The organism is Candidatus Amarolinea dominans (assembly GCA_016719785.1).
Lineage (GTDB): Bacteria > Chloroflexota > Anaerolineae > SSC4 > Amarolineaceae > Amarolinea > Amarolinea dominans.
Window position 1 is genome coordinate 115,344 of record JADJYJ010000015.1, and the last position, 115,343, is coordinate 230,686.

At 63.7% G+C, this 115,343-nt stretch carries 75 protein-coding genes and 7 pseudogenes (1 of these 82 only partly in view); 38 read left to right on the forward strand and 44 right to left on the reverse strand.

What is annotated here, in order from left to right:
* Positions 1–175 precede the first annotated feature (175 nt).
* The 12 genes from IPM84_16330 (at position 176) to tal (ending at position 16,971) form a co-directional block, all read left to right on the forward strand.
* The gene (locus IPM84_16330; GenBank protein ID MBK9094304.1) at positions 176–2,920 is read left to right on the forward strand and encodes a PAS domain S-box protein; all 2,745 of its coding nucleotides are present in this window, start codon (positions 176–178) and stop codon (positions 2,918–2,920) included.
* Positions 2,917–3,561 (forward strand): response regulator transcription factor, encoded by a 645-nt coding sequence (locus IPM84_16335; protein ID MBK9094305.1) that lies wholly within the window; start codon positions 2,917–2,919, stop codon positions 3,559–3,561. The genes IPM84_16330 and IPM84_16335 overlap by 4 nt, the downstream gene beginning before the upstream one ends.
* A 186-nt stretch (positions 3,562–3,747) precedes the next feature.
* Positions 3,748–4,167, forward strand: coding sequence for a response regulator (locus tag IPM84_16340; protein ID MBK9094306.1), 420 nt, complete (start codon positions 3,748–3,750; stop codon positions 4,165–4,167).
* Between the two features lie 3 nt (positions 4,168–4,170).
* Positions 4,171–5,163 carry an ABC transporter substrate-binding protein gene (locus tag IPM84_16345; protein MBK9094307.1) on the forward strand — a complete coding sequence of 331 codons (993 nt, stop codon included), beginning with the start codon at positions 4,171–4,173 and terminating at the stop codon, positions 5,161–5,163.
* On the forward strand, positions 5,160–6,143 hold the full coding sequence (locus IPM84_16350; protein MBK9094308.1) for an ABC transporter substrate-binding protein: 984 nt from the start codon (positions 5,160–5,162) through the stop codon (positions 6,141–6,143). Before IPM84_16345 ends, IPM84_16350 begins: the two co-directional genes overlap by 4 nt.
* Positions 6,140–7,843, forward strand: coding sequence for a HAMP domain-containing protein (locus IPM84_16355; GenBank protein MBK9094309.1), 1,704 nt, complete (start codon positions 6,140–6,142; stop codon positions 7,841–7,843). The genes IPM84_16350 and IPM84_16355 overlap by 4 nt, the downstream gene beginning before the upstream one ends.
* Before the next feature lie 144 nt (positions 7,844–7,987).
* Entirely contained in the window at positions 7,988–10,006 is a 2,019-nt protein-coding gene (locus IPM84_16360) for an ABC transporter substrate-binding protein (GenBank protein ID MBK9094310.1), read from the forward strand.
* Positions 10,007–10,129: 123 nt separating this feature from the next.
* Entirely contained in the window at positions 10,130–12,172 is a 2,043-nt protein-coding gene (locus IPM84_16365) for a HAMP domain-containing protein (GenBank protein MBK9094311.1), read from the forward strand.
* 45 nt (positions 12,173–12,217) lie between these two features.
* A complete protein-coding gene (locus IPM84_16370) occupies positions 12,218–12,658 on the forward strand; it encodes a response regulator (GenBank protein MBK9094312.1) in 441 nt (146 codons plus the stop codon).
* Between the two features lie 63 nt (positions 12,659–12,721).
* Positions 12,722–13,213, forward strand: coding sequence for a response regulator (locus tag IPM84_16375; GenBank protein ID MBK9094313.1), 492 nt, complete (start codon positions 12,722–12,724; stop codon positions 13,211–13,213).
* A 36-nt stretch (positions 13,214–13,249) separates the two neighbouring features.
* Entirely contained in the window at positions 13,250–15,784 is a 2,535-nt protein-coding gene (locus IPM84_16380) for a PAS domain S-box protein (GenBank protein ID MBK9094314.1), read from the forward strand.
* Positions 15,785–15,879: 95 nt separating this feature from the next.
* Positions 15,880–16,971 (forward strand): transaldolase, encoded by a 1,092-nt coding sequence (tal, locus tag IPM84_16385; protein MBK9094315.1) that lies wholly within the window; start codon positions 15,880–15,882, stop codon positions 16,969–16,971.
* A gap of 177 nt (positions 16,972–17,148) precedes the next feature.
* On the opposite strand, the gene IPM84_16390 is transcribed toward tal, so the two are convergent.
* The 18 genes and pseudogenes from IPM84_16390 to IPM84_16475 form a co-directional block, all read right to left on the reverse strand.
* Positions 17,149–18,090, reverse strand: a complete 942-nt coding sequence (locus IPM84_16390) for a hypothetical protein (GenBank protein MBK9094316.1) — start codon at positions 18,088–18,090, stop codon at positions 17,149–17,151.
* Positions 18,087–18,695: a nucleotidyltransferase gene (locus IPM84_16395; GenBank protein ID MBK9094317.1), complete on the reverse strand. Its 609-nt coding sequence runs from the start codon at positions 18,693–18,695 to the stop codon at positions 18,087–18,089. Before IPM84_16395 ends, IPM84_16390 begins: the two co-directional genes overlap by 4 nt.
* Complete coding sequence (locus tag IPM84_16400) at positions 18,692–18,964, reverse strand: hypothetical protein (GenBank protein MBK9094318.1); 273 nt, start codon at positions 18,962–18,964, stop codon at positions 18,692–18,694. The genes IPM84_16395 and IPM84_16400 overlap by 4 nt, the downstream gene beginning before the upstream one ends.
* A gap of 49 nt (positions 18,965–19,013) precedes the next feature.
* A complete protein-coding gene (locus tag IPM84_16405) occupies positions 19,014–22,601 on the reverse strand; it encodes a tetratricopeptide repeat protein (GenBank protein MBK9094319.1) in 3,588 nt (1,195 codons plus the stop codon).
* Positions 22,602–24,344: 1,743 nt separating this feature from the next.
* Positions 24,345–25,430, reverse strand: a complete 1,086-nt coding sequence (locus IPM84_16410; GenBank protein ID MBK9094320.1) for a [LysW]-lysine hydrolase — start codon at positions 25,428–25,430, stop codon at positions 24,345–24,347.
* 377 nt (positions 25,431–25,807) lie between these two features.
* The gene (locus tag IPM84_16415; GenBank protein MBK9094321.1) at positions 25,808–26,971 is read right to left on the reverse strand and encodes an aspartate aminotransferase family protein; all 1,164 of its coding nucleotides are present in this window, start codon (positions 26,969–26,971) and stop codon (positions 25,808–25,810) included.
* Between the two features lie 121 nt (positions 26,972–27,092).
* A complete protein-coding gene (locus IPM84_16420; protein ID MBK9094322.1) occupies positions 27,093–27,899 on the reverse strand; it encodes a [LysW]-aminoadipate kinase in 807 nt (268 codons plus the stop codon).
* Positions 27,900–27,993: 94 nt separating this feature from the next.
* Entirely contained in the window at positions 27,994–29,052 is a 1,059-nt protein-coding gene (locus IPM84_16425) for an N-acetyl-gamma-glutamyl-phosphate reductase (GenBank protein MBK9094323.1), read from the reverse strand.
* Complete coding sequence (lysX, locus tag IPM84_16430; protein ID MBK9094324.1) at positions 29,049–29,942, reverse strand: lysine biosynthesis protein LysX; 894 nt, start codon at positions 29,940–29,942, stop codon at positions 29,049–29,051. The genes IPM84_16425 and lysX overlap by 4 nt, the downstream gene beginning before the upstream one ends.
* Positions 29,943–29,945: 3 nt before the next feature.
* Positions 29,946–30,116 carry a lysine biosynthesis protein LysW gene (lysW, locus tag IPM84_16435; GenBank protein MBK9094325.1) on the reverse strand — a complete coding sequence of 57 codons (171 nt, stop codon included), beginning with the start codon at positions 30,114–30,116 and terminating at the stop codon, positions 29,946–29,948.
* Positions 30,117–30,427: 311 nt separating this feature from the next.
* Positions 30,428–31,480 carry an isocitrate/isopropylmalate dehydrogenase family protein gene (locus IPM84_16440; protein ID MBK9094326.1) on the reverse strand — a complete coding sequence of 351 codons (1,053 nt, stop codon included), beginning with the start codon at positions 31,478–31,480 and terminating at the stop codon, positions 30,428–30,430.
* Positions 31,477–32,097: a 3-isopropylmalate dehydratase small subunit gene (locus IPM84_16445; GenBank protein ID MBK9094327.1), complete on the reverse strand. Its 621-nt coding sequence runs from the start codon at positions 32,095–32,097 to the stop codon at positions 31,477–31,479. Before IPM84_16445 ends, IPM84_16440 begins: the two co-directional genes overlap by 4 nt.
* Before the next feature lie 777 nt (positions 32,098–32,874).
* Positions 32,875–33,582: pseudogene (locus tag IPM84_16450) on the reverse strand (3-isopropylmalate dehydratase large subunit).
* 5 nt (positions 33,583–33,587) lie between these two features.
* Positions 33,588–34,169 (reverse strand): NUDIX hydrolase, encoded by a 582-nt coding sequence (locus IPM84_16455; GenBank protein MBK9094328.1) that lies wholly within the window; start codon positions 34,167–34,169, stop codon positions 33,588–33,590.
* Positions 34,166–35,356: a homocitrate synthase gene (gene lysS, locus IPM84_16460; GenBank protein ID MBK9094329.1), complete on the reverse strand. Its 1,191-nt coding sequence runs from the start codon at positions 35,354–35,356 to the stop codon at positions 34,166–34,168. Before lysS ends, IPM84_16455 begins: the two co-directional genes overlap by 4 nt.
* Before the next feature lie 234 nt (positions 35,357–35,590).
* On the reverse strand, positions 35,591–36,451 hold the full coding sequence (locus tag IPM84_16465) for a YitT family protein (GenBank protein MBK9094330.1): 861 nt from the start codon (positions 36,449–36,451) through the stop codon (positions 35,591–35,593).
* A gap of 14 nt (positions 36,452–36,465) precedes the next feature.
* Positions 36,466–37,413, reverse strand: a complete 948-nt coding sequence (locus tag IPM84_16470; GenBank protein ID MBK9094331.1) for an Rpn family recombination-promoting nuclease/putative transposase — start codon at positions 37,411–37,413, stop codon at positions 36,466–36,468.
* Positions 37,414–37,681: 268 nt separating this feature from the next.
* Positions 37,682–40,732, reverse strand: coding sequence for a choice-of-anchor J domain-containing protein (locus tag IPM84_16475; protein MBK9094332.1), 3,051 nt, complete (start codon positions 40,730–40,732; stop codon positions 37,682–37,684).
* 606 nt (positions 40,733–41,338) lie between these two features.
* Between IPM84_16475 and ilvB the strand changes: the two genes are divergently transcribed.
* The 10 genes and pseudogenes from ilvB to IPM84_16525 all read left to right on the forward strand — a co-directional run bounded on the left by ilvB (position 41,339) and on the right by IPM84_16525 (position 57,503).
* Entirely contained in the window at positions 41,339–43,054 is a 1,716-nt protein-coding gene (ilvB, locus tag IPM84_16480) for a biosynthetic-type acetolactate synthase large subunit (GenBank protein ID MBK9094333.1), read from the forward strand.
* A 34-nt stretch (positions 43,055–43,088) separates the two neighbouring features.
* Entirely contained in the window at positions 43,089–43,631 is a 543-nt protein-coding gene (ilvN, locus tag IPM84_16485) for an acetolactate synthase small subunit (GenBank protein ID MBK9094334.1), read from the forward strand.
* Between the two features lie 35 nt (positions 43,632–43,666).
* Positions 43,667–44,689, forward strand: coding sequence for a ketol-acid reductoisomerase (gene ilvC, locus IPM84_16490; protein ID MBK9094335.1), 1,023 nt, complete (start codon positions 43,667–43,669; stop codon positions 44,687–44,689).
* Positions 44,690–44,823: 134 nt separating this feature from the next.
* The gene (locus IPM84_16495) at positions 44,824–46,476 is read left to right on the forward strand and encodes a 2-isopropylmalate synthase (GenBank protein ID MBK9094336.1); all 1,653 of its coding nucleotides are present in this window, start codon (positions 44,824–44,826) and stop codon (positions 46,474–46,476) included.
* A gap of 102 nt (positions 46,477–46,578) precedes the next feature.
* Positions 46,579–51,342, forward strand: coding sequence for a glutamate synthase subunit alpha (locus IPM84_16500; GenBank protein ID MBK9094337.1), 4,764 nt, complete (start codon positions 46,579–46,581; stop codon positions 51,340–51,342).
* A gap of 5 nt (positions 51,343–51,347) precedes the next feature.
* Positions 51,348–52,755 (forward strand): annotated as a pseudogene (gene leuC, locus IPM84_16505) (3-isopropylmalate dehydratase large subunit).
* Positions 52,756–52,767: 12 nt separating this feature from the next.
* Positions 52,768–53,346 carry a 3-isopropylmalate dehydratase small subunit gene (leuD, locus tag IPM84_16510; GenBank protein ID MBK9094338.1) on the forward strand — a complete coding sequence of 193 codons (579 nt, stop codon included), beginning with the start codon at positions 52,768–52,770 and terminating at the stop codon, positions 53,344–53,346.
* A gap of 436 nt (positions 53,347–53,782) precedes the next feature.
* Complete coding sequence (gene leuB / locus IPM84_16515) at positions 53,783–54,901, forward strand: 3-isopropylmalate dehydrogenase (protein ID MBK9094339.1); 1,119 nt, start codon at positions 53,783–53,785, stop codon at positions 54,899–54,901.
* Complete coding sequence (locus tag IPM84_16520; GenBank protein ID MBK9094340.1) at positions 54,898–55,671, forward strand: TIGR01458 family HAD-type hydrolase; 774 nt, start codon at positions 54,898–54,900, stop codon at positions 55,669–55,671. The genes leuB and IPM84_16520 overlap by 4 nt, the downstream gene beginning before the upstream one ends.
* A gap of 35 nt (positions 55,672–55,706) precedes the next feature.
* Positions 55,707–57,503, forward strand: a complete 1,797-nt coding sequence (locus IPM84_16525) for a citramalate synthase (GenBank protein ID MBK9094341.1) — start codon at positions 55,707–55,709, stop codon at positions 57,501–57,503.
* A gap of 178 nt (positions 57,504–57,681) precedes the next feature.
* Here IPM84_16525 and IPM84_16530 read toward each other — a convergent pair whose 3' ends face one another.
* Positions 57,682–57,873, reverse strand: a complete 192-nt coding sequence (locus IPM84_16530; protein MBK9094342.1) for a hypothetical protein — start codon at positions 57,871–57,873, stop codon at positions 57,682–57,684.
* A gap of 122 nt (positions 57,874–57,995) precedes the next feature.
* Between IPM84_16530 and ilvD the strand changes: the two genes are divergently transcribed.
* The 4 genes from ilvD (at position 57,996) to IPM84_16550 (ending at position 62,582) form a co-directional block, all read left to right on the forward strand.
* Positions 57,996–59,735 (forward strand): dihydroxy-acid dehydratase, encoded by a 1,740-nt coding sequence (gene ilvD, locus IPM84_16535; protein MBK9094343.1) that lies wholly within the window; start codon positions 57,996–57,998, stop codon positions 59,733–59,735.
* 60 nt (positions 59,736–59,795) lie between these two features.
* Positions 59,796–61,280, forward strand: coding sequence for a M1 family metallopeptidase (locus tag IPM84_16540; GenBank protein MBK9094344.1), 1,485 nt, complete (start codon positions 59,796–59,798; stop codon positions 61,278–61,280).
* Between the two features lie 40 nt (positions 61,281–61,320).
* The gene (locus IPM84_16545; GenBank protein MBK9094345.1) at positions 61,321–61,470 is read left to right on the forward strand and encodes a hypothetical protein; all 150 of its coding nucleotides are present in this window, start codon (positions 61,321–61,323) and stop codon (positions 61,468–61,470) included.
* Positions 61,471–61,553: 83 nt separating this feature from the next.
* Positions 61,554–62,582 carry a DUF4351 domain-containing protein gene (locus IPM84_16550; protein MBK9094346.1) on the forward strand — a complete coding sequence of 343 codons (1,029 nt, stop codon included), beginning with the start codon at positions 61,554–61,556 and terminating at the stop codon, positions 62,580–62,582.
* 10 nt (positions 62,583–62,592) lie between these two features.
* Here IPM84_16550 and IPM84_16555 read toward each other — a convergent pair whose 3' ends face one another.
* Complete coding sequence (locus IPM84_16555; GenBank protein ID MBK9094347.1) at positions 62,593–62,847, reverse strand: hypothetical protein; 255 nt, start codon at positions 62,845–62,847, stop codon at positions 62,593–62,595.
* A 74-nt stretch (positions 62,848–62,921) separates the two neighbouring features.
* Here IPM84_16555 and IPM84_16560 point away from each other — a divergent pair, with 74 nt between their 5' ends.
* Genes IPM84_16560 through IPM84_16570 form a run of 3 tightly spaced genes read left to right on the forward strand, consistent with a single transcriptional unit; the run spans position 62,922 to position 66,920 of the window.
* On the forward strand, positions 62,922–63,821 hold the full coding sequence (locus IPM84_16560) for an MBL fold metallo-hydrolase (protein ID MBK9094348.1): 900 nt from the start codon (positions 62,922–62,924) through the stop codon (positions 63,819–63,821).
* The gene (locus tag IPM84_16565) at positions 63,818–64,597 is read left to right on the forward strand and encodes a glycosyltransferase family 2 protein (protein ID MBK9094349.1); all 780 of its coding nucleotides are present in this window, start codon (positions 63,818–63,820) and stop codon (positions 64,595–64,597) included. Before IPM84_16560 ends, IPM84_16565 begins: the two co-directional genes overlap by 4 nt.
* A gap of 4 nt (positions 64,598–64,601) precedes the next feature.
* Complete coding sequence (locus tag IPM84_16570; GenBank protein MBK9094350.1) at positions 64,602–66,920, forward strand: glycosyltransferase family 39 protein; 2,319 nt, start codon at positions 64,602–64,604, stop codon at positions 66,918–66,920.
* On the opposite strand, the gene IPM84_16575 is transcribed toward IPM84_16570, so the two are convergent.
* The 6 genes from IPM84_16575 to IPM84_16600 form a co-directional block, all read right to left on the reverse strand.
* Complete coding sequence (locus tag IPM84_16575; GenBank protein ID MBK9094351.1) at positions 66,917–69,631, reverse strand: PAS domain S-box protein; 2,715 nt, start codon at positions 69,629–69,631, stop codon at positions 66,917–66,919. The two genes, IPM84_16570 and IPM84_16575, sit on opposite strands and share 4 nt — an antisense overlap.
* A gap of 205 nt (positions 69,632–69,836) precedes the next feature.
* The gene (locus IPM84_16580) at positions 69,837–70,571 is read right to left on the reverse strand and encodes a hypothetical protein (GenBank protein MBK9094352.1); all 735 of its coding nucleotides are present in this window, start codon (positions 70,569–70,571) and stop codon (positions 69,837–69,839) included.
* A 159-nt stretch (positions 70,572–70,730) separates the two neighbouring features.
* Positions 70,731–73,262: a carboxypeptidase regulatory-like domain-containing protein gene (locus tag IPM84_16585; protein ID MBK9094353.1), complete on the reverse strand. Its 2,532-nt coding sequence runs from the start codon at positions 73,260–73,262 to the stop codon at positions 70,731–70,733.
* Positions 73,216–74,778, reverse strand: a complete 1,563-nt coding sequence (locus IPM84_16590; protein MBK9094354.1) for a carboxypeptidase regulatory-like domain-containing protein — start codon at positions 74,776–74,778, stop codon at positions 73,216–73,218. The genes IPM84_16585 and IPM84_16590 overlap by 47 nt, the downstream gene beginning before the upstream one ends.
* Entirely contained in the window at positions 74,666–77,590 is a 2,925-nt protein-coding gene (locus tag IPM84_16595; protein ID MBK9094355.1) for a hypothetical protein, read from the reverse strand. Before IPM84_16595 ends, IPM84_16590 begins: the two co-directional genes overlap by 113 nt.
* Positions 77,591–78,423: 833 nt before the next feature.
* Positions 78,424–82,842, reverse strand: coding sequence for a DUF11 domain-containing protein (locus IPM84_16600; protein MBK9094356.1), 4,419 nt, complete (start codon positions 82,840–82,842; stop codon positions 78,424–78,426).
* Between the two features lie 536 nt (positions 82,843–83,378).
* Between IPM84_16600 and IPM84_16605 the strand changes: the two genes are divergently transcribed.
* A complete protein-coding gene (locus tag IPM84_16605) occupies positions 83,379–83,870 on the forward strand; it encodes a (2Fe-2S) ferredoxin domain-containing protein (GenBank protein ID MBK9094357.1) in 492 nt (163 codons plus the stop codon).
* Positions 83,857–84,330: a hypothetical protein gene (locus IPM84_16610; protein MBK9094358.1), complete on the forward strand. Its 474-nt coding sequence runs from the start codon at positions 83,857–83,859 to the stop codon at positions 84,328–84,330. Before IPM84_16605 ends, IPM84_16610 begins: the two co-directional genes overlap by 14 nt.
* Before the next feature lie 90 nt (positions 84,331–84,420).
* Here the strand turns inward: IPM84_16610 and IPM84_16615 are convergent, their stop codons facing one another.
* Genes IPM84_16615 through IPM84_16625 form a run of 3 tightly spaced genes read right to left on the reverse strand, consistent with a single transcriptional unit; the run spans position 84,421 to position 86,483 of the window.
* Complete coding sequence (locus IPM84_16615; GenBank protein MBK9094359.1) at positions 84,421–85,239, reverse strand: HAD-IIA family hydrolase; 819 nt, start codon at positions 85,237–85,239, stop codon at positions 84,421–84,423.
* Positions 85,223–85,459: a hypothetical protein gene (locus IPM84_16620; protein ID MBK9094360.1), complete on the reverse strand. Its 237-nt coding sequence runs from the start codon at positions 85,457–85,459 to the stop codon at positions 85,223–85,225. Before IPM84_16620 ends, IPM84_16615 begins: the two co-directional genes overlap by 17 nt.
* A 25-nt stretch (positions 85,460–85,484) precedes the next feature.
* The gene (locus IPM84_16625) at positions 85,485–86,483 is read right to left on the reverse strand and encodes a MoxR family ATPase (GenBank protein ID MBK9094361.1); all 999 of its coding nucleotides are present in this window, start codon (positions 86,481–86,483) and stop codon (positions 85,485–85,487) included.
* Between the two features lie 245 nt (positions 86,484–86,728).
* Between IPM84_16625 and IPM84_16630 the strand changes: the two genes are divergently transcribed.
* Entirely contained in the window at positions 86,729–87,700 is a 972-nt protein-coding gene (locus tag IPM84_16630) for a carbohydrate kinase family protein (protein ID MBK9094362.1), read from the forward strand.
* A gap of 7 nt (positions 87,701–87,707) precedes the next feature.
* Here IPM84_16630 and IPM84_16635 read toward each other — a convergent pair whose 3' ends face one another.
* Complete coding sequence (locus tag IPM84_16635; GenBank protein ID MBK9094363.1) at positions 87,708–89,315, reverse strand: AAA-like domain-containing protein; 1,608 nt, start codon at positions 89,313–89,315, stop codon at positions 87,708–87,710.
* A 106-nt stretch (positions 89,316–89,421) separates the two neighbouring features.
* On the opposite strand from IPM84_16635, the gene IPM84_16640 reads away from it, so the two are divergent.
* Together IPM84_16640 and IPM84_16645 are read left to right on the forward strand one after the other, a co-directional pair.
* Positions 89,422–90,723 (forward strand): DUF58 domain-containing protein, encoded by a 1,302-nt coding sequence (locus IPM84_16640; GenBank protein ID MBK9094364.1) that lies wholly within the window; start codon positions 89,422–89,424, stop codon positions 90,721–90,723.
* A gap of 2 nt (positions 90,724–90,725) precedes the next feature.
* Positions 90,726–92,999: a transglutaminase domain-containing protein gene (locus tag IPM84_16645; protein ID MBK9094365.1), complete on the forward strand. Its 2,274-nt coding sequence runs from the start codon at positions 90,726–90,728 to the stop codon at positions 92,997–92,999.
* A gap of 20 nt (positions 93,000–93,019) precedes the next feature.
* On the opposite strand, the gene arfB is transcribed toward IPM84_16645, so the two are convergent.
* Together arfB and IPM84_16655 are read right to left on the reverse strand one after the other, a co-directional pair.
* A complete protein-coding gene (gene arfB, locus IPM84_16650; GenBank protein ID MBK9094366.1) occupies positions 93,020–93,484 on the reverse strand; it encodes an aminoacyl-tRNA hydrolase in 465 nt (154 codons plus the stop codon).
* The gene (locus IPM84_16655; GenBank protein ID MBK9094367.1) at positions 93,468–94,283 is read right to left on the reverse strand and encodes an alpha/beta hydrolase; all 816 of its coding nucleotides are present in this window, start codon (positions 94,281–94,283) and stop codon (positions 93,468–93,470) included. The genes arfB and IPM84_16655 overlap by 17 nt, the downstream gene beginning before the upstream one ends.
* 152 nt (positions 94,284–94,435) lie before the next feature.
* Here IPM84_16655 and IPM84_16660 point away from each other — a divergent pair, with 152 nt between their 5' ends.
* A complete protein-coding gene (locus tag IPM84_16660; protein MBK9094368.1) occupies positions 94,436–95,590 on the forward strand; it encodes a hypothetical protein in 1,155 nt (384 codons plus the stop codon).
* 832 nt (positions 95,591–96,422) lie between these two features.
* Here the strand turns inward: IPM84_16660 and IPM84_16665 are convergent.
* From IPM84_16665 to IPM84_16720, 12 genes and pseudogenes are all read right to left on the reverse strand, one after another.
* Positions 96,423–96,956 (reverse strand): hypothetical protein, encoded by a 534-nt coding sequence (locus tag IPM84_16665; protein ID MBK9094369.1) that lies wholly within the window; start codon positions 96,954–96,956, stop codon positions 96,423–96,425.
* 245 nt (positions 96,957–97,201) lie between these two features.
* Positions 97,202–98,368 carry an MATE family efflux transporter gene (locus IPM84_16670; GenBank protein ID MBK9094370.1) on the reverse strand — a complete coding sequence of 389 codons (1,167 nt, stop codon included), beginning with the start codon at positions 98,366–98,368 and terminating at the stop codon, positions 97,202–97,204.
* Positions 98,304–98,567 (reverse strand): annotated as a pseudogene (locus IPM84_16675) (hypothetical protein). Before IPM84_16675 ends, IPM84_16670 begins: the two are co-directional and overlap by 65 nt.
* Positions 98,568–98,574: 7 nt before the next feature.
* Positions 98,575–99,639, reverse strand: a complete 1,065-nt coding sequence (locus IPM84_16680) for a PAS domain-containing sensor histidine kinase (protein MBK9094371.1) — start codon at positions 99,637–99,639, stop codon at positions 98,575–98,577.
* A 4-nt stretch (positions 99,640–99,643) separates the two neighbouring features.
* A complete protein-coding gene (locus tag IPM84_16685) occupies positions 99,644–101,188 on the reverse strand; it encodes a PAS domain S-box protein (GenBank protein ID MBK9094372.1) in 1,545 nt (514 codons plus the stop codon).
* Between the two features lie 26 nt (positions 101,189–101,214).
* Positions 101,215–102,798, reverse strand: coding sequence for a response regulator (locus tag IPM84_16690; protein MBK9094373.1), 1,584 nt, complete (start codon positions 102,796–102,798; stop codon positions 101,215–101,217).
* 415 nt (positions 102,799–103,213) lie between these two features.
* A pseudogene (locus tag IPM84_16695) lies at positions 103,214–103,684 on the reverse strand (PAS domain-containing protein).
* Positions 103,685–104,065: 381 nt separating this feature from the next.
* Positions 104,066–104,455 (reverse strand): annotated as a pseudogene (locus tag IPM84_16700) (PAS domain S-box protein).
* A pseudogene (locus IPM84_16705) lies at positions 104,456–104,947 on the reverse strand (PAS domain S-box protein).
* 292 nt (positions 104,948–105,239) lie between these two features.
* Positions 105,240–107,273 carry a response regulator gene (locus IPM84_16710; protein MBK9094374.1) on the reverse strand — a complete coding sequence of 678 codons (2,034 nt, stop codon included), beginning with the start codon at positions 107,271–107,273 and terminating at the stop codon, positions 105,240–105,242.
* Entirely contained in the window at positions 107,237–108,925 is a 1,689-nt protein-coding gene (locus IPM84_16715; GenBank protein MBK9094375.1) for a PAS domain S-box protein, read from the reverse strand. The genes IPM84_16710 and IPM84_16715 overlap by 37 nt, the downstream gene beginning before the upstream one ends.
* Positions 108,926–109,235: 310 nt before the next feature.
* Positions 109,236–110,513 (reverse strand): hypothetical protein, encoded by a 1,278-nt coding sequence (locus IPM84_16720; protein ID MBK9094376.1) that lies wholly within the window; start codon positions 110,511–110,513, stop codon positions 109,236–109,238.
* Positions 110,514–110,848: 335 nt separating this feature from the next.
* Between IPM84_16720 and IPM84_16725 the strand changes: the two genes are divergently transcribed.
* The 3 genes and pseudogenes from IPM84_16725 to IPM84_16735 all read left to right on the forward strand — a co-directional run.
* Positions 110,849–112,426: an ASCH domain-containing protein gene (locus IPM84_16725; GenBank protein MBK9094377.1), complete on the forward strand. Its 1,578-nt coding sequence runs from the start codon at positions 110,849–110,851 to the stop codon at positions 112,424–112,426.
* A 47-nt stretch (positions 112,427–112,473) separates the two neighbouring features.
* Positions 112,474–114,301 (forward strand): annotated as a pseudogene (locus IPM84_16730) (AAA family ATPase).
* Positions 114,302–114,316: 15 nt separating this feature from the next.
* A protein-coding gene (locus tag IPM84_16735) for an AAA family ATPase (GenBank protein MBK9094378.1) crosses the window boundary here: on the forward strand, positions 114,317–115,343 show its 5' portion. The gene runs 779 nt beyond the window's last position; only the first 1,027 of its 1,806 coding nucleotides appear in the window; it begins with the start codon at positions 114,317–114,319; its stop codon lies off the right edge, out of view.

Genomic DNA, 115,343 nt, shown 5'->3' on the forward strand with positions numbered 1-115,343 from the left:
CTTTTAGTAACTGCTCACCCTGCAGGCCGATTTGGACAGGATGAACAGGATGTACAGGATTCTTGCTCTGCGGTGTGCAAAACTACCGCCACGAGAGTTCGAATATCCTGTCAATCCTGTGAATCCTGTCTGAATTCCAGGCAGACCCAGCAGTTACCACTTTTAGGAGGTTGCCATGGACGCCACCCATCTGCGGATCATCATCGGAGACGACGAGCCGGCGGCCGCCGAGGCCATCCGTCGCGCCTTCGAGGCTGCCGACATCGCGGTCGGGATCGAGACCGATACACAGGGCGCCATCGGTTTGCTGCGCGACATCGACGCGCGTAAACAGACGGAAGATGCGCTGCGCGGCCGGGTCGAAGAGCTCGCAGCGCTGCAGGCAACGGTGCTCGATATCGCCGCTCAGCACGATTTACCTACCCTGCTCCATACGATCGTCGAGCGGGCGGCGCAGTTGCTGGGCGCGCGCAGTGGTGGGATGTACCTCTGCGACCCGGCCCGCGGAGAGGTCCGCTGCGTGGTGAGCTACAACACCCCACACGATTACACCGGCACGATCCTTGCCTATGGTGAGGGTGCGGCCAGCCATGCAGCCATTGCTGTGGAGAATACCCGTTTGTATGAGGAAGCGCAGACCGAGATCGCCGAGCGCAAGCGCGCGGAGGAGGCGTTGCGCGAATCCGAGACGCGTTTTCGCCTGTTGACCGAACTTATCTCGGATTACGCGTACGAGCTCCGCATCCGGCCGGACGGAACCCCGCGGGGCGAATGGCTGACCGAATCATTCACCTCCATGTTTGGTTACTCGTTAGAGGAAAATCAAGCGCGCGGCGGACTTTTCAGCATCGTCCTGCCGGAAGATTTGCCAATTGCGACTGAGCATTTCCAGCGCGTGGCGGCAGGAAAGGCGGACGTGACGGAAATGCGTTTCGTGACGCGCGGCGGCGAGACGCGCTGGTTGCGCGATTATGCGCGCCCGGTGTGGGACGACGCGCGGCAAAAGGTAACCCGCATTTTTGGCGCGGCGCAGGACATCACCGAACGCAAGCGGGTGGAGGAAGCGATGACTACCGAGCGGTCGCTGCTGCGCACCCTGGTGGACAACCTGCCCGACTCGGTTTACGTGAAGGACCTCGCCGGCCGTAAGACCCTGGCCAATCCGGCTGACATCCGCAAAATGGGCGTCGCCTCGGCGGCGGAGGCGCTGGGCAAGACCGACTTCGAGGTCTTTCCTCCTGACCTGGCCGCAATCTTCGACGCCGATGACCAGCATGTCATCCAGACGGGCCAGCCCGTGCTCAATCGCGAAGAGCGCTTCATCCTGCCGGATGGCAGCCAGGGCTGGCAATTGACTTCCAAGGTGCCGCTGCGCGACCGCGCCGGCCAGGTGATCGGCCTGATCGGCATCGGCCACGACATCACCGAACGCAAGCGGGCGGAGGAGGCGCTGCGTGAGAGCGAGGCGCGCTTCCGCGTCATCTTCGAGCGCGCCAATGACGCCATCCACGTGGATAACGCCGATGACCAAATCCTCCAGGTCAATCCGCGCATGGGCGAGCTGACGGGCTACAGCCGCGAGGAACTGCTCACGATGCGCGTTTCGGACCTGCAAGCGCCGGAAGTGCGCGGACAATCCGGCAACGTCGTCAGAAACGAACTGGCGCGTCACGGGCATGTCGCGTTCGAAAGCCTGAATCTCCATCGCAGTGGGCGGCGCATCCCCATCGAAGTCAGCGTCGCGTGCATCGAAAGCGCCCAAGGCGACTTGTATGTGTCCATCGTGCGCGACATCACTGAGCGCAAGCAGGCGGAGGAGGAACAGCGGAAGAGCGCGGAGGAACTGCAGTGGCTCTTCAAGAGCATGATCAACGCGTTCGTCATCTTCGAGTCTGTCTTCGATGATGGCGGCAATTTCATCAGCTATCGGTTTGTCTACATCAACGACGCTTATGAGCGTATCACCGGGGTTAAGAACGAGGAGGTAAAGAGCAAGACAGTCCATGAGGTATGGCCCGAGACCGAACCGGAATGGGTCAAGAGGTACGGCGAGGTCGCTGTCACAGGTATTTCCCAGACGTTCGACCTGTATCACGATCCGACGAGGAAGCTATATCACTGCATTGTCTATCGTCCCTGGAATAGGAAGGATCGCTTCTGCGTGATCTTTGAAGACATCACCGAGCGCAAGCGCGCGGAAGAAGAACGGGAAAGATTGTTCCAAGAGGTGCAGCGCGCGCGCGATCAACTGCAAGCCCTTTCCCGCCGCCTGGTCGAGGTTCAAGAAACCGAACGCCGCCACATCGCGCGTGAACTCCACGATGAAGTCGGTCAGCTTCTCACCGGGTTAAAAATGTTGTTGGAAACCAATAGTCACTTGCCGGCAGATACCCTGCGCTCTCGTTTGAGCAATGCGCAATCGCTCGTGGAGCAACTGCTGGAGCAGGTGCAAGGCATGTCGCTCGATCTACGCCCGACGATGCTGGATGATCTGGGCTTGTTGCCCGCGCTCCTCTGGTTTGCGAAACGCTTTGCCGACCAAACCGGCGTCCGCGTTCACCTTGAACATGCGGGGCTGGACCGACGCTTTGCGTCTGAAATCGAGACGGCGGTGTACCGCATCGTGCAGGAGGCGCTGACGAATGTTGCCCGTCACGCCGACGTGAAAGAAGCAATCGCGCGTCTCTGGGCGACTCAGGATACGCTCCATGTCCAGGTCGAAGATCGTGGCAAGGGGTTTCACGTACAAGCCGCACTGGTTGCACCCATCTCTAGCGGTCTCTCTGGAATGCGTGAGCGCGCCGTTGCGCTCGGCGGCAATTTGATGATAGAATCAACCCCAGGCGTTGGCACGCACGTTGTTCTGGAAGTGCCTTTGAGCGGATCGCTTGAACGGAAAACGAAGGAGGGGCGAGAGTGAGAATTGTGTTAGCCGACGATCACCCCATCGTCCGACAGGGCTTGCGCGCTCTGCTGGAAGCCGAGACCGATTTCCAACTTGTCGGCGAAGCCGGAGATGGACTCGAAGCGGTTGGGCTGGTCGAGCGCGTCAAGCCGGACGTGTTAGTGCTCGACCTGATGATGCCGGGGCTTGCCGGTTTTGAAGTCGCGCGGCAAGCCAGGCAGCGCTCGCCGCAGACGCGCATCGTGATCCTCTCGATGCACGCCGACGAGGGCTACGTCCTCGAAGCATTGACCGCCGGCGCGAGCGCGTACGTTCTCAAAAAGTCCACCACCGCCGATCTGGTGAAGGCGATTCGGGATGCCATCGCCGGTCGGCGGTTTCTCAGCCCGCCGCTTTCTGAGCATCTGATTGACGCCTACGTCGAAAAGACGAAGAGCGCGCCGCTTGATTCGTACAACACGCTCACTCCGCGCGAGCGCGAGGTCTTGCAACTCGCCGCCGAAGGTCACACGAACGCTAAAATAGCCACGCGTCTGTCCATCAGCCCCCGCACGGTGGAAATGCACCGCGCCAGTGTCATGCGCAAACTCGGTCTCCAAAATCAAGTCGAACTGGTTCGTTACGCTTTGCAGCGAGGAATCCTGGCGAAAGAATAATTCCCACAGACTTCCGAAGTCTCCGAGACTTCGGAAGTCTGTCGCACCCCCCCCCTGCGCCGCCCCGTATTTTGGATACGGGGTTTTCTGTTGCCCAAATACCGTAGAGATACGTATAGCCCATCTCACACAAAGGCGATAAACTACGGATGCGGCTTGCCATGCCGAAAGAATGAGATTACGGAGATGATTATGCCTGCACACCCGTTGCGCGTCCTGTTGGTGGACGACAACGAAACTTTTCTGAAAATTCTTACGCGCTTTCTGCAAGAGAACCACGGCGGAGAATTTGTTGTTGTCGGGACAGCCACGGGAAGCTCGGAGGCATTGGCTCAAGCCAACGCTTTGCACCAGCAGGTCATTCTCCTCGATTTTGACCTGCACGAGGGACAACGCCCCGCGCTCATTCGCGACTTGCGGAGTGCGCTACCGCAGGTCGGCATCATTGCGATGACATTGCAGGACCCTGGCGTCTATGATTACTGTCGGCAGGTGGCGCTAGCCGACGGAGCAGATGATCTCATTCTCAAGAATGTTCTCACTACAGAACTACTGCCATGTATTCGGCGAGTAGTGCATGCGAGGCAAACACCAGTCGGAGGTTGAAAAATGAACATGTCCAATCGCAATTTCCTGATGGTACTCTTCCTGCTCGTCGGCGCACTCCTTGGCGTCTCCGCTTGCGCGTCAGCGACGCCAACGCGGGCGTTGACGCCGATCACCATGCAACTCAAATATCTGCACCAGGCGCAGTTTGCGGGTTTTTATGCCGCCGACCAAAATGGCTATTATGCCGCCGAGGGGTTAAAAGTCAACTTTATCGAAGGCGGGCCAACAGTGGATCTGAAGAAAGCGGTACTGGATGGCACAGCCCAATTCGGGCTCACCGCTCCGGAAGTAATGATCGCCGCGCGAGCGCAGGGGGAATCGCTGCGTGCTATCGCCGTCATTTTCCGGCGCAACCCCGCGGTGTTCATGACCCTAGCCAATTCGGGTATCACCCGCCCGCAGGATTTCGTTGGAAAGACAATCCAATATAACGCGACGATGGGTTTGATCCTGAATGCGATGCTGGCTAGGGCAGGTATTTCATCCAGTGTTTATACCGAAGTTAATGTGGGTTCCGATCTAGGACCGTTTTATTCCGGTCAGGTTCAAGTCTGGAACGCTTTTTTAACGAACGAAGTTCTCATCGCGCAGTCGGCTGGCTATAAAGTCAATATTATTTATCCGGATGACTACGGCATTCACTTTTACTCCGATACGCTTTATGCCAAAGACGATTACATTGCCGCAAACCCCGACCTGGTGCTACGTTTCTTGCGTGCCACACTCAAGGGTTGGACGTACGCCGTCGAGAATCCGGTTCAGATCGCGCCAATGGTTGCCAAATACAATCCAAATGCAAACCTCGCGCACGAGACCGCTCAAATGACTGCGGGGTTGCCGCTCATCAACACCGGCGAAGATCACATCGGGTGGATGAAACCAGAGATTTGGTCAGGGATGGAGAAAACATTGCGTGAGCAAAAGGTATTGACCAAGCCGGTGGACGTGACGCAGGTGTATACGTTGCAGTTCTTGCAGGAGATATACAAATGAAAGCGCCAAGATTGATTGCTTTGTTTTTCATCTTCAGTTTGATCGTCAGCATCCCAGCGTGTGCGGCAACGCCAACGCGCGCGCCGACGCCGGTCACGGTGCAACTGTCATTCCTGCATCAAGCCGAATTCGCCGGACTGTATGCGGCAGAACAGCAGGGCTATTTCGCGGCAGAAGGGCTTCAAGTCTCATTTGTTGAAGGTGGACCGCAAGTGGATTTCATCGCGCCCGTAGCGAACGGCACGGCGCAGTTTGGCATCGCGCAGCCGGCGGATCTGATTCTCTCGCGCGCGGACGGTAAGCCGGTGCGCAGTATTGCCACCATCTATCGCCGCAGTCCAGTTGTTTTTTTCGCGCTTGCCGATTCCGGCATCAAACGTCCGCAAGATTTTGTCGGCAAAAAGATTCGGAGCATTACGACGACAGAGCAGACTTTGCTCGCGATGATGGCACGCATCGGCGTCAAGCCGGATCAATACCAACTTGTGAATTTGCCATCCGATGTTACGCTGTTTGCTACCGGCGAGGTGCCGGTCTGGAGCGCGTTCGTCACCGGTCTGGTCGTGGAGGCGCAACGCGCCGGCTACAAATTAAATATCATCTATCCCGACGACTATGGCATTCATTTCTATGCGGACGTGATCGTGACGACGGATGACTTGATCGCCAAGAATCCGGTTTTGGTCACGCGCTTTCTGCGTGCCACGCTCAAGGGCTGGACCTACGCGGTCGAAAATCCGACGCTGATTGGAGCGACGGTCTTGAAGTACAAATCCAACCTCGACCCGGCTTTGGAAACGACCAAGATGATCGCGAGCATCCCGCTCGTCAACACCGGCGAAGACACCATCGGCTGGATGAAGCCGGAGATGTGGGCGGGAATGGAGAAAACACTGCGCGCGCAAGGTGTCCTGACTCAAACCGTAGATGTGACGCAAGTCTACACCTTGCAATTCATCAAGGAAATTTATGCCAAATGAAAATCCGATCCAGTATCACCCGAAAACTCACCTTGGTGTTTGGGTTGTTCGCGTTGCTATTGCTCGTGAGCATCAGCGCATTGTTCTATATCTACGGACGCGCGGCGTTAGAAGCCGCGACCATTTCCGAATTGCGCGCCACCGCAATTGAGAAAGAAGCCGCGCTCGACGCCTGGATCACCGAACGCAAATCGGACGCCGTCGCGCTCGCGCAATCGCCCGGCTTGCGCGAGGATTTGCAAATGCTGTTGACCGCGCCTACCGGTTCACCGGCGCACGCGCTCGCGGAGGACAAGATCCGGCAAGAACTACAGATGCGCATTGGTCCCGATCAGGCATTTACCGAAGTGTTCATCCTGGAACCGGCGCACGCCCAGATCCTCCTCTCCACCAATCGCACGGAAGAGGGAAAATTCCGCGAAGACTTGCCGTACTTTATCGAAGGTCGGCGCGCGCCGTATATTCAAAACATCTACTATTCGTTTACGTTGCAAGGTGCGGCGATGACCGCGTCCGCGCCGGTGCGCGCGGCGAACGGCGAATTGCTGGGTGTGCTGGCGGCGCGCTTGAATTTGGGAGAGATGAACGCGGTCATCAATCGTCGCACCGGTTTGCGCGCGACCGATGATTTTTATCTCGTGACGTCCGCGAATCTGTTTGCAACTCAACCGCGTTTTATCAGCGATCCGGCGGTGCTTCAACGCGGCGTGTATACCGAACCGGTGAAACGTTGTTTGACCCGCACGAACGGAACCCTTGCGGCGGATAATTATCGCGGCGAGCCAGTCCTCTCTGTTTATCGCTGGCTCGATGGCGCGCAGTTGTGCCTCATCACCGAACTGGATCAAGCCGAAGCGTTCGCGCCGGTGCGCGATCTCACCGTGATGTTGCTCGGCGTGGCGCTCGCGATGATTGGCGCGGCGTCCGTGATTTCCCTTTTGGTCGCGCGTACGATCACACGGCCGGTGGAGCAATTAGTGAATGCCGCTCACGAAATTGGCGCTGGCAAACTGGATACCCACATCGAAGTAAAAAGCGGGGACGAGATCGGGCAATTAGCTGAGACGTTTGTCCAAATGGCAGAGAACCTCCAAAAGATTCTGGTCTCCCGCGATGATCTGCTTAGAGAAGTCGCTGAACGCCAGCGCGCAGAGGGGACGTTGCGCGCCCTCTCCTCACGCCAGGAAGCCATTCTCGCCGCCATTCCAGACATCATCATGGAGGTAGACAACAACAAAGTGTACGCCTGGGCGAATGAACCGGGCATTGAGTTCTTTGGCGCAGATGTGATTGGCAGAGAAGCCGCTTTGTACTTTGAAGGTGAACAAGATACTTATGGTGCAGAAAAACCACTCTTCACCGGCAGTGAAAACACGATCTACGTAGAGAGTTGGCAGAGGCGCAAGGATGGACAAAAGCGATTACTCGCCTGGTGGCGCCGGGTGCTCAAGGATGAAAGTGGAAACGTCACCGGCGCACTGTCATCGGCGCGCGACATCACTGAGCGCAGACTGGCAGAGGTGCAACTCAACGCACAACTGGACGAACTACGCCGTTGGCATCAAGCCACCCTGGGACGCGAGATCCGCATCCTCGACCTCAAGCGCGAGGTGAACGAATTGCTGGCGCACACCGACAATCCGCCGCGCTATCTCAGCGCAGAAATTGCAGAGCATCCCAGCGGGATGGAAAATCAATAGCGCGAATTAAAGTGGCGGGTTTATTTCAGCAAAGGTCTTGCATATGAATTGCGCGCGCTGGATGAGCAAGCAAAAGGAGCACTGACAATGAAAAGATTGCGCTTGAATTTTGTCCTGGTGGGCTTGGTTCTATGCGTCGGCATAATGGGTTGCGTGCCAGTTGCACCCACCACGCCAGCGCCTGCTAGTTCAACCCCGATTGGCGCAACGTCTCAGCCGCGCCGCGGCGGCACGCTCGTCATTTTGAGTGGCGTGGGGTCGCCCCGACATTTCAACCCCGCGTTAATCTCTGGCTCGGCTACGGCGTTTCCCGCCGCACAGATTTTTGCCAGCCCGCTGAGGTACGATGAGAATTGGAATCCGCAGCCGTACCTGGCGAAGAGTTGGGAAGTCTCAAAGGATGGTTTGGCGGTTACGCTACATTTGGTGCAAGGGGCAACCTTTCACGATGGACATCCCATCACCTCGGAAGACGTGGCTTTTTCCGTGATGACGGTCAAGACATATCATCCATTCAAGACGATGTTTGCGCCGGTGGATAAAGTGGACACGCCCGATCCACTCACAGCAGTGATTCGCCTATCGCGCCCCCACCCGGCAATTCTGCTGGCAATGTCGCCCGCGTTGTTGCCGATTCTGCCCAAGCACATCTACGGCGATGGGCGGGACATTCTAACCCATCCCGCCAACCTGGCACCGGTGGGTTCGGGTCCCTTCAAACTGGTGAAATATGTCCCTGGCGAATCTATCGTGTTGGAACGCTACGAAGGATTCTTTATTCCAAGCCGTCCTTATCTGGATGGAATTGTGATTCGGCTTGAGGATGATCCGAACGCGCAAGTGATTGCGATGGAGCGACAGGAGGCGCACCTGCTGCCCCTGTTCGCCGATTTTGCGGGACTGGACCGGTTGAGTAGCAAGCCATACCTGGCGGTCACCCCGCGCGGGGCTGAAGGGTTAGGTCCACTGGTCTGGCTTGCCTTTAATCTGCAACACAAACCGCTAGACGACAAACGCGTGCGGCAAGCCATCGCCTACGCCGTTGACCCCAATTTCATCACCCAATATCTGCACCAGGGAAAAACACAGCGCGCCATCAGCCCCATCGCGCCGTCTAGTCCATTCTTCGCCGCCGGCGTTCACAAGTATGATCTTGACCTGGACAAGGCAACCAAACTGCTGGACGCGGCGGGGTATCCGCTGAAACCGGACGGCACGCGCTTTGGCTTGACCTTGGATTACATTCCAGTAATACCCACCCAACAACGGGACATCGCGCTCTATCTCGAACGGCAACTTGCCAAGATCGGCATCCGGGTGCAGGTTCGCAAATCGGCGACCTTTCCCGATTGGGCGGCGCGCATTGGCGCCTGGGATTTTGATATGACGATGGATTCGGTCTATAACTGGGGCGACCCGGTCATCGGCGTCCACCGGACGTATCTGTCCGATAACATTCGCAAAGGCGTGGTCTGGTCCAATACGCAAAACTATCGCAATCCCAGAGTGGATGAACTCCTTGCCCAAGCCGAACGGGAAATGGATGCCAACCAGCGCAAGCAATTGTACGCCGAGTTTCAACAGATCGTGACCGAGGATGTGCCTATCGTCTATATCAACGTGTTGCCGATCTACACGGTGTACAACACGGCGCTGGGCAATCCGCCGCTTTCCATTTGGGGAGTGCATTCGCCTTTGGACGAGGTCTATTGGAAAACGCCGCTCGTCAAAGCGTATGCGCCGATCCCCACGGTGGCAAGTGCCAGTCCGCCTCTCATGGTCGTTGGCGTCCAGGCAATGACGCTCATTCAGGAGCGCGGCTCGTACGACACACTGGCTTTGTTGCGTGATCCACAGCAAGGATTTTTGGACCTCCAAGGATCGGGGTTGCACATCCTGGGTTTTACCCGGCAAGGCACCGTGTTTCTGGACAACTCGGGACAAACCAAACCCGGCATGGAACTCGGCGGTATTCTGGATCTGCAAGGGCAAAACGTGATCCAGCGTTTAGTGAACGCCGCCCAGGGCAAGGATGGGGGGCTAGTCCATTTGACCGGCGTGTGGCCCCATCCGGTGACCCAGCAAGCCGATCCCATGTCGGCATGGTGTGGCATGTTGTCCGACCAAGATATTCTCTGCGCTCTGCAGTGGGATTCACGGTAAGGACTTTGGCTTGTCATTTCGAACGCAGTGACGCGAAGCGTCCCGGTTTTCGCTGGAGACGCTTCGCGTCGCAAGAACGGCTCGAAATGACAACCGAGCAAGTCCTGACGATCAGGAGACGCGATGCAATTTTTGCAGGATCTATCCATTCGCATCAAGGTTTTGATTCCGCCCGCGATTTTCATCGGGGAATTAGCGATTGTCGCGTGGCTGGGAATCTATGGCATGACTCAACAACACGCGACACTGGGGGCTGTCAATGAAATCGCGCTGACCAAGATCAGGGCGGTGGATGATTTTATCATCTTGAGCGAGCAAGTGCAGTCGGATGTATTTCAAATCTATGTCCTGCACTCGATGAAACTGCCCCAGTCAGAAGTCCAGCCGATCAACATGCGGCTCCAGCAAGGTCTCAGCGATCTCAATATCGCTCACGGCGAGATGCTGACCCACTGGCAACCGGACTCGGCGGAACGCGCCATTTTGGAGCGGATGAAACCACCCATGGATGCGTTTCGGTTGCAAGCGCAACAAGCGGCGGTCACCGTTGCCGACAATCCATCGTTTGGCGTCCTCCTGGTTCGTTCATCGGGGGTGAGCTTCGCCGAATTTCGCAAGACGTTGGTGGAATTGCAGGATTACCAAAAGGCGAAGGTTGTTCGCCTCGCCGGCGAGATGGAGCAATCCACACGGACACTTGCCAGCGTAATCATCGTTTTTGCCTTCTTGATTACCTTGGGCGCGCTGGTCGTCACCACGCAGATGAGCACTCGGTTGATTTCTCAGCCCATTCGCTCCATCACCCAGGTCATGCGCCAATTGGCGTCGGGCGATCTGTCGGTCAAGGTAGGGGATTTGAATCGCCGAGACGAAATCGGGGCGATGGCAAAAGCGGTGGAGGTGTTTCGGAACAATGCGCTTGAAAAAGTACGCTTGGACAAAGAATTACACGCCAGCGAAGACCGCTTTCGCTTGCTGTTCACGCAGATGCTGGAGGGCTTTGCGTTGCACGAGATCATCTGCGATGACAAGGGCAACCCGGTTGACTATCGTTTTATCGAAGCGAATCAAGCGTTCGAAAAACTGACCGGCTTGCCCGCGCGTGAGATTATTGGCAAGACAATTCGTCAGGTCTTGCCTGACACAGAACAAGATTCGATTGACAAGTATGGTCAGGTCGCCTTGACCGGACAGTCCATCGTTTTTGAACGCTATGCGCGCGAATTAGATCGGCACTATACTATGCACGCGTATTGCCCCCAAAGGGGACAATTCGCGGTGATCTCTGAAGACATCACCGAGCGCAAACGACAAGAGACGCAAATCCTTGCCGCGCGCGCTGCACTGCAACGCTTGCTCGCCGAAGCGGATCAGTCGCGCCGTGCCTTGCTCAGCGTGGTGGAAGACCAGAAAATAGCCGAAGAACAAATCAACAAACTCAACGCCGAACTGGAACAGCGCATCATCGAGCGCACCGCCCAACTGCAAGCCGCGAACAAAGAACTGGAAGCGTTCGCCTACTCCGTCTCGCACGATCTGCGCTCGCCGCTGCGCGCGGTGGACGGCTTTTCGCGGATTCTCCTGGAGGAATACGAAGACAAACTGGACGCCGAAGGCAAGCGGTTGCTGAACGTCGTTCGCACTAACACACAGAGAATGGACCAACTCATCACCGATCTGCTCACTCTCTCGCGGATCACCCGGGGCGAGATGCAGTTCTCCCGCATTGATATGACTGCGCTCGTTCACACCGTTTATCACGAGATCGCTTCGCCGGAGACGCAAGGGGCAATTTCGTTTTCCGTCGCGCACTTGCCGGATGCGTTTGGCGATCCGACTCTGCTCCGGCAAGCGTGGAGTAATTTGCTTTCCAATGCCACCAAATATACAATGCCCAAAACCGAGCGGCGTATTGAAATTGGTTCTTATGCGGAAGATGGAATGAATGTTTACTTCGTGAAAGACAATGGCGTCGGTTTTGATCCCGCCTATACCCACAAACTCTTCGGCGTCTTTCAACGTTTGCACACAACCGCCGAGTTCGAAGGCAATGGTGTGGGGCTGGCGATCGTTCAGCGCATCATTCACCGCCACGGCGGGCGCGTGTGGGCGGAAGGACAAGTCAATCAAGGCGCGACATTCTATTTTGCGTTACCCCAAAAGTAGGGGCGACCCTCGTGGTTGCCCATACAATCCATAAGGAGGTCCATCATGAACGGACAAGTTGAAATTCTGTTGGTCGAGGACAATCCCAACGATGCGGAGTTGGCGTTGCGGGCATTGAAGAAGAACAACCTTGCCAACAATGTCGCCGTCGTTACGGATGGCGAAGAGGCATTGGATTTCGTTTTTGCGCGCGGCGCGTACAGCCACCGCAAGATCGAAAATGGTCCGAAGGTGATCCTGCTCGATTTGAAACTCCCCAAAGTGGATGGACTAGAAGTCTTGCGGGCGATCAAAAGTGATCCGGTCACCAGAATCATTCCGGTCGTCGTGCTGACGTCGTCAAAAGAAGAAAGAGATATTGTTGAGAGTTACAAGCTGGGCGCGAACAGTTACATCGTCAAGCCGGTCGAGTTCGATAAGTTCGTTGCTGCCGTCAAAGACCTGGGGCTGTACTGGCTGCTGCTCAATCAGCCGCCGACGCGATAACCCACTGTTGGGGACGCTCGCCGCAGCGTCCCGTTCGTCGTCGTTCCCTCCAGGAGTAACCCAATGGAAACGAATCAACCGATACGCATCTTATTCGTCGAAGATGTTCCCGCCGATGTCGAATTGGCAGTGCGCGTGCTCCGCCAAGAAGAGCTTGCCTTTACTTTCACGCGCGTGGAAACTAAAGCGGCGTTCCTAAAGGCATTAGAGGAATTCCAGCCCGATCTGATCATATCGGATTACGCGATGCCGGCATTCGACGGCATGCAGGCGTTGAAACTTTTATTAGAACGCGACCTCACGCTACCGTTTATCTTGCTGACCGGTTCATTAAATGAGGAAATTGCTGTCGCGTGTATGAAAGCCGGCGCAAGCGATTATGTCCTCAAAGACCGGCTCAAACAATTGCCCTTTGCGGTACGCGAGGCGCTGGAACAAAAAAAGACGCGATTAGCCAAAGCAGAAACCGAACGCGCGTTGGGCGAAAGCGAACAACGTTTCCGGTCACTCATCGAAAACGCATCTGACCTGATTGTGATCCTGAACCCGGATTAGCGCATCGATTATGTCAGCCCATCCGTTGAGAGAATCATGGGTTATACCGTCGCGGCAGTCAGCGGAGCGAAGATCACGGATTTCATCGACCCGCCAGACCTCCCGAATTTCATCGCCGCCACTGAACATCGCGCCCGTACGCCGGGTCCCTCCGCGTTCTCGATGCTGATGCGCGTCCGCCATGCCGATAGTTCTTGGCGGATCTTGGAGGGCATGGGCAGTAATCTGCTGGACCACGGGGTGAGCGGACTGGTCATCAATGCCCGCGACATCACCGAGCGCAAGCGCGCGGAGGAGGCGTTGCGCGAAAGCGAAGAACGCTATCTCTTGCTATTCGAACATTCACCGATTGGTGTCCTTCTGATGGACCTGGCAACGGGAAAAATTATCGAGGCGAATGAAACGGCAAGCCGGCAATTGGGCTATACGCGCGAAGAATTTGCTGCTCTAAGAATCTCCGACTGGGAAGTGTTAGAGAAGCCTGAGGAAACAGCAGAGCGGACCCAGAAAATAATTCGCGAAGGCAGTGACGAATTTGAAACGCTCCACCGCACCAAAAGCGGTGAGCTCAGAAATGTCCGCGTATGGGTCAAGACACTTGAGGTGAATGGTCGCGCTGTTTTTTACGCTATTTTCCGGGACATCACCGAGCGCAAGCGCGCGGAGAATGCGCTGGCGCAAGAGCGCAACCTGTTGCGCACGCTGATTGATAATCTGCCCGATGACGTTTACATCAAAGACGCCGAAAGTCGGTACGTCATCAACAACCCGGCTCACCTGCGCTCACTGGGGGCAACACGACAAGAAGATGTGCTCGGCAAGACCGCCTTTGACTTTTACCCGCAACCTAGCGCCGCGCAATACTACGCCGAAGAACAGGAGATCATTCGGTCAGGTCAACCGATGCTTGATCAAGAGGACCTTTCGGCGGATTTGGTGACCGGTCAGCAGGTATGGCTTCTGGCGAAAAAGGTGCCTATCCGGGATAGCCAAGGCAAGGTGGTTGGGATAGTGGGCGTAAGCCGCGACATCACCGAACGCAAGCAGGCGGAGGCCGAGCGGGAACGGCTGCTGGCGCAGGTGCAGGCCCAGGCCGAACAGATCGCCCAGATCATGGACACCGTGCCCGAAGGCGTGCTGCTGCTGGACGCCGACGGCCAGGTGCTGCTGGCGAACCCGGCGGGTGTGCGCGATCTGGTGACGCTGGCCGGCGCGGCCGTCGGCGAGCGGCTCACCCACCTGGGCGACCTGCCCCTGGCCGAGCTGTTCGCTGCCGCGGAGCGCGGCGGGCCGTGGCACGAAGTCCGGGTGGGCCGGCACATCTTCGAGGCCATCGCCCGATCGGTCAGCGCGAACAGCCCTGCGGCGGGACATTGGGTACTGGTCATCAACGATGTAACGCAGGCGCGCGACCTTCGCGATCAGCTCCAACAGCAGGAACGGCTGGCCGCCGTCGGCCAATTGGCGGCCGGCATCGCCCACGACTTCAACAACATCCTGGCGATCATCGCGCTGCAGGCGCCGCTGATCGCCCGTGCCCCTGGCCTGGCCGAGCGCGAGCGTGAGCGCCTGGCTATCATCAGCGAGCAGACCAGCCACGCTACACGGCTGATCCAGCAGCTCCTCGATTTCAGCCGCCGCGCGGTGCTGGAACGGCGGCCGCTCGACCTGGGGCCGTTGCTGAAGGAGCAGGTCAAGCTGTTGGCCCGCACTCTGCCTGAGTCAATCGAAGTGACCCTGGTGTGCGAGCCGGGCGAGTACGTGGTGCTGGCCGATCCTACGCGGCTGCAACAGATGCTGATGAACCTGGCGGTCAACGCGCGCGATGCCATGCCCGCGGGCGGCACGCTGCGCCTGGCGTTGGCGCAGCAGGAGACGGCCCCGCGGCCCGATCTGCCGGCCGGCCCCTGGGTGCGGCTGGCGGTGACGGACAGCGGCACGGGGATCGCGCCCGAGGCGCAGGCGCACCTCTTCGAGCCGTTCTTCACCACCAAGCCGCGCGGCCAGGGCACCGGCCTGGGGTTGGCGCAGGTGCATGGCATCGTCAAACAGCACGAGGGCGAGATCACGGTGGACTCAGCCGTGGGCCAGGGGACCACCTTCACCATCTACCTGCCAGCCGTGGCAGAGGCCGCGTCCGCGCAAAACCCCGCGCCAGCTCCCGCCGCGGCGGCCGGCGGCGACGCGCAGTTGATCCTGATCGTGGAAGATAACGATGTGCTGCTGGACGCCATGTCCGACATTCTGGAGATGATGGGCTATCGCGTGACCAGCGCGGGCAACGGCGTAGAGGCGCTGGCCGTGCTGGCGATGCGTGGTGACACGATTGCGCTGGTGCTCAGCGACCTGATGATGCCAGTCATGGGCGGTGAGGCGCTCTTGCGGGCCATGCGGGCGCGCGAGCTGACCACGCCGGTTGTGATTCTGAGCGGGTATCCGCTGGAGGGCGAGCTGGTGGGGTTGAAGACGCAGGGCTTGGCCGGCTGGCTTCTCAAACCGCCGGATCTGGATGACCTGGCGCGGCTGTTGACGCAGGCGTTGGAGAGCACAGCTCCACAGATGGCTGAGTAGTTACGAAATCCGGCAGATTCTGCGCGGCGGCCGGCGCCACTGAATGATAAGACCGCCATTCCCCCATCCCCCCATCCCCCTATCAGGAGAAGAACATGAACGCATCGCAAGCACTCCATGCCGCGGGCCAGTCGGTATGGTACGACAACATCCAGCGCGGCTTGCTGGACAACGGCGAGCTGGCCGGCATGATCGGCCGCGAGGAGATTCGTGGCGTGACCTCCAACCCGACGATCTTCATGAACGCGATCACCAAATCGCACGACTATGACGCCGCGCTGCGGCCGCTGGCAAAGGCCGGCCGCAGCGCGGAGGAAATCTTCTGGCAGCTTGCGATCGCGGACATCCAGACCGCGGCGGATCTGTTCCGCCCGCTTTACCACCAGAGCGGCAAGGGCGATGGCTTTGTCAGCCTGGAAGTCAGCCCGTATCTGGCGCATGAGACGGACGCCACGCTGGCGGAGGCCAGGCAGCTTTGGCAGCGCGTGGACCGCCCCAACTTGATGGTGAAAATCCCCGCCACGAAGGCCGGCCTGCCCGCAATCAGCGCCGCGATTGCCGCGGGCATCAACGTCAACGTCACCCTGATCTTCTCCCGCAGCCGCTATGCCGAGGTGATGGACGCCTACTTGCAGGGCCTGGAGCAGCGCGCGGCCGCGGGGCTGCCGCTCGACTCGATCAGCTCGGTGGCGTCGTTCTTCGTCTCACGCGTGGACAGCAAGATAGATGCCCGCCTGAGCGACCAGGACGCTCACCTGCGTGGAAAGGCCGCGATTGCCAATGCCCGCCTGGCCTATGCCGACTTCAAGGAGGTCTTCGCCACCGAGCGCTTCCAGGCCCTCGCGGCCCAGGGCGGCCGTGTGCAGCGCCCGCTGTGGGCATCCACCGGAGCCAAGAACCCGGCCTACAGCGATGTGCTTTACGTCGTGGAACTGGTCGGCCTGCAGACGGTCAACACCATGCCGCCGCAGACCCTGGTCGCGCTGCTGGATCACGGGCAGGTGCGGCCCGCCAGCCTGGAAGAGGACCTGGACGCCGCCCGCCAGACCCTGGCCGAACTGCAGGCGCTGGGGATCGTGATGGACGCAGTGACGGACGAGCTTGAGGACGAGGGCGTCAAGTCCTTCGCGGACGCGTTCACCGCCCTGCTGGCCGCGGTGGAAACGAGCCGCCAGGCTGCTCGTTGAAAATGCCTTCACGGGGCAACTGCTGGGTCTGCCTGGAATTCAGACAGGATGTACAGGATTGACAGGATAGGTGGCTCTGCGCGCCGCTTGTTCTCCCCACCACCAAACGAACATCCTGTTCATCCTGTACATCCTGTTCATCCTGTCCAGGTCGGTCTTATTATCTGGCGGTGCAGTTCAGCGCCGCGTCACGAGACGCTTGAGGGCTTGCCAGGCGCTTTCCAGGTTCATTTTCGTGTTGAACTCGAATTCGCCTTCGTAGTCGAGCAGCAGGGGGATGATGGGGATGGTGAGCTTGAGCTTGTGTTTGACATCGAGGCCCGGCGCCTCGATCAGGTCAGCGGTCTGACGCACGCTCGCCAGCAGCGGTTGATCCTGGATGTGGACAGCCTCTTGCTTGAACTCCAGCAGGGCCGCGCTGACCGGAGCCAGCCAATAAGCCAACTCATCATGCGTCAACGTCGCGGCGTCGAGCAGATCGAGCAGCGCGGCGACCTCGGCGGCGTGCTGCTCGTCGAGGCGCGCCAGGATCGGGCCGATGATGCGCTGTTCGCTCAGGTCGAAGCGCATCAGCACGGCGCCGAAGCCCTGGCGCAACGTGGCGTCCACCTGCTGCACCTGCGCCTGCACCTGGGCCAACAAACCGCGCAGTTCCGCGGCGCTCATCGGCGCACCGGGCTGCTGTGCTGCGCGCAGCGCGGTCACCAGGTGCGCGGTTTCCACGGCTGACCCGCCCGCGCCAAAGACATTGACCATCATGCCGTTGTCGCCGATGATGGTGTTGGTCGCCTGGCCGATGTGGATTCGATACTTGGACCCGGCTGCCGGCGCGTGCAGCCACTCGATGATGCGCGCCAGGTCAGCGGGCGCGGGGAAGTCGGCCGGCGCCGGTGCGGCCAGGGGAAGAAGGACCGGCTGGCCCGCGCCGCGTGGTCCTCCCAGGTGGCGCAGCACCCGCGCATCGCGCAGCGCGGCCGGCGTCAGCAGCGCGATCACCGGCGCGGACGCGGCGTCAGGGCCGGGTTCAACCACGGCGACGCCCAGGGTGGTCAGCAGGGCCGCCAGACGCGCCGCGGCGTCCTGACCATCAACGGATGCAAATGCCAGCACTACGTTCATACGCGTTTCCTGCGCGAGCGCGGCGCGGGCTTGGATTCCAGCCAGCCGGCGATGTCGGTCCACAGTTCGGGCGCCTCCAGGACCTCGGCAAATTGCTGCACCCACAGTCGAATCCGCTGGCGGTCCAAATTGGGATGACGTTCGATCACCGCCTGGATATCTTCCATGTCTTGGCGGCGGTGCGCCACGGCTTTCATGATGATCAAGTCTTCGGGCGTGACCAGTCGCAGCGCAAGACCGCTGACCTGCACCACCGTGGCGCGCGCAACCGCCTGCTCCTCGAAAGGCAGGGCGCCCAGCGAAATATCCACATCTACGCCGCTCTCGGCATGGCGCAGCAGGAGGACCCGATGACGCCGTGCAAACGCCTCCGCATCGGGGACGCGTGGCATCAAGCCGGCGCGCCGCGTCACCGCGGCAAACTCTGACAGCGCTTGTGTGGAGACCAAAACGACCGCGTCCACATCAGCCGTATAGCGCGGTCGTCCCAAGAGGCTGGCCGCCACACCACCGATGATCACGCCTTGCTGCGACCACGCATCCAGGACCAGTTGCACTGCAGCCAGGGCGTTCAGCAAGGGTCGCATCGCAACGGATGGACTCATGGCAGACTCTCCTTTAGTTTGGTCCAGCGGGCGCGCACGCGGCCGAGCTCGGCCTGCGTGTCAGCCCCACGGACCAGCCAGCCCATCAGCGATGCAAAATCCCAGATCGCTTCAGTCTGCTGCCAAAGCAGATCGAGCGGCGCCGCGCGGCGTTCCTGGGCTTCGAACTCCGCCACCGCTTGCCAGCGATCGCGGAAGAGAAGGGCCTCGGCGCGCGTCAGACGCGGCGTCGGTTGGTCCGCGGTGGCGAGGGTTTGGGCTGTGGACATCGCTTCCTCCTCTGGGTATGCAAGCTGCGAATGTACAGACTGCGGAAGTTTAGCCTTGCGCGGCGGCCAGATCGCGGCGCAGAGCGGCCAGGCGCGGCGCGTCCGGCTCCAGCGCGGCCGCGGCTTCGATATCAGCCTGCGCGGCGGCGAACTGGCCCTGCTCGATCTGCACGCCGGCGCGGTTGCGCAGCAGCATGGCGTTGATTGGATCAAAGGCGAGGCCGCGGCTGTAGGCGGCGATGGCGGCGGTGGCATCCTTGTCCACATCGGCGCTGTAATTGCCCAGGGTGTTGCAGGCCCAGCCGGCCTGCCGGCGCAGCGCGGTCGCCAGGCCAGCGTCGAGCTGGTCGGCCAGGGGAATGACCTGTTCGCACAGGTCAATGACCGCGGCGTGAGATCGGACGTCAAGCTGCTCACTGTGGGCTTGATTGTAGCTCCCCAGTAGCACGACCAGCAAAATCGCCAGCCGGGTCACGGTCTCACGCTCTTGATCGGCCAGGGCCTGGCTGATCTGGCCGGCCAGGGCAAACAGCGCCTGCGCCTCGTGCAGGACGGGGTGGTCGGCCAGGGCCTGGGCCAGCGCCTGGTCGGAGTCAACCTCCCGCAGGGCGGAGAGGGCCAGTGCCAGCGGATCATCGGCGGCTGCCGCTTCGGTAGAAGCGGCGCGGAGCGTCGCATATTCGCGGCGCAGATCCTGAACGATTGGATGATTCGCGTATCCCGTCTGGTCAGCCACGCGAAACGCCTGCTCGTACAGAGGTCGGGCCAGGTCGAGGTTGCCAGTGCCTGCTTCGAGCCTGGCCTGACTCACCAGGGTGTTGATGATGCCTCCAGGCTCCTGTTCCAAGCGATACAAATCCAAGGCGGCGTCGAAGTGGCGGCGGGCGGCGTCGAGGTTGCCCAGCCGACTTTCCAAATCGCCCAAACTCTGCAGCGTGTTGGCTTTGCCCAGGCGGTCTTGCTCGGCTTCGTACAGCGGCAAGGCGGCGTCGAAGTGGCGGCGGGCGGCGTCGAGGTTGCCCAGCCGCCTTTCCAAATCGCCCAAACTCTTCAGCGTGTTGGCTTTGCCCAGGCGGGCTTGCTCGGCTTCGTACAGCGGCAAGGCGGCGTCGAAGTGGCGGCGGGCGGCGTCGAGGTTGCCCAGCCGACTTTCCAAATCGCCCAAACTCTGCAGCGTGTTGGCTTTGCCCAGGCGGGCTTGCTCGGCTTCGTACAGCGGCAAGGCGGCGTCGAAGTGGCGGCGGGCGGCGTCGAGGTTGCCCAGCCGCCTTTCCAAATCGCCCAAACTCTTCAGCGTGTTGGCTTTGCCCAGGCGGTCTTGCTCGGCTTCGTACAGCGGCAAGGCGGCGTCGAAGTGGCGGCGGGCGGCGTCGAGGTTGCCCAGCCGACTTTCCAACTCGCCCAAACTCTGCAGCGTGTTGGCTTTGCCCAGGCGGTCTTGCTCGGCTTCGTACAGCGGCAAGGCGGCGTCGAAGTGGCGGCGGGCGGCGTCGAGGTTGCCCAGCCGACTTTCCAAATCGCCCAAACTCTTCAGCGTGTTGGCTTTGCCCAGGCGGGCTTGCTCGGCTTCGTACAGCGGCAAGGCGGCGTCGAAGTGGCGGCGGGCGGCGTCGAGGTTGCCCAGCCGACTTTCCAAATCGCCCAAACTCTTCAGCGTGTTGGCTTTGCCCAGGCGGGCTTGCTCGGCTTCGTACAGCGGCAAGGCGGCGTCGAAGTGGCGGCGGGCGGCGTCGAGGTTGCCCAGCCGCCTTTCCAAATCGCCCAAACTCTGCAGCGTGTTGGCTTTGCCCAGGCGGTCTTGCTCGGCTTCGTACAGCGGCAAGGCGGCGTCGAAGTGGCGGCGGGCGGCGTCGAGGTTGCCCAGCCGACTTTCCAAATCGCCCAAACTCTTCAGCGTGTTGGCTTTGCCCAGGCGGGCTTGCTCGGCTTCGTACAGCGGCAAGGCGGCGTCGAAGTGGCGGCGGGCGGCGTCGAGGTTGCCCAGCCGACTTTCCAAATCGCCCAAACTCTTCAGCGTGTTGGCTTTGCCCAGGCGGGCTTGCTCGGCTTCGTACAGCGGCAAGGCGGCGTCGAAGTGGCGGCGGGCGGCGTCGAGGTTGCCCAGCCGACTTTCCAAATCGCCCAAACTCTGCAGCGTGTTGGCTTTGCCCAGGCGGGCTTGCTCGGCTTCGTACAGCGGCAAGGCGGCGTCGAAGTGGCGGCGGGCGGCGTCGAGGTTGCCCAGCCGCCTTTCCAAATCGCCCAAACTCTTCAGCGTGTTGGCTTTGCCCAGGCGGTCTTGCTCGGCTTCGTACAGCGGCAAGGCGGCGTCGAAGTGGCGGCGGGCGGCGTCGAGGTTGCCCAGCCGACTTTCCAAATCGCCCAAACTCTGCAGCGTGTTGGCTTTGCCCAGGCGGGCTTGCTCGGCTTCGTACAGCGGCAAGGCGGCGTCGAAGTGGCGGCGGGCGGCGTCGAGGTTGCCCAGCCGCCTTTCCAAATCGCCCAAACTCTGCAGCGTGTTGGCTTTGCCCGATCTGTCGCCGGTTTGGTCGGCCGCAGCGATGCTGACACGCAGCCATTCGCCCGCTTGCGCCGCGCGCCCGCGGATGAACATGACCTGACTGGTGATGTTGGCCAGCCGGGTCGCGCGGCCGGGGCTGTGCTGTTGACACCAGGCAAACGCGTGCTCGATCTGTTTGAATTCTTGTTCGACGCGCTCGGTGGCGCTGGGAATGGAGGCTTGCGCCAGCTCCATAAAATAATCGGCATGGCGCTGCGGCAAGACCAGCCGCTCCTGCTCATCCTGCAGGCTGAGTGCGTAGGCGCGCAGGATGGCGTGCTGCTGCCAGCGGCCGCCAGATGAATGATCGGCCTCGCGCGTCGCCTGGATCAACGCGAGACCATCCAGCAGCAGAAGCGCCTCTCGCGCCGCGTCAACATTGAGCGCCCACACCGACGCGGCCGCGGCGGTGTCAAAATCTGCCTCTTGGGCAAAGACGCCCAACGCGCGCAACCAGGCCTGGCGGTTGGCGCCGTCGGTGCTTTCCCCCAGATAGTCGTAGCTGTACTTCAGCGCGACTTCTACCTTGTTCAAACGCTCAGCCTTATCCAGCCGCGGCAGGTCACCAAAGCCGCGCCCAACCGCCACCCGCTGCAAAATCTCCTCGACGGTGTTCGTGTAGGGCTGCACCTTGCGTCGGGCAAGCAGCGACCCGGCGGCCAGTGTCAGCGCCTGGGCATGATGTCCCAAGCCAGTAGCCAGGCGGTCGGCCAGGTTAGCCTCAAGCCCATCCACCTTGCTTTGTAGGAGGACGCGGGCATCTTGTTTGCTCAACACATCAAGCTGCTGAATCGCCTCTGCGCGATCTTCCAGGCTGAAGGCTACATCGTAATCACGCGTGGTGATCAGCAGCGAGCACTCGTCGGGCAGCGCGGCCTTGAGCGCAGCCAGCGCCTCTTCGCTCCAAACGTCATCCGCCACGACCAGCAGCGGACCGTGGCCTGCCAGCAGGCGGGCCACAACTTCGGGCGCCAGTTCGCAGTTCTCCAACAGTTTTGTTGCCTGCAAGGCATCTTCGTAGGCCCATACGGCCAGCCGCTGCAAATGCGGCAGCATATGGGAGGCGTGGCGCGGCTGGCCCAATGTCCAGCCAGACAATACCGCCCTCGTACAGCGCGCCGTAGCGTTCGACATACAGGTCAGCCAACACGCTTTTGCCAATGCCAGGCTGGCCGCGCAGCGCGGCAGAGGTGCCCTTGCTGACGAGCGCAACGCTGCCGCCATGGGTCAGTCGTTGGTGCAGGTCGGCCAGTTCCATTTCACGTCCCACTGCGCCGCGCACACGCTGTTTCCAGCGTTCGTTAGGGCGTTGCCAGCGCAGACGTAGTTCGCCTACGTTGTAGATGTTGAACATGGTGTTGTTGTTGCCGATCTGGCAGTTGTTGGCGGTGACGATGTGGTATTTGGCGCCGCTCTCGGCGCTGTCTGGCTGGCGCTGCTGATCTTGCGTGTGTGTGCTGCGGGCTTCGGGCTGGCGTTCTTCCGCGGCGTGGCGCAGCGGACCGCCCACGCGCGTGCTCCACGCCTGCTGCCACTGCGCCAGCCGCGCGGCGACGCGCGCCGCGGCCTGCGCGTCGCCCGCCTGCTGCGCCATGTCCAGCAGCAGTTGCAAGGCGTCGCGTGCGTCGGTCGTGATGAGCAGGTTCTGGCTTTGCAACAGCGCCGCAGCCTCATCGTCCTCCGCCTCCACGAACTCGCTCACCGCCTGGCCGAGCGGGCTGTGCTGCAGCCGTTCCAGCGCCTGCTCCTGCGCCCGCTGCCGGCCAAATTCCTCGTACGCCGCCTCGATGCCCAGGCGCCGGCAGGCCGCCAGTAGGCCGATGTGCTGCTCGATGTCGCGGTTGTCGGGGTTATTCATGCGCAGCAGGGCCAGCACGGCCGCGCCCTGCTCGCCCACCAGTTCGCCCGCGTGGTCGGTGAGGAAGGCTTGCGACGCCGGCCAGTCGGGCGTCTGGATCCAGGCGATCAGGCGGGCGACCAGCGCTCGTCCGCCCTCGTCGCCCAACGGGGCCAGTGTGCGACGGGCCGCCTGTGCGGCCGCGCGCCAGGCGCGCAAGGCATACAACCGGCGGCCCAAATCCGCGGCCTCCTCGCCGCTGACGGCCGCGATCCTGGCCTCGGCCGCCGCCTCCAAGCGGTCGAGATCCTCATCGGCCGTGCCCGCCACCAGCCCCATCAGGCCGGCGGACTCACTAGCCGTCTCGAAAATCAGCAGCAGCCGCTCGTCCGCGCTCATCGCGTTCATGGCGGCGGCCACGACGCGGGCGGCCGGCAGATCCTCAATGCGGATACGGCGCAGCCCATCCAGGCGTTGACGGATGGCCGTCGCTTCATCCCCCTCGGTCGCAGCCAGGTGCGCGGCGGCCGTGCGTTCCAGGTCGTCCAGGCCGGCCTCATCCTCCCCGACCGCGAAGCTGAGCATGGCCGCCAGATCTGGCACGTGCATGAAGGCTTGAAAACGTTCCTGCGCCGCCGCGATCTCCGCTTGCCCCGGTGCGGCCATTGCGGCGGTATTCGTAGGCGATGATGGCTGCATGAATGCTCCTTGCCGTCCAGCGGCGGTGATGGCGGAACGGGGGGATGGAGATATTATAACACAGGGGTTGGTGTAGGTAGAGATCAGAGATCAGAGATCAGAGATCAGAGATCAGAGATCAGAGATCAGAGATCAGAGATCAGAGATCAGAGATCAGAGATCAGAGATCAGAGATCAGAGATCAGAGATCAGAGATCAGAGATCAGAGATCAGAGATCAGAGATCAGGTTTCGTGGAAGAAGGGAGTTGGCTGGTCTCCGGTCTCCAATCTCCAATCTCCAATCCCCGGTCTCAAATCTCCGGTCTCAAATCTCCGCCAACACCCTCTCCAGCACCCGGATCGCACGCAAGTATTCCTCGATGACGATGTGCTCCTCCGGCGTGTGATCGAGGCTGGCATCGCCGGGGCCGTAGGCCGCGATGGGGCAGTTCCAGGCCGGGGCGACCACGTTCATGTCACTGGTGCCGGTCTTGAGCAGGTAACCAGGCCGGCCGCCCTCCCGACGAATGCCGGCCACCAGGCTGCGCGTCAGCGGGCTGTTCTTGTCGGCCACCCAGGCGCGCTCCTGGCCGGAGAAGCCCAGGCTGCACGCGGCCGGCTCCGCGCTGACCCCCTGCGCCAGGTCGGTCAGGTCGCGCTCCAGGCCGGGGATGTCGGTCTCCAGCGGCAGGCGCAAACCCACGCGCAGGTCAGCCCACTCGCTCAGGCCGTCGGAACCGCTCGCCATGCTGCGCAGGCTGGGCAGCAGTTGGCGAAACGGGCCTTCGCGCTCCTGGTTGTAGTTTTTCGTGTAGCCAATGACACCCTGCCACCAGTGTACGGCCTGTTCGTTGACCCCCAGGCGGTTGCCTGCGCTGTGACCGCAAGGCCCCTGCACGTGCAGATCGGCCAGCAGGCGTCCTTTGTAGCCCAACGTCACCCGCTCCCAGCCGCTCGGCTCACCGATCAGGCACGCGCCGGGGATGCCCTCCGCCAGGAAGCGGTCGCGGATGTGCCGCGCCCCTTTGCTGCTGGCCGCCTCTTCCTCGGTCGCGCCGATCACCACGAAGCGCACGCCAGCGCGGGGGCCGATCCGCGCCACGGCCGCGGTGAACGCCGCGAGCGGGCCTTTGGCATCCACCGCGCCGCGGCCAAACAGCCGGCCGTCCTCCATGCGCACGGCAATGCGCCCGGGCACCGTGTCCTGATGGCCCAGCAGCACGATCGTGACCGCCGCCGCGGGATCGCCCATCTCGCCCACCGCGTTGCCGGCCTCGTCCACGCAAGCCTTCGTGTAGCCAAAGGCTATCATCTGGCGGGTCAGGAAATCGGCATGAAGCCCTTCAGCGCCCGACAGGCTCTCGATGCCGAGCATGTCGCGCAGGAGTTGGACAGCCTGTGTATCGTTCATAGTGCAAGTTCCCCATTTTGAGTTCAGATGCGGACTCCGTCTCCCCTTGCGAAGGCTGGCTGCTCCCCACATCGTCGGGCAAGCCGTAACCGATCTCGATCACAAAGGCCTCTTACCCGGCGGGCCTTCGCAAGGTTGGAGCATGTCTGCCAGCGTCGTCCGGCCAGGAGACCGAACGACAGCCTTCCTCTTCCCCCCTTCCTCTTCCCCCCTTCCTCTTCCCCCCTTCCTCTTCCCCCCTTCCACTTCCCCCTTCCTCTTCCCCCCTTCCTCTTCCCCCCTTCTCCTCTCCGCCGCGCGGAGAGGAGAAGGGGCCGGGGGTTGAGGTGAGGCCGCCGCGCGGAGAGGAGAAGGGGCCGGGGGTTGAGGTGAGGCCGCTAATCTCCCCCGAGCGCCGCCGCGACGGCATCCACGGCCTGATCCAGTTCCGCTGGCGTCATGACCAGGGGCGGCAGCAGCCGCAGGACCGTCGGCCCGGCCGGCAGGGCCAGCACGCCCAGGGCTTGCAGGCTTTGCAGGGTGGGCGTGACCCGTGTGCGCAGCTCGATGCCGATCAGCAGGCCGTGTCCGCGCACCTGGCGCACCACCGGCAATGGCGCGACGCGGTCCCGCAATTGTTCCAGGAGATACGCGCCCTGCACCGCCGCCTGGCCAGGCAGATCGCCCTGTTCCAACACATCCAGCGTCGCTAGGGCCGCTGCGCAGGCCAGGGGGTTGCCGCCGAAGGTGGAGCCGTGACTGCCCGCGGGCAATGGGCCAAAGCGTTCGTGCAGCAGCGTCGCGCCCATCGGCACGCCGCCCGCAATCCCCTTGCCCAGCGCCATCAGATCGGGCGTCACCCCATCGTGCTGGCAGCCAAACCAGCGGCCGGTGCGCCCAAAGCCGGTCTGCACCTCGTCCACGATTAGCAGCGCGCCGACATGTTGACATAACGTCTGCACACTCGCCAGGTAACCGGGGCTTGGCGGCCGCGCGCCCCCTTCGCCCTGCACCGGTTCCACGATGACGGCCGCGGTCTGATCATCCAGGCTGGCGGCCAGCGCATCCAGGTTGTCGTAAGGCACGTGCTTGAAGCCCGGCAGCAGCGGCTCGAACGGCTCGCGGTACTTCGGCTCCCAGGTCGCGCTCAGGCTGCCAAACGTGCGCCCATGAAAGCCTCGCTGCATGGCGATGATGCCCGGCCGGCCGGTCAGCAGACGGGCGAACTTGAGCGCCGCCTCCACCGCTTCCGTGCCGGAGTTACACAGGAAGGCGCGCGTCAGACCCGCCGGCGCCAGCCCCGTCAACCGCGCCAGCAGCGCCGCCCGCCGGTCGTTATAGAAAATCTCCGGGCAGGTGATGAGCGTCGCGGCCTGCTGCGCCACCGCCGCCGCCACGGCCGGATGGGCATGACCGATCAGCGCCACCCCCTGGCCGCTCGTGCAGTCCAGGTAGCGCCGCCCCGCGTCATCCCACACCCACACCCCTTCCCCACGCACCAGCGTCAACGGCCGCTTCGGATAGCAGCCGCTCGTGTGCCGGTTTTCTATTTCGCTCCACATTCCCTCACCCATGCCCCATTACCCCCTCAATCCCGGAGATCGGAGATTTGAGACCGGAGACCGGAGACCACTCGCCTTCCACGTACCCGATCTCCGATCTCTGATCTCCAATCTTCCTCCTTCATCCTTCAATTTTCGTTCCTTCTCCGGCCAGCGCGGCGCGCAGAGGCTCCGGCCGACGACCATCGCCAATGACGACCTGGGAAACTCCGCCCTGCAGCGCCTCTTGCGCGGCCAGCACCTTGCGCTTCATCTTGCCTTTCGCATAGTCCTGTGCGTTTCCCAGGTCAGCCAGGCTGAGGTTGGTGAGCAGGCTCGATTCGTCCGGGAAGCGGGCGAGCAGGCCGGGCGCGCTGGTCAGTAGAATCAGGGTATCTGCGTGCAGCGCGGCGGCCACCGCGGCCGCGGCGCGGTCGCCGTCCACGTTGATCGCCTCATGATTGAAACTGAGCGCGGGCGGGGTCAGCACCGGGAAGTAGCCGTTGTCCAGCAGCAGGGTCAGCAGCCCGCGGTTGACCTGCTCCACCTTGCCGGTGAAGTCGTCGCGCAGCACCTTCTGACGGCCGTTCTCTACGATGCGCAGGACATCCTTGCGCGTCCCGCGCAGCAGCCCGCCGTCCAGCCCGCTCAAGCCCACCGCGTTGACCCCCAGCCCTTGCAGGCGTTCGACCAGCCCCTTGTTGATTTGCCCACAGTAGGCCATCTCGAAAATTTCCAGCGTGCGCCGATCCGTGCGCCGGCTGACATGGCCCGAAGTCGAAGTGACATATTGCGTCGGATGCCCCAGCGCCGCGGCCAGCTCGTCGGTCGTCTCCGCGCCGCCATGCACCAGCACCAACCGCTGTCCGGCTCGCAGCAGCGCCGCCACATCCTCGCACAGCCCTGCCAGATTCAACCCCTTGCCGCCGCCAATTTTCACGACAATCATGTTCACATCCTCAACGAAGACCGGAGACCGGAGACCGGAAAAACTCCCTTCTTCCACGAAACCCGATCTCTGATCTCCAATCTCTGATCTCCAATTACACCGGGTGCAGCCCCGCAAATCCCAACCCCGCGGTCTCGTCCCAGCCGGCCATCAGGTTGAGGCACTGCACGGCGCTGCCGGCCGCGCCCTTCACCAGGTTGTCGAGGGCAGCCAGGACCACCACCCGGCCGCTGACCGGGTCCAGCTCGAAGCCCACATCCACGTAATTGCTGCCGGCCAGGATCTTCGGCTCCGGGTAGCGGTACAGCCCCTGGCGCTCCTTGACGATGCGCACGAACGGCTCTTTGCCGTACGCGGCCCGGTACGCGGCCCATAACTCCTTGTCGCCGAGACTGCGCTCCCTGAGAAAAACGTGCCCGGTCGCCAGCACCCCGCGCACCATCTCCACCGCGGTGACCGATAGGTGAATGGGCGGCGCGGCGCCGGTCAGACTGAGCGCCTGGCGCACCTCGGCCGTGTGACGATGACCGGTCGGCGCAAAGCTGCGCACCACACCCGCGCGCTCCGGGTGATGGCTCGCGAGGCCCGGCTCTGCGCCGCCTTCACTGGAACCGACCTTCACCTCCACCACCACATCACGGGTCGGGTCGGCCAGCCCGGCCTTGAACAGCGGCCACAGGGCCAGGGTGGCTGCGGTGGCGTTGCAGCCGACGCCGCTGACGTACCGGGCCTGGCGCAGCGCGTCCCGCTGCAGCTCCGGCAGGCCGTAGACAAAACGATCCAGCCAGGCCGGCGCGGCGTGTTCATGGCCGTACCAGGTGACATAATCCGCCGGGCTGCGCAGGCGGAAGTCCGCGCTGAGGTCAATGATCCGGGGCGCCAGCGCGGCCAGTTGTTCGATGCGCTGCTGCGCGGCGCCGTGCGGCAGGCAGGCGAAGAGCACATCCACCGGCTGCAGTTCGCTGGCCGTGGTGAACTTCAGGCGCGTGCGGCCGCGCAGGTTGGGGTGCATGAAATGCACGAAGCGGCCGGCTTGGCGTTCCGAGGTGATCTGCGTCACCTCGACGTGCGGGTGATCGAGCAGCAGGCGCAGCAGTTCGCCGCCGGTGTAGCCCGAGCCGCCCAGGATCGCGACCGTCAGGCGGCCGTTCACAGGGCCGCCGCGGGCGCGGCGCTGCGCCAGCCGTTGGCCGCGGCCCAGCTGTCACGCGCCACAGCCAGGGCAAAGTCTACGATGCGGCCCGGAATATCCACGCCCGTCGGCTCGATCGAGTTGCGGAACTCCATCGTGTAGTTCACCTCATTGATGAGCAGACCGCGGTCGGGGTCCTCGAAGACATCAATCGCCACCACGCCGCCGCCCACGGCCGTGGCCGCACGCACGCACAGGTCGTTCAGCTCTGGCGTCACCGGGCAGACGCTGGCCTGGCCCCCGCGCGCGGTGTTGGTGATCCAGTGCGGCGAGTGGCGATAGATCGCGCAGATCGTCTCGTTGCCCACGACGAAGGCCCGAATGTCGCGCCCCGGCTTGCGCACGTACTCCTGGATGTAAAAGATCGAATGGTGATAGGTGCCGAGGGTCTCCTTGTGTTCCAGGATCGCCTCGGCCGCCTCGCGATCGTTGATCTTGCTCAGCAGACGGCCCCAGGAGCCGACCGCCGGCTTCAGCACCACCGGGTAGCCCAGGCTTTCGATAGCCTGCAAGGCCGATTCGGGCGTGAAGGCCACCAGCGTGCGCGGGGAAGGCACGCCGCAGCGAAAGAGCGCGCTGGTGGTCAACAGCTTGTTACCGCAGGTATCGGCCACCTCGAAGGTGTTGACCGTCGGCACCCCCGCATCGTTCAAGATGCGCAGCGCGTAGAGCGCGCGGCTGTGATTGATGCAGCGCTCGATCACCACATCGTAATCAAAGCCGTTGCGCCCCAGCTCGAAGATCACCTCGCGGTCGTCAATCGTCGCATAGCCGATGCCTCGTTTCTCCAGGGCGCTGATAATCAGCTTTTCCTCCACGCGCACGCGTGACAGCAGCACACCGATGCGCATGGCCTACTCCCCCCAATCCTCTTCGACTTCCGGCGCCAGGTCAACCGTCAACGGGCTGACGCTCAGCACTTCCAGCTCCACCCCGCACTCCGGGCACTGCACGATCTCCCCGGCCAGCACATCGCCGCCGATCTCGATCTCCGCAGCGCACTCAGGACACATCACGTTACTCATCTTGGAATCCTCCTCATTGTTTGCTCTTTAGATCAGAGATCAGGGATCAGAGATCGGGTTTCGTGGAAGAAGGGAGTTTTTTCGGTCTCCGGTCTCCAATCTCCTCCCTCACGCCTCACTTCCAACCGCAAATCAACCGCCTTCCACACAGGTCTCCGGTCTCCGCTCTCCGGTCTCCGCTCTCCGGTCTCCGCTCTCCGGTCTCCGGTCTCCGGTCTCCGCTCTCCGGTCTCCGCTCTCCGCTCTCCGCTCTCCGCTCTCCGGTCTCCGCTCTCCGCTCTCCGCTCTCACGCCTCACTTCCAACCGCAAATCAACCGCCTTCCACACAGATCTCCGGTCTCCGGTCTCCGATCTCCAACCTCCTGACTACCGCCTGCGTCACCTCTGCAGTCGTGGCATTTCCGCCCAGGTCGGGGGTCAGCGGGCCGGACGCCAGCACCTGGTTGACGGCGTGTTCGATGCGGGCGGCCGCGTCCGCCTGGCCCAGGCTGCGCAGGAGCAGGGCGCCGGCGCGGATGGCCGCCAGGGGATTGGCGATGCCCTGCCCGGCGATGTCCGGCGCGGAGCCATGCACCGGTTCGGCCACGACAAAGCGCTCGCCCTGGTTGGCCGACGCGGCCAGGCCTAATCCGCCGGTCAGGCCGGCCGCCAGATCGCTCAGAATGTCGCCGAACAGGTTGGTGGTGACGATGACATCGAAGTGCTGCGGCTGGCGCACCAGCCGATAGGCCACGCTGTCCACCAGCCCCTCCTCCACCTGCACATCGGGGAAATCGGGCGCCACGCTCAGGCTGGCCTCGCGAAAGAGGCCATCGGTCACGCGCAGCACGTTGGCCTTATGCACCAGCGTCACCAACCCGCGGCGCCGGCGAGCCTGCTCCAGAGCCACCCGCATGATGCGTTCGCTGGCGCGGCGGGTAATCACCCGTTCCGCAATCGCGGTGTCGCCCTCCAACCGTTCACGGCCCGCGTACATCCCCTCCGTGTTCTCGCGCACGATCAGCAGATCAACACCCGGCCAGCTGCCAGGCGTCGGTGTGCTGACCAGCGGCCGCAGGTTGGCGAACAGATCGAACTGTTGGCGCAGCTGCACGATGGGACTGCGGTAGCCATGCGCTGCGTGCGCTGGACTGCTCACCGCGCCAAAGAGCGCGCCGTCCACCGTTGCCAGGGCCTGCACGGTGACTGCGGGCAGCGCCGAGCCGGAGCGCACGAACGTTTGCCAACCGGCCTCCAGCTCCACGAACTCCACGGCAACCCCGCTGGCCTGCATCGCCGCGGCCGCGGCCGGCGTCACCTCCTGGCCGATGCCATCCCCGGGGATCAGCGCAATGCGCAGTGGCAAAGCGTGTGCCCGGTTCATGCCGCGCCGCCATCGGTGGCCAGGTGCGCCTTGAGGTACGGAATCAGGCCGCCGGCCGCGACAATGCCATGCACCGAGGGCGACAGCGGCGGGAACTCGAAATCGCCGGCCGCGCTGTGGATGACGTGGGCATCGAGATCAATCGCGATCTCGTCGCCGTGCTGCAGCGCATCCACGGCCGCGGCGCAGGTCAGCGCGGGCAAGCCGTTGTTCAGCGCGTTGCGGTAGAAGATGCGCGCAAAGCTGCGTGCGATCACCGCGCCCACGCCGGCATATTTCAGGCAGGTCGCGCCCTGCTCGCGGCTGCTACCACAGCCCCAATTACGGCCGCCGATCACCACATCACCGGGCCGCACGTTCTGCGCAAACGCCGGGTCCAGATCCTCCAGCGCATGGCGGGCAATCTCCGCCGGCTCGGTCAGGGTGTACGTGTACTTGCCCGGAAAAATCACATCAGTATTCACATCATCGCCGTATTTCCAGACACGGCCGCGTATTAACGTCACTGTTCGTTCCCTCTGTCTGGATCGGGGGCGGCGCACAATCCGCCCCGCCACCGCGCTGGCCGCGACGACGGCCGGGCTGGCCAGGTAGATTTCGCTGTCAGCCGTGCCCATGCGTCCCTTGAAGTTGCGGTTGGCGCTGCTGATGCACACCTCGCCCGGCGCCAGGATGCCCAGGTGATTGCCCATGCAGGGGCCGCAGCCCGGCGGACCGATGACCGCGCCGGCCTCGATGAAGGTCTCGATGTAGCCGGCGCGCAGCGCGTCGAGATAAATCTCGCTGGAGGCCGGGATTATCAGCAGCCGCGTTCCCGCGGCCACGCGCCGGCCGGTCAGGACGGCCGCGGCCTGCGCCAGGTCCTCCAGCCTGCCGTTGGTGCAGGTGCCCAGAAACGCCTGCTGCACGGCCGTACCCGCCAGCGCCGACACCGGCGCCACGTTGTCCACCGTATGCGGACAGGCTACGCTCGGCTCAACCGCGCTGGCATCGAATACATGCCGGCCGGCATACACCGCGTCCGGATCAGGGTAGAGCGCCGCCGCTGAGATTTGAGATTTGAGATTTGAGATTTGAGACCGGAGATTGGAGACCGGGTTGGCTTGTTGACGGTGTTTTCGGTCGTTGGAGACTGGAGACGGGACACTCCCGCCCACACGCCCTTCGTCCTCCACGTACCCGGTCTCTGGTCTCTGATCTCTGTTCTCTGTTCTCTGACTGCCGACCGGAGACCGCTCGCCCTCCACGTACCTGATCTCTGATCTCTGATCTCTGATCTCTGACTGCCGACCGGCGACCTGAAACTCCAAATCACTCAACTCCCTTCCTCCACACACCTGATCTCTGATCTCTGGTCTCTGATCTCTGACCTCTGATCTCACCCTCCTCGCCGCCAGCCAGGCAAAAACCGCTTCATCCGGGGCCAGGTACGCGTTCTTGACGCCGAACTCGGCCATCATGTTGGGCAAGACCATGCGGCTTTCCAGGGACAGGGCCTCGATTGCTGGGCCGCTGATCTCCACCGAGGCGTAGAGTCCACCGTCCGGGCCCAGGCGACCGATGATGGTCAGGGCCAGGTCTTTGGCCGTGGCCCAGGCCGTTAGGCGTCCGTTGACCACGATCTGGATGCTCTCCGGCACGCGCAGCCACAGTTCGCCGGTGGCCCAGATCGCGGCCATCTCGCTGCGACCCACGCCCGCGCCGAACGCGCCCAGCCAGCCAAAATGCGGAGTGTGCGAATCCGCGCCGAGCACCGTTTGTCCGGGCAGGACAAGGGCCTCTTCGCTCAACACCTGGTGGCAGATGCCGCGGCCGACATCGAAGAAATGGCGGATGCCCTGCTCGGCCACAAAGCGACGCACCTCCGCATGGTTCTGCGCATGCTGCGTCGTGGGCGCGGGCGCGGCGTGATCGAGCGTGATCGCCAGGCGCTCCGGGAAACGCACGCGGCTGACGCCGAGCTGGCGGAAGATGCGCAGGATGGCCGCGCTGTTGTCATGGCTCAGGGCCATGTCGGGCCGGGCATCCACCACCTGACCTGGCGTCACCGCCGCCAGCCCGGCCGCACGCGCCAGCGCTTTCTCTGCAAATGTTTTTCCCATCGGGGTTAGCCCACCAGCCCGCGCAGCCACAAATGAGCCAGGCCGCAGATCACCACACGATCCTTGATGATGCCGCTGCTGACCGCCTGCTTGAGCCATGCCACCGTGACCCAATGATTGACAACGATCTCGGCATCGTCCGGGTGTGAATGGCCCGTTGGCCGCAGGTTACGGCCGAGCGCCAAGTGACTGATGGCGTTGCCCAGGCCGGGGTTGTCCCAGCACGCGCCCAGGTATTCCAGCGATTCGGCCTCATAACCGCTCTCCTCGCGCAACTCACGCGCGGCGCAGGCCAGCAGGTCCTCGCCCACATTGGCCAGCCCGCCCGGCGCCTGCCAAACCACCTGGCCGACCGGGTGACGATACTCTTGCTGGAGCAGGATTTCTCCGGCCGCGTTCAAGCCGATGATGCCCACGCCGGCCACCTCTCGATGCACATTGGTGTACTCATAGGTGCGGCCATCCGGCAGGCGCACCGTGTCGAGGGTCACGTGCAGCCAGCGGTTCTGAAACGCGTCGCGCGAATCAACCAGTTGCCAGGAGGCGATCGGCGCCGGCGTGAGCGATGTGGCGTTGGCTGGGGTCATGCGGTCACCCTGTTGGGATTTCCGATTTCCGAGTTGGGGTTTGGGATTCGAACTATGGGGATTTTCTGATGCCAGGCGCGCAGCACGGCGTCCACATCCTCCAGCGCCATCGGTTTTACGTCGGCCAGAGCCTTGATGTGCGCGGTGGCCTCTTTGAGATCGTCGTCGGTCAACGCCAGTCCCAACTGCTCGGCCCGGCTCTTGACCGCGTTCCAGCCGGTGAGGCGGTGGGCGATATGCACGTAGCGGGTCAGACCAAAATCAGCCGGATCGAGGATTTCGTAGGTGGAGGGGTTGTTGAGAATGGCTTTGGCGTGAATGCCGGCCTTGTGCGTGAACGCGGTGAAGCCGGTGATGTAGTTATTGAACGGCACATCAATCCCGACGATACCCGCGACCAGGTTTTCAACCTCGCGCAGCATAGGCAGATTGTATTTGGTGACCAGGTTGCGGTCGGTGGCGTAGAGGCGGGCAATCATGCCGCCGAGAGGGGTGATGCCGTTGCGCTCGCCGATGCCGAGCACGGTGGTGTCCACATGCGTCACGCCGGCCTCCAGCGCGCAGAAAGCGTTGGCGATGGCGCAGCCGCTGTCGTTGTGCCCGTGGAACTCGATGTCGCAGCTAACCAGTTTGCGCAGCGTGCTGACCAGGTCGTACACCTGGCGGGGATTGGCGACGCCCACGGTGTCCGCGATGCCCACGCGGTTGACGCCGATCTGATCCACGGCCCGGTAGATAGTCAGCAGGTCAACCAGGTCAGAGCGGAACGAATCCTCCGTACTGAAGCGGACCTGCACGCCCTGGCTCTTGATGAACTCGACCACGCTGATTGCCTGCTCGATGATGTAGGGGATGTCCTTGCCGTGGCTGAACTGACGCAGGTAGGACGAGGTGCCGATCACCACGTCAATGCCGTCCACGCCGGTGTCAACGGCCACGCGTGCGTCGTCCATGTGGCAGCGGGTGTGGGTCAGGATGCGGGTGCGCCGCGGCAGGGCGGCGATTGTGCGGCAGTCCTCCAGGCTCTGCGGCGAGGCCAGGGGCGAGGTCAGTTCCAGGAACTCGACGCCGAACGCGTCCAGGGCCTGGGCAATTTCCACCTTCTGCGCGGTGGTGAAGAAGGCGTTGGCAAACTGCTCCCCCTCGCGCAGGGTGGACTCGATAATGGCAAAATTCGTGAGCGGCATGAGATTTTCTCCTCCGGTTTTGGGGCAATAAAAAAGCCGGCCCCAGGTTATCCTGGCAGCCGGCTTTGCTGTCCTGATTGACGAGCAAGCACCATCTACCAGACGTGGTCGTCCGGCTTCTTGGCCTTGCTCTGCTTGCAAACAAACTGAATCGTCATGGTCTTCATCCTATCTTGCGAACGGGCGGGAGTTTAGCATAGGGGAGGTGAGGTGTCAAATCAGGAAATTGGCCGCTCAGCCGCGACGCAGGCGTGTCAACGGTTTGAAGCCTTCGCCCAGGACCTCAGTGCTGGGGGTGATGACCATGAAGGCGTCAGGGTCGGCCGCGCTGACGATGCTGCGCAGGGCGCCGACTTCGCGGCGATGCACGACGGTGAAGAGCATGATGCGCTGATTACCAGTGAAGCCGCCCTGGCCGGTCAGAATGGTCACGCCACGGCCCAGGCGCTGCAGGATGGCCGTGCGCACGTCGTCCGGCGCCTGGGTGACGATGAAGGCCGTATGGCTGGCGTTGAAGCCCACGTCAACGACATCAATCACACGGGCCATAACCCACGCGGTGATCAGGGCGTAGAGCGCGGGGCCGAGGCCAAAGAAGATGGCGGCCATGCCCAGGATGAGCGCGTCCATGGCCAGCAGGGAGCTTGACATGCGGATGCCGTAGAAGTGCTCCAGCAACTTGGCAGGAAGTTCGGTGCCGCCGGAGGTCGCGCCGGCGCGAAAAACCAGCGCCTGACCGGCGCCGAAGAGCAGTCCACCGTAGGCCACGTAGAGCAGCGGTTCGCCCTGCACCGTCGGCAGGTAGGGGCGCAGGCCGTCAATCGCCAGGGAAACCAGCACGGCCGCCGCAAAAGTCTTGGGGCCAAGCTCAGCGCCGAGCAGCCAGACTCCCAGCGCGAAGAAGGGGACATTCAGGGTCAGCAGGGTCAAGCCGGTGGGCCAGCCGCGCAGGCGGTTCGCAAAGATGGCGATGGCCGTGAAGCCGCCGGGCACCACGTCATTCGGGTCGAGGAACACGTCCACGGCCAACGCCATCAAGAAACAGCCGAGCACGATGAGAATGGCATCGCGCAACAAGCGGTAATGAGGTTTCAAAGCGAGGCTGGCTCTCAGTGTTTACCGTTACTCGGCAAGGCCGGCACGTGCAGCATGAATTCGTCCAGAGATTCAGCCGCCAGCGCCAAGTCTACCATCTGCTCGAGCTGATCAAGATTCAACTGTTGCAACCTGATCTGGATGCTTGGCGGTGCAATCTGAAAACGTGCGCGCACCAGGCGCAAAAGCTGACGCAATGCGCCTTGCTGCATACCTTGCTGCATACCTTGCTGCATACCTTGCTGCATACCTTGCTGCATACCTTGCAGTATGCCTTGTTGCATGCCTTCGGCTAAACCCTGCTCCAGAATTTCCTGGTACCACGGCGATTCACGCAGGACGTTCATATCCCACCTCATGATTTGCTGTACAACCGGGATGTCGAATACGAAGCTGGCGAAAAAAGCCAGGAGCGGCTCTAAATCGCTCAGCTTTTCATCATGACGTAACATGTCCAATGCCCGGGCGACAATCTGCTGTTTGGCGCCTCCCTTGAGCACTGGCGTGAACGGAAGCAGCGCAGGTAACGGACGCTGCAAGACGATGTTGGCATCAACGGTCCACAGATTGATGACTCGGTAATCCTGTCGTGCGTGCAATCCCATGAATTCGGATTCGTAACGCTCGACTATCTTGTCGCTGTGACCTGGTGGTGGCAGGATGTTGATCAACACCGGAAACACCGGCAGCCCGAACGTTTCTTCCGCCAGGGCTGCGTAGGCCCGCATGCGCCGTGGCAGACTCGGCTTGTAGCGAATCTGCAGTTCTGTGAGCTGTAGAAACTCGCCATGCTCCGGGCTAAAGCAGCGTATCAGCACATCACTGGCTCGACTAATCCATTGGAACTCACTGGAGACAATCTCGCGTGCCGTGACATCACTGCGCTGCGTGACCCATTGCGCCCAGGCGTCTGGAGCCAGGCTGATCAGGCGTTTGCCACCAATGTCCGCTGTTTTGGGCATGATCCCCCTCGTGTAGTCGGCGCATGCTTCACGTTGACAAGAGAAGTATAAGGCGCTGGCAGCGATTCGTCAATCCTGCCGGGGCAGGTTTGCAGGAGCCGCTCGCTGAGCTTGCCGAAGCGACGCGGTGGGCGCCTCTTCGACAAGCTCAGACGGTATCCTCTTTTGGCACAAGACGGGGGGTGGCGGACCGCATGTGAGCGGAAAGTTAGTGAGATTGAGTCGCAGACCGCCTATGAGCCTGCTTACGCCGCTCAGGGCGTCTGCCTTACTCCGGGCACGCGGTGCCCCACATGGAGGCGACGGCCTGCACGTCGCGAATGTCGTTGACTTGATCGCAGCCGCCGCTGGCGCGACAGTCCACATCGGCCGCACGCGTGTAGGCGCCGGTGGTCTGATACAGGTTCCAGGCGTTGGCTGTAAAGGCGATGTCCACCACATCAATGCCGGTGGCGCCGCCCTCCTGGCATGAACAGTCGGGATCGGCCCAGTAGCAGGCGGTTTCGACCTGGCACGACCTGACCACGACATCGTCCAGGTTCCAGCCGTCCGGGCGACCGACGCTGGTGTCAGAGCCGAGACGGAAGCGGAACTTGACGGTTTGCCCGGCGTAGGGATTGAGGTCTACGATCGAATTGAGCCAGTCCTGCGGATCGCCGCACCAGGCGTTGACTGTGCCCAGGGGATTGCCGCTGCCGATCGGGCCGTTGTAGGGATCTGTCAACAGGCCGCTGGTGATCTGCGTCCAGGTGCTGCCGGCGTTGGTGGAGATTTCCAGGATGCCGCCGTCGTAGCAGCCGCCGGAGCGCGGTTCGAACGACTGGTAGTTCCAGAATTGGAGGCTCAGCGGATTTTGTCCACTGGGCAGGGCGATGGACGGCGAAACCAGGCGCTGGTCGCTGCTGGTAGCCGGATCGGTGGCATGGAAGGCTTGCAGGCCGCTATGCACGCGCGTGCCCCACAGTGCCCAGGTGTTGCCGCTGCCGCCGGAACCGAGCGTCCAACCGTTGGGGCCGGTCTCGAAATCTTCACTGAGGAGCGTGCTGGGTACAAGGCCAGGGCCGCAGTCGCCGGGCGCGGCCACGGTGGTGAAAGTGAAGATGGTCGAGTAGGCGCTGACTCCGCAGGCGTTGTCAGCCCAAACGCGCCAGTAATAGCGTGTACTGGTGAACAGTGTGACCGATGGGGTGTAGCTGACGCCGGTCAGGCCGGTGGCTGAGGCGACGATGTTCGTGAAACCGGCGTCTTGTGCTACCTGGATGCTGTAGGTTGCAGCCTGCGACGCTGCATTCCAGGTGAAGGTTGGCTGGCTCGCCACGTTGGTGGCGTTGTTCGCAGGACTGACCAGGATGGGCGCGGGAGGCGCGGCATTCGCCACGTTGAGCAGCACGTTGCTGGTTTGCGAGCCGCCGTTATACAAGCCGGTAACGCCAATGGTGTAATTGCCCGTCGCAGCGCTGCCGGTGTTGCCAATGGTCAAGGTGGTGCTGCCCGGTCCGGCCACGGGGTTGGGGGCGAAGGTGGCCGTGGCGCCGAGCGGGTGGCCGAGGGCGCTGAAGGTCACGGCGCCGGCATAGCCGACGTTGATGGTGTAGTCCGCATTGGCCGGCGTGCAGATGGCCTGCGAGACGGGCGTGGCGCTGAACACCGAGAGCGTAAGGAAGACAGCGCTTACCGCGCCCCAGTTGTTGGCGGCGTCCTTGCCGCGCACGAAGATGGTGTGGCGACCGCTGTTGAGGCCGCTGGTGTTGATCGTGGCTACGGCGTTTTCAATCGTGCTGTTGAACGTGCCATCGGCGGGCGACATGGGATAGGCTACTGCGCCCGCCTGCCAGGGCGGTGTGTCAATGTAGTACTCGGCCGCGGCAACGGCCTGTGTCGGTTCGCTGCCGTTGCTGTTGTTGAAGCGGGTATCGTTGAGGGTCGCGGACAGGTTGACCGGGTCGCCGGTGGTGACGGTGACAGGGGCAGCCGCCACACCGAGGGCATCAGGTCCGGCGGCCGTCATGTACGGAGTGCGCGAGGCCTTGGCCGCGTAGATCAGCGCCGGCATGTTGGTGGGCAGGATCGTGTTTTCGAAGGTGGAGCAGTCCTGGAAGAAAGAGGTTCCCAACTCGAAGGTGTACGATGCGATGCCCAGGTCGCCGTAGCTAAAATCGTCGGTGGTGCCATCGGTGGCATAGAGACCGATGGCCTGCTCAGGCAAATAGCTGTTGAAGTAGGCGAACTTGCGGCCCAGGGTTTGCAGGGCCGGGCCATTGGGCGCGACGGTGCTGGTGAAGCCCCACGGCCACAGGACCAGTTGGCTGTAACTGTGAATGTCCACGTAGACGCCGGTGGCGTCCGGCGGCGCCGGATCGGTGAGGAGGGGGCCGCGTTGATCGGGGAAGATGGCGCGCATGTAGGCTTGCGCGGCTTGAGTTTCAGGTTCCGAGGCTGCGCTGGGGCCGCGGTAGGTCTCGCTGCACTGGCTGCTGCTGGAGCCGCCGCAGCATCCCCATTGAAAGTTGAAATTGCGGTTGAGATCGGCGCCGCGACTCGTGCTGGTGGCGCCGCAATAGTTCTGATTGGTGTTCTTGCGCCACGAGAGGCCCGTCTCCGCCTGCTTGCGGCCATCGGGGTTGGTGTGCAGCATCAGATGCACTTCGTGGTAGTCCAGGATCCAGGTGACATCGGGATCTACGTTGTAGTTGGTCACCAGGTACTCGGCGAAACGTGTTGCCAGTTCGGCCGTGGTGTACTCGCGCGCATGAATGGCTGAGGTGATGAAGAGCTTGGGCTTGGGGCCAGGCACAGCCGAGTTGGTTAGAACCAGGACGTTCATGTCGTAACCGCCCAGGCCGGCGCTCTTTTGCCATGAGTTGCCGGCATCAACGAACGAAGCCAACTGCGGATAGTTCGTCACGATGCTCTGCGCGGTGGCGAAGGTCTCTTCGACAGTGCGGTAGCAGGGGTAGCCCGGAATGCCGTTGACTTGGTCGGGCGAAATTTCAGGCTTACGGTTGAAGTTGGCGGTTTCCAGCTCGTCAACCTGCAGGCGAAAGCCCAGGCGTTCGATCGCCGCGTATTCGTCCTGATCCACCGCGACCAGGACATATTTCTCTGTCGTGTTGTTGTATTCGAAGAGATCGAAATCGGCCAGTTGTTTGATCTGGGCCGCATCGTCATAATAGACGCGGGCGACAATGGGATTGGTGAATCCATCGCTGTGGGGAGGGACGACCGGGGCCGCGTGGGCAACCGGTAAGAGCAGGGAACAAAGGACGAGCGCGAGCAGAAGACGAAAGCCAGGTGAGCGTGCCATGCAAAAACTCCTCATCGAGACGTCAGATTCGTGATTGCTGCGGGAATGTCCTCAGTGAAGACAGCGGAGGTGCTGCCGTAGCCTGCCCATTATAGCACGCGGCGCACGCTGCGACCAAACCCTGGCGGACATTCTGTGAGCCAAGCAGCCCATTTGACAAGACGCGTCATTGCGTTTATACTCCCGCCCAGCGTAAAGAGTAAGTAGCCTGTCTTGAAGTGAGGTAGCCGTGTCGGTTAGAACCTTGTCCCTTACGACGATCGTCATTAGCACGCTCCTTGTCGGTGTAATTAGCCGGCCGGAGCGAATGGCGGTTGGGGGACAGACACGGTAGCAACGTACCTACCTTTGCAGTGTTGCAGAAGCCTTCCCACCGCCGGGAAGGTTTTTTGTTTCTCTTTGTTTTTTGATCCCAGCGCATCACGATCGAAGCCGTTCGTGTGCGCTTGACAGGCCAGGTCTCGCCCCCATGTGTGCCTTCTGAGTTTTTAGCGGCGATGATGCCCAACGGGTTGCAATGGCGCCCCTGACTACGGTGAGTCTCCTTATAGGGGGGCACGGTGGTCAGGGTTTTTTATTTGTGGCAGGTGCGGTGTACGCAGAAACTATGAGGAGATGATGATGAAACTGAGCGGTGCCCAGATGGTGTGGGAAATCATGATGCGCGAGGGGGTGGATGTTGTCTTTGGTTATCCAGGCGGCGCCAATCTGCCCATTTACGATGCCATGGTGCAGTACCCTGTGCGGCATGTCCTCGTGCGCCACGAACAGTGTGCAGCGCACATGGCCGATGGTTACGCGCGCGCCACGGGCAAGGTAGGCGTCTGCATGGCCACCTCCGGCCCCGCGGCTACCAACCTCGTGACAGGGCTTGCCACCGCGCTGCTCGATTCGATCCCGCTTGTGGCGGTGACCGGTCAGGTGCCGACCACCCTGCTCGGCGGCGATGCCTTTCAGGAGACCGATGTGACCGGCGTCACCCAGCCTGTCACCAAGCACAACTACCTGGTGACCGACGTGCGCGAACTGCCGCGTGTGATGCGCGAGGCGTTTTACATCGCGCGGGAGGGACGACCCGGCCCGGTGCTGGTGGACATCTGCAAAGATGTGCAGAATGCTAAGCATGAGTTCGAATACCCGGAGAAGATTTTCCTGCCGAGTATGACCCGCACACGCCGACCCGCGCCGCAGGCGATCGGCCAGGCGGCTGAAATCATCAATCGCGCCAGGCGCCCGCTGATCCTGGCCGGCCACGGCGTGCAAATCGGCGGCGCGGAGGCGCAGTTGATGGAACTGATCGAGAAGGCTGAAATCCCCGTGGTCACCACCCTCTTGGGCATCGGCAGCATCAAGGAGACGAACCCGCTGGCCCTGGGCATGGGCGGAATGCATGGCGAGGCGGCCACCAACCTGGCGGTGCAGCAGTGCGATGTGCTGATTGCCATCGGCATGCGCTTCGATGACCGCGTCACCGGCCGCCTGGACAAATTTGCCCGCCAGGCCAAGATCATTCACTTCGAGCTGGACCCGGCCGAGGTCGGCAAGAACGTCAAGCCGGACGTGACCGTGCTGGGCGATTGCAAGGAGACGCTGACCGAGCTGCTGCCGCACATCGAGCCGGCGCGTCACCCGGACTGGCTGCAGACGATCAAACACTGGCAGGATGAAACCCATCAGCGCGACATCGTGCAGGCCGAGGTGGATGAATTGATCCCACCCTATGTCATGCGCGCACTGTGGCACGCCACCAAGGGCAATACCTTCGTGGTTTCTGATGTCGGCCAGCATCAGATGTGGGAGGCGCAGTATTTCGTGCATGAGCGCCCGCGCCAGCTCATCACCTCCGGCGGCCTGGGCACCATGGGCTTCTCACTGCCCGCGGCCATGGGCGCCAAGGTTGCCTTTCCTGAGCAGTTGGTGTGGGCCGTGGTCGGCGATGGCGGTTTCCAGATGACGATGCAGGAACTGGGCACTATCGTCCAGGAAAACATCCCGATCAAGATCGCCATCATCAACAACGGCTTTCTGGGCATGGTGCGCCAATGGCAGCAGTTCTTCTACGAGAAGCGCTACTCCGCCACGCCGATCTTCAGCCCGGACTACGTTCAACTGGCCGCGGCCTACGGCATCCCCGCCCGCATGGTGGATCGCAAGGAAGATGTGGCCGCGGCCTTTGCCGAAGCCAATGCGCATGACGGCCCCTTCCTGATCGAATTCCGTGTCAAAGAAGAGGTCAATGTCTATCCCATGGTCGCGCCAGGCTCAGCCGTGGACGAGATGATCCGGCGCCCGATGGCGATTGTGCAGGAGTACAGCGGGGTGCAGCCGAGCTGGTGAGCGGAGATTAGAGACTGGAGATCGGAGAAGCAAGATGAAACACACATTGGTTGCGTGGATGGAAGATACGCCGGGCGTGCTCAACAGGGTCACCGGCATGTTTCGCCGGCGTAATTTCAACATCGAGAGCCTGGCGGTGGGCCACAGCGAGACGCAGGGCATCTCGCGCATGACTTTCGTGGTAGACGGCGATGAGCGCATGGTGGATCAGGCGGTCAAGCAGCTCGAGAAGGTCATCAACATCTACCGGGTGGAGAATATCAGCCAGGCGCCGGCCGTCATTCGTGAACTGGTGCTGGTGCGCGTGCGCGCCGAGGGCGCGACGCGTTCCGAGATCGTGCAGTTGACCGATATCTTCCGCGCCCACATCGTGGACGTGGCCCTCGATTCGATCGTGGTGGAGATGACCGGCCCCGAAAGCCGCATCAACAGCTTTTTGGACTTGATGCGCAATTTTGGCATCCAGGAGATGGTGCGCACCGGTCGTGTGGCGATGTCCCGCGGCCTCAACAGCGTCACGCGCGAAACGGAAGTCACACCGGGCTGGCGCCACACCAACGGCCACGCGCCGCAGTAGCGGATTGATTGTACGATTTTTTCTGAGGAGGAATGATGGCGAAGATTTTCTACGATGCCGATGCCGACCTGGGCCGGCTGGCGGGCCGCAAAATTGCGGTGATCGGTTATGGCAGCCAGGGCCATGCCCATGCGCTGAATCTGCGGGATAGCGGCTGTGATGTGCGGGTGGGGCTGTACGCCGGCAGCAAGAGCTGGGCGCAGGCCGAGGCCCATGGCCTGACCGTGCGCACCGTGGGCGATGCCTGCGCCGAGGCAGACATGATCATGATCCTGCTGCCCGACACGACGCAGGCCCGTGTTTATCGGGAGAGTATCGAGCAGGCTCTGGCGCCTGGCAAGACACTGATGTTCGCGCATGGTTTCAACATTCGCTTCAGTCAGATTCAGCCGCCCGATTTTGTAGATGTCAGCATGGTGGCGCCCAAAGCGCCTGGCCATCGCGTGCGCGAGGTCTTCGAAGAGGGCGGCGGCACCCCGTGTTTGGTGGCCGTGCAGCAAGATGCCAGCGGACATGCCCTGGCCGACGCCCTCGCCTACGCCAAGGCCATCGGCGGCACGCGCGCCGGCGTGATCCTGACCACCTTTGCCGAGGAGACGGAAACCGACCTGTTCGGCGAACAAGCCGTGCTCTGCGGCGGGGTCAGCGCGCTCGTCAAGGCCGGCTTTGACACCCTGGTTGGCGCCGGTTATCAGCCAGAAGTGGCCTATTTCGAGTGCCTGCACGAGCTGAAACTGATCGTGGACCTCTTCTATCGCGGCGGCCTGAGCTTCATGCGCTACTCGGTCTCTGATACGGCCGAACACGGCGATTACAGCGCCGGGCCGAAGATCATCACGGACCAAACCCGCGCCGCCATGCAGCAGATCCTGGCCGACATCCAGTCCGGCGCTTACGCCGAAGAGTGGATCGAAGAGAATGCGATGGGCCGTCCCTGGTTCAACGCCGTGCGCGCACGCGAGCGCGACAGCCAGTTGGAACAGGTGGGCCGCGATCTGCGCCGCATGATGCCGTGGATCAACCCACGCGAGGTCGTGCCCGGCCAGGGCGGGGCGTGATGGGGGCGGAGATCGGAGATTGGAGATCGGAGATTGGAGACGGCAGAACTGCCGCCTTCCACACACCCGGTCTCCGGTCTCTGATCCCTGATCTCTCTTTGGAGACTGGAGACTGGAGATTGGAGAGCACAGAGATGAAACCTGCTGTAGGAAACGATCAAATCGAACGGGATGTCATTCTGTTCTTCGATACGACGCTGCGCGATGGCGAGCAGTCGCCGGGCGCGACGCTCAATACGCAGGAGAAGCTGGAGATTGCACGCCAGCTCGCCCGTCTCGGTGTGGATATCATCGAGGCGGGATTTCCGGCGGCCTCGCCAGGCGACCTGGACGCGGTGCGTCAGGTTGCGCAGACCGTGGGCGTCGAAGCACGGCTGGACAAGTTCGGCCAGATGGCGCCGCCGCCGATCATCGCCGGGCTGGCGCGCGCCAGCCAGCACGACATCAACGCAGCCTGGGAAGCCGTGCGCCATGCCCAGCGGCCCCGCATCCACACTTTCCTGGCTACCTCACCCATCCACATGGAGTTCAAGCTCAAACTGACGCCTGAGGAGGTGATGGCAAAGGTGCATGAGATGGTTTCCTATGCCTGCAGCCTCTGCCCGGATGTTGAATTCAGCCCGGAAGACGCCGGCCGCTCCGACCCCCACTTCTTGTACAAGGTGCTTACCGTCGCCATCGCCGCCGGCGCATCCACCATCAACATCCCGGACACCGTGGGCTACACAACGCCGGCCGAGTATGGTCAACTGATTCGTGACATTCGTGCGCACACGCCAGGCGCCCGCCAGGTGGTCGTCTCCTGCCACTGCCACAATGACCTGGGCCTTGCCACCGCCAACACCCTCGCCGGCATCGAAAACGGCGCGCGCCAGGTCGAAGTGACGGTCAATGGCATTGGCGAGCGCGCCGGCAACACCTCGCTGGAAGAAATCGCCATGGCGCTCTACACCCGGCGCCAGGTCTTCGAAGTGGACACGAACATCGTCACCCAGGAAATCCACCGCTCTTCCGACATGGTCAGTCGTTACACGGGCATGGTCGTGCAGCCCAACAAAGCCATCGTCGGCGCCAATGCCTTCGCCCATGAGGCCGGCATTCACCAGGACGGCATGCTCAAGCACAAGCGCACCTACGAAATCATGGACGCCGACATGATTGGCCTCAGCCGCAGCCGCCTCGTCCTGGGCAAACACTCCGGCCGCCACGCCTTTCGCCTCAAACTCGAAGAAATGGGCTATCATCTCAGCGACGAGGACTTGGGCGAGGTCTTCTTCCGCTTCAAGGACCTGGCCGACAAGAAGAAGACCGTGACCGACAATGACATTCAGGCGCTTGTGGCCGACGAGCTCTACCAGCCGCCGGAGACCTGGGTCATCGAGAACGTCCAGGTCCAGTGTGGAACCGGCCTGATTCCCACAGCCGTCGTGCGTCTGCGCAACGCCCAGGGCGGCTTCGTGCGCACCGAGGCCGGCTTCGGCACCGGCCCGGTGGACGCCATCTACCAGAGTATCAACCATATCGTGGATGTGCCCAACAAACTGGTCGAGTTCAGTATTCAGGCTATTGATGAAGGTCTGGATGCCGTCGCTGACGTCACCCTGCGCATCGAGGCGCCGGAGCCGGTAGGCGCTGGCGAGTCCGCGCAGGGAGGGGCAGGGCGCCGTATCTTCAGCGGCCGCGGGGTGGACACCGATATCGTCGTCGCCAGTGCGCGGGCCTACATTCAGTCGCTGAACAAGCTGCTGGCCGCGCGCGAAGAACGTGCGTCGGACGTGGCGGTCTAGCGGAAGAGTGAGCAAAACATGAGCAAGCAGGAGTTGGACATGCAGACCGGGGAGTTGAGACCGGAGATCGGAGGGTGGAGACCAGAGACCGGCGATCATCCCATGCCAAAAACATCTGGCTCGCTTTACGATGCGCGTTTCGAGCATGATGCCTGCGGCATTGGCTTTGTGGCGCAGAAATCGGGCGCGGCCAGCCATCACGTACTTGAGCTTGCGCTGACCGCGCTCTGCAATCATGCCCATCGCGGCGCAGTTGCGGCCGATGGCAAGAGCGGCGACGGCGCCGGTGTCCTGACACAACTGCCCTACGATCTGCTGGCGCGCGAGGTGCTCAAGCAGGGTCTGCAGCCGCCGGCCCGCGGCGACCTGGCCGTTGGCATGGTTTTCTTGCCCCGCTACAACCTCGCACACCGCGCGCGCGCGCGCACTCTCCTGGAAGAGACGATCGCGGAGTATGGCCTGCTCAAGCTGCTCTGGCGTGATGTGCCGGTCAACGGCGACGCCCTGGGACCCTGGGCGCAAAACCTGCGCCCCTACATCGAGCAGGTCCTTGTCGCCCGACCCGCGCAGGTCGGCACGCATGAGTTCGAGCGCCGTCTCTACCTCGTGCGCAAGCGAGCCACGCAGCGCGCCTGGGCCGAGAGCATCAGCAATTTCTACATCCCATCCTTTTCATCCCTGACGGTGGTCTACAAGGGCCTCTTCGTCGCGCCGCAGTTGCCCAATTTCTACAGCGACCTGCACGACCCCGACTTCAAGACCGCCATTGCCGTTTTTCATCAGCGCTACAGCACCAACACCTTCCCCACCTGGGAGCGCGCCCAGCCCTTCCGCCTGGTTTGCCACAACGGCGAGATCAACACCCTGCAGGGCAACACCTCCTGGATGACGGCACGCGAGGCCGATCTTGGCCGCTCCGACGTCTGGGGCCGTGATGCTAAAGTGCTGGCGCCGGTCATTTCCCCGCACGGCAGCGATTCGGCCATGCTCGACAACGCCCTGGATCTGCTCGTGCAATCCGGCCGCGACATTCGCCATGCCCTCATGATGCTGGCGCCCAAGGCCTGGGAAGGGACCGCCGATGTCACCCCGCAGCAGCGCGCCTTCTATCATTACCATGCCTGTCTGCAGGAGCCGTGGGACGGCCCGGCCGCGCTCAGCTTCACCGATGGCCGCATCGTGGGCAGCGCGCTCGATCGCAACGGCCTGCGCCCCGCGCGCTTTGTGATCATGGACGACGGCCTTGTCATCATGTCCTCGGAAGTGGGCGCGGTGCCGGTTGACGAAGCCCGCGTGGTGCAGAAGGGCCGCCTGCGCCCCGGCGAGATGCTGGCTGTGGACACCGCCAATGGCCTCATCGAAAACGACGCGACCATTGTCGCGCGCTTCGTCGAGCGCCAGCCCTACGGCCAATGGCTCGATCAGCACCTGGTCACCCTGGATCAGGTGTTAGCCCACGCGCCCCCCCTCCCCCCGTCGCCCCCCCTCCCCCCAAACTTGGGGGCCAGGGGGCCGGCAGACGCGGTCGGCGACGACGGCGACGAAGAGAGGACGACCGCCGCCGCGCCAGATTCTACCCTGCCCCTGGCTGCTTTCGGCTACACGCGCGAAGAGCTCCTGGTCGTCTTGCGCCCCATGTGGAAGGACGGCCGCGAGGCGGTTGGCTCCATGGGCGATGACACGCCGGCCGCGGCCATGTCTGACGTCGCGCGCCCGCTGTTCCACTATTTCAAGCAGCGCTTCGCGCAAGTGACCAATCCACCCATTGATTCGCTGCGCGAAGAGATGGTCATGTCGCTCAGCCAACGCTTGGGGCGCCGGGCCGACCTGTTGAGTGAGACTCCGGCTGCGGCCAAATTGCTGGAGATCCCCGGCCCCATCCTGACCAGCAGCCAACTGGCTGCCCTCAAGCGCCTCGAGATGCGCGACCTGCGCCCCCCGACCTGGCATCACCTCAAACCCGCCACCCTGGACATGACCTGGGATGTGGCGGAAGGGCATCAGGAACTGCGGCCGGCCGTCGAACGCCTCTGCAACCAGGCCGCCGCCGCGGTCATCGCTGGCTGCACCCTGCTCATTCTCAGCGACCGCGCCGTCGAAGCCCAGCGCGCGCCAATCCCCTCCCTGCTCGCGGTCAGCGCCGTGCATCACCACCTGATCAAGCTGGGAGAGCGCATGCACTGCAGCCTCATCATCGAGAGCGGCGAACCGCGTGAGGTTCATCATTTCGCTGTCCTGTTGAGCTACGGCGCCAACGCCATTGTCCCCTGGCTGGCCTACGGCGCCATCGCCGAGGGCTTGCAGGCGGGGGGCCGCCATGCCACCGGGCTGAGCCAGGCAGCAGCCGAGCATAACTTCATCCAGGCCGTGGAGAAGGGCATCCTCAAGGTGATGTCCAAAATGGGCATCTCCACGCTCGATTCCTACTGCGGCGCGCAGATTTTCGAGGCCATCGGTCTGAGCGATGATCTGATCGCCAGCGCCTTCGAGGGCACACCCAATTTCCGCATCAGCGGCGTTGGTTACACCGACCTGGCCGAGGATGTCCTGACCTGGCACCGCAGCGCCTTTGCGACCCAGGCTGTGGAATTGGGCCAGGCGCCGCGTTCTGCGCACAATGGGCCTGGCAACGGCAATCTGGCGGCAGCCACGGCCACGGCTGAGGTCAAGCTCGAAAGCTACGGCTTCTACAAGGCCCGGCGGGGCGGCGAATATCACGCCTTCAACCCGGAAGTTGTGCGCGCCCTGCACGAGGTGGTCGGGCTGACCAAGAGCCGCGATCAGAAAGTCGGGCCGCGAGATGTGACATCACAGGTCTACCGCCGCTTCGCTGACCTGGTCGAGCGCCGGCCACCCACCGAGCCGCGCGACCTCCTGCGCATCGTCACCCGCGGCCGTCAGCCCATCGCGTTGACGGAGGTGGAGCCGGTCGCGGCCATCGTGCGCCGCTTTTCCACCGCGGCCATGTCCTACGGCGCCTTGAGCGCCGAGGCGCACGAGGCCCTGACCATCGCCATGAACCGCCTGGGGGGCGCCAGCAACAGCGGCGAGGGCGGCGAGGGCGAAGACCGCTACGGCACCCCCGCAGCCACCAAGATCAAGCAGGTCGCCTCCGGTCGTTTTGGGGTCACACCCGCGTACCTCATGGCCGCCGAGGAGCTGCAGATCAAGATGGCCCAAGGCTCGAAGCCGGGCGAGGGCGGGCAGTTGCCGGGCCACAAAGTCAGCGCCGACATTGCGCGCGTGCGCCACACCACCCCAGGGGTCGCGCTCATTTCACCGCCGCCGCATCATGACATCTACAGCATCGAAGACCTGGCGCAGTTGATCTACGATCTCAAGCAGATCAACCCGGCCGCCGCGGTCTCGGTCAAACTGGTGGCCGAGGCCGGTGTGGGCACCATTGCGGCCGGCGTGGTCAAGGGACATGCCGACATCGTGCATATCAGCGGCCACAATGGCGGCACCGGCGCCTCACCGCTGACTTCGATCAAGAACGCTGGTGCATCCTGGGAATTGGGCCTGGCGGAGGCGCAGCAGACTTTGCTCATCAACGGCTTGCGCAGTCGGGTCAGGCTGCGCGTGGATGGCGGCTTCAAGACCGGCCTGGATGTCGTGCTGGCCGCTTTGCTCGGCGCCGACGAGTTCAGTTTCGGCACCGCCGCCCTGGTGGCCGTGGGCTGCAAGATGGCGCGCGCCTGCCATCTCAACACCTGCCCGGTCGGCATCACCACTCAGCGGCCGGACCTGCGCGCCAGGTTCCCCGGCACGCCCGACATGGTGGTGGATTACATGACCCAAGTGGCCCAGGAGGTACGCGAGATCCTGTCCAGCCTCGGCGCAACCAGCCTGGATGAGATCATCGGCCATTCGGAGCTGTTGGAACAGGGGGTGACAGGGGCAGCCGCGCATCATCTCAATCTGCTGCCGCTGCTCTGGGTGCCTGACACCGGCTACGCCCGCCGCTTTGCGCCCAACGCTGAAGGTCATCCCGCCAGCCCGCCCGACGCCACGTTGGGGGATCGCCTGGCCGCGGATGCCCTGGCCGCGTGGGCTGAACGGGAAAATGGCGAACTGGATGCTGTGGCAGAAAACCGTCCCTGTTATGAGATTCGCAATACCGATCGGACGGTGGGAGCGCGCCTGTCGGGCGCGTTGGCGCAGCGTTACGGCAACCAGGGTTTGCCCGCCGGCGCCATCGTCATCACCCTGACCGGTACGGCCGGACAGAGCTTCGGCGCCTTTGGCATCCACGGGCTGAGCCTGCGCCTGACCGGCCAAGCCAACGACTATGTGGGCAAAGGTCTGGGCGGCGCGGAGATTGTGATTCGCCCGCCGGCCGCGGCCACCTATGTCTGGCATCACAATGTGATTTTGGGTAACACCGCGCTGTACGGCGCGACGGCCGGCGAGCTGTATGCGGCCGGCCGCGCCGGCGAGCGCTTTGGGGTACGCAATTCGGGCGCCCGCGCCGTGGTGGAGGGCGTGGGCGATCACGGCTGCGAGTATATGACGGGCGGCGTGGTGGTGGTGCTGGGCAAGACCGGTCGCAACTTCGGCGCAGGTATGACCGGCGGCGCGGCGTACGTGTACGATCGCGACGACCGGCTGCCAGAACGTGCCAACACCCAGTTGGTCGCCTTGCGCCGCGTGGAGCGCGCCGAGCATGAGGCCGAGCTGCGTGATCTGCTGGAACGACACCTTGAACGCACCGATAGTCCACGCGCCACCGCCATTCTGACCGACTGGGAGAATCAACTGCCGCTCTTCTGGCGTGTGGCGCCACAAGAACAGGTGGCCGCGATCGAGGCCGCGAACGAAGGCGTCGTGGAAGAGGCAGAGACGGAACAGGGAATGGGGAACTAAGTTACATGGGACAAACATTGTTCGAGAAGGTTTGGAATCGCCATGTGGTGGTGCAGGATCCAGGAGCGCCGGCCGTGCTGTATGTGGATGCGCACCTGGTGCATGAGGTGACCTCGCCGCAGGCTTTTGCCATGCTGCGCCAGCGGGGCTTGCGGGTGCGCCGGCCAGAGCGGACCTTTGCCACGATGGATCATGCGATCCCCACACGGCCGATGAGAATGATGGACATAGCCCTGTGGCCGGCCGACGCCGCGCACCAGGTGCGCACGCTGCGCGAGAACTGCGCGGAGTTCGGCGTGACCTTGTTCGATATCGAGAGTGAAACGCAGGGCATCGTGCATGTCATCGGCCCGGAGCTAGGCATCACACAGCCGGGGATGACGATTGTGTGCGGTGACAGTCACACCTCCACGCATGGCGCGTTTGGCGCGCTGGCCTTTGGCATCGGCACCAGCGAGGTCGGCTACGTTTTGGCGACCCAGTGCCTGTTGCAGTCCAAACCAAAAACCTTCGCCATCAATGTGGAGGGCACGCTGGCGCCTGGCGTCACGGCCAAAGACATCATCCTCGCGATCATCCGTCAGGTCGGCGTGGGCGGCGGCACGGGACACGTTTTCGAGTACCGCGGCGCACTCATCCGCAGCCTTTCGATGGAACAGCGCATGACGATCTGCAACATGAGCATCGAAGGCGGGGCGCGGGCCGGCATGATCGCGCCGGATGAGACGACGTTTGCCTACCTGGCCGGCCGCCCGCTTGCGCCGCAGGGCGCCGATTTCGAGCGGGCCGTGGCACGCTGGCAGGACCTGGTCAGCGACGCCGATGCTGTGTTCGATCGGGAGGTGACGCTGCACGGTTCGCAGTTGGAGCCGATGGTGACGTATGGCACCAATCCGGGCATGGTTTTGGGCATCAGCGAACGCATTCCTGATCCCGCTGAGCTGGAGAGCGCAGAGGATCGTGCAAATTTGACCAAAGCCCTGGCTTACATGGGACTGAAACCGCGGCAGTCGCTGGCCGGTCAGCCGGTGGACTATGTCTTTATCGGCAGTTGCACCAATTCACGCCTGGAAGATTTGCAGGCGGCCGCGGCGGTCGTCAAAGGGCGCCGCGTGGCGGATGGCGTGGTCGCGCTGGTGGTGCCCGGCTCCAAGTGGATCAAGCAGGCGGCCGAGGCGCAGGGGCTGGATCGCATCTTCAGCGAGGCCGGCTTCGAGTGGCGCGGCGCGGGCTGCAGTATGTGCCTGGCGATGAATGAGGACAAGGTGCCGGCCGGCAAGTACTGCGCCAGCACCAGCAATCGTAACTTCGAGGGGCGCCAGGGCAAGGGCGCGCACGCTCCTGATGAGCCCCATCATGGCGGCGGCTGCAGCCCTGCATGGCTGCGTGGGCGATGTGCGCGATATTCTGTGAAAGCGGGGACCCATGAATAAGTTCAGTTCAGTCACGGCCACGGCCTGCCCGCTGCGTGCCGAAAACGTGGATACGGATCAGATCATCCCGGCGCGCTACCTGACCACCGTGACGCGCACCGGCTTGGGCAAGGGCTTGTTTGCCGATTGGCGCCTCGACGCCGATGGGCAGCCGCGGCCCGATTTTCCGCTCAACCAGCCGCAGCACGCGGACGCGACGCTGTTGTTGGCCGGACGCAATTTTGGCTGCGGCAGTTCACGCGAGCACGCGCCGTGGGCCATCATGGACGCCGGTTTCGTGGCCGTGATTTCGTCGTATTTTGCCGATATCTTCTATAATAACAGCCTGAAGAATGGCCTGCTGCCTGTGCTCCTGCAGCCGGCCGACCTGAGCGAACTGTTCGATCGCGTGGAGGAAGTGCCATCCACCCTGATCCGGGTGGATTTGCCGAGCCAAACCGTCACCATGGACGACCAGGTCTACAGCTTCACCATTGATCCGTACCGGAAAGTGTGCCTGCTGGAGGGGCTGGACGATCTGAGCTACCTCCTGCGGCAGGAAGGTCACATTGCGGCGTATGAGGAACGCTGAGTAGTGCAAAGTGCAAAGTGCAAAGTGCAGAGCGGAGAGCAGAGAGCAGAGGGCAGAGAGGGCAAAGTGCAAAGTGCAAAGTGCAAAGTGCAGAGAGGGCAAAGTGCAAAGTGCAAAGTGCAAAGTGCAGAGAGGGCAAAGTGCAAAGTGCAAAGTGCAAAGTGCAGAGAGGGCAAAGTGCAAAGTGCAAAGTGCAGAGCGGAGTTCAGAGAGATCGGCAATCGGCAATCGGCAATCGGCAATCGGCAATCGGCAATCGGCAATCGGCAATCGGCAATGGGCAATCGGCAATCGGCAATCGGCAATCGGCAATCGGCAATGGGCAATCGGCAATCGGCAATCGGCAATCGGCAATGGGCAATCGGCAATGGGCAATCGGCAATGGGCAATCGGCAATGGGCAATCGGCAATCGGCAATCACAAGGGAGGGAACACATTGCACGCTAAAATTACGGTCCTGGGTGGTGACGGGATTGGGCCGGAGGTGACGGGGCAGGCTGTTCGGGTTTTGCGCACGGTGGGAGAACGGTACGGACAGTCGTTCGAGTTCGAGCCGGCGCTGTTGGGCGGCTGTGCCATCGACGCGACGGGGAGCGCCCTGCCGGAAGCGACTCTGCGCCTGGCCGCGGCGGCTGATGCGGTGCTGCTGGGCGCGGTGGGCGGCCCACGCTGGGATAATCCGCAGGCGGCGGTGCGACCGGAGCAGGGGCTGCTGGGGTTGCGTAAGGCGTTGGGGCTGTTTGCCAACCTGAGACCGGTTGCGGTGGCGCCGGCATTGATCGGCGCCAGCACTCTCAAGCCGGAAACCCTGGCAGGCGTGGATCTGCTGGTGGTGCGCGAACTGACCGGCGGCGCCTATTTTGGCCCGCGGCAGGAGGCGCAGCTCGACGCCGCCGGGGTGGAAACCGCCTTCGACACCATGATCTATACGCGACCAGAGATCGAGCGCGTGGTGCGCGTGGCAGCCCGCGCGGCGCAGAGCCGGCGGGGTAAGCTCACGTCGGTGGACAAGGCCAATGTGCTGGCCAGTTCGCGCCTGTGGCGGCGCGTGGCGACCGAGGTGGTGGCGCGTGAGTTCCCGGGCTTGATCTTCGATCATCTGCTGGTGGACGCGGCCGCGATGCACTTGATCCGGCGGCCGGCCACCTTCGATGTGATCGTTACCGAAAACCTGTTCGGCGACATCCTGACCGACGAGGCCTCCATGCTTTCTGGCTCCATGGGCATGCTGCCGTCGGCGTCCGTAGGCGCTGATCTCAACCCGTTCGGCTTGCCGCGGGGACTCTACGAGCCGATTCATGGCTCGGCGCCCGACATTGCCGGCCAGGGCGTTGCCAACCCCCTCGGCGCCATTTTGAGCGCGGCGATGCTTGTGCGCCACTCCCTGGGCCTGGAAGATGCCGCGCTGGCGATCGAACAGGCCGTGGCTGCGGTGTTGACGGCCGGTTATCGTACCGGTGATATTGCCGGAGCGGCCAAACCAGATTTTTGCCTGGGCACTGAAGCGATGGGAAACCAGGTGATGGACGCGCTGCGGCGCAAGGACAACGTATGACGGCCAGTATTCTGAAGCATGTGGACGCCCTGCTCATTGACCTGGACGGGACAGTTTATCAGTATGACCAACTGCTCCCCGGCGCCGGCGAGACCCTCGTCTGGCTGCGGGCGCGCGGCGTGCCCCTGCGTTTTGTCACCAACAGCACCATGCGCAGCCGCGCCAGCCTGGCCGCGCGTTTGCGCAGCTTTGGCGTGCAGGCTGAGGAGGGCGACATCCTCAACCCGGTCTCGGTCGCGGCGCATTACTTGCGCACGCGCGGCGCCAGCGCCCATCTACTGGTGCTGGACGACGCCCTGTCCGAATTCGAGGGCATTCACCAGGATGCTGATAACCCCGCCTTCGTTGTGGTTGGCGACCTGGGGGATGCCTGGTCGTTCCCGAAGCTCAATCACGCCTTTCGTCTGTTGCTGGAGAAAAATGTGGGCTTCATCGCGCTCGGCAAGAGCCGCTACTGGCGAGCAGCCGATGGCCTGCGCCTCGATTCCGGCCCGTTCGTGACGGCTCTGGAATTTGCCACCGGACGCTACGCACTGGTGATGGGCAAACCCGAACGGGCATTTTTCGAGCAGGCCATCGGCATGCTCGGCCTGGCGCCGGAGCGGATTGCCATGATCGGTGATGACATTGATGTGGATGTAGCCGGCGCCCGCAATGCAGGCATGCTCGGCGCGCTGGTCAAAACCGGCAAGTTCCGCCCTGAAGACCTGGCCAAAGGAATCTGGCCGGACTATGTTTTCAATTCACTGGCCGACGTACGCGATCTCTGATCGCCCACCATTCCCCCCACCTTCGAGGAACGCTCATGGCTAACCAAGTTCTCGTTTATGACACCACGCTGCGTGATGGGACGCAGGGGGAAGCGGTCAATTTTACATCGAATGACAAGTTGCGCGTGGCGCGCAAGTTGGACGAATTCGGCGTGCATTATATCGAAGGCGGGTGGCCCGGCTCGAACCCTAAGGATATTGAGTTTTTTCAGCACGCACGTCAGGACCTGCACCTGACCCACGCCCGCCTGGCGGCTTTTGGCAGCACCTGCAAGGCAGACACGGCCGCGGCCGACGATAGCCAGATTCAGTTGCTGCTTGAGGCGAACACGCCGGTGGTGACGATCTTTGGCAAGACCTGGGACCTGCACGTACTCGAGGTGCTGCGCACGACACTGCCCGAGAACCTGCGCATGATTGCGGATAGCGTTTGCCATTTGCACGGCCAAGCGCGTGAGGTCGTGTATGACGCAGAGCATTTCTTCGATGGTCTGGTTGCCAATCGTGAATATGCCCTGGCGACGCTGCAGGCCGCGCTGGATGCGGGCGCAGCCGCGCTGGTCCTGTGCGACACCAACGGCGGCCGCCTGCCCTGGGAAATTGAGGAGGCGGTGAAACTGGTGCAGGCCCGTTTCCCGCAAGTGGGCGCCGGGGTGGTGCTCGGAATTCATGCGCACAACGATGGCGGCGTGGGGGTGGCGAACTCGTTGGCGGCCATTCGCGCCGGCTGCACGCACGTCCAGGGCACCATCAACGGCTACGGCGAACGCTGTGGCAACGCCAATCTGATCAGCATCCTGGCTGATCTCGAATTGAAGATGGGATATGCCTGTCTGCCGCCCGGTCACCTGATGAAGTTGACAGAAGTAAGTAATTTTGTCTCTGAGTTGGCAAACCTGGTGCCCAATCATCGCCAGCCCTATGTGGGCATGAGCGCCTTTGCGCACAAGGGTGGAACGCATGTCAACGCGGTCGTCAAGGTGGAGCGCAGCTATCAGCACATTGACCCGACCGTGGTGGGCAATCAGAAGCGCATCCTGGTCAGCGAGCTGAGCGGCAAGGACAACATCGCGGTCAAACGCGTGGAGTTCGGCCTGGACAGCCTGAACCGTGAGCAGGAGCGCCAGGTATTGGCTCGCATCAAGGAGTTGGAGAACCAGGGCTACAGCTTCGAGGGCGCTGAAGGGTCGGTGGATTTGATGCTGCGCCGCATTCAACCAGACTATCGGCCCCCGTTTGTGCTGGAACGCTACAAGGTGGTGGTCGAGCATCGGCGTGCGCCCGCCAGTGCCGACGCCACAGCACTTGCAGAGCAAACGCCGTGGGCGTTGGAACGCTCCGCGGCCGGCATAGTGGAGTCGGGACAGCACGCCAACGGGGGCAGCCATGACCCCCGGTATGTGGCTGACCTGGTGGCGGAGGCCACCCTGAAGGTGCGCGTGGGGCGCGAGGTGTTCCATACGGCGGCCGAGGGCAATGGCCCGGTCAACGCGCTGGACAAGGCGCTGCGCAAGGCGCTGCTACCGATCTACCCGCAGTTGGTGGACGTTCATCTGCGTGATTACAAGGTGCGCATTCTGGACAGCCAGTCGGCCACGGCCGCGCAGGTGCGTGTGCAGATTGATTCAGCCTTCCGGCCGCAGGATGCTCAAGGTGATGGGTCCCCTGAGGTCAATCAGGCCGGACAACATCGCCCCGACCTGCATACCTGGAGCACGGTGGGCGCCAGTTCGAATATCATCGAGGCGAGCTGGCAGGCGCTGGCTGATTCCGTGGAGTACGTTTTGCTGGCGGGCTATGGGTCTCAATTTGTAGGGGCGCACCCCGGGTGATCGGGAAGATACGGACGGCCCCCTGGCCCCCAAGTATGGGGGAACGGGGCAAGAAACATGGGTTTTAACGCGAGGACGCAAGGACGTAGAGACGCAAAGGCTTTGTTGATCTTGCTTTGCGCCCTTCGCGTCCTTGCGACTTTGCGTTGAATGTGGCGGTCACGACGACGGTGGCGGGTCAGGCCAGGGCAAGCTGGGGGTCGTCAACCAACTCAATTTCACTGATGAGCAGCGGGGTCTGGTGCCCATTGGATAGTAGAACCCACACATGGGTCGGCTTGACACGGACGACTGTCCCGAACAGGCCCGCCAAGGGGTGGCCTGCACGCACACGCACGGTCATCCCTGGCATCAGGTCTCGCAAATCCATAGTCACCTCCTTGATCTTATGACGCATTGCGTCATGTCGTATTATCGTCAAAAAGTCGAATTTGTCAAGCAGACCCTGAGTCCCTTAACCCCTCATTATTCTCGAGAACAGGATATTTCCTCATGACACCAAATGGACGCCAAGATTCCACGCCCGCCGACCCCGCCGGTGGGCCAACCAGTCAGCGTCGCCCGCGGCGCTCTGACATGATCAAGGTAGGGTTCGAGCGGGCGCCGCACCGTGCGTTGCTCAAGGCCACTGGGGTCACCGACGCGGATATGGGCAAGCCGTTCATCGCCATTGCCAACTCGTATGTAGATATCGTGCCGGGGCATGTACACTTGCAGGCCTTTGGCGAGGTGGTGCGCCGCGCCATTCGTGAGGCGGGGGGCGTGCCTTTCATGTTCAACACCATCGGCGTGGATGATGGCATCGCCATGGGGCACGCCGGCATGAAGTACAGCCTGCCCAGCCGTGAGATCATCGCGGACAGCGTGGAAACGATGGTGGCCGCGCACTGGTTCGATGGCCTGATCTGCATCCCGAACTGTGACAAGATCACGCCCGGCATGTTAATGGCCGCGATGCGCGTGAACGTGCCGACGATCTTCATCAGCGGCGGCCCGATGAAGGCCGGCGTCACCAGCACTGGCAAAGTGGTTGACCTGATCAGCGTGTTCGAGGGGGTCGGTGCGTTCAAGGCGGGCGTCATCAACGAGGCCGAACTGAAGGAGCTGGAGGATTTCGGCTGCCCCACCTGCGGCTCTTGCTCCGGCATGTTCACCGCCAACTCGATGAACTGCCTGTGCGAGGCGTTGGGCATGGCACTGCCGGGCAATGGCACCATCCTGGCTGTTGACCCGCGGCGCGAGGAATTGGCGCGCCAGGCGGCCCGTCAGTTGCTGACCTTGATTGACCTCGATCTCAAGCCGCGCGACATCGTGACCGCCGACGCGATTGACAACGCGATGGCCCTCGATGTGGCCATGGGCGGCTCCACCAACACGGTGCTGCACGTCCTGGCCCTGGCCCATGAGGCTGGCGTGGATTACCCCATCGCGCGTTTCAACGAGGTTTCGGCGCGGGTACCCACCCTGTGCAAGGTCAGCCCCAGCAGCGCCTATCATATGGAGGACGTGGATCGGGCCGGCGGCGTCAGCGCCATCATGTACGAGTTGAGCCGCAAGCCGGGCGCGCTGCACCTGGACGCCAGGACTGTCACCGGGCGGTCGTTGGGCGAAAATATCGCTGATCAGGCCAGTCAGGATCGCGACTGCATCCGCACCCTGGAGAACCCCTACAGTGAGACCGGCGGCCTGGCTATTCTCTTCGGCAACCTGGCGCCCGAAGGCTCGGTCATCAAGACGGCCGGCGTTGTGCCGGAGCAGATGCGGCATCGCGGCCCCGCGCTCTGCTTCGACTCGCAGGAAGAGGCGGTCAGCGGTATCCTGGGGGGCAAGGTCAAGCCCGGGCACGTGGTGGTCATCCGCTACGAAGGGCCGAAGGGCGGGCCGGGTATGCAGGAGATGCTGGCGCCCACCAGCCAGATTGCCGGCATGGGGCTGGGCGGCCGCGTGGCGCTGATCACCGATGGGCGCTTCAGCGGCGGCACGCGCGGCGCCTGCGTCGGTCACATCAGCCCGGAAGCCGCGGCCGGCGGCCCCATCGCCCTGCTGCGCGATGGCGACATGATAACGGTTGACATCCCCAACCGGCGCCTGGACGTGGAGTTGACAGAAGGGGAACTGGCGGCGCGCCGCGCGTCCTGGCAGCCGCTAATTCGACCCGATCTGCCGAATGTCCTGCGGCGCTACGCGCGCATGGTCACCTCAGGCAGCCAGGGCGCCGTCTACGCGTGGTAAAATGACAGACTTCCGAGGCATTCAAGACTTTGGAAGTCTGTCATCATAAGGGGTACACTGATGGCACACTGCGCGTGGCGTTTCGGACTGATTCGTTTGCTGGCGTTGCTGGGCCTTGCGCTATGGGCGGCCGCCTGCCAGCCGCAAACCGCCCCGGCGCCGACCACCGCGGTCACCGAAATCCCGCCAGCCCCTGGGGCCACGCTGGCCGCGCCCGCGGGCGCGGCCGGGCTGGGCGATCCTCTGTACCCGGCGCTGGGCAATGGCGGCTACGATGTGCAGCACTACACCATTGACCTGACCGTGGATGTCGCCCGCAACATGCTGGACGGGGTCACAACCATCACGGCCCACGCGACGCAGCCGCTCAGCGCGTTCAACCTGGATTTCAGCGGCTTGACTATCACCCGCGTCACGGTGAATGGGCAGTCTGCGGACTACCGGCGGCAGGGCAGCGAAACCACGATCACGCCACCACAGCCCCTGGCCGCGGGCGCGCGGCTGACGGTCACGGTCGCCTATCGCGGTGAGCCGCAGCCGATTCGCGACCCAGGGGTACCGTTCGTGCCGTTGGGCTGGCAGCGATTCGAGCAAGGCATTGCGGTGGTCAGCGAACCGTCGGGCGCGATGAATTGGTTCCCCAGCAACAACCACCCGGCCGACAAAGCCACCTTCACCTTCCGCGTCCAGGTTCCCAAGCCCTACCAGGTCGCGGCCAACGGCGTTCTGGCCGACACCCAAGACGCCGGCAGCTCAACCACCTTCGTCTGGCAGATGACCGACCCCATGGCAACCTACCTGGCGACGGTGCATGTTGGACGCTACGAGGTGGTGACGGCCACCGGCCCAGGCGGGGTCACGTTGCGCTACTATTTCCCACTGCGCACGCCGGACACGGTCAAGGCCAGGTTCGCGCGTATCCCACAGATGATGCAGTTCATGACGGAGCGCTTTGGCCCCTATCCCTTCGACGCCTATGGCGTGGCGCTGCTGCCTGTGTCCACCGGTTGGGCGTTGGAAACGCAGACCCTGTCCACCTACGGCGCGGACGGCGCGGATGAGGCCGAAGTTTTTCATGAACTGATGCACGAATGGTTCGGCAACAGCGTCAGCCCGGCGACATGGCAAGACGTATGGCTCAATGAAGGCTTCGCGACCTATTTTCAGTGGCTATGGCAGGAAGAGACAGAGGGGCGCCCGGCGTTCGACGCGACGGTGCAACAGGCCTACGCGGGCCTGGTCTCGCGGCGCGTCGGCCCCGTGTTGCCGCAGCAGCCGGCCGGCATGTTCACCGCCGCCACCTACCAGCGCGGTGCATGCACCCTGCACGCGCTACGCTTGACCGTGGGCGACGCGGTTTTCTTCCAGATTCTGCGCACCTATTACGAGCGCTTCGCCGGCGGCGTCGCCAGCACGGCCGATTTTAGCGCCACGGCTGTCGAGGTCAGCGGCCAGCCGGGCGTGGAAGCGCTGCTCAACGCCTGGCTGACGAACCCCACCCCGCCTCTACTTGTCCACATCGGCCAGCAGCAGGTGTATAGATGATGCAACTCTTGGACCAACCCCCGTCTCGCTGGGCGGGGTTATGGCGCCAGCACTGGGCATTCGCCCCACCCTGGCGCTCGCCGCGCTCGGCGCCGGCATTCTGGGCGCCTTGCGGCTGCAGCCTGCGCGCAGGCAGGCTCACTATCCGTTAGCGTTGAGTAGAGGGCGATTGATTGTCCGGCTCGAATGAAAATCGGACGTATACGCTGACCGGTTGGCGAAAAGGGCAAGAAGGTGTACAATTACAGTCAACCGGGAGATAAGGAGCGTACAATGGCCGACCAGCAGGACTACGATTCGCCGTGGAAAGACATCCTCGACCTGCAATTCGAGGAATTCATGGCCTTCTTCTTTCCCAGCGCCCACGCCCAGATCAACTGGCGAGCCGGGCACGAATTCCTGGACAAAGAGCTCCAGAAGATCACTCAGGATGCCGCGCTGGGCCGGCGGATAGTGGACAAGCTGGTTAAGGTGCAGCTCAAGGATGGCCAGGAGCAGTGGGTGCTGGTGCATGTGGAGGTGCAAACGCAGCCAGCCTCTGGCTTCCCGGAGCGCATGTTCGTCTACCACTACCGCATCCGCGACCGCTTCGGCGCTCGTTGCGCCACCTTTGGCGTCCTGGCGGACGGCGATCCATCGTGGCGGCCGGCTGAGTTCCGCGATGAGCTGCTGGGCACCGAGTTGGTGCTGCGCTTCAGCACGGCCAAGTTGCTGGACTACGAGGAGGACCTGCCGGCGCTGGAGGAAGAGTCCAACCCCTTTGCCCTGGTGGTGATGGCGCACGCGGGCGTGCGGGCGACGGCCGCTGATCCATACGCTCGACTGGACTGGAAATTTGGGCTTACACGCCGTTTGTTCGAACGAGGCTACAAGCGCCAACAGATCAGCAGCCTGTATCGTTTCATAGATTGGGTGATGTTGCTGCCCGAGGAACTAGAGTTGGAATATGACCGGCGAGTGGGCGAGTATCAGGAGGAACACAAAATGGAGTATCTGAGTTCAATGGAGCGTCGCGCCATGGAGCGCGGCCGGCAGGCTGGGCTGTTGGAAGGCGTGCAGCAGGGCGTGCAGCAGGGCGTGCAGCAGGGCGTGCAGCAGGGCGTGCTACAAGGCGAGCTTTCCGGACGGGCGGCCACGGTGCAGCGTCAGTTGGCACGGCGCTTGGGCGTGTTGTCCAAAGAGGACGAGCAGCGCATCCGCTCGCTCTCCGTTACGATGCTCGACCGGCTGGCCGACGACCTGCTGGATTTCGCCGAGCCAGCCGACTTGCAGCGCTGGTTTACCCGTTACACGACGCAGTAGCCGCACACTGTCACTTCAGTGAAAGCGAGGCGGCGGCCGGCAAGAAGGCGGTTGAAGTAGACGCGATGGTTCCTGCCGCCTCCTTGTGTTCCTCGCTCCGGTTGCCGACGTAGCTACGCATCCACTCCTGCGCCAGCCCCGTCAGGTTGAGGCTTACCGTGCCGCCCGCCGCCTCGTCCAGCACCTGCCCGGTGAAGCGGCGCGGCGTCGGCCAGGTAGCGCCGGCTTCTTTATGGGATGGCGCTGACGCGGGGAAGCAAGTCATGCGGCAGAGGATGTCGTCACGCCGGAGGCGTGACCTACGAGTTGGCGTGATTTTCAGATCAGGGCAGGAGTACCATGTGGCAACTTGATACGATTGATGTGACCTTTCAGGGTGTGGCGCATGCCATCGCCAGCTACATCTTGCGCGGCGGCGACGCCGTGGTGATGATCGAAACCGGCCCCGGCTCCACGGTCCGCGCCCTGGAGGCCGGGCTGGCCGGCCTGGGCTTGCGCCCGGCCGATGTGACCCATGTCCTGGTCACGCACATTCATCTGGATCATGCCGGCGCGGCGGGCTGGATGGCGCAGCACGGCGCGCCGGTTTACGTGCATCACGTCGGCGCAGCGCACGTCATTGATCCTTCCCGCTTGTGGGCCAGCGCCAGCCGCATCTACGGCGCGCAGATGGTGCCGCTGTGGGGGCAGGTCTGGCCGATCCCGCCGGCGCAGGTGCATGCGCTGCACGATGGCGATGTGATCGCCCTCGGCGCTGTGCAGATCGTGGCGCATGACACGCCCGGTCACGCCTGGCATCACATGGCCTACCAGGTCGAGGACGTGTGCTTTACCGGCGATGTGGCCGCGGCGCGCCTGCCCGGTTACCGCCACGTGCGCTTGCCCACCCCGCCGCCGGAGATTGACGTGCCGGCCTGGCATCGCTCCGTGGAGCGCCTGCGCCGCCTCGCGCTGCGTCGCCTCTACCTCACGCACTTCGGGCCAGTCACAGACGTGCCCCAGCACCTGGCCCTGGTGGATGCCAACCTGGACAAGACGGCCGCCTGGGTGCTGGCTCAACAGCAGGCCGGGCAGGAGCGTGATGCCATCGTGGCCGCCTTCGGCCCCTGGCTGGAAGAGCAGACCGCGGCCGACGACGGCGAGGCCACCGGCGCCAGTCTCTACGATTTGGTCATTCCCTCGTTCATGTCGGTGGACGGCCTGCTCCGCTACTGGCGCAAGGCCCAGGAGCTGCCGTGACCTACGTTCTGCCTGCCTGGTATCCTGCGCTGCGTCGGCCCACGATCATCGAACGCACAGGCCAACAGCGCATCAGCGTCATCGTGCCCGCGCGCAACGAAGAAGCCAACATCCGCCCGGTGCTGGAACTGGCTCTGCCCTACGCCGATGAACTGCTGGTGCTGGACGGTCACAGCCGCGATGCCACCCGCGACATCGCCGCGGCCCTGGGCGCGCGGGTCATCCTGGACAGTGGACAGGGCAAGGGCGCGGCCATTCGCCAGGGTATCCAGGAGGCCAGCGGCGATATCCTGGTCTTCATTGACGCGGACGGCTCGCACGACCCGGCCGACATTCCGGCGCTGGTCAACCCGATCTGCCAGGGCCTGGCCGATCATGTTTCTGGCTCGCGCATGTTGGGCGGCAGCGATGAACTGCACGCCACCCTGCACCAGGGCGTGCGTCTTCTCGGCAGTCAGGTCATCACCCTGAGTATCAACTACACGCAGAACGTGCGTCTGACCGATTGTCAGAACGGTTTTCGGGCCATCCGTCGTGACGTGGCCCTGGCGCTCGATCTGCGCGAGAACATCACCACCATCGAGCAGGAGATGGTCATCAAAACGGTGCGCCGCGGCTACCACCTGATCGAAGTGCCCACGCATGAATACGTGCGGGCGAATGGGGTTTCTAATTTTCGTGTCAAGGACGTGGCCCCGCGTTACGTAACCAGTTGGCTCTATTACCTGTTCCTCTGGCGCCCACCCCGACGCCAGGCCCGGCGGGTCGGGGCGTGAGCGTATGATCTTCAGCGTTGAGCCGCGCCGCGGGCTGGCTGTGATTCTACTCCTGTTCGTGCTGGTGGCCGGGATCTACAGCGTGACGACGCCGGCCTTCGAGGCGCCGGACGAGGTCTGGCACATGGCCTTCGTTCAGCACCTCGCCAGCGGCCAGGGGCTGCCGGTTTCTGCGCCGCAGACGACGGCGCTGTGGCGCCAGCAGGGGGTGCAGTCGCCGCTGTATTACCTGGCGGCCGCCGGCCTGACCGCCTGGGTGGATCAGAGCGACTTCCCGGCCCTCTACGCCCGCGCCAATCCACACGCCGCCATTGGCCAGCCGGACGCGGTCGCCAACCGCAACTATCTGATCCATCATGACACCGATCGGTCCGGCCCCGGCGAGGCCTGGCCCTGGCGCGGCAGCATCCTGGCGCTGCACCTCGTGCGCTTCTTTTCGATTTTGCTGGGCGCCCTGGCGATCTGGGCTACGTATCAGACCCTGGCGCTGATCGTGGGCGCGCAACCCGCCCTGCTCGGCGCCGCGCTGGTGGCCTTCATTCCCCAGTTCGTCTTCATCAGCGCCGCGGCCAGCAATGATAACGCCATCAACGCGCTCGCCGCGCTCGTGCTCTGGCGCGTGGTTCATCTGGTGGCTGCCCCTGTTGGGCAGACGACCGCTCTCCGCCTCAAGCCGTTCGTCATTCTGGGCATCCTGCTTGGCCTGGCGCTGCTCACCAAGCTCAGCAGCCTGGGCCTCGTCGCGGTGACCGGCCTGGCGCTGCTGATCGTCGCCTGGCGCCGGCGCAGCGGGCGCACGCTGATCGCCGGCGGACTGGCCCTGGCCGCGCCGGCCGTGGCGATCAGCGGCTGGTGGTTCGTGCGCAACTGGCTGCTCTATCGCGACCCGCTCGCCTGGAACATCTGGCAGGCCAACATCCTCCTGCGCGTCGCCCCGGCCGACTGGCGCACCATCCTGGGTGAGATGCAGAGCCTGGAGCGCTCCTTCTGGGGTCTCTTTGGCTGGCTCAACCTGCCCTATCCGACCTGGGTGTACACAGCGCTGCGGGGTCTGGAGATCGTGATCGGCCTGGGGCTGCTGCTGGCGCTCTGGCAGGCCCTGGCGGCGAGTCGAAAGCCCTCCGCGGTCGCGCCGAACAGGCCAGCGACTTTTCTGCCCTCACTCTTACCCTCTTTCCTGCTCATGCTCTGGCTGGCGCTCTTGATCTTCTCCTGGCTGCGTTTCATGGTGATCGCGCCGGCGGCGCAGGGGCGCTACTTCTTCCCGGCCGCGCCCACCCTCGGCCTGCTGCTGCTGATGGGCCTGCGCGGTCTGCATGGCCGCCTGGGATGGCTGGTGGCAAGTGGACTCTTTCTGCTCTCCGCGCTCACCCCTTTCGCCCTCATCGCGCCTGCCTACCGCCCTCCGCCCTCGATCGGGGCGGCAAACCTGGCGGCGCTGCAGGTCAACCTGGGCACGGCTTTTGCCATCGAAGGGGTGGCCGCGACATCCGGCCAGGTGCAGCCCGGTGACGTGGCCACCGTGACGGTGCGCTGGCGGGCGCTGGCGCCGAACGCCCGTGACTATTCCATCTTCATTCACCTGGTCAGCAATGACGGCCTGACCGTCGCGCAGACCGACACCATGCCCGGCGCCGGTCTCTTGCCCACCAGTCAATGGACGCCCGGCCAGACCTACACCGAGGCTTACCAGGTACACATACCGGCCACGACTTACACGCCCGATCAGGCCCATTGGGCGGTCGGCTTGTACGATCACGCGACCGGTCAGCGGTTGCCGGTCATGCTCATGGTCCCTGGTGCGGACAGCCGCGTGGCGGCTGATAGTCTGATTTTCGGAGCGGTGGCGCTCGTTCCGCAGGCGGGCGCAGCGCCAAACGCCATGGACATCGCTTTCTTGGATCATATCACTCTGGTCGGGTACAGCCTGAGCAGCCGCCTGCTGCTTCCCGGCGAACCGCTGACCGTGACTCTCTACTGGCAGGCACGCGGCCCGGTCGCCAGTGATTACACCACCTTCGTTCATCTCCTCGGCCCTCCAGCCCCCAATCCTGGGGGGTCGTTGACGCAGGGCAGTGACTGGCAGACCTTCGGGGGGCATGATGGCGTCCCGCAGCCCGCGACCAGGGCTTGGGCTGCCGGCGACATCATCACCGACACGCATACGCTCGCCGTGTCAGCGCAGGCGCGGCCGGGCGTCTACCAACTGGAGATCGGACTCTACACCCAGCCCGATTTCGATCGTCTGAGCTTGGTGTCTGCGCCGGGCGCTGAGGGCGCCGACCGTCTCTTGATGGGAGGACTGCGCGTAGTCAGCCGTTAGGCCAGCTCTGCCCATCCGCCCCCTGCCGCGGCGGCCGGCCGCAGCCTCACGCTGAAGGTGCTGCCCTGCCCCACGGCGCTCGCAACACTGATGCGCCCGCCGTGCCGTTCCACAATCTCCTGGCAAATAGCCAGCCCCAGGCCGCTCCCTGGCGCCTGTGTCTGCCGTGCCGCCTCACCGCGGTAAAAGCGCTCGAACAGGCGCCGCTGATCTTCCTCGCTCATCCCACAGCCCGTGTCACTGACCGTCAGAACAACCCAGATTTGCTCAGTTTCCCGTTGCACCCAGGTGCGCATCATCACCTGACCGCCGCTTGGCGTGTAATTCATCGCGTTCGCCATCAGGTTGGTCGCCACCTGCATCAGCATCTGTCGGTCCCCCAGCGCCAGCGGCAGCGCTTCGTCCAGTTCCGCGCGCAGCTGCAGGCCGCGTTCTTCCAGCAGGCCGGCCCGCTGCTCGACCAGATCTTCGACCAGGTCATTCAGATTCATCGGCCCCAACGCCAATGGCGTCTTGCCCATGTCCAAGCGCGAGAGATCGAGCAGGTCCTCGATCAACTGACTCAGAACGTGAGTCTCGCGCGCGATGACCTGCAGATTGCGCTGCCAGTGCTCCTCTCGTTCCCGACTGAGCAGATTCAAATAGAGCTTGATGTTGGCCAACGGCATGCGCAGTTCGTGCGAAACATTGGAAACGAATTTGGTCTTGAGGCGGTCGAGTTCTTTCAGCCCCTCGTTCGCCGCCTGCAGCTCAGCCGTGCGTGCCGCCACCCGCTGCTCCAACTCACCGGCATAGCGCTGCACCTCTTCGTACAGTGAGGTGCGCTGAATCGCGCTCGCCGCGATGTTCGCCACCGCGGTCAGAATGCGCACATCGCCCTCACCGAACGCATGGGGCCGGCCAGCCCACAGCGCGCCAATCGCGTCCGCGTCCACCAGCAGCGGCATACAGGCCACGGCCAGCGGCGTCGCCTGCACCGCGCCCGGCAGCGGCCAGGCATGAACGCCGGCTGCAGCGAGATAGGGCTCCTGTCTCGCCATCACCGCAGCCGTAACACTGTCAGACCCCAACGCCCGTTCCCCCCCTGCGCCTTCCCAGCGTCCGCCAGCCGCCTCAACCACCAGTTCTGTGCTCACCGGATCGCGCAGCACCAGCGTGGCCCCTTCCGCGTCCACCAGCGCCATCATCTGCTCCAGGATCACGGGCAGCATCGCCGCGCGGGTCGGCGCGGCGCGTACACTCTCGCTAATCGCCAGGATGGCTTCGCGCTCCAGTGTGCGCTGTTTACTGTCGCTGATGTCCTGCGCCGTGCAGTCCAGACCAGCGGGGGCGCCGGCGGCGCCGGCGTCCCCTCCGAAAATCGTCGGGGTGGCGGTGAGGGAGATCCAGATGCGACTGCCATCCGGCCGGCGCAGTTGAGCTTCCGCGCCTTCTACGCGGCCCTGCGCTGCCACCCGGTCGGCGATCTGGGCCCAGGCTGCGGGCGCGGCCAACAGGCTGGTCATAGCGGCGCGCTCTATCTCTGCTTCGTTCAGCCCGCACATCGCCAGGAAGGCCCGGTTCGCCATCAACAGGCTGCCCTGCTGGCCGAGGGTGCAGCGAAAAACGCCAATAGGTACGTTCTCGACGAGGGTTTGGTAGCGCTGCTCACTCTGCGAGAGGAGATGTTCGACGCGCTTGCGTTCGCTGATGTTGCGCAGAAAGACCAGGCGACCGGTCGTGTGGCCGCGCCGGTCCTTCAACGGGGAGATGCGCAGATCGAAAAAGCGCTGATTGAGACCCGAACCCAGGGTAATCTCTTCATGCGTCTCCATCACGGTGCGATAGCGTGCGACCAGCCCAGGTTGGCCCCCCAGGAAGCGCAGCATCGGTTGGCCGATGACCTCGCGCTCCGTATGCTGCATCATGCTGAGCGCGGTGCGGTTGATGTCCACCACGCGGTCGTGCAGATCGAGGACGAGCACCCCATCAATCATGTTCTCGAGCAGCTCATCGCGTGCCACCGGCGCCAGATCCAGCAGGCGATAGCGGTAAAGGCTCAAGATCACCGCCAGGCCGGTGAGCGTCAGACTGACCGGGGTAGGATCGAGATTGGGCCAGGGGCTGAGGTTCAGAACATATATCAGGTTGGTAAGCCAGGGCAGGCCGGCAGCAATGGTGATGGCCGCGGCCTGACCGCGATAGATGCTGGGAGACCGATAGACCCCGCGCCAGACCATGAGGGTGCCGACGATCAGAAAGAGGTAAGTGTAGGCGATGTAGACCCAAAACCAGACGCCGTAGGTTGGATTGACCAGCGCGAGGTCCCGACTGGTGTCCAGGCGGTAAGCGGCGTAGACGAGATGGTGCAGATCGTTTGTCCAGACCAACACCAGCGTGAGCAAAGGGATCAACGCCATGAAGGCAAAGCGGCGCGGGGTCAGCCAGGCAGAGGCGCCGGTGTAGGCCAGGGTGAAGGCCAGCCAGGCCAGGGGAATGACCACGACGCCGATGAACTCAACCTTGATCCAGAAGAATTTGGCCGCCAGCCCGCTGGCAAGCAATTCGCCGATGGTCGCCAAGGACCATTCGCCAACGGCCAGCATGAGGACGGCGATGGCAGTGGCTCCGGCCGCGGGGCGGCGGCGCCAGGCCACGCGTACCAGCACCCCGGCGATGAGGGCCGAGACGAATAGGAGAGAGACGTGTAAACCCAAATCCCAGAAATTCATGACAGGCTCCCGGTCAACAGTCAGGCCATAACCCTACTGTTCAGGCGCGATGTGTCCAAGATGTGATGTCCCTGCCTGCGGGTGACCGGTGGCAGTATAGCAGATTTTTGGCAATTGGGTAAGCGGCGGCGGCCTGCCAAGCGCATTTTTATGCGCGGTGGTTCAGCGCCATGCGACGTTGTGCCGCGTCAACTCAGAAACAGGCTCATGGGGGCATGTAGGCGTGAAACAGCGCTTCCATTTGCCCGACGATCTCACCGAGCGGTGAATCTGCGCCGGGATAGTGTACATAACTGGCAAACGTGTCGAGCAGGATGATGGCGTTGATGCTGGCATCTTGCACGCCCGCGGCCAGCAGGCGATTGACGAATCCACGGTTGACCATGCGGATGTCATCGTAAACCCGGGGCAGGTTTTCCAGGCTCCAATCTGGCTGTCCGCCGCGGCGGGCAATGAAGAATTGCGCCAACAGATACATCGAGGTGACACGATAGGTGGTCTCTTGCGCGGTGGCAAAGGGCAGATGAATCGCCACCATCGGCTTGAGTTTTTCCATGACAGGACAGCCACTCGTCACCATGTAAATGCCGAGCAGCGAACTGATGCCGCGTTGCAGCGGGGTTTCCTTCACGTAGTTTCTGGCCTCACTGGAGATTTCTACGACGGCCTTGTCATAGGACGCGGCGTCCTTGAAAAAATCTACGATCTCCACCAGGTTGGCGGCGATAGGGCAGCGCGGGTGTTGCTCTGGTTTGAGGGGACAACCTGCGCATTGGTGACTGGTGAGCGCCGTCCAAGCGGGGTAGGATTCCATTGGCGTAGGGACCACACTCAAGCTGGCCCGGTCAAGTTCCACCTTGAACTCACGTTCTGCGCCGTTTCCCAAGCTGAACCGATAGCCATAGGTAATCGTCGGTTTTTCGTCGTCGAAAGAAAACATGGCTGGTCCTCAATTCAGTATTCGGTCTCGATACGCATAATGACGCATGAGAAGGCCAAAAGACATTGTGTGCTGGCTTGAAACAAAAAACCTCCGTGGCAACTTTGCCACGGAGGTTTGTCTGGCGAGCGGCGCTATGACGAACTGCGCCGCCTTGCGTTAGCGATGCTTACGCATGACGGGGATGAAAACTTTACTGCTGACGGTCAGGGGGTAAGGTCCTATCAGCAGCTCATCGGGCTGAGTCTGCACCCAGTACCAGTAGGGTTGCCCGCGCACGGCGGTGGTATCGTTGATCTGATACGTGCCGCCCGCGACCGGCACCATCTGCTGCGTCACGCGCACCAGGTCTGAGCCGTCGGGGTCGGTTGAGCGGTAGATGTGGTAGCCGGCGAGGGCGCCTTCGTTGATGGCGATCCAGCGGACGACGACCACATCGCCCTGCCATTGGGCCGTGAAGCTGACGATGGTGAAGCCGGTGGGCAACACGTAGCCGAAGTCAAGGCCGGTGCGATTCTCACCCACGGCCAGGGTGGCGTTGAGTTGACTCGGAGAGCTCAGCACCGCGGTGGGGGAGTTGAGCGTGTTGGGCATCGTCACCGTGTAGATACCGGGGGGCAGGTTGGTGACGCTGTAGAAGCCGGTGATGGTGGTGGTGCGCGTGATGATCACACCGTTGGGGCCGTAGATCGTCACCGGCGCCCCGGCGATGCCCACGGTTTCGGCGGGATCGCGGATGCCGTTACCGTTCGAGTCGAGGTAGACCACGCCGCTGAGGGAGGCGGCGCCCAGGGCGATGATCTGATCGCCGAAGTTGGCGCTGGCGGAGCCGCCGGCGGGGACGGTGACGTTGACGCTGTTGGGCGTCGTGCTCAGGAAGCCGGCCGGGTCGGTTTCACGGACGCTGTAGCTGCCGGGGGGGACGTTGAGGAAGAGGTAGGAGCCATTACCGGCGGTGGTGGTGGTGGCGATCAGGTTGTTGCCGCCGTCATACAGGCCAACGGTGACGCCGGCCAGACCGGCCTCGCTTCCCTGTTGGCTGCCGTTGCCGTTGATGTCATTGAAGACGACGCCGGAGACCGTGCCCACCTGGCGGTCGCCGAAGTTGGCTACCGCGGCGCCGCCGGCCGGGACCGACACGGAGACGTCGTTCGGCGTAGTGCTGTTGAAGCCGGTCGGGTCGGTCTCACGCACGGTGTACGCGCCCGGGGTCACGCTGCGGAAGATGTAGCTGCCGTCGCCGGCCGTGACAGTCGTAGCCACCACACTGCCTGTGCTCGGGTTGATCAGTTGGACAGTGACGCCGGGCAGGCCGGGTTCGCCGGGGTCCTGGACGCCATTGCCATTGAGGTCATCGAAGACGACGCCGCTGACCGTGCCGATCAGTTGGTCGCCGAAGTCGGCGTGGCCGAGGCCGCCGGCTGGCACCGTCACCGGTACGTTGTTGGACGTGGTGCTCGACCAGCCGCTGGGGTCGGTCTCGCGCACCGAGTAAGAGCCAGGTGCGACGTTGGTGAAGAGGTAGCTGCCATCGCCAGACGTGGTGGTGCTGGCAAGCAGGGCGCCGCCGCTGCTGTAGAGGCCGACGGTGACGCCGCCCAGGCCATTCTCGCCTGGATCTTGCACGCCGTCGCCGTCGATGTCGTCGAAGACCGTGCCCGCCACACTGCCGGGCAGGTTGTCGCCGAAGTTGGCGCTGGCGCTGCCGCCGGAGGGCACACTGACACCCACATCGTTGGGCGTCGTGGAGGTGAAGCCGACGGGGTCGGTTTCGCGCACGATGTAGCTGCCGGGGGGGACGTTGAGGAAGAGGTAGGAGCCGTCGCCGGCCGTGGTCGTGGTAGCAACGACGAGGCCGGTGGTGGAGTCAATGAGCTGAACCGTCACCCCGCCCAGGCCATTTTCGCCGGGGTCCTGGCTGCCGTTGTTGTTGGCGTCTTGATAGACGACGCCGGACACCGAGGCAGGCAGGCGGTCGCCGAAGTCGGCGCTGGCGGCGCCACCGGGGGGGACGCTGACCGGGACGATGTTGGTGGTCGTGCTGGCATAGCCGGCCGGGTCGGTCTCACGCACGGTGTAGGGGCCGGGCGCAACGCCGCTGAAGAGGTAAGATCCGTCGCCAGCGGTGGTGGTGGTCGTTACCAGGACGCCGCCGCTGTCGTAGAGACCGACGGTGACGCCGCCGAGGCCGTTCTCGCCGGGGTCCTGGACCCCGTTGCCGTTGACATCGTTGAAGACGGTGCCTACCACGCTGCCAATCTGTTGGTCGCCGAAGTTGGCCGTGGCCGCGCCGCCCGCGGGGACGCTGACCGGCACGGTATTCGCGGTGGTTGACGTGAAGCCGCTGGGATCCACTTCGCGCACGATGTAGGCGCCAGGGGCCACGCCGCTGAAGCTGTAGGACCCATCGGCCGCCGTGGTGGTGGTCGCCACCACCGCGCCGGTGGTCGGGTTAATCAGTTGCACGGTGACGCCGCCCAGCCCGGGTTCGCCTGGGTCTTGTACGCCGTCTCCGTCGAGATCGTTGAAGACGACGCCGGAGATCGTACCGGGGAGTTGATCGCCGAAGTCGGCGTTGGCGGAGCCGCCGGGGGGAACGCTGACCGGGACGACGTTAGCGGTGGTGCTCGACCAGCCGGCCGGGTCAGTGAAGAGGTAAGAGCCATCGCCGGCGGTGGTGGTGGTACCCACCAGGGTCGCCCCCGCCGTTGTAGAGGGCGACGGTGACGCCGCCGAGGCCGTTCTCGCCGGGGTCCTGCACCCCGTTGCCGTTGAAGTCGTCGAAGACGGTGCCGGCCACCGTGCCTTGCAGTTGGTCCCCGAAGTTGGCGCTGGCGCTTCCGCCGGGGGCGACGCTGACAGGGACGGTGTTGGGGGTGGTGGAGGTAAAGCCGGCCGGGTCGGTCTCACGAACGAGATAGGCGCCGGGCGTGACGCCGCTGAAGGTGTAGGAGCCGTCGGGGTTGGTCGTGGTCGAGGCCACCACCAATCCGGTGGTGGGATCCACCAAGTCTACGGTGACGCCGGCCAGCCCGATCTCGCCGGGGTCCTGAACGCCGTTGCCGTTGGCGTCGTTGAAGACCACGCCGGAGATGGTGCCCTGCGGTTGATCGCCGAAGTCTGCCACGCCGACGCCGCCCGCAGGTACGCTGACGGGCACGATATTGGTGGTCGTGCTGACGTAGCCGGCCGGGTCGGTCTCACGCACCGTGTACGCGCCAGGCGCGACGCCGCTGAACAGATAGGAACCGTCTGCCGCGGTAGTGGTGGTCGTCACCAGGCTGCCGCCGCTGTCGTAGAGGCCGACGGTGACGCCGGGAAGCCCGTTCTCGCCGGGGCCCTGGGTTCCATCGCCGTCGAGGTCAGCGAAGACCGTGCCTACCACCGTGGCCGGCTGCTGATCGCCGAAGTTGGCCGTTGCGGCGCCGCCGGAGGCCACGCTGACCGGCACATTGTTCGAGGTGGTGCTGGTGTAGCCGGCGGGGTCGGTTTCACGCACGATGTAGCTGCCGGGCGCGACGCCGCTGAAGCTATAGGAGCCGTCGGGGTTGGTGGTGGTGGTGGCGACGACGGCGCCGGTGGTGGGGTTGATGAGCTGCACCGTGACGCCGGCCAGGCCGGGTTCGGAGGGGCCTTGGGCGCCATTACCGTTGTTGTCATCGAAGACGACGCCGGAGATGGTGGCGGCCGGTTGATCGCCGAAGTTGGCAGTGGCCACACCGCTGGGGGGGGCAAAGACGGGCACGCTGTTGGGGGTGGTGGAGGTGTAGCCGGGCGGGTCGGTTTCGACGACCAGGTACGGGCCGACCGGCAGGTTGGTGAAGGTGTAGACGCCTGAGGCGTTGGTGGTGGTGGTTCCCACCAGGGTGTCGTCGGGCGTGCCGAGGATGCCATCTACGCCGGGGCCGTAGATGGTGAGGGTGACGCCGTTGAGCGGCGCCTCGCCGGGGTCGGGAACGCCGTCGCCATCGAGGTCGGTGAAGACGGCGCCGGTAACGTCGCCGGTGATGGGGGTGTCCTCGAAGTCGCGGGTGGTGATGTTCTGGTTGCTGGCGAGAACGACGGTGATGTTGTCGGGGTTGCCGAAGTCGCGGTCAGCGACGCTGACGTAGCCGGCGGGATTGGTTTCTGCCACCTGGTAGAGGCCGGGGAGCAGGTTGGTGAAGGTGTACGCCGGTGGGGTCAGTCGTCGTGGCTGACAGGACATCGTCGGCCGTGCCGAGGATGCCGTCCGCGCCGGCAAAGCGCAGGGTGACGGTAACACCGCTGAGCGGCGTCTCGCCTGGGTCGGCCTGGCCGTTGCCGGTGCCGACGACGACCTTGCCGCTGAGGCTGCTGGGCTGCAGCCAGTAGCCAAAGTTCTGGCTGCTGACATCGGTCTGGACGTTGGTCACGGTGCGGGAGGTCACGGTGGTCGGGTCATAACCGAGCGGCAGGGTCGTTGGGTCCGGGGTGATCGTGCAGTTGCTACCGTCGGGCACGCCGGCGACGGACCAGTTGCGGCCGAGCACAAGGGCGCCGGTGGTAGCGAGGAAGGTTCCGTTGGCGCCGCAGTCTACGACGACGGAGACGCCGGTGAGCATCGGTTCGCCGACATCGGGGACGCCATCGCCGTCCTGGTCATTCCAGAGCACGCCGGAAATGGTGTTGGTAGAGGCGGGGATTCCGCCTGGCTGATACTGGTAGCCAAAGTCCCGGGTGAGGAGGTCGTTGCCGCCTGAGATCGCCGCGACTGCGGTGTTGTCACAGACGGTGCAGGGGACACCCGGCTGGTCGGGATCGGCGGTTTCGGCGTAGTCGGTGGGCAGCGTGAGGGTGTTCACGCGCACCAGGTAGTTGCCGTTGGGCAGCCCATCGAAGAGATACTTGCCTTGGGCGTCGCTGCCATCCGCGGCGAGGAAGAGATCAATGCCCGGTTCGTAGACGCCGATAACACCTACGTCCTGGTACAGGTAGACGGTTACGTTGGGCAAGCCAGGCTCGCCACCATCCTGCACGCCGTTGCCGTTGGCATCCACGAAGATCGTATCGCCGATCGCGGCGGTGTTATCCACGCCGAAGTCGAACGACGGGTGCCAGTCCTCGCCAGCCTGGGCGGTAAAGGTGTAGCTGGTAGGTGTGGTCTGGTCGCCGAGGGCCGCGGGGATGTCCGGGTCGGAGGTGACATAGGACACGGTACAGGGACCCGGCGGCACAATGAACGAGAAGTGGCCATTGGCGTCGGTGGACTGGCTGCCCACGAAGTCATCGCCGCCGCCCGGAAGTCCATCGGCGCCCAGGCAGGTGATGTTGACCGTGACATTCTCCAGTAGGTGTGGTGCATCCTGCTCGCCGGGATCCAGCAGCGCGTTGCGGTTTTCGTCCCAGAAGACGTTGCCTTCGACCTTGGCGCCCAGGTAGTAGCCGAAGTCCGCGGTGAGCACAGACTGGCTGGGGTTCAGGTCCACATCCCGCACATCCGGCGTCGTGGATACAATGTCGCGCACGCCATCGGTCGTGATGCTGTCCTCGTAGACATCTACCAGATAGTTACCCGGCGGCAGATGGCTGAACAGGTAGTTGCCATTGACATCGGTTTCTACGAAGGCAACCGGCGCGTACTCAGACGGATCAATCACGCCGTCGTTGTCGGCATCGAAGTAGAGCAGCACCGTGGCGCCCTGCAGGCGGGTTTCGCCCGGATCCACCACCTGATCCTGGTTGGTATCCAACCACACGGTGTCGCCAATCGAGCCACCCCAGTTGTAGCCAAAGTCCGCGTTCGTAATGGCCTGGCCTGGTGTGGTGATGGTGACGTCGCGCGGGTTAGTCGTGCCGGTGGTCGGGGCCATGGCCGCAGCGATGGTGGTCGTCCCATCGTAGGGCGAGGTGACCGAGCTGGCGGTGTCCACGACCACCAGGTAGTCGTCGGGATGCAGCCCGCCGAACAGATAGTTGCCAAAGGCGTCGGTGGTTTGGGTCTGGATCAGCGTGTCGCCGCCATCCACGACGCCGTTGTTGTTCTGATCAATATAGAGCTTGACCGTGATGTTGGGCAGCCCCTGCTCCGCGCCGTCCAGGCTGCCGTTGTTGTTGGCGTCCAGCCAAACCGTGTCGCCGATGCTGGCCGTGCCGGGCGGGCGCAGGCCGAAGTCAGCCGTCAGGGTGCCGGCCGTGGTGGCGGTGACCGGCTGCGGGGGTACGAAAGTGGGTGTCGTTCCGTCCGGGATGGTGGCGGGGGTCAGCGCCACGTTGTAAGTGGCAAGGTTGGTCAGCCCGTAGATGCGGTAGTTGCCGAAGGCGTCGGTGGTGTCACACACCGCCGCGCCGCCCCCGGTCGGCGTGGCGCACACCTCGATGCCGCCCAGGCCCGGCTCGCCCGGATCCTGCACGCCATCGCCGTCCACATCGGACCAGACGCGGTCGCCGATGCTGGCGGTGAGCGCGGTCTCGACCTGGTTGCTGGGGGTGGAGCCGGTGCTGAGCGAGCCGCCCTGGCAGGCCACGGCCTCGTAGTCGTTGTACGTGGACTGGGTGCCAAGGACCGCCGCCTCAGTCGCGATCGCCGTGTCTTTGTCCAGCTCCCACAGCTTATTGGTGTCGCCTGTGGCGGCATGATAGCCGGTGGTGGCGTAGAGGCCGCCATCGCCGTAGAAGCTCAAGCCTTCCACGTCGTCCAGGTTGCCGCCAGTGGACTTAGTGACGCGGGCAACGTCCGTGACCGCTCCGGTGCTCTTATTCAGGATCACCAGCCGGTCGCCCACCGACGGGCTGGCGGAGGTGCCGTTGGCGATGGCGTAGAGCGAGCCGCTGACCGGATCGAAGCTGATGTCGTCGATCTCGTAGAGCGGGGTCGCCAGCAGATCCGTGCGGATCTTGATGTAGTCCACGCCGGTCCCGAAGGCGCTGTTGATGTGCTTGCCCGTCACCGGATCAATTTTGATCAACACGTCGAGCTGGGTGTTCGTACCCTCGCGGCGGCTCACGCCATACAGAACGCCGGTGGCCGGGTCGAAGCTGATGCCGTCCACGTCGGCCACGGTGATGGCGCCGAACTCGCCCTTGCATGGGGTCAGCGACGCTGGCGACAGTGTTGGGCTTGGCCGTAAACAGGCCGGTGGTCGTGTCGAGCGTCCCCATCTGGTTGGCGTTCACGGCGTAGAGCCGGAGGTAGTCCAGCTCCAGGACATGGCCCCGATGCTCTGTGTGCCGGCCGGGTTGGGAGTGGCCGGGGTGACGGCGCCCGTCGTGCGATCCACCTGGCGCAGGTAGTCCACATCATTAACGCCATAACCGTCGGCCATGACGTAGCAGACGTTGCCCTGAGTGGCCGGGAAGGCCAGGGTCATGTCGGCCTGGTTGGTGGCCACGTTCACGCCGGGCGGGTTGTTTACCTGCGCCTTGAAAGTGAGGGGCGGGGTGACGATCACGCTTTGGGACGTGCTGGAAGCGAAGGTGGTGGCGCCTGCGTCGCCGCTGGCCGTGGCGCTGAAGGTCAGGTTGCCCGGCACGGTCGGCGCGGTGCTGGTGGTGCAGGTCCAGGTGAAGGTGGCCGAGCCGTTGGCCGGCACGGTCTGGCTGGCCGGGTTGGGGCCGGTGAGGGTGGCGCAGCTATACGCGCCCGCGCCCGAGGCGGTGACGGTGAGGGCGCTGGGGGTGACACCCGTCACGGCCGAGGCGGTGGTGTTCTGCAAGACCATGTTGACGTTGATCTTGTCCCCTTCCACCACCAGCAGTGGCCCGGCGCTCACCGTGTTGACGCGCGTGGGGTCGCTGGGCGGGATGGTCCAGGTCACATTGATGACGGGGCGGTTGGCAACAGTGCCGTTCTCGCGGCTGGCGTAGGCGGCATCGCCGGTGGCCGTGCCCGTGGTCAGCAGCACCAGGCCGTTGTTGGCGAAGGCGCCGGTCTGCCAGCCCAGGACCAGGCTCTTGACGTCAGCCGTCTTGAAGAGTTTGGTGCTGGGGGTGATGGCGCCGACAGTGGTGGCGTTGTAGTCGGCGGTGCCGAAGGCGCCCGCGGCCCACGTACCCGCCGTGCCGGTGCCGTTGGGATCGTTCCACTGGGCGCCGTTGGTGGCGTCCGTCCCCTCCGTCCAGGCGGTGACCATGCGATGGATCTCGCTGGTTGTGAGGGTCTTATTGGTGGATACATAGACCTTGAGGGTGCCGCGTTGATCGTGGCGCCGACGGGGATGCCGTTCACGTCGAACAGAAGCAGCGCGTGCTTGTGCCTGAGACTCTGCGGCCGAACCTTCATCACATTGTCCGTGCCGAAGTTGTCATTGCCGTCGCTGTCTTCCTGGATGTAGGTGTCGGCGATGTCGGTCAACGTGGCCGTGCCGCTGCAGCCGCCCGCGGTGGGGACGCGATAGGTGAGCAGCAGCCTGGGTTCGGTGCCGGCTTGGTTTCTTGCATCGAACGTGACCGTCCCGGTGTCGGAACCGGCCGCCAGCAGCACGAGCCCGTAGTTGGCGCTGGGCGTGGCGTACCAGTCGTTCACCGCGTTTGTGACCACGGTTGCGTAGGTTGTGTTGGAGGCCGCCGGCGCGATGGCGGCGCCCAATTGCGGCCCATAGTCGCTGCTGCTGAAGTTACCGCTGGTCCAGGTGTCGGTGCAGTTGGGGCCTTGCCAGGCGGCGCCGGTGGTGCAGGTGTTGTTGGATGTGCCCTCCGTCCAGGGGCCTTTCAGCAGTTTGCGGACACTGACAGTCCTGTCTGCGTTCTGACCGCCGGCCACTGTGAGCAGCAGATCGGCCTTGTCGAGCACGGCGCCGGTGGGGAGGGTCGGCAGCGTGAACTGGACCAGACCGTGATACACCCTGTCGGAGTCGATCGAGATGTTGTTCTGTGTGCCATAGTTCGCGTTGAGGTCATTGGAATCAATGTAGGTGTCTTTGCTGGCGACGATGGTCTGCGTGGCCGGGACACAGTGGCCGTGCCGCCGCTGTAGCCCACTTGCCCACGGCGTTGCTGCCTGCGTCCCAGCCATGAAGTCCACCACGCCGTCCGGCGGATCCGTCCCGTCCACGGCCTCGCCGCCGGCGGTGATGCTGGCGGCGACATAGGTCGTGCCCACCGGGAGCGTGTCGTTGATCACGGCGCCGGTCAGGAGACTCGTGCCGAAGTAGCGCGGGTAGACCGTGTAGGTGAGCTGTTGGCCGGGGGCGGCGCTCGTCAGGTCAACCGTCTTGGTCAGCGCCTGGACGAAGGGGAAGTCCACGTCGGTCCTGGCCTGGGCCACGCCCAACGTCACGGCGATGGGGTCGAGAGAAGGCGCCAGCGAGGCCGGGACGTCGGGGTCGGTCTGGACCACATCTACGACGTAGGTTCCGGCCGGCAGGTTATTGAAGCTGTAGACGCCGGCGGCGTCGGTGGTCGTGGTCGCCAGCAGCGGCTCGCCCGCATCCACCACGCCGTTGCCATTCGTGTCCTGGTAGAGCTTGACGTCCACGTTCGCCAGGCCGGGCTCCCCGCTGTCGAACACGCCGTCGGCGTCGAGGTCATAGAAGACCTGATCGCCGATGGAGCCGGGCACCACCTTGTAGAAGCCGAAGTCGGCCGCGGTGTAGGCGCCGGTCAGGCCCTGAACGGAGCGCGGATCCACCGTGGACTGCTGGATGACGCCGCCGCCGAAGTAGCTTGCGATGTCGGGATCGGTCTGATCCACGTCCACGATGTAGCTCAGCCCCTCGGCCAGGCCGGTAAAGCTGTAAAGTCCATTCGCATCAGTCTGCGCGGTGCCGATCAGGGCGTCGCCGGCGTCAATGATGCCGTTGCCGTTGGTGTCTTCGTACAGTTTCACGGTCACGTTGGGGATGCCCACGTCCGCGCCGTTGAAGGTCCCGTCATTGCCCTTGTCATCGAAGACCAGGTCGCCGATGGAGCCAGCGCCGCCGGGACGATAGCCGAAGTCCACATTGAGTCGCTTCTGCCCCAGCGTCAGCGTCACCTGCGTGGGATCGGTCCCCTGCGTGAGCGTGTAGCTCGCCGGGCCGACCGGATCCACACAATAGGTGTTGGCGCCCAGGCCGGTAAACTGATAGAAGCCGCTGGCGCTGGTGGTCTGCGTCTGGATCACGCCGCCGCTGGGCGGGCAGGCGCCGGCATAGAGGTTGACTGTCATGCCGAGCAATCCCTCATCCTCGGGGTCCTGCACACCGTTGCCGTTCCAGTCGCGATAGACGGTGTCGCCGATGGTCCCGCCGCCCACGTCCACGCCCGCCAGCGCGCCCGTGATGTGGTTGATGCCGCCCTCGCTGGTGCGGAAGGAGTTCGTGTAATTGCCGGCCGTGATTGAGGCCGACACCAGCGCGCTGAACGTCAGCACCAGGCTCTGCCCCGCGTTGATGACCGACGGTATGCTGAAGATCGGCTGCACCGCCGTGCCTGAGACAGACGCGGTGACGCTGGCGCCGTTGACGGTCGCTGTGACGGTGCCGGGAATCGCGCCGGTGTAGGTGAAGCCGGTGGGCAGGTACTCGGTGATGACCACCGGGCTGCTGCTGGGGCCACTGCCGACATTGAGGATATCAATGGTGTAGGCAACGGTGCCGCCGGGCGCCACCGCCGCAGGCGTGACAGTCTTGGTTTGGCGCAGGAGGGGCTGGTTGCCGGCGACCGTGATGTCCTGGCCGCAGCTGTTGATGGTTTGGCCGCCCGGTGTGGTGACGCCAGAGGCGCAGACCTTGTTGGTGATGAGGCCGCTGCTGCTGGCCTTGACCGTGACAGTCGCCTCGAACATCTGGCTCTGCAGGAAGGGCGCAACGGTCCAGGTGAGGTTCGGGAGGGAGACGTTGCTCGGCGCGGGCACGGCGCTGATGTAGGTGGCGCCGCTGGGCAGCGTGTCCTGAATCTGCACGGTGCTGAAATTGTTGGCGCCGGCGTTGTACAGCTTAACCTTGTATTGGTAGTAGTCGCCAACCTTGACCAACTCGCGGGTCGCTGGCTTGCCGATGGCCAGACAGCCGTTGAAGGTGACGCTGTTGGGGTCGTAGTAGCGCCAGATGTGGTCCTTGCCGCCGCTGTCGCCGCCGGCGTCGCCGCCGAAGGTGTCCACGGTCCACTTGGGACAGCCGGTTGCATCGAGGATGGCGGTGGCGTCGTGGACTTTGACCTTGATCCACATGTACTCAGGTTGGTACAGGGTTTGCTGGCCGTAGGCCCAGCGCACCGCCGTAGGCGTGCCGTTGGACTGGCCGGTGGTCTGCGGCAGGTCGCCGGTCGTCAGGTCAAAGCCTGAGTTGCTGGCGTCGGCTCCGCGCGTGTAGGGAATGGCGTAGGGCGGGTTCGGCGAACCACCTGGAGGGTCGTCCGAGAACTGGCTGCCCGGATACTTGATGCGCTGCCAGGGACCGATGTCCTGCGTGGCCTGATCAATACAATTGGCCAGCGGAGTCCCGGTCGGGGTGGGGTCGCAGGCCGTGTATTTGGCGAAATCGAACTCCCAGGCGTAGCCGCTCTGTGGGCCGGCCACCACGTTGGCGAGGCCCCACGGCGCGTAGCCGCGCTGGTTGGAGTCAATCAGGGCGGCGGCAGGATAGGCGGGATTGGTCGTACCGGCGATGCCGTACCCCGCCTCCTGCCAGGCATCCCACTTGTTGAGCGTCGTGCCCAGAACTGTGCGCAGGCCCACCGTGTCACCGCTGTTATTCTTGATAATGCCGCCGGTATAGGTGCCGAAGGCGGTCTCAGGCGCGGTGGAGTAGAAGATGCCGGTGTCGCCGTACACGCCGACCACCGTGCCCAGGTTGGTGTTGCCTGCGGTCACGATGGGGCTGGTTACGCCCAGGATATTCGGGCCGCGGGTGATGCCCACCAGGCTGACCGTCGGATCGCCGCCCGCGCCCACGATGGGCATTTGGGCCTGGCCCTTCATCGGCACCTTGTCGAAGCCGGTGATGCCGTCGGCGTTGAGATCGCCGGGCATGATGTAGGCTGCGTCGGTCACCTGCAGCCCGTTGGGGACGTAGAAGGTGGAGTAGCCGCCCACGCCGGTCGTGGTGCCCAGGTCAGGCACCGCCTTAATGATGATGCCTAGCTCGTCGCCGGCGCGCAGCAAGGGCTGCCCGGCCGGGCGCTGGTTCGTGGCAATCAAGCCATCGAGGTAGGCCTGGGTGTCAGCGTCGAAGTAGACATAAACAACAGAGGCGTTCAAGTTGTGGGCACTGGCGGTGGGCACCGGCTGGCCAACAACCTGCGGGAACAGGCTGACGAGCATAGTCATGATGACGGCGATGTAGAGTAGTCTGAACCGCCGCGCGCGCTGATGCGAAAAACGAAAAGTCATCATAGAGAGCCTCCAACGACAAATAACGATCTCTTCTCAGATAGCGGGGAAGCTAGGGGGCATTCAAACCATCTCAGGCGCCCCGGGCAGGTGTGTCCTGCTGAACTCACGGTGCGCTCGGTCAACATATGCCTTTACGACAGTCCGAACAAACGTCGGCCCAAGAACAAGACGCAGACGCTCACGCCAGGTCACGCGTTCGCCCGCATTGTATCGTTATCATCGCGCCTGATGCTTACGAATCAAATGACTGTCATTACCCTGTCCTGCGTAATCAACAGTCTCGGAGGTGACGCCGTTCAGTATAGAAATACGGCTTTATCTGGGATATAGTACAATCGGCCCAAGAGACCACCTACACGCAGGCGACTGCAAGTCGCTGCAACGACTGCGAAGCCCACTTGCGTGGGCTATGCCCCAGGACTGAAATGCATCCGCCTGCCAATCCATCATTGACAGGCGTTCGCCTTTCTATTATCATACCACAGCTATCATGCTACAGCACTACCGAACAAACCAGGAGAAACGGACGAATTTCAATGGGACAATACCGCCAGCATGTCTTTGTTTGCACCTACGGCGCCTTCTGCCCCTTCGATGGAGATACCGAGCAAGTGCTCAAACGCCTCAAGGCGCGAGTGGCCGCGGCCGGCCTGCAGAATGAGATTCGTATCAATCGCTCTGGCTGCCTCAATCAGTGCGGGCATGGCCCCAACCTGGTGATCTACCCCGACGCGGTTTGGTACGCCCATGTGCAGCCTGCCGACGTTGACGAAATCTTCGAGTCACACCTGTTGCACGGCCAGCCCGGCGCTCCCCCTGGGAGTCGCCCGGTGGCGCGCCTGCTCTACAACGCCCCGCCGGGTAATAATAAGGAGACCGCTCATTATCCGCCGGCCGTGCAGGACCTGGAAAAACAGGAAAAGGCCAACGACAAGCGCCGCGCCGCCCTTTACGCCGAGCTGCGCGCGGCGGCTGAAGCAGCCGCCACCCCTGGTGTTGCAGAGGAGCGCGACGATGCCGCTGTTTAGACGCAATCGAACGGTACTCCCGTCACTCCCTGCCAACTCGACGCGGGCAGAGGCCCCGCTGACCACAATGGGCAGTGGGGCTACCGGCGAGGCTGCGGCACTTCTGCAGATCTGCCAGATCATCACCAGCGATGATTTCGACGCGGCCTACACCTGGCTGCGTTTCGAGTTTGGGGTCAATACCTGGGGGGATGTCAAGCGCAAATACCCGGCCGGCAGCCGCGAACTGCGTTACTTGCAGCGGGTGCTCCTGTTCGTGGAAACGCTCGGCGATCTGCTGCGCCGCAATCTGCTGCCGGAAGATGCGGTGTTCCGGCTCATCGGCGAGATCGGCCTCAACACCTGGGAGGCGATCATGCCCTGGGTGGCCGATGCCCGTCGGGAGATGGACGACCCATTCCTTTACGCACACATCGAATGGCTGGCCGCCCGCTCCTTCGAGTGGCAGCGCGAGGGCTAATTCCCTGTAAGGAGCATGTGTTGTGGATGGCGATGTCGTCTTGCCCAGCGATGTGTGGAGCAGCCAGCCTGCGCAAGGGGAGAAGGCGCGTTACTCAAATAGCGCCAGGTTGATTTCGGCGACGCTGTCGAAGACCCAGGTGGGGGGCGGGACGGTTTGCGCGAAGGCTGCGGCGCTGCTGACGCCGCTGAGCACGCCGATGGTGCGCAGGCCCGCAGCCTGTCCACCGACGATGTCGGTCTCCACACGGTCGCCGACCATGACCGTTTGCGCCGCGCTCACACCCAGTCGCGCCAGCGCCTGCTCGAACATGGCGACCTGCGGCTTGCCCACCACCGTCGGCTCGACGCCGGTGGCGGTGCGCAGGAAGGCGACGAGAGCGCCGGCGCCCGGCAGTTCACCCTCCTCGCTCGGCAGCGTGGCGTCACTGTTGGTGGCTACGAAGCGGGCGCCGGCACGGATGGCCAGCGCAGCATCCCTCAATGAAGACCAGGTGGCCTCACGATCGAGTCCCACGGCCACCCAGGCGGCCTGACGCCAGTCTGTCACCACGGTCAGGCCCGCGGCCAGCACCGGCTGGCGCAAGCCTGCTTCCCCAACGACCAGAACCGGCGCGCCCGGCGGCGCTTGCCGGCTCAGCCAGGCGGCTGTTGCCATACTGCTGGTGAAGACGGCCGCCTGCTCCACGTAGATGCCCAGGATTGCCAATTTGGCCTGAAACTGTGCTGCGGTCAGCGTGGCGTTGTTGGTCAGGAACAGAAAGGGAGTTTGGTGCGCCTGCAGATTGGCGATGAGCGCCGCGGCGCCGGGGATGGCCGCATTGCCCCGATAGATGACGCCATCCATGTCGAAGAGCAGCGCGCCAATGCTGGCCTGGCGCAATGAGCCGGCGTCAGTGGTCGGAATCATGTTCATGTAGATCCTGCTCCACGTCCACCGCGGCCGTGGCAATGGCCCAACTGACCAGGAACCAGCCTCCGCCGGAAATCGCCAGCGCCAGCACGATGGAGAGCAGATTGAGGGGAACGTTCCCGCGCACGATGCCGATGAGCGCCAGCAGAACCCCGGCCGCGGCAAAGCCCAACCCAACCCGCACCGGTAGACTGCGCCGCAGCCACATTGTTTTCAAATCCGTGTTCATTAGTTCTGTATGCCTAGCTTGCGACCGGCGCCGGCACGGTCGCGGCAATCTCGGCGATCACCTGCTGCGGTGTGCGGCCGCGCAGGCGCGTCTGCGGGCTGACATGCACGCGGTGCGTCAGCACGGCCGCGGCCAGGTGCTGCACATCGCTGGGAATGACATAATCGCGTCCGCGCAGCGCGGCCAGGGCCTGACTGGCGCGGGCCAGGGCCAGTGTGCCACGCGGCGAAACGCCGAGTTCCACCGACGGATGCGCGCGCGTCGCGCGGATCACCTGCACCACATAGCGACGCACGTCGGTGCTGACATGGATCGCGCGCACCGCAGACTGCAAGGCGATCACGTCGTCAATCGTGGCCACGGGCTGTAGCTGCACCAACGGCTCCGCCTGTTGATAACGCAGCAGCATCTGCTCCTCCTCGGTTTCATCGGGATAGCCCAGGCGAATCTGCAGCACGAAGCGATCGAGCTGCGCCTCTGGCAACGGAAAGGTTCCTTCCAATTCGATGGGATTCTGCGTTGCCAACACCAGGAAGGGCCGGGGCAAGGCGTAGGTCTCTGCATCCACCGTCACCTGACGCTCCTGCATCGCCTCCAGCAGCGCGGACTGCGTGCGAGGCGTCGCGCGGTTGATCTCATCGGCCAGCAGGAGTTGACTGAACACCGGGCCTTGACGGAACTCGAATGCCTGCTCCCTTTGGTTGAAGAAGCTGATGCCGGTCACATCGCTGGGCAGCAGGTCAGGCGTAAACTGAATGCGGGCGAAGCTGCTGCTGATGCTGCGCGCCAGGGCCTTAGCCAGGGTGGTCTTGCCGATGCCCGGCACGTCCTCGATCAGCACATGGCCGTCGCTCAACAGCGCCACCAGCAGCAGCTCGATGGCCGACGCCTTACCGATGATCACCTGGCCCACATTGTGCTGCACCGCCTGGTTGAACTGTGTAAAATCCACGCTGCCTCCACCGCCTGCCAACTTGGACGGCTCCCCGCCCAGGCCGCCATTGTAGTGCATGTGAGAATCGAAGTCAACTTGCCCGCCCGGCGACGGGCAGTTCCAAATGTAGCACACATTCAACCACAAAGAGCACATGCGGGGGTTGGTGAACACAAAGAAACGGCAGATCAGACGCAAATCGGCAACTTCTCTGCGTTCTTTGTGATCTCTGCGTTTTCGGAGAAAACGCATCTGTGGTTAAAAACCAGGCTACATTTGGAACTGCCGCCCGCGCCCGGCGGCCACATGGTATAATGAGCGGCATGAACGCATTCTCATCTCTTGATCCTCGTGACCGGCGCGGCCCGGTCGTCTGCATCGGTTCCGTCGTGGCCGACCTGGTGGCCCATCCGCTGCGCACCGTGCCCGCGCCCGGCCGCCAGGCGCTGGTGGATTCGATCGGCCTTTACAGCGGCGGCAGCGGCGGCAACACCGCGTCTGCCCTGGCCCGGCTGGGCGTGCCGGTTGAACTGATCGCGCGCACCGGCGCGGATGCGTTGGGCGAGTTCTTGCGGCAGGAATTGGGGCGCCGCGGCATTGGCCTGGCCGGCCTGCGGCGCACGGCCGGCGCCGGCACCTCCTGCACCCTGGCCCTGGTTGACCCGGATGGCGAGCGACGCTTCATTCACGCGGTGGGCGCCAATGCGCACCTGACCCTGGCCGATGTGGACTGGGGTCTGATCGAACGGGCGCCCCTCGTGCATGTGGCCGGCGCGCTCGTCCTGCCTGGTCTGGACGGCGCGCCCCTGGCGGAGCTTCTCGCCCGCGCCCGGCAGTTGGGCGCACTCACATCGCTCGACATCATTTGGGACGACACCGGACGTTGGATGCAGATGCTCGGCCCTGCGCTGCCGTTCGTACACCTTTTCCTGCCCAATCTGGCCGAGGCGCAGGCGCTGACCGGCTGTCAGACCCCGGATGCGGCCGGTCAGGCGCTGCTGGCAGCGGGCGTAAGCGCAGTGGTCATCAAGCTGGGCGCGGCGGGCTGCCTGGTCAAGACGGCGGCCGCCCCTGCGCTGACCGTGCCGGGCTTTCCGGCCGCTGCGCTGGATGCCACCGGCGCGGGCGATGCCTTTGCCGCCGGGCTGCTCGCCGCCCTCTGGCGCGGCTGGGATTTGGCGGCAGCCGCGCGTCTGGCCAACGCGGTTGGCGCGCAGTGCGTCACATCTCTGGGCGCCGCGGCCGGCATTGGCACCTGGGAGGAGACATTGGCGATGCTGGACGCGGCCGGCTAGCCAGGACTTACGCCGCGTCGAAGATCGCGCCCAGGCGCACCAGGTAAACGAAAACCCGCACATGCTCCTGTTCCCAGGCAAATTCCAGACGCTCATCCGGCAGTTGCCCGTAGACGCCGGGCCGCGCGTGGAAGACCACGAAATAACCGGTCTGTTCGCTTTCGCTCGCCAGGTAGCCGCACAACTGCGCCAACCCCGCTTCGAATGACACCTGACCGCGCCAGATCTTGGTTTCGATCACGTAGCGCCGGCCCCGATGCAGCACGATCACATCGAGAATGCCAGCGCCTGACGGCACCTCGGTGAATACTTCAGCGCCGACCTGGCGCGCCAGCAAATCCAGGTAGGCCGTGAGCAGATACTGCCCTGTGGCCTCCTGCGGCGTTTCACTCACCTTGAAGGCGGCGCGGCCGCGGCGCTCTACGAACTGGCGGAACTGCGACAGAACCGCGCTCATCTGCAGGACACCGTCTATCACCAGGGTGCGAAAATCGAAACCGTTCGCCAGAATATCACCCATCAGGCGCAGGCGCAGCGGCCGGAAGGCTGCCAGGAGAACGGCTGTGTAGATCGGATTGGCCACGCGGCAATTTCCGTCCGCCCCGCGGGTGATGACCCCGTGCAAATACAAGGCATGGACCAGCGGATTGTTGAGATTGAACTCATAGTCGGCGCCGAACAGCATGTTCAACACATCGTCCCGGTAGACCTGCGCGTGGCGCACCAGGCTCTCAAAATTATAGTTGGTTTCGGTTTCCAGTTGTCGCCGCGCGGCCTGCAGGTCGGCTTCGCTAATCGTACGCGTGCGATCGGGCGCTACCTCCTCGGTCAGGATGGCAGCCAGGCGATTGACAAGGAAGGGGTGGCCGCCGCTCAGCCTGTGAATTTCCTCCGCAACGCCTTCTGCAAACCCCTGGCCGGTTTCCGTCGTGAAGTCCGCCAACAACTGTAGCACTTCGTCCGGGCTGAAACCTTCCAGGCGCAGTTGGCGGGCAATGTTGAACGGCGAGCTGCGTCCCAGGTTCAGCGTGGCGATATTCTGCAGGCCAACCAGGATTACGCTGTGCAAGGCGCGCGGTATTCGGCGGCTGAGATACATGTCTCGCCAGGCCTGCAGCAGCGGCGAGATCGCTTCGAGAGGCGTCGCGTCGAATTCGTCAATGATGAGCACCACCCTGATCTGCGGCGCCGCATCGCTGATTTGATCGAACAGATTCCACAGGGCCATGTAACTGTCAACCTGGCTCTGCGCCACCCTGGCGATTTTCGAAGAAAACGCCGAGTCGGTCACGCGTGCGCTTGACACGTGTGTCCCGTGTTTCAACCCGGCCATGATTTCCCGCTGCAAGAGCCTTCCGAATTGGGTGAGAAAATCGGGCACCGGCCAATTCTCGAAAGCCTGAAAACTCAGGAAAACGGGCACAAAGTCTGGCTGGGCTGCCAGCCGATCAACCAGACTGTAGAGCAGAGTCGTCTTGCCCATCTGCCGCGGGGCGTAGATGGTGAAATAATGGCCTGCGTCAATCTGTTCCACCAGGTGATTCACAAGCGCCGTGCGCGGCACCACGAAATGTGTACTGGCATTGACCGGCCCGTGGGTGTTGAAGTATCGCATCGCCCCTGATCCTCTCTTGGTTTCGTCCTGAATTGTCTGGGGTGAATTATACCACACCGAGAGCAGCCTTGACTTTCTGCTACGCCTTGGTTACACTCCTTCTAATATGAAGCAAGAGACAACTTCTCGCCTGACCATGCCCTCTCGCACACCGCTGGCGTTGATCGCGCTGCTGCTCGCCTTGCAGCTCGTGACGCCCTCGGTCGTGTGGACGATTCTGCTGGTCGGGTTGGCAACCACGCTTGGCCTGTGCTTCGCCTGGCTGCACCGGCTGGCGACCGATGTCAGCTTGACCCGGCGTCAGCGCGGCGCCTGGGTGGTAGCCGGGGACGCGCTGGAGGAGATGTGGGAACTGGTCAACCGTGGCGCCCTGCCCGTACTGGCCGCAGAAATCGTAGATCATTCGACCCTGCCCGCGTATACGGCCAACCGGGTGATGGCGGCCGGCCCCAGCGCAATCACCGCGTGGCACACCACCGCGATTTGCCAGCAGCGCGGCCTCTTCACCCTTGGCCCCTGGGACGTCATCATGTCCGACCCCTTTGGCCTGTTTACCCTCACCCAACACTATGCCCTCACTCAATCCATCCTGGTCTATCCGCGGGTGGTCAGCCTGCCGCCGTTAGAACTGCCGCGCGGTGGCGCCAGTGGCCGCGCCCGCGCCACGCGTAAAGCCCTGGAAAGCGATCTGACGGTCGCCAGTGTGCGCCCCTGGGCGCCAGGCGACAGCCTGCGCCGCGTGGCCTGGGGCATCACCGCGCACCGTGACGCCTTGATGGTGCGCGAGTTCGACCAGGAGCCGGCCGGCAACCTCTGGATCGTGGCCGATCTCGATGCTGCGGTGCAGGTGGGCCAGGGCCTGGATGGCACCGAGGAGTTCGCCATCGTCCTGGCTGCATCCCTGGCTGCCCATTGGCTGCGCCGCAATCGGGCCGTCGGTATCGTGGCTTTTGGCCGGGAACCGCTCCTGCTGCCACCTCAGCGCGGCGAGGCGCAGCTCTGGCGCATCCTGCACAGCCTGGCCGCCAGCGACACCTCGCCGGCCTGGCCCCTGGCGCGCACGCTGACAGCGATACGCAGCAGCCTGGGGCACGGCATCACCCTGGCCGTCATCACCCCGACCACGCAGGCCGACTGGCTGCCGGCCTTTCTGCTCCTGCAGGCCCGCGGCGTCGCGCCCGCGGCCATTCTGCTCGATGCCGCTTCATTTGCAGAACCGCCTGCGCCAACTCCGGGCGCCGCCACCCTGGCCTTGCGTGCCACCCTGGCGCGCCAGGGCATCACCACGCATCTGCTCGATCGGCATCTGGCGCGGCGCCCGCTCATCACCTACCGCCGCACGCGCACTGATCTGCGCACCCTGGCTACCGGCCGCGTCATCAGTCGTGACGTGGTGGAGGAGGTCTGATCGTGGACCGACTCCTCATCTGGCTGTTTCGCCACCTGCGCCCGCGCAGCGGCTGGCTGCTGCCGTTCCTGGCCGTTTTGCTGGCGCTGCTGCTGCCCGCGGCCATCCACGCGGCCCGCTGGACGCCGCAGCGCGACCCGCTGGGCAGTCTGGCGTTCGTGGCACTGCTGGCGGGCTGGTGGTTGAGCCAACGTCGCTGGCGCGCCGCATCTTTGCTGCTGACCGGCGGCCTGCTGGGCCTGCTGGCGGTCGCCAACGCCGTGGGCGCTTTGCTGCCCTCTTTCTGGCGGGTGTTGTGGGATGTCGCCCGCTCCCTGGCCTGGAGTTGGCAGCGTTGGCAAGGCGCACCCTTGCCTGACGACTTGTGGTGGCCGCTGTTTACCGAAACCGCCTGGCGCGTGCAGGGTTTTGTAGTCGGACTGGGCGCCGCAGATGCCAGCAACACGAGCTTTCGCCTGCTGCTGGCTGCGTTCGTCTGGGCAATCCATGCCTGGCTTGGCTACTGGCTCTTGCGGCCCGACGGCTCGCGGGCCTGGCTGGCCCTGCTGCCGGTCGGCCTGGCGCTGGCCACCAACGCCTTCTTTGCCGAGCGCCAGGCCCTCTTCGTGGGCGGGTACCTGGCCCTGCTGCTGATCCTGCTGGCGGTGGTGCATGTGCGTGCGCAGGTGCGGGGCTGGGAGCAGCACGGCAGCGATTATGCCACCGAGTTGGCGTTCGACCAGGGCATGGCCGCGACCCTGATCCTGTTCGTCGCGCTGACGCTTGCCACCGTGGCCCCGTCGCTGACCCTGGCGCCTGTGCAGCGCGCCTTCTGGGAGGTGGCCGCGCGACCGTGGCAGGCCGTCGCAGCCCGCGTGCGCGCCACCTTCCCCGGCATCATCCGCCCGGCGTACTCACCATTGGCCGGCACAGCCCCTGCCAGCGGCCTGCCGCGCCAGGATTTGCTGGGCACAGGCCCCGATTTGGTCGAAAACAAGTTGTTTCGCATAGCCATAAGTGACTATCAAACGGAGAATTGGTCGCCGTACTGGAAAGAAGCCACGTTTGCGCGCTACACCGGACGTGGCTGGCAACTGGAGCCGGCCGCACGCCTGACAACGCGTGAGATGGCCGGGGGTCAGCCCTGGCGTGCTCTGGCGACCCAGGGCGAGACGGGGCAGGGCGCGCAGATTGTCGTACGCCAGGCCGTGGAGTGGCTGCAAGGGGAGGGGCAGTTAGTGCTGGCCGCCGGGGAGCCGCGGCAGGTCAGCGCGGCCTATCGCGCCATCTTTCGCCAGGCGGACGACCTGGTCGGGCTGGAACTGCTGACCCCGCAGCGACGGGTGGCCGTGCTGAGTGTGATGCCGGTGTATGACATCGAGAAACTTCGCATAGTCAATAACTATTATAATAATTTCGATATTTATCAACAACTACCAGAGATGCTGCCGGCACGCGTTCGGGACTTGGCGCGCACGGTGACGGCGGGTGCAACGAATCCATACGACCAGGCGAGCCAGATCGAGACCTATCTGCGCACGTTGACCTATGATCTCAAGGTACCCCTGGTCGCGGCTGATCGTGACCTGGTGGATGCTTTTCTGTTCGATCTACGGCGGGGCTATTGCGACTATTTTGCCAGCGCCTTTGTGGTGATGGCGCGCAGCGTGGGGTTGCCCGCCCGTCTGGCCGTGGGCTACGCCAGCGGTCAGACCGTGGCGCCTGGTGTCTGGGTGGTCAGCGCGGCCGACGCCCATTCCTGGCCGGAGGTTTACTTCGAGGGGGTAGGGTGGGTGCCCTTCGAACCGACGCCGGCCCGGCCCATGCCTGCGCCGTTACGCGCGCCGCTGAGTGTGGCATCAACGCCCACGCAGAGCGCCAACGCTCAGCCCTTTGCCGCCGCCTGGTGGGTTGGCAGCCTCGCGCTTCTCCTCGCGGGAGCTTTCTGGCTGCTACTGCGCGCCAACAGGCCGCCGCTGACCGTCAGTGAGATGAACGAGCGCATGATGCAGTGGGGCGGGCACGCGGGCTACCGGCCGGCGCCAGGCACGACGCTGCGCGAGTTCGAGCAGGGTCTGAGCGCCCATTTGCAGCATCGGAACCGCGGACGAGCAGGTGACGCGCTGACGGATCTGAGCGCCGTCATGCATCACGTCAGCCAGGCCTGTGAGGCTGGCCTGTACGGCGGGCCAGAGGCTGCTCTGACCCCTGCGCAACTGCGTACCCTGTGGCAACGCTGGCGCCGCACTCGGTGGCTGCGCTGGCAAATGCGCAGACTTCCAAAGTTTCTTCACTGACTTCACTGACTTCACTGACCTCAATCCTCAGTGTCAACCCGGCCCCTGGTTTGCTTGCGTTGGCTGTGCTGACGTTTCGAGTGCAAGCGCTGCTCGCGCGACGAGCGACTGGGGCGGGTGGCCACGCGGTGACGGGGACGATGGAGGGCGCGGCGCAGGACAACCTGAAGGCGGGCCACGGTGTCGGCCCGGTTGTCGAGCTGGCTACGGGTGAGCGAGGAGACGATGTGCAGCACGCCTTCGCTGTCGAGCGAACCACCCAGGCGCGCGAGCAATCGTTGGCGCTGCCCGTCATTCAGGCTGGGCGATTGGCCCACATCGAACAGCAGCTCCACGCGGGTTTCCGTGCGGTTGACGTGCTGACCGCCAGGGCCGCCGCTGCGGCTGAAGCGAAAGCTAAGCTCGCTCAGCGGGATGGAAAGGATGGAAAGGCCCTCCGCGATCTGAATCGAATCAGAGGACACGACGTTACTTGCGGTTGACATGCTGGTCCTTGAGCGGGAGCAGGAAGTTGAGAATGGCCTGGTTGACGACGTCCGGCTGATCGAGGTTGCTGGCATGGCGCGAGTTGGCAATAGTCACGAAGCTGGCCTGCGGCAGGAGACGGCGCAGGCGTTCTTTATAGACCATGGGCACCACGGTGTCGAGTGTGCCGGCCAGAATCAGCACCGGGCAGGTGATGCGGCGCAAGGCGCGGCCAGGCCAGAAGCGGGTGATGGCCCGCAGGCTGTGGCGATAGGCGTGTGGATCGTTGGCGGCCATACGTTGCACGGTGTAGGTGTGGAGCAGGCGCTGATCCTCCTGCGGAAAGAGCGTGCGCGCAATCAGGGTGGCGGTCGCGCTCATGTCCGCGGCGGGTCCGCGCAGCGCACGCAGGCGGCGCGTGGCCGTGCGCAGCACATCACGCGTGGGGGGCCAGGGGCCGGGCATGGTGTTGATCAGCACCAGGCTGCGCACCAGGTCAGGCCGGGCCAGGGCCAACTGCTGCGCAACCATGCCGCCCAGGCTCAAGCCGAGCACATGAGCCGGGCCAATGTCGAGCGTGTGCAGTAATCCGCTGACATCGGCGGCAAACTGCGCCATGCTGTACGGCCCAGGCGGTTTATCCGATAGGCCATGCCCGCGCAGGTCGAGCGGCAGACAGCGAAAATGGCGCCCCAGGTCGGGCAGTTGATAAACCCAGTCATCGGCGCAGGAGCCGAGGCCGTGCAGCATGACCAGGGGTGGGCCGTCGCCCCAGGTTTCGTAACGCAGGCGGACGTTGTTTACAGCGATAGTTGGCATAAGACTCAATTAGTTCCACAGACAGATAGATGGCGTTGGCGCATTCGTCTATAATCTACGGCTGTGCGCAGCCGCGTGTAGATTGTAATCGGAAACAGCCTTCCGGGCAATCCGAAACATGCTTGACCATGAATTCCAAATAAGGAGATCAAATGGAGTACAACGTTTCGAAGTGGCTTCGGTATTTCTCTCGTGCGAGCGCCGCAGGAACCATCAGCGCGGTGATGTTGCTCATGCTGTGGGCCGCCCTGGGGCAGGCGTTCGATGAAGAACGCCTCTATTTCTACGATCCGCAGGTCACGCCGCGCACGGTGTTCAGCGACACCGAGGTGAGCAGTGTCCATTTCGACCTGGTGGGCAGCCTGGCGATCGCGGCCGGTTTCTCCGAAGCGGACGCTGCGCGCATCCAGGTCTACTCGCAGATGGTGGACAGCGGACGCCTGCCGGTGGGTCAGCCGATCTACAGCTTCACAGCCAGCAGCTTTCCCTCGGCCCCGCCGATTAGCTCGGTCATGACCGACACTTTCTGCCCGTCGCCCTCCACCACCGCGCCAACGGTCACGATGGGCAGTCTGGCCCTGGTGGAGTGCCCGAGCTGCTTCACATCCCGTTTTGGGCCTTACACGATCTTTTTTCACTTTCCGCACGACCGGCCGGACGAGCTGCAGGCGCTGCGCTCATGGGCATTTGGCGACGTAGATTCCTTGCTGGGCGTGGCCACCTTTGGCTACAGCGGCACCTATTCATACACCTGGCTCAACGTGGCCGATCTTTTCCAGACGACGCCTTGCTTTGTCACCACCACCCAAACGGTGGACACGGGCGATGTTGTCGCTGGCTCGCCGCCGGCCTTTGGCGTCTACCTGCACTCCCTGGGTGACAACTGGTCGCACGGCGCCTGCATCGAAGCCGCGGATGCGAACGGGCTGCCCTTTGCCGCGCACGTGTTACGCGACGGGCCAAACGATCCGCTCTACGCCTGTCGCTGGACCAGCCACGAGGCTGAGTTTGGCGATCCGGCGCAGTTCCCGGACAGCAATCGCTCCTTCAGTGCCACGCTGGCGCTGTATCAGGAGATGATCGCCTTCTCGCAGAGCACTGGGTTTGCTCGCTACCATCCGATTCCGCTGACTGCGCAGAACAACTATCTCTACAACAAACTCTACACCTTTGCGCACACTTCCACATCGGCCAATCCGCAGCCCCGGCGCCGCCTGGCTGATGACCTACGCGCCTGGGCTTTGCAGACCCGGCAGGGAAACCCGGCTTTCTGGCGCTTCCGGGCCGTTTTTCCACTGCTGCCGTAACGTTCGGGGCAGGAGATCGGGTGACGTTGACGCATCGAAGGATGATTTGTGGCGGGCGGCGGCGTCACGCCGGAGGCGTGACCTACGGCAGGAATTCCAAAATGTGAACGGAATGGCTGCCCGTAAATGGGCCTGCGCTCCTCGTTCGGGCGGTTTTGGCCCAAGATCCCCGAGATAGGTGGGCAGCAAGAGGGATTGTGGGCGTTGGAGAGCTACATTTGGAAATGCGGCGCCCCGTAGGGGCGCCTTGACTTGAGCGAGCGATGCCCCCCCACACCTGTCGTCCCTACGGGACGACAGAATGAGGCCGCCCCGAGCGCAATCTATACCACGACGGGGATGGATTCAACCGTCCCACGGACGGATACGGCTCGTGCGGTGATGGCTAAGGTCAGGTGTCCCTACGGGACGCGTCGCGCCCACCAGGACGGCCTGGCGCTGGCCAGTCACATGGATGGCTACATTTGGAACTGCTGGACCTACGGTGGGTATGTCACGAGGCGGGCGGTGTCGTCACGCCGGAGGCGTGACCTACGGCGCACCGGATGAATCCGGTGTTGCGGAATCAGCAGCCGGGGTGGGTGTGTCCAGCAGTTCCAAATGTAGCACACATTCAACCGCAAAGAGCACAGAGAACACAAAGAAACGGCAGATCAGACGCAAATCGGCAACTTCTCTGCGTTCTTTGTGATCTCTGTGGTAAAAAACCAGGCCACATTTGGAACTGCTGGGGTGTGTCACGAGGCGGGCAACGTCGTCACGCCGGAGGCGTAACCTACGGGGTGGGTATGTCACGCGGCGGGCGGCGGCGTCGCACTGGATGAATCTGGCGTTACAGGATCAGCAGGGCGGCGGTGTGCAGCGCCCAGCACAGCCATAGGTTGCCGCTCAGGATGAAGACGACGGTCGTGGCCAGGGCGAGCGCCAGGCGCGTCATTTCCCGCGGCGCGCCGGCTGGCAGGCGCATGGACGCACGTCGGGCCGGATCGGCCAGCCAGATCGTGACGATTAGCGCCAGGCCAAGCCACGCGCCGCCCACGCGTGCCATGTCGGCGTCAAGTCCCTGGGCCGTGAGCAGCCTGGCGCCCCCCACCCAGAGCAAAGCCCACAGGAGCTGCGTGGCCGCGGTTTCCAGCGGCAGCAGGATGTGCCTGACCCCAGGCGGCGCGGCCGCGTTGACATGACGCCATTGCCAACCGGCCACCAGCAAGATCAATAAGAATGCGCCGGCGACCGCCAATCCCTGCCCAAAACCCTGCACCCAATCGAGTTCGCTCAGCCCCATCTCGCGCAGATTGACCAGGCCGCTCTGCAACGCCAGGAACGACAACACGAACCAGACGCCATGCTGAATTTTCAGTTTCACCCCTCCTACCTCCTACCTCCTACCTCCTACCTCCTACCTCCTACCTCCTACCTCCTACCTCCTACCTCCTACCTCCTACCTCCTACCTCCTACCTCCTACCTCCTACCTCCCTACCTCCTACCTCCTACCTCCTCCTACCTCCTATTCCCTCCTACCTCCCTCCTCTTCCTACCTCCTACCTCCTACTTCCTACTATTTCCTACTTCCTACTTCCTATTTCCTACTTCCTATTTCCTACCCCCTCCTACAACGCCTTCACCACTTCGTTGACCCAGCGCCCTGATAAGACGCGCCACAGGCTGATGGCGAACTTGACGACTTCTTCGCTCATCACCATCAGTACAACCCAGTAGATGGGCAGGTGCAGGACGAACGAACCGAGCAGAGCCAGTGGCACGCCGATGGTCCACATGGGGCCTGTATCGGCCAGCAGGGCGAAGCGGGTGTCGCCGCCGCTGCGCAGGACGCCCACGACCATCATCATGTTGCCGGCCTTGACCGCCAGCACCACGGACATGACGAACAGGATACCCAGGGCGTCGGCTTGCGCCTGTGGGGAAATGCGGTACCAGCCCAGCACAGGGCGTGCGACCAGGGCCATGAGCAAGCCGGTGAGCAGGGCGCCGCCAACCGATAGCCGCACAAAGCGCCCGGCAAAACGCCGCGCCGCGTCGAGGTCCCCGGCGCCGATGCGTTGACCGATCAGGATGGCAGCCGCGTTGCCCAGGCCGATGAACGGCACGAAGGCCACGCCCTCGATGGTGCTTGCGATGTTGTAGGCCGCGATGGATTCGGTGCTGATGCGGGCGTAGATGCCCGCGTAGACGGTGATGCCGAGCGACCAGATGATCTCGCCGATGATGACCGGCATGGAGGTGCGCATGAACTGGGTGAGCAGGGGTCGCTTGATGGAGACCAGTTCGCGCAGCCGCGCCGCGGCCGGCAGATCGTGCTGGTAGGTCAGGAACAGCAAGACGACGCACTCCAGGATGCGCGCCACGGTCAGCGCGTAGGCCGCGCCGTTGACCCCCAGGGCCGGCAGCCCGAGTAAGCCGAAAATGAGGACATAACTGAGCGCGGTCTTGAAACCCAGGGCGCCGATGCTGACGGCCATCGGCGTGCGCACATGGCCGGTGCTGCGCAGGATGATGCCGAACATGGCGCTGATGCCGGTGGGGATGTAGCTGAGCGCGGCCAGGCGCAGATAACCACTGCCCAGGGCGATGACGGCCGGGTCGTTGGAATAGAGGCGCAGCAGAAAGGTGGGCGCCAGTTGTGCAGCCAGGGTGAAGACGACACTGCCGCCCACGGCCAGCAGCAGGGCCAGGCCCAGGATACTGCGCACGTTTTTCACATCGCCGCGGCCCCAGAACTGGGCCGAAAAGATTGGCCGCGCCGCTGCCCACGCCAAAGAAGAACAGATGCAGCAGGAAGAGAATCTGATTCGCCAGCCCGACCGCGGCCACCGCGGTGGTGCCCAGTTGGCCCACGATCAGCACATCCGTCGCGTTCAGCGCGCTCATCGCCAACTGCTGCAGGGCGATCGGCACGACCAATTGAAGTAATACGGGGTAGAAGTCACGATCATCGAACAAGGCACTCTGGCTCATCGTTTTCTCACAGCGGCAGCACGATGCGAAAGAGGCTGCCTTCTCCGGGTTGGCTTTCCATTTCCAGCCGGCCGCCGTGGCGCTCGACGATGAGGCGCGCAATAGGCAGCCCCAGCCCAAAGCCCGGTGTGGAGTGGCTGATGTCTTGCCGATAAAAACGATCGAAGATATACGGCTGCATTTCTGACGGGATGCCTGGCCCGCTATCCTGCACTTCGATCGTCACGCCGCCCGCCACGCGCGCGCTGCGCAGCGCCACACGCCCCCCGGCCGGCGTAAAGCGCAGCGCGTTGTCCAACAGCTCGCGCAGCGCCACGCGCAGCCGGTCGGCATCCACCGGAGCAAGCGGTAGATCAGGCGCTGCCATTAGCTGCAGGGTCAGCCGGCTGGCGGCAACCCGCTGCGCCAGCGTAACCACCACATCGCTGAGCAGCACGTCCAGGTCGGTTGGCTGGAATGTGAAGGGCGCGTGGCTGTCCAGCCGGACTACCTCGGCCAACATGTCCACCAGCCGGGTGATGCCGACGATCTGCTGCTCGATCTGCGCCCGCTTCTGCTGGCGTTTCAGCGGATCGGTCAGCCGCTCCAGCAGATAGAGGTTGGTCTGCATGATGGTCAACGGCGTGCGGAATTCATGCGACGCGTTCTGAACGAATGCGCTAAGCAGCGCAATGCGTTCGCGCTCCAGCGCCAGCTCGAACGCACGTTGTTCGGCTTGCTTGCGCTCCGTGATATCCTGAATGGTGCCGTACATGACGACCGGCCGGCTCTCAGCATCGAATTCGAGCTTGCCCAGGCCATGCACCCAACGCGGCGCGCCGTCGTTTTGCCTGATGATGCGGTATGTGCGGTCGAAGTAGGCGCGCTTTTCAATGACTTCGTGCATGAAATAATCGCTCACCGCTTGGCGATCTTCAGGATGAATCAGCGCCACCCATCCGCTGACAGAACGCTGATAGGCCTTTTCGATGCCGAAGATGGTGTCGAGCACCTCCGAGCTGGTCCACAGGCCGCTGGCGATGTCCAGGAGGTAGCTGCCCAGATTGGCGACGATCTGCGATTCCTGGAGCAAGTGTTCACTCTGGCGCAGGGCATCCTCCGCGTGTTTGCGCGGTCACATCCATGAACGTGCAGATGACCTGGCGTACGCTGCCATCCGGGTGCAACTGGGGGTTCGCATTGACCAGCAGCCAGATCCGGCTCTGTGTGTTGAGCCGGAAGACTCCCATCAACACGTCGTTGACGGGACGCCGGCTGGCGATGGCCCGCGGCACCGGGTGTGTGGGGCCGGGGAAGGGCGAACCATCTTCGTGGATGACATCCCAATCAGCATCGAGCGAGGTCTTGCCCAGCAACTGGCTTTCCGTCAGCCCCAGCAGATCGAGCGCCTGCTGGTTATACAACAGGATTTCGCTCGCCGGCCCTTGCAGCAGCACACCCACGTGCAGATCTGCGATCAACGTGCGGAAGCGTTCCTCACTTTCGCGCACCTGGGTGTACAGGCGAGCGCGGGTAATCGCGAGACTGACATGCTCACCCAGGGCCGTCATCAATTCAAGGTCCGCCTGTGTGAGGATGACGTCGCCGGTGCTCTCGATATTCAGCGTGCCCATGACCCGGTCTTCGTCGAGCAGGGGGACGCACACTTCGGAGACGATGCCGGCGATGGCGCCCACGAAATCTGCATCGGCATGGACATCGGTCACCAGGCATGGCTGCCGGCTGCGCACCACGCGTCCTGAAACGCCCTGCGTGATGGGGATTGCGGGAATGACAGTCGTATAGCCCACCTGGTGTTGCAGCCACAGGGTGTCGCCCTGCAGCAGGTAGAGGCTGACCTGGGCATAACCGAACGTCCCGGCAATGGCTTCGACCACCTTGCGCACGACTTGCGCCAGGTCCAGCTCGTGAAACAGCACGATCCGCACCTGATCCAGTAGTTCGCGTTCTCGTTCGCGCCGTTGAGCGGCCGCGTAGAGCGCTCGGAAGCGCTGCTCGCTGGCGCGTAGGGCCTCCTGCGCCTCCCTTTGCGCGGTGATATCGCGCACGACCAAAACCACCTTCCAGCTGGACAGGGCAACCGGCGCCGCGCTGACCGCGGTCCAAGCCACACGGCCATCGGTGCGCACCACCCCGGTTTCGACATCGAACACCGCTCGTTGGGCGCGAATCGCCTGGGCGCTGGCGTACTCCTCTGCCGGCATGGGTGTCCCGTCGGGTCTGAGATAGAGCCAGCGCCGGTATTGACCGGCCTGCAGCCCCTCGTTTGACAGGCCCATGATGTCCACCAGGGCCGAATTGGCGAAAACGACGCGGCGCTCCGCATCCAGGATCGAAATCCCCACCGGCAACAGTTCGAAGATCGCCTTGAGCTCTCTTTCGCTCTCCTGTACGGCTGCCGGCTCCACCGCGCGCTGCTGGTTGAGCACAGCCAGAACCCCGTCGCGCTCGGCGGTCAAGTCCGCCTGCGCACGGCGCAGCTCGGCGTTCTCCGCCTCCAATTGGGTCAACCGGGCCTGGCCCGCGGCCATCCGCGCCGCGGTGCGCAAGTTCCTGGGGCGAGCTGACAGTTCCGCTGATGACGGGTCACCCGGGGCAATCTGTCTCTTTCGTGGCTTCATCGGGCCCTCCTTGTGTCCCCCTTGTGTCATCCTTGTGTCCCCCTTGTGTCGCCCGCCGGTGGCTGACGATCCAACACGGCGCGCAGTTTGACGGTCAGGTCGGCCATGGTGAATGGTTTGAGCAGCCAGGGGATGCCGGCCTGGCACAGTTCGCTGTAGGTGCTGCCCTCCGGCGCATGGCCGGTCATGATCAACAGCTTGGGCGCCAACGGCCGTGGTCGCAGTCGCCGGAAGAGTTCCAGTCCGCCCATCTCCGGCATCACCAGGTCGCTCAGAACCAGGTCAATGCCCTGACCCTGGGCGTCGAACAGGGCCAACGCCTCGGCGCCCGTGGCCGCCGGCAACACGCGATAGCCAAGCCCGGTCAGCGACTCGCCAATCGCCTCACGCGTGGCCACATTGTCCTCCACCAGCAGGATGGTCTCCGTACCGCTTGGCAGCGTGGCGACTGTAACACCCCGGGCTTCCGTCGGCGCCGGGATGTTGACATGCGGCAAATAGATCGTGAAGGCGGCGCCGGCGCCTGGTTGGCTGCTGACATCTATCGCGCCGTCGTGCTGCTTGACGATGCCGTAGACCTGCGCCAGCCCCAACCCGGTGCCCTGACCCGCGCCCTTGGTGGTGAAGAACGGCTCGAAGATGTGCGCCAGATGCTCCGGGGCAATGCCGGCGCCGCTATCGCTCACCGTCAGACACCCCCAGCGCCCCGGCCCCAGGTCGGGCAGGGGGGGCGTTTGGCCCGGCGCCAGCGTCAGGGTGGTCAGGCTGAAGGTGAGTTGGCCGCCGTCCGGCATGGCGTCGCGGGCATTCAAGGCCAGGTTCATCAGCACCTGCTGCAGCCGCGTGGGGTCGCCATGTACGATGACCTCACGCTGATCGTACTTGACGGCCAGCCGGATGCTTTCGGGCAGCGTCCGTTCCAGCAGCTTGACCATCTCCTTGGTCAACGACAGCAGGTCGAGCGGGGCGCGTTCCATGGGCGCGCGCCGGCTGAAATCGAGAATCTGGCGGATCAGGTTGGCGGCGTGGTCGGCCTGCTGGCGAATCACGCCCAGGTAGTGCTTCGATCGCTCCGTCAGTTCCTGGGCCTTGCCGAGCAGTTCACTGTAGAGCACAATCGCGCCCATGATGTTGTTGAAATCGTGCGCGATGCCGGCCGCCATCTGGCCGACGCTGGCCAGCCGCTCCTGGGCCTGGCGATAGCGCTGCCGCTCGCGCTCGTAGGTCACGTCGTTGATCACCAGGACCCAAGCGGCAGGCTCAGACGTGTCGCCAATCGGCCGGGCGATCATCTGGAAGGTGCGGTCATGGGCGCTGGTTTCGCGCCAGGGGCCGCGCGTCGCCGGCAGCAGCAGTTCCGTCAACGGCAGATCGCCCAGGCGGGTGATGATGTCGCCGACCGCGGCCCCGGCCAGGGTAGCCAGATCGCGGCCAGCCGTCGGGTTAGCCAGCACCACCCGCTCCTGCGCGTCGAGCAGCAGCACCCCCTCCGGCATCGTGTCCACGATCTGCTGCACGCGGCGCGCCTGCTCCTGCGTCTGCTGCCACAGACGCAGACGTTCGAGCGCGGTGGCCACCTGGGCCGGCCAGGGTGGAGAGCAGTCGTTCATCGTCGGCGCTGAAGGAGTTCAATTGGGGGCTTTCGGCGTTGATCACCGCAATGACCCGCTCGCCGATCTTGACCGGCACGGCCAGCTCGGAGAGGGTGGTCGGCGTAGCCGCAACGTAGTCGGGGTCCAAGCGCACGTCAGCCACACGGTGGGACTGTCCCGTCAGCGCAGTCTGCCCGACCACCCCCTGGCCCGGGCGATAGGGCTGGACGCGACTCCCATCGCGTCGGTGGTAGGATGGATGCGGGCGTAGCCAACCAGCTTCATCTAGCAGGAAAATCCCGAATTCATCCAGCGCGAGCGCGGCGCTGACCAGTTGGGTGAGCCTGATGATCAGGTCGTCCTCGTCGCTGGCTTCGATACAGGCCGAGGCGACGGCATGCAGAACGGTCAGCGCCTGCAACTGCCGCTGCAGGGTGGCGGCCGCCTGCTTGTGCGCGGTCACGTCACGCGCCACCCAGAGCGTGCTGTCGTCTGTCAACGGTGAGATGGATGCTTCGAACCAGACGCGGCGGTCACCAATCGGCAGTTCGTATTCGATATGGGTGGCGTGCGAGGTTTGCAGGACGGCCTGGCAGACGTCGGTGAACAGTTCGGCTTCGGCGGCCGGGAAGACATCGCGCAGGCTCTTGCCAAGCAGTTCCTCCGGCGGCCGGAAGAGCAGGGCGGGATTGGTCGGCGCGATGCCGCGATAGACCCCTTCCCGATCAATGACCAGGACGACGTCCTGCATGGAGGCGAAGAGGGCGCGCAACTGCATCTCCGAGGCGGCCAGGGCTTCTGTGGCCTGTTTACGCGCAATGGCAAAGGCGACATGGCGCGCGATGGTTTGGGTCAGCTCGATCTCCTCCGCGCTGAAGGCGTGCGGCGTGTTGTAATAGATCATGAATTTGCCCAACAGGCGCCCCTGGTGGCTGAGCGGGATGAAGGCGAGCGCGCCAATGCCTTCATCCGCAAAAACAGCGCTGAGCGACGCCAGGCTGGCGTCTTGATGCACGTCAGGCGTCAGGATGGGTTGGGGCGCAGGGTCATCGAGCGACCAGGGGAAATGGCCGGCAACGGCGCGGCGATACGCGTCGGACAGCCCGCGCCAGGCCTCGAAACGCGCCACGCCCGCGGAGTCGAGCAGCACAATGGCGGAGCGGTCCGCGGTCAGCACGCTGTGCAGGCTGTCCAGCACGACCGTGTACACCTCAGTTACCGCTTCGGTCTGGCTGATGAGCGCGGTAATTTGATACAGGCTGTGCAGGGTGTCGAGCTGCCGGCGCAAGGCCTGCGCCGCCTGTTCGCGCGCGCTGACGTCACGCAGGATGACGGTGAAGAGGTCCTGTCCGGCGACGTGAATCTTGGAGATCGAGGCCTCGATGGGAAACTCCACTCCGTTGGCGCGCAGGCCATAGATCGGGCCGAACTGGCCTATCTTGCGCGCGGAGACGCCGGTCTGCGCAAACCGCTGGATGTGCAGGCGGTGGCTGGCGCGAAAGCGTGCGGGGATGAAGCGGTCGAGCGGTTGGCCGCAGGCCTCGGTCTGCGAGCAGCCGAACATGGCCTCAGCCGCCGGGTTGAAGATGACAATGCGCTGCTCTGCGTCCGTGGTGATGATGGCATCCATGGCCGTGGCAATGATGCCGGTGACCTGCGCCTGGCTGACGCGCATCGCCGCCTCGGCTTGGATACGCGCCGTGATGTCACGGGCTACGCTGTACGCAACAGGCTCCGTGGAACCCTTTTGCTGCAGGCTGTTGCGATAGTCCAGGTAACGGGTTTCACCGCCGGCCGTTCGCACCTGCATGACGCCAGCCGCGCAGCCCTGTGTCCTGATTTCGGTCAAATAGACATCGGCCAGGGGGCGCAACTTGGGGGGCAGCAGGTCACGCAGATTCATCTGCGCGAGGGCCTCACTGCTGTAGCCAAAGATGATCGCGGCCGCCTGGTTGACGAAGAGCAGGTTGCCTTCCAGATCGTGGGTGCAGATCAGGTCCTGGCTGTTTTCCACCAGCTCACGGTAGCGCGCCTCGCTCGCCTGCAGGGCCGCTTCACTCTCTTGGCGCAGGCGCCTGCTTTCGGCCTGACCCAGTTCGCGCTCGATGACCGGGACCAGGCGCGCCAGATTGCTTTTCAGCAGGTAGTCGTGCGCGCCCGCCTTCATGATGATCGCGGCGGCCTCTTCGCCCTGCGCGCCGGACACGGCAATGAACGCGATGTCCAGGCCAGCCTCCTGCAATAGGGCGAGCGCGGCGGCGCCGCTGAACTGCGGTAAGTTGCAATCCGCGAGGACCACATCCCAGGGCTGCGCGGCGAGCGCGGCCTGCATCTGAGCGGCCGTCTCGACCCGCGCCGAGGCGACGCGGTAGCCCGCCGCGCTCAGCCAGTCCACCAGCCGGCACGCGTCGCTCTCTGAAGCTTCGACGATCAAGACAGCAAGCGCTCGATTCATTCTGTTACCTGTCCAGGAGGGTGCGCAGCCTGGCGGCCAGGTCGGCGATGGCGAAGGGTTTCTGCAGCCAGGGAATGCCGGCCTGACGCAAGTCCCCGTAGATGTCGCCTTCGGGCGCATGGCCGGTCATGATGAGCATCTTGAGCGCGGGCGCCTGGGCGCGCAGCCGCCGGAAGAGTTCCAGTCCGCCCATCTCCGGCATCACCAGGTCGCTGAGAACCAGGTCAATGCCCTGACCCTGGGCGTCGAACAGGGCCAATGCCTCGGCGCCCGTGGCCGCGGAGAACACGCGATAGCCAAGCCCGGCCAGCGACTCGCCAATCGCCTCACGCGTGGCCACATTGTCCTCCACCAGCAGGATGGTCTCCGTACCGCTTGGCAGCGTGGCGACTGTAACACCCCGGGCTTCCGCCAGCGCCGGGGTGTTGACATGCGGCAAATAGATCGTGAAGGCGGCGCCGGCGCCTGGTTTGCTGCTGACATCAATCGCGCCGTCGTGCTGCTTGACGATGCCGTAGACCTGCGCCAGCCCTAGCCCACTGCCTTTGCCGGGACCCTTGGTGGTGAAGAACGGCTCGAAGATGTGCGCCAGGTGCTCCGGGGCAATGCCAGCGCCGCTATCGCTCACCGTCAGACACCCCCAGCGCCCCGGCCCCAGGTCGGGCAGGGGGGGCGTTTGGCCCGGCGCCAGCGTCAGGGTGGTCAGGCTGAAGGTGAGTTGGCCGCCGTCCGGCATGGCGTCGCGGGCATTCAAGGCCAGGTTCATCAGCACCTGCTGCAGCCGCGTGGGGTCGCCATGTACGATGACCTCACGCTGATCGTACTTGACGGCCAGCCGGATGCTTTCGGGCAGCGTCCGTTCCAGCAGCTTGACCATCTCCTTGGTCAGCGACAGCAGGTCGAGCGGGGCGCGTTGCATGGGCGCGCGCCGGCTGAAGTCGAGAATCTGGCGGATCAGGTTGGCGGCGTGGTCGGCCTGCTGGCGAATCACGCCCAGGTAGTGCTTCGATCGCTCCGCCAACTCCTGGGCCTTACCGAGCAGTTCACTGTAGAGCACAATCGCGCCCATGATGTTGTTGAAATCGTGCGCGATGCCGGCCGCCATCTGGCCGACGCTGGCCAGCCGCTCCTGGGCCTGCTGATAGCGCTGCTGCTGGCGCGCGTAGGTCACATCGTTGAGCACCACCACCCAGTTGGCCGGCGCGGAGGCATCTCCGATCGGCCGCGCGATGGCCTCGAAGCTGCGCGTAGCGGCCTGAACCTGGCGCCAGCCCTGTTGTCGTGACGGGACGAGCATCTCGCCCAGGGGGTGATCACCCAAATGGGTCAGGATGTCACCAACGCCGGCGCCCCCGCCGATCAAGGCCAGGTCATGGCTGGCCATGGGGTTGGCCTGCACGATGCGGCCGTCCGCGTCGAGCAGCAGCACCCCTTGCGGCACGGTGTCCACGATCTGTTGCACGCGGCGCGCCTGTTCCTGGGTCTCCTGCCACAACTGCAGGCGGTGCATGGTCGCGCCGGCCACCTCGGCCAGCGATTCGAGCAGCCTGACCTGCTCTGGAGTGATGCGCTGCGGCAGCGCAACCGAGACGTAGATCACACCGGCCGGACCCGCATCTGCGCCCCCGCCCAGCAGCGGCAGGCAGACGCCGCCCCAGCCGGCCGGCAACTGGGTCCCCACCGGAGGACGGGCCAGCGGGTCGCGGCTAAAATCAGGCGAGATGTGTGGCCGACCGCTGGCAAAGACAGTTCCGGCGATGCCTTCGCCCGGCTTGATGAGCGTTTCTGTCATGCCCTGGAACCAGCCGCGATCCACGGCATGGCGCAGCTCGTTGCTGTCCGCGTGATAGAGCCAGATGGCCCCATGCTCCGTCCCCAGTGCAGCCAGGGTTTCATCGAGCAGGCAGGTCAGCGCTTCGTCACGAGTCCGGGCCGTGCGCAGGGCGGGGGGGGGGGGGGGGGGGGGCCTCTTCGTTCTGTTGGGGTGATGTCGGCCGCAGGTCAGCCCGGCAGTGGCCCCACCGTCAGACCAGAACATCGTCTGCCGCAAGGTATCCACCTCACCTGCGCGCTCGGCGACGCCGCCAGGACGCGTTGCTTGATGGCGGGAGGGCCCGGGGGACGGTCGGCGTCGGCGCCGAGCACCCCGGCGGTCGGCGGAGGCGGCGGTCTTCCTGCGAAGCCAGGCGGCCCGGGGGAGCCGGCGATTTTCTGCGAAAACGCCATATTGTGCATCCAGGTGTAGCGCAGTTCCCGGTCCTGGCTGCAGACGACCATGGGGGAGTTATCGAGCGCGACGCGAAAGCGGCCTTCGCTCCGGCGCAGCGCCTCTTCCGCCTGCTTGCGCTGAAACTCGACGCCCAACTGCGCGGCCACGGCCGCGATGAGCGCGACCATCTTGTCGTCTTGCGCCTGCGCTTGCGTCAGGAAAAAAGAAATCACGGCCTGCACGGTGTCGCGTGTGAGAATGGGAATGCCCACGGCCGTTTTGATGCCCACGGCGCGGGCCAGGGGCGCGCGTGGAAAATTGGCGTCCAGGGTGACATCGGGAATCCAGACCGGCTTCCTGGACGCCATGACCCGGCCAGGAAGGCCGACGCCGGGGCCGAATTCATAACCCTTGCTCATGCCGCGGAAGCCGAAAACATCCTCCGTGCGACAGTAGTAGGGTGCGCCCAGCACGAGATGCTCACCGTCCGCTGCCGGCACCCATACTTCGCCAAAGTTCCAACCGGCGGTCTCACAAATCAGGCTGAGGGCCAGGGTCAGCGCGGCATCGAAGCTCTCAGCATCGGAGATGACCCGCGTCAGCGCCAGCAGCAGATGGCTTTCCCTTTCGGCCCACCGACATGCGGTCACGTTCTCGTGTGCAATGACCAGGTTGCCGCCGGCGGCAAACCTGGTGACACGGGCATGGAACCAGTGCTGTCCGGTTGGGCTGTGGGAGGGGTACTCCAGTTCGAAATCCTCACTGACGCCGCCCAGCACCGCGCGGATTCCCAGGGCCATGGCCTGCGCACTCGCCTGCTCCGGGCCGCGGACCTGGTCACACAAGGTCAGGTAGTTGACGCCGATCCCATACGCGGGGCGACTTTCAGAGAAAGCGCCGGGCGGCGCGGGCGGGTTGGCATCGCCAAACGCGCGCCATGAGCGGTTGACGGTAATGATCTCGCCGGCGCGGTCGAGGACGGCGATGTGGGCCGGGAGGGCATCCAGCGTGGCCGTGGCGAACTGCTCGCTGGCCTGCAGTTGGCTTTGCAGGCGGCTGCGTTCCGAATTATCCGAAGAAACACCGATGATCCCGATCAACTGGCCGTCGTCATCCAGGATGGGGGTGTCGGTGACCAGGGCGGGAAAGCTGCGGCCGCTGCGGTGGCGCACCGAAAATTCGCCGCTCCAGGTCTGGCCGACGCGCAAGAGGGTCATGATCTCCTGCGCCTCCTCGACGCTCTGCTCAGTGGGGGTGATGTCGAGGATGTTGCGCCCCAGGACTTCGGCGGATTCCCAGCCGTAGAGCTGCTCGGCCGCCCGATTCCAGTAGGTGATGGCGCCATGCAGGTCAGTGGCGATGACGGCCTGGTCAATCGAATTCAGTAGGCGCGTCTGTAATTGCAGGCCAGGCTCAGAGGCTGGCAGGGCATTCGTCGCGCCGGGGGTAACGCCTTGTGGGTTTACTTGTGCGGTATTCACCAGGTTGCCTTTCTTCACTGGCGCTGTTGCGCTATTGAACGGCCGGCAGCAACGGCGCTGCCAGTCCTATGATGTCAGCCGAGAATAGGGGATCTACAAGAAACCGTCAGCACGCGAGGAGCGCGAAGTCCAGGCCCCATTATAGTGGTTTCACGCCAACCAGGCAAAGGATCGGTCACGAAGTCTTGGTGCAGAACGCGGAGCAAGGTAAAAAAGGTAAAAGAAGCGTGCCGGTCGTCGGGTGGACCGGCACGCTGAGTAACGCAAGCCGCTGGCTTGCGTCGTCGGCGCTGCAATCCGGAGGATTGCGTTACAGGGGGCGCTGCTTGCGCCGCCACGCGTAGGCAGCCGCCAGGGCCGCGCCGGCCGCGAGCGGCAGCGCCACGAGCGGGAGGCCTACCGGCATGGGCGCCGGCGACTGAGTCCCATCCAGGCTGCTGAGCGTGAGCGCGGTGGGGGCCTGCACGTCGAGCGTGAGCGGCACGATCACCAAGTTGGTCCCATTGCCGGGGCCGGGATCGGGATCGTTGCTGGAGACGCACAGGTTGCCGGTGTAGGTGCCGACGGCCAGACCCGTCGAGTCGAATGTGACCTGCACAGGGGTTGACGCGCCGGCGACCGTGGTGCCGTTGGACGGGGTCTCGCTGACCCACGGGATGTCGCTGGGCGCATCACAGAGCGGTGGGACGGGAGCAGCCAGGCTCACGTCATCGTAGAAGACCGTGGTCGCGTTGTTGGCGAACAGATCTACAGCGCCGATATTCAGCACACCGCCGACGCTCACTTCGTCCGTCCAGGTGCCGGTGTAGAGGAGCTGGTTATTGTAGTAGAAAGACTGCGTATTGACATCGAGGTTGATCTCGTCGCGCAGTTCAACCCACTGTCCCTTGATCAGCGGCAGCGTGCCGCCGGTGGCGCCTTCGTTCACAACCAGGTTGGTTCCTGCATCGAACTGGACCTGAACCGACCAATTGTTGGTGCCGACGTCCACGTACGTATTGAGCAGAATGAAGTAGGACTGGCCCGTATAGTCGGTGGGCACGTACTGCCAGGCGGTGTAAACCCATGACCCGCTGCTATAGCCGCTGTACTCATGCACCAGATCAGAGGCGCCGAGAATATCAACCGAGTTGGGTGCGCTGCGCGCCTGGATGCTGCTGGTGCGCGCGCCGGCGGCCGGGTCGTTGGCCCAACCCTTCCAACCGCCCTGGCCATGCATTTGGCTGCCAGTCGCGTAGCTGTCGAAGTTGTCGCTCCAATCCACAAGCTCAGGTGAGCCGTTGGCATCCTCGAAAACGGTCCACGTCAAGTCGCTGCTGCCGGCGCTGCTGGTGTTGCCGATAGTCAGTACCTGCTGTGTCTGAGTGTTGGTAGCCTGGGTGCTGGCCAGGCTGAGCGGAGAAACGTTGATATTGGCCGGGCCTCCCGAACTCAACACCACATTGTCGCTGGAGTCGAGCGGGTAGTTGCCCGAGGGCAATCCTGCCGCATGATCCTTGCCATCTGGGCTTTTGGCCGTGACACTGCCCACGGCTGCGAACAGCAGCACGAACAGCACCAGGATACGGACGATGTTCTGACGTTGCATGATCGAAACTCCTTTTCCACTGATCAGAGGGCGCGCACTGCGCACGCTGCGCATACTACGCCCTCTATTTGTCGCTATCCGAAAGAATGACATGCGAATGCGCAAAGTGGGTGTCTGCCTCCTTTCTGGTCAACCCGGAGAAGAAAGTCCATTCGTCGGCCAGGTTCTTGGGTGAGAGAAAACAACTTTCGTCCCAGGTGAACCGGCCACGGAACCTGAGGTGCGGGTATTCTACTGCATGACCTGTTCCGCGTCAAGCAACACAGTTAAAAAATTCTCATTCCTGAACGGCGCAGAATCGGTTTGTGTGGTATACTCGGGGCCAGGAGGCGCCTATGCGTTTTTTCACCACCGAAGGCCCCGTCAACTGCGAGAAGCACTACTGCCTGCCGCCGCTGGCACGGTTCGACCTGGCGGAACTGCTGGCGCTCGTCGGCCAGGAAAAATACTTCCTGCTCCATGCCCCGCGCCAGACGGGCAAGACCACCTGCCTGCTGGCGCTGGCGAAGCATCTCAACCAGATCGGCCAGTACCATGCCGTGTACGCCAATATCGAAGGGGCACAGGCGCACCGCGAGGATGTGGATAAGGGCATCGCGACCGTCGTCACCGATATTGCAGCCTGGGCGTATGATCTCGTCGGCGATGCGGCAGCAGTAACGCTGGCGGAAGAAACGCTTGCCACGATAACGCCGGCTTCGGCCTTGGGCGTCTTTCTGTCGCGCTGGTGCCAGCAATTGGATAAGCCCCTCGTCCTCATGCTGGATGAGGTGGATGCGTTGGTGGGCGACACGCTGATCTCGCTGTTACGCCAACTGCGCGCCGGCTACCCCAAGCGCCCCCACCAGTTCCCCCACAGCCTGATCCTCTGCGGCGTGCGCGACATCCAGGATTATCGGATCCACTCGGAGGCGCAGAAGACGATCATCACTGGCGGCAGCGCGTTCAACATCAAAGCCAAGTCGTTGCGCCTGGACGATTTCGGCCCGCGCGAGGTGAACACGCTGCTGTTGGAGCATACGGACGAGACTAGCCAGTCCTTCACGCCGGAGGCGCTTGATCTGGTCTGGAGCCTGACCAGCGGCCAGCCGTGGCTGGTCAATGCGCTGGCCTACACCGCCTGCTTCGAGTTGCGCGCCGGCCGCGACCGCACCCAGCCGATCACGGCCGAAATGATCCAGCAGGCCAAAGAGGAGCTGATCCTGGCACGCGTGACGCACCTGGATCAACTGGCCGACAAGTTGCAAGAGCCGCGCGTGCGCCGCGTGGTGGAGACGATCCTGGCCGGCGAACAGACCGCCGAAATCATGCCGCCGGACGACATCACCTACGTGCGCGACCTGGGGCTGATCAAGACCGAGGGCCAACTCACGATCGCCAACCGCATCTACCAGGAAGTCATCCCGCGCGAGTTGACCTTCAGCACGCAACTCACAATTTCGGAACAACCGGCCTGGTACATCGCCGCCGATGGCCGCCTGGACCTGCCGGGGCTGCTGGCCGCATTCCAGCAGTTCTTCCGCGAGAACTCCGAGGTGTGGTTGGAACGCTTCGACTACAAAGAGGCCGGGCCGCAACTGCTCATGCAGGCATTTTTGCAGCGGATCGTCAATGGCGGCGGCCGGGTGGAGCGCGAATATGGTCTGGGACGTCGGCGCACCGATCTGCTCGTGCTTTGGCGCTACCCCGGCGGCGTGCAGCGCGGGGTGATCGAGTTGAAGATCCTGCGCGACTCGGTGGAGAAGACGCTGGCGGCCGGCCTGGCGCAGACCTGGGAGTATGCCGACCGTTGCGCGGCCGACGAGACGCACCTGATCATCTTCGACCGGCGACCCGACAGACCGTGGGCTGAAAAAATTTGGCGGCGCGGCGAAAGCCATCACGGCCGGCCGATCATGGTGTGGGGAATGTAGCCCCCAGCCGGCTGGTGTGGCGCAAACTATAAGGAGGCGTGGTGATGTTGAAGTTTCCCTACGGTATCAGTGATTTCTATACCATCAGAACGGAAGGCTATGTGTACATAGACCGTACCGACCGGATTGCGCTGGTGGAAGAGGCCGGGAAACAACTGGTCTTCCTGCGGCCGCGGCGGTTCGGCAAGAGCCTGTGGCTTTCGACGCTGGAGAACTACTACAATGTGGCGAAGGCCGGCGAGTTCGCGCAGTTGTTCGGCGACCTGGCGATCGGGCGCAACCCGACCCGCAGCCACAACAGCTACTTCATCCTGCGATGGGACGTCTCACTGGTCAGCGCGCAGGGCGGCATCGCTGAGATCGGGCAGGCGGTGCATGCTCACATCAACGCGCGTATTCAGGGGTTCGCGGAGACCTATCGTGAGCAGTTGGCTTACCCGATCACCGTTCACCCCACCAATGCTATCGCTTCCTTTGAGTCGTTGCTGACGGCGGTGCGCGCGACGGACTATCGCCTCTATCTGCTGATTGACGAATACGACAACTTCGCCAACGAGGTACTGATGAGTCGCCCCCCCCCTGAGTCCCCCCCTGTAGGGAGGGATATCGGAGGAGGCGGCGCCGACCGCTACAAGGCATTGCTCTACGGCGAGGGGCTGCTCAAGACGGTGTTCAAGGCGGTGAAAGGGGCCGGCAGCGGCCTGGGATTGGATCGCGCCTTCACCACTGGCGTCGCGCCAATTGTCCTCAGCGACTTGAGCAGCGGTTATAACGTGGCGCAGGATGTTTCGTTCAAGATCGGTCTGGAACTGCTGTGCGGGTTCACGGAAGCGGAGATGCAGGGATTGCTGGCGCAGGTCGCGGAGGAGTGCGAACTGGCGCCGGAGGCGCGCACCGCGGCGCAGGACACCATGCGCACCTTCTACAACGGCTATGCGTTTGGCGAGGAGCCGGCGGAACTGGTCTACAATCCCACGCTGGCGTTGTACTTCCTGCAACACCTGGCGGAGACCTGCAGCCCGCCACGCGAAGGTTACTCGACAGCAACCTGGCGATGGATCGCGGGAAGATCGCGTACATTGCGGGCTTGCCGCACGGCGCGCCGGTGCTGGCCGCGATCCTGAATCCCGACACGCCGCCGACCATCCCACGGCTGGCGCAGCGGTTCGGCGTGGAGGATGTGCTGACCCAGGTGAAGGACGAGACGTTCATGGTCTCGCTGCTCTACTACTTCGGCGTGCTGACACTGGAGCGGATCACCGAGGAAGGCAAACTGGCCTTCCGCATCCCGAATCTGGTGGCGCGCAAACTGTACGTGGAGCAACTGCGCGACCGCCTGCTGCCGGAGTTCGGCGAGCGGGCCGCGGTGCGCGAGGCCGTCGAAGCGGTCTACTATCACGGAGATCTGCAACCGTTGTGCGACTTCATCGAGACGCGCTACTTTCGGGTGCTCGACAACCGCGACTACCGCTGGGCGAATGAGTTGACGGTGAAGATGGCGTTTCTGACGCTGCTGTTCGACGACCTGTTCTATATCACCGATTCGGAGCCGGCGCTGGAACGCAGTTATGCCGATATGACCGAGTCGCCCTGATCGTGCGGCCAGATATGCGCAAGTACACGCTGCAAGATGCGCTGCTGGAGTTCAAGTACATCCCGCTGAGCGACCTGGGCCTGACCGGCGAGGCGGTCAAAGCGACGTCCCGTGAGGAGCTGGCGTCGCGGCCCCTGGTCGCGGCGGCGCTGGCCGAGGCGACGCGCAAGGCGACGGACTACCGCGCCACGCTCCAGGCCGTCTATGGCGCCAAGCTGCGTCTGCACACCTTCGCCATCGTATCGCTCGGCTTCGACCGGCTGGTGTGGCGCAAACTATAAGGAGGCGCGGCGATGTTGAAATTTCCCTACGGCATCAGTGATTTCTATAAAGTGCGGACTGGCGAGTATGTCTACGTGGATCGCACCGACCGGATTGCGCTGGTGGAAGAGGCCGGCGACCAGTTGATCTTCCTGCGGCCGCGGCGGTTCGGCAAGAGCCTGTGGCTCTCCACGCTGGAGAACTACTACGATGTGGCGAAGGCCGGCGAGTTCGTGCAGTTGTTCGGCGACCTGGCGATTGGGCGCAACCCGACCCCGCGCCACAACAGCTACTTCATCCTGCGCTGGGATTTCTCGCTCATCAGCGCGCAGGGCGGCATCGCGGAGATCGGGCAGGCGCTGCACAACCACATCAACATGACCATTAAGAACTTCGGCTTGCGCTACCAGGCGTGGCTGAATGCGCCGCTTGAGCCGCATCCCACCGACGGAATTGCCTCCTTTCAAGCTTTGCTGGGGCTGGTGCGCCAAACGCCCTATCCTCTGTATCTGCTGATTGACGAATACGACAACTTCGCCAACGAGGTGTTGATGAGTCACGCGGTGGAAGGCGCCGACCGCTACAAGGCGCTGCTCTACGGCGAGGGGCTGCTCAAGACGGTGTTCAAGGCGGTGAAAGGCGCCGGCAGCGGCATGGGGCTGGATCGCGCCTTCACCACCGGCGTCGCGCCGATTGTGCTCAGCGACTTGAGCAGCGGCTATAATGTCGCCGAAGACCTCTCGCTACTCCCGGATTACTATGACCTGTGCGGCTTCCACGAGGCAGAAGTCGCGGCGCTCCTGGAACAAGTGGGCCAGACGTGTGACCTGTCTCCGGCTCGAATCACGGAAGCATTGGCGCTGCTGCGCACGTTCTACAACGGTTATCGCTTTGGCATGCGGGCGACCGCTTTGATCTACAATCCCACGCTGACACTCTACTTCCTCAAGGCATTGCAGCGGGAATGTGAAGCGCCGCGCGAGTTACTCGACAGCAACCTGGCGATGGATCGCGGGAAGATTGCGTACATTGCGGCCTTGCCGCACGGCGCGCCGGTGCTGG

Excerpts from the sequence above, each read along its gene's own strand:
- IPM84_16575 (MBK9094351.1), bottom strand. The coding sequence starts at position 69,631 with ATGAATTTCTGGGATTTGGGTTTACACGTCTCTCTCCTATTCGTCTCG.
- IPM84_16690 (MBK9094373.1), bottom strand. The coding sequence starts at position 102,798 with ATGAACGACTGCTCTCCACCCTGGCCGGCCCAGGTGGCCACCGCGCTC.
- IPM84_16710 (MBK9094374.1), bottom strand. The coding sequence starts at position 107,273 with ATGTTCTGGTCTGACGGTGGGGCCACTGCCGGGCTGACCTGCGGCCGA.
- IPM84_16580 (MBK9094352.1), bottom strand. The coding sequence starts at position 70,571 with ATGTTTTCTTTCGACGACGAAAAACCGACGATTACCTATGGCTATCGG.
- ilvD (MBK9094343.1), top strand. The coding sequence starts at position 57,996 with ATGACACCAAATGGACGCCAAGATTCCACGCCCGCCGACCCCGCCGGT.
- tal (MBK9094315.1), top strand. The coding sequence starts at position 15,880 with ATGAACGCATCGCAAGCACTCCATGCCGCGGGCCAGTCGGTATGGTAC.
- IPM84_16370 (MBK9094312.1), top strand. The coding sequence starts at position 12,218 with ATGAACGGACAAGTTGAAATTCTGTTGGTCGAGGACAATCCCAACGAT.
- IPM84_16635 (MBK9094363.1), bottom strand. The coding sequence starts at position 89,315 with ATGCGATACTTCAACACCCACGGGCCGGTCAATGCCAGTACACATTTC.
- ilvN (MBK9094334.1), top strand. The coding sequence starts at position 43,089 with ATGAAACACACATTGGTTGCGTGGATGGAAGATACGCCGGGCGTGCTC.
- IPM84_16725 (MBK9094377.1), top strand. The coding sequence starts at position 110,849 with ATGCGTTTTTTCACCACCGAAGGCCCCGTCAACTGCGAGAAGCACTAC.
- IPM84_16375 (MBK9094313.1), top strand. The coding sequence starts at position 12,722 with ATGGAAACGAATCAACCGATACGCATCTTATTCGTCGAAGATGTTCCC.
- IPM84_16440 (MBK9094326.1), bottom strand. The coding sequence starts at position 31,480 with ATGAACCGGGCACACGCTTTGCCACTGCGCATTGCGCTGATCCCCGGG.
- IPM84_16350 (MBK9094308.1), top strand. The coding sequence starts at position 5,160 with ATGAAAGCGCCAAGATTGATTGCTTTGTTTTTCATCTTCAGTTTGATC.
- IPM84_16365 (MBK9094311.1), top strand. The coding sequence starts at position 10,130 with ATGCAATTTTTGCAGGATCTATCCATTCGCATCAAGGTTTTGATTCCG.
- IPM84_16345 (MBK9094307.1), top strand. The coding sequence starts at position 4,171 with ATGAACATGTCCAATCGCAATTTCCTGATGGTACTCTTCCTGCTCGTC.
- IPM84_16340 (MBK9094306.1), top strand. The coding sequence starts at position 3,748 with ATGATTATGCCTGCACACCCGTTGCGCGTCCTGTTGGTGGACGACAAC.
- IPM84_16600 (MBK9094356.1), bottom strand. The coding sequence starts at position 82,842 with ATGATGACTTTTCGTTTTTCGCATCAGCGCGCGCGGCGGTTCAGACTA.
- IPM84_16720 (MBK9094376.1), bottom strand. The coding sequence starts at position 110,513 with ATGCAACGTCAGAACATCGTCCGTATCCTGGTGCTGTTCGTGCTGCTG.
- IPM84_16660 (MBK9094368.1), top strand. The coding sequence starts at position 94,436 with ATGGAGTACAACGTTTCGAAGTGGCTTCGGTATTTCTCTCGTGCGAGC.
- IPM84_16500 (MBK9094337.1), top strand. The coding sequence starts at position 46,579 with ATGCCAAAAACATCTGGCTCGCTTTACGATGCGCGTTTCGAGCATGAT.
- arfB (MBK9094366.1), bottom strand. The coding sequence starts at position 93,484 with ATGTCAACCGCAAGTAACGTCGTGTCCTCTGATTCGATTCAGATCGCG.
- IPM84_16570 (MBK9094350.1), top strand. The coding sequence starts at position 64,602 with ATGATCTTCAGCGTTGAGCCGCGCCGCGGGCTGGCTGTGATTCTACTC.
- IPM84_16560 (MBK9094348.1), top strand. The coding sequence starts at position 62,922 with ATGTGGCAACTTGATACGATTGATGTGACCTTTCAGGGTGTGGCGCAT.
- lysW (MBK9094325.1), bottom strand. The coding sequence starts at position 30,116 with ATGAGTAACGTGATGTGTCCTGAGTGCGCTGCGGAGATCGAGATCGGC.
- IPM84_16395 (MBK9094317.1), bottom strand. The coding sequence starts at position 18,695 with ATGAGTCCATCCGTTGCGATGCGACCCTTGCTGAACGCCCTGGCTGCA.
- IPM84_16610 (MBK9094358.1), top strand. The coding sequence starts at position 83,857 with ATGCCGCTGTTTAGACGCAATCGAACGGTACTCCCGTCACTCCCTGCC.
- IPM84_16630 (MBK9094362.1), top strand. The coding sequence starts at position 86,729 with ATGAACGCATTCTCATCTCTTGATCCTCGTGACCGGCGCGGCCCGGTC.
- IPM84_16330 (MBK9094304.1), top strand. The coding sequence starts at position 176 with ATGGACGCCACCCATCTGCGGATCATCATCGGAGACGACGAGCCGGCG.
- IPM84_16475 (MBK9094332.1), bottom strand. The coding sequence starts at position 40,732 with ATGAGGAGTTTTTGCATGGCACGCTCACCTGGCTTTCGTCTTCTGCTC.
- IPM84_16415 (MBK9094321.1), bottom strand. The coding sequence starts at position 26,971 with ATGTGGAGCGAAATAGAAAACCGGCACACGAGCGGCTGCTATCCGAAG.
- IPM84_16590 (MBK9094354.1), bottom strand. The coding sequence starts at position 74,778 with ATGTCCTGTCAGCCACGACGACTGACCCCACCGGCGTACACCTTCACC.
- IPM84_16355 (MBK9094309.1), top strand. The coding sequence starts at position 6,140 with ATGAAAATCCGATCCAGTATCACCCGAAAACTCACCTTGGTGTTTGGG.
- IPM84_16445 (MBK9094327.1), bottom strand. The coding sequence starts at position 32,097 with ATGGGCACGGCTGACAGCGAAATCTACCTGGCCAGCCCGGCCGTCGTC.
- IPM84_16640 (MBK9094364.1), top strand. The coding sequence starts at position 89,422 with ATGAAGCAAGAGACAACTTCTCGCCTGACCATGCCCTCTCGCACACCG.
- IPM84_16410 (MBK9094320.1), bottom strand. The coding sequence starts at position 25,430 with ATGAACGATACACAGGCTGTCCAACTCCTGCGCGACATGCTCGGCATC.
- IPM84_16615 (MBK9094359.1), bottom strand. The coding sequence starts at position 85,239 with ATGATTCCGACCACTGACGCCGGCTCATTGCGCCAGGCCAGCATTGGC.
- IPM84_16545 (MBK9094345.1), top strand. The coding sequence starts at position 61,321 with ATGGCGCCAGCACTGGGCATTCGCCCCACCCTGGCGCTCGCCGCGCTC.
- IPM84_16455 (MBK9094328.1), bottom strand. The coding sequence starts at position 34,169 with ATGACCCCAGCCAACGCCACATCGCTCACGCCGGCGCCGATCGCCTCC.
- IPM84_16495 (MBK9094336.1), top strand. The coding sequence starts at position 44,824 with ATGAAACCTGCTGTAGGAAACGATCAAATCGAACGGGATGTCATTCTG.
- IPM84_16655 (MBK9094367.1), bottom strand. The coding sequence starts at position 94,283 with ATGCCAACTATCGCTGTAAACAACGTCCGCCTGCGTTACGAAACCTGG.
- leuD (MBK9094338.1), top strand. The coding sequence starts at position 52,768 with ATGAATAAGTTCAGTTCAGTCACGGCCACGGCCTGCCCGCTGCGTGCC.
- IPM84_16390 (MBK9094316.1), bottom strand. The coding sequence starts at position 18,090 with ATGAACGTAGTGCTGGCATTTGCATCCGTTGATGGTCAGGACGCCGCG.
- IPM84_16380 (MBK9094314.1), top strand. The coding sequence starts at position 13,250 with ATGGGTTATACCGTCGCGGCAGTCAGCGGAGCGAAGATCACGGATTTC.
- IPM84_16685 (MBK9094372.1), bottom strand. The coding sequence starts at position 101,188 with ATGAAGCCACGAAAGAGACAGATTGCCCCGGGTGACCCGTCATCAGCG.
- IPM84_16470 (MBK9094331.1), bottom strand. The coding sequence starts at position 37,413 with ATGCCCAAAACAGCGGACATTGGTGGCAAACGCCTGATCAGCCTGGCT.
- IPM84_16525 (MBK9094341.1), top strand. The coding sequence starts at position 55,707 with ATGGCTAACCAAGTTCTCGTTTATGACACCACGCTGCGTGATGGGACG.
- lysS (MBK9094329.1), bottom strand. The coding sequence starts at position 35,356 with ATGCCGCTCACGAATTTTGCCATTATCGAGTCCACCCTGCGCGAGGGG.
- IPM84_16550 (MBK9094346.1), top strand. The coding sequence starts at position 61,554 with ATGGCCGACCAGCAGGACTACGATTCGCCGTGGAAAGACATCCTCGAC.
- IPM84_16625 (MBK9094361.1), bottom strand. The coding sequence starts at position 86,483 with ATGCACTACAATGGCGGCCTGGGCGGGGAGCCGTCCAAGTTGGCAGGC.
- IPM84_16605 (MBK9094357.1), top strand. The coding sequence starts at position 83,379 with ATGGGACAATACCGCCAGCATGTCTTTGTTTGCACCTACGGCGCCTTC.
- IPM84_16520 (MBK9094340.1), top strand. The coding sequence starts at position 54,898 with ATGACGGCCAGTATTCTGAAGCATGTGGACGCCCTGCTCATTGACCTG.
- ilvC (MBK9094335.1), top strand. The coding sequence starts at position 43,667 with ATGGCGAAGATTTTCTACGATGCCGATGCCGACCTGGGCCGGCTGGCG.
- IPM84_16360 (MBK9094310.1), top strand. The coding sequence starts at position 7,988 with ATGGGTTGCGTGCCAGTTGCACCCACCACGCCAGCGCCTGCTAGTTCA.
- lysX (MBK9094324.1), bottom strand. The coding sequence starts at position 29,942 with ATGCGCATCGGTGTGCTGCTGTCACGCGTGCGCGTGGAGGAAAAGCTG.
- ilvB (MBK9094333.1), top strand. The coding sequence starts at position 41,339 with ATGAAACTGAGCGGTGCCCAGATGGTGTGGGAAATCATGATGCGCGAG.
- IPM84_16420 (MBK9094322.1), bottom strand. The coding sequence starts at position 27,899 with ATGATTGTCGTGAAAATTGGCGGCGGCAAGGGGTTGAATCTGGCAGGG.
- IPM84_16555 (MBK9094347.1), bottom strand. The coding sequence starts at position 62,847 with ATGACTTGCTTCCCCGCGTCAGCGCCATCCCATAAAGAAGCCGGCGCT.
- IPM84_16400 (MBK9094318.1), bottom strand. The coding sequence starts at position 18,964 with ATGTCCACAGCCCAAACCCTCGCCACCGCGGACCAACCGACGCCGCGT.
- IPM84_16540 (MBK9094344.1), top strand. The coding sequence starts at position 59,796 with ATGGCACACTGCGCGTGGCGTTTCGGACTGATTCGTTTGCTGGCGTTG.
- IPM84_16530 (MBK9094342.1), bottom strand. The coding sequence starts at position 57,873 with ATGGATTTGCGAGACCTGATGCCAGGGATGACCGTGCGTGTGCGTGCA.